The organism is Erwinia aphidicola (assembly GCF_014773485.1).
Classification (GTDB): Bacteria; Pseudomonadota; Gammaproteobacteria; order Enterobacterales; family Enterobacteriaceae; genus Erwinia; species Erwinia aphidicola.
This window is the reverse complement of the sequence record NZ_JACXBP010000003.1, coordinates 517,436-622,305: the sequence shown is the minus strand read 5'-3', so window position 1 is coordinate 622,305 and position 104,870 is coordinate 517,436. Positions and strand designations below refer to the sequence as shown.

Here is a 104,870-nt window from a genome sequence, read left to right as displayed (position 1 = left end):
CTGAGGCCAGCCAGAGCACGCCGGAACGGCAAAAGACGCTCCCTGCGGGCCTCGGCACGCGGCATCCCTGCCGCGTGACGTCCGGCTTACCTCCGGCAGGCCTCATCCCTGTTAACAGCGTGCCCGCTGCGAGTGTTAAGCCGCGGCGATGGCAGGAAGATAGGTGGGCTTCATATTTTGTGGTGGCGACTGTCTTTTCCGGTCGGTCTCTAATCCTTCATATTCCGTTGGGGACGCTCCTCTTTTTCGGTCGGTCTCCGATCCTTCATATACCGTAGGGGTCGATCATCTTTTCCGATCGACCCGCTGAGGCTCAGGCAGAATTCAGTGGCCTCAAATGTCGCAGGGTACATCCTGTGAACCCGCACCAACATGACTTCCATCGCGATACGATCGGCAACCCGGCCTGAGGCCAGCCAGAGCACGCCGGAACGGCAAAAGACGCTCCCTGCGGGCCTCGTCACGCGGCATCCCTGCCGCGTGACGTCCGGCTTACCTCCGGCAGGCCTCATCCCTGTTAACAGCGTGCCCGCTGCGAGTGTTAAGCCGCGACGACGGCAGGAAGATTCGCGAGCTTTCATATACCGTAGGGGGCGACCATTTTTTTCGTTCGACCTCCGATCCTTCATATACCGTAGGGGTCGATCATCTTTTTCGATCGACCCGCAAAGGCTCTGGCAGAAGTCAGGGGCTTTCATATGCCGCAGGGTACATCCTGTGAACCCGCACCAATATGACTTCCATCGCGATACCATCAGCAACCCGGTCTGAGGCCAGCCAGAGCACGCCGGAACGGCAAAAGACGCTCCCTGCGGGCCTCGGCACGCGGCATCCCTGCCGCGTGACGTCCGGCTTACCTCCGGCAGGCCTCATCCCTGTTAACAGCGTGCCCGCTGCGAGTGTTAAGCCGCGGCGATGGCAGGAAGATCGGTGGGCTTTATATACTGTGGTGGCGACCGTCTTTTCCGGTCGGTCCCGGATCCTTCATATACCGTAGGGGTCGACCATCTTTTTCGGTCGACCCGCAGAGGCTCCGGCAGAAGTCCGGGGCTTTCGTGTGCCGCAGGGTACATCCTGTAAACCCGCACCAACATGACTTCCATCGCGATACCATCAGCAAACCGGTCTGCGGCCAGCCAGAGCACGCCGGAACGGCAAAAGACGATCCCTGCGGGGCTCGGCACGCGGCATCCCTGCCGCGTGACGTCCGGCTTACCTCCGGCAGGCCTCATCCCTGTTAACAGCGTGCCCGCTGCGATTGTTAAGCCGCGACGATGGCAGGAAGATAGGTGGGCTTCATATACTGTGGTGGCGACCGTCTTTTCCCAACGACCCGGTGTATGAAGGCGGGTTAACCTGGATATATACACGTTCTTTACCGCCTTTAATTCCCCGCACCTCGTCACGCAGCGCTTATAAATGCGGTTAGCGAGTCGCGATTTGTTTGTTTAGGCACGCGTAATTGTCACGTTTTATGCGCCGCCTTCCAGAATCGGCTGCAACCCATCGTGTGTGCTTGAATAAGTGCTTCAGCGAGGATTAAGGTGGTCATGCGTCGGCAAAATCCGGCGACGGGATTGGCGTCCTGACCTTTGTATCGCGGCATTATTCCACTTTAACTACGAATGATGTCACAACCTCTGCACATCTGTATGTTCCGTATAGTTTTTTCGGGCATAATCCGTGATGGACTGAGTGGGGGCTTCTGATGAAGCGCCGGGTGATACAGTCGGTACGCCAACCCTGCTCAGTCCACCTCCCGTAAATTGGCGTTTCGGTGGTGGATATCTTAAAAACTGTATCGAGATAACCATGATGAATGACGGAATTTATGACTACACCCCGCTAGAAACCACCGAGTTATGCGACCAGTGCCGCGCTCTGGCCTTTGCCATCACCGAACTCACTCACCCTATAGCCCGCGATATCTTGCTGTGGGTGCTGGTGGAACGCATTGAGATGCTGAGTTTACGGCTGGAGAGCGAAGATCACCTGTTAACTGAGATCTGACGACTGGCAGTGGAAACAGGCATTGCTTTAGCGATGCCTGTTGATGTTTTGCAAGGCTCATAATTTACTCTACAGCTTACGTGGGTAGCGTTTAGTTGTGATGTTATATATTTATATAATGAAACAGGAGGGGTTATGTACATTACCAATCTGCGAAAAGTGGGGGGATCAATCATGCTGGCCGTACCCCCTGTGCTGCTGGATGTTTTGCAGCTAAATGCTGGAGCGAAAGTAGGTATGTCTGTTAATGCTGGCCGACTGATTGTGGAAGTACAATCTCGCCCGCGCTATACGCTTGAGCAGTTGCTTGCTCAATGTGACAGTCGCGCTGAAATTTCACCTGATGACCGTGAATGGCTGAACAACAAACCTGCTGGTGGAGAGTTTATTAGATGGAAAGAGGGGGGGATTTAGACTGTCTCACTTGACCCTACCTTCAGACACGAGCAGCAGGGGACGCGGCCAGTTATGATAGTTTCGTCTGATGCTTTTAACCGATTGACGGGAACACCAGTTGTGTTGCCTGTCACTAACGGCGGCAACTTTGCCCGTACAGCGGGATTTGCAGTGCCACTCGATGGCGCGGGTATGCGCACGGTCGGCGTGGTCCGCTGCGATCAACCGCGCGCTTTGGATATGGCTTCACGACACGGCAGGAAGCTGGAGGATGCTCCAGCAGAAATAGTTGATGATGTGATGGCTCGACTGGCGACGATTTTCGAATAAGTAACTATGGCACGACGGTTTATGAGCCATAACGCCCTGTTGCGGTTGAATTCAAATCGATCAGCGGCATAATCGGCATATTGCCATCGTAGAAAGACGCAGAGTTTGAGAAGCTGTGGATCTTCCCGGTTATCCTGATCAGGATGCGGTAACCGACGGTGGTAATCACGGCATTACAACTAATTTAGAGAAAGAAAGGTAATGATGATTATTAAACTCCGACAGAATTATATTAAATCACGATATACAATTTTACATGCAGAGTGTCAGAATTGAACATCCGAAAGTCGAAAAAAAATTCGTGAAGTCGATTTCCACCTTACTAAAGTCGAGGGGGGGGTAAGTTTTACTGCTGAATGATAAATTTTAGTCAATAAGCTGATGGTTTACCATTTTTGTGTTTCTTTTAAGTTTTCCATTCTGAATTGTTCAACTTTTTCTACAAGCTGTTCAAGTGAATCAGTAAGCTCCGAGTGTCCATTATCTGATGAATAGGATAAAAATTTAACTCTCATTGATCTTGAAGCGATGCCAAGTAAATCACGATGAATTTCTCCATTAGGTAATGTCATGAAATGATAAGGTATGCGACCATGTGCAAACTGAATATCTTCAAATAGCATCCTAATATCAGGATCATCTGTGCCACATCCTAAAAATAGGAATGTATGGGTTAAAGCTAAAGCTTTTATGATCTCATAAAATAAAACATATTTTGTCCTAGCTTCAGCATAATCTCGGCGAGTGAATATTATTTGTTGTGGCGCATTCGCCGACCCATGGGTTTTTAGCAAAAGTCTTGTGTCACCACCATTCAGATAGTTTGCAGTATCATCACTAGTATGATCTTTTACTATTAAAGTACCAGCTGATATACCACCTGCGTAGGAATCATAAATAGTATCAAAATTTGGACTGGCAACTATAGATGCATCAAGATTGTAGATATGTTCGTGAATTTTCGCATGTCTATAACCAGCGCGCTGGTACTCAGTTTGCACTTTGTCAATAAATATATCTAAAGTAAGTTTTTCTTTAATAATTTCACATGCACTTAGATAATCTTTTTGAGATAATAACTGGTCGATGCACTCTTTATCATCTATTTCATCCAGACATGCTCTAAGGAATTCCTCCCAAGTTGCAGGCCTTTTACCTAAATCATTAGCAGAATTTTTAGATATTCCTGCACCAATCATAATCACACAACGACGTCTAGCAAGAGCTGCAATTAAAGTATCTGGCCAAGAAATCATTTTTCTAAACGCTCAATTAGATTAGATGCTATTTTGTGGAAGAAATCAGCTGCTTCTGATACTCGTGTATATTGTGAACCAACGATGCCATCTTTTGCAGATAATTCAAATATTGGTGCGTGGGCTTGCTGAGATAATGGAACAACACTACTAAGTGTTGGGATTTCACCTAAGTTTAAATCATCTATATTTGAATTGAAGAAATTACAAAGCTCAACTAATTCTGTTTTTTGTTTGGAAATGATTCTTTCAAATGCGGCTACAGGCTCTCGAACTCCTGATTTGCTCTTTGCTTTATATTGTTGCATCACATAGCCTGCGAAACTTAAATCCCATTCAACTTTTTTATTTGCTATCATAAATGGTGTGTTTTCAGCTTCTATATATTTTTCAATTGCATCAGAAAGAGCTGATTTCCATGTATTAAAAGATTTAATGATGTTTTCAACGGCCATCATACTGAAGATATCAACTGAAAGCGGCATTAGGAAAGTATCGACCCCAAGAATCACAGATCGATTTAAAGCACCAAGCGATGGCCCCATGTCAATCATTATTATATCGTAATGATGTAGTCTTGAAATTAATTCTTTGAAAACATAAGTGGTTTGAAATCCCCTGTGTTCTCCATTTCTTGTAGCAGCCCAGTCAGTAGCTAACAGGTCTTCTCTAATTGAAAGTTTAGGGCTGCCAACAATTAGATCAACATTAAACCTTTCACTACTAACAATTTCAGGCATTTCTTGAGGATAGCCTTGACCTCTTCGCACAGGATCAAAGAACGAATCAATGCTGTAGAAGTTGTTATTCAAGAAAATTCTTTCAAGATCCTCTTCTTTAAGGATGTATGCCGATGCATTGCATTGAGGGTCTGCATCTATAACTAGAACTTTCTTATTATGCTGAATGGCAAGTGATGCAGCTACATTGCATAATAGAGTGGTTTTGCCTACTCCACCTTTATTATTGAAAAATCCGACACTTTTCACAGATTTCCACCTTGGTAGGGATATTTTCTGGATATTAGCAGGGATGTAATTATATGTCTAATATTAATTATCTAAATATCTAACTATATAATTATATTAAGGTTATCTACAACGAGATCAAGCTAAAATTAATTATTAACCAAGTAACAGCTTTCGTATGCATTGTCTTCTCATGTAACTGTCCCTGCATGTTTTGGAAGACGTTTTACCGCTTATCCTACTCCAAAAATTACAGGATTTTTGGAGTTCTGAGTTTTTTTACAAACACAAAAAAGCCCACTCGGCGTTAACCTTGTGGGCTTTCAGGACTTCTGCGGTCGGCTCTGGAACCGCCGCGAAAAGATTTGGTGGAGCTGGCGGGAGTTGAACCCGCGTCCAGAATTACTACACCGTCGGCACTACATGCTTAGTCAGTCTTTACATTCGCCGGCCAGCTGCGGACAGACACGCCACTGACAAACTAGCCTGATTAGTTTTAGTGCTTCAACCCCAGGCCGGGTATCCACACGAGTTCTTTTGGGTTTGACTTCTCTTGATCCCCGTCTTAAGAACGGAAGCTAGGGAGAGAAGGCTCTAAGCAGGGTATTAAGCTGCTAGTGCGTAGTTTTCGTCGTTTGCGACTATTTTTTTGCGGCTTTTAACGAGGCAAACCGCCCCTCGGCATGCTCCTAGGGCTACGCAAATCCTGTCGAATCCAGAATCAGCCCCAAGTACTGTTTCGCAGTATATCAGAAAAACCTGTCGCTGTACCAGTAGGTTAGCGATTAGCGTGTTTCATAATACGTGCTTTGTCTAATTTCCACTCACGATCTTTGATGTCATCGCGCTTGTCGTGCTCGCGCTTACCTTTTGCCAGGCCGATTTTCAGCTTAGCCCAGGCGTTTTTCCAGTACATCGACAGCGCGATAATGGTGTAACCATCACGGTTAACTTTACCAATCAGCGTGTCGAGCTCGCGTTTTTTCAGCAGCAGCTTGCGGCTGCGCGTCGGGTCGCAGACATAATGCGTAGAGGCGACGCTCAAAGGCTGGAAAGTTGACCCAAACAGGTAGGCTTCGCCATCGCGCAGCATAATGTAGCTGTCGCTGATGTTGGCCTTACCGGCGCGGAGAGTTTTGACTTCCCATCCCTGGAGCGAAAGCCCGGCTTCGAACTCTTCTTCGATGAAGTATTCGTGGCGGGCGCGCTTGTTCATGGCAATGGTAGCGGAACCGGGTTTATGTGCTTTTTTCTTTGTCATAGTGCTACTTAGTGTACATGAAGCAGTGATTAATGGCATCCCCTGTAAAGCCGCTGACGGGGGAAACGGGTATTCTAGCAGATGCCCGGCCGGAGAGAATTTTTGTTTGATTGCTGGCAATGGTATTATTTATAAGTTCTAGAAATTGACAGGAATCGTTATGTCCCAGATTAGTCGTTCCGCGCTGGTGCCGTACAGTGCTGAGCAGATGTACCGCTTAGTTAACGATGTCGACAGCTATCCGCAGTTTTTACCGGGCTGCACCGGTAGCCGGGTGCTGGACGCCAGCGATGACCAGATGACCGCTTCAGTTGATGTCTCTAAAGCCGGCATCAGTAAAACCTTCGTGACCCGTAATACGCTGACCGATAATCAAAGCATCCATATGCAGCTGGTTGATGGTCCGTTCCGCAAGCTAAACGGCGGCTGGCGTTTTACTGCGCTGAGCGAAGAAGCCTGCAAGGTTGAGCTGAATCTGGACTTTGAGTTCACCAACATGCTGGTTGAGCTGGCGTTTGGCCGCATCTTTAAAGAGCTGGCCAGCAGCATGGTGCAGGCGTTTACCCAGCGGGCGAAAGAGGTCTACAGTGCCTGATATCGTGGTGGAAGTGGCGTATGCACTGCCGGACAAGCAGTATCTTTACAGCGTCAAAGTGCCGGAAGGCAGCAGCGTAGAGCAGGCGATCATCGCCTCCGGCCTGCTGGAGATACGCAGCGACATCAGTTTGCAGCAGAACAAGGTGGGGATTTTCAGCCGCCCGGTGAAGCTGCAGGATGAAGTGCAGAGCGGTGACCGCATCGAAATCTATCGGCCGCTGATTGCCGACCCGAAAGATCTGCGCCGCCAGCGGGCGGAACGGGCAGCAAAAAAATAAGGCGCATTGAGCGCCTTATTTTTTTACAGGCCAACCGGAAAAAAAGGGCGGCCTCTGGCTGAACAGAGGATTAACCTTCGTTTTTGCTCAGTGCAGGTTTGTTATCAATGTTGGTCAGCGTACCGTTCTGGTCAAACGTCAGGGTCAGCGTCTGCTGTTTCACCGGCTCGTGGCCTGGCTCCTGACGGAATACGTAATACCACACGTTTTTACCAAACGGGTCGTGCATCATCGGCGTGCCCAGCGTGTAAGCAACCTGCTGTTGGGTCATGCCAGTATGGATTTTGGCGACGTCATTGGCGACCAGGTAGTTGCCCTGGTTGATATCCGGGCGGTAAACCACTCGCTCCAGAGTGGAACATCCAGCGGTCATCATCAGAAGAACCACCGCGGCAGCAGTCAGCGTTTTACAGCGCATAATCAATGTTTATTCCTTTGTGGCTATATTCGTATCCCCGGACTCCCTGAAACAAACCGCTCCAGGACATGGGTCTATCAGTGTGCAACTACGATACCAGTGTAAGCTGCCGATGATAATAAACCTTTCCGCAGTTTAAAACCTCTGCGAAGCAACGATATGACCACAATCCGGTAAAAAAGTGCAATGCTCAGGCGGCTAAAAGCTCTTTGGCGTTCGCCAGCGTGTTGCGCGTGACCTCGCTGCCGCCCAGTAAACGTGCCAGTTCCTGCAGGCGGGCGCGCTTGTCCAGCGGCTGCATATGCGTTTCGGTCATCGCACCGTCGGTCTCTTTACTGACGTAGAAATGCTGATGGCCACAGCCTGCCACCTGCGGCAGGTGCGTCACGCACATCACCTGAGTAGATTCACCCAGCTGGCGCAGCATTTTACCGACCACTGCGGCGGTTGGCCCGCTGATACCCACGTCCACCTCATCGAAAATCAGCGCCGGCGTATCCATTTTACGTGCGGTAATCACCTGAATTGCCAGCGCAATACGCGACAGCTCACCGCCCGATGCCACTTTGCCCAGCGGCTGAACCGGCTGGCCAGGGTTGGTAGTGACGCGGAAATCGATACGGTCCGCGCCTTCAGCCGTCAGATGGTCCGGGTTAAACTGAATTTCAATGCTGAAGCGGCCATGCGGCATCGACAGCGTATGCATGCTGTCGGTGATCAGCCCGCTCAGCTCGTTGGCGAAATGAGTGCGGCGCTCGTGCAGCTGCTGTGCGCAGCTCAGGGCAGCAGCATAGTGCAGGCTGACGGCTGCGCTCAGCTCGTCCTGGTCGCTCTCCTGCTGGTCAAGCAGCTGCTGTTCTGCCAGCAGCTGCTGATGAAATACGGGCAGCTCTTCCGGGGCGAGGTGATGCTTGCGTGCCAGGCTAATCTGGCGCGACAGGCGCTGCTCCAGCTCGTGCAGGCGGTTAGGATCAAGGTCGAGGCGGTCACAGTAGTGGCGCAGCTCATCGCTGGCCTCACTGATCTGGATAGCGGCCTCTTCCAACATGCCAAACACACCGCTCAGCTTGTCGTCCATCTCAATCAGCTCGGTCATCAGCTGGCGTGCGGTATACAGCTGGCTTTGCAGGTTGTTCTCTTCGCCATCGGCCAGCATCAGCAGGGCTTGCTGGCTGGTCGAGAGCAGCTGCCCGCTGTTCGCCAGGCGCTTATACTCTTCATCAATCTGCTCATATTCGCCGCTGACCGGCGCAAACTCGTTCAGCTCTTTCAGCTGATACTGCAGCAGTTCACGACGCGCTTCACGCTCCTGCGCCAGCTGCTGATGCTGCGCCAGCGCGCGGCAGCTCTGGTGCCACTGACGATAGTGCTGCGCCATGTTTTGCATTAGCAGAGGTTCACCGGCGTAAGCATCCAGCAGTGTTTTCTGGTGTTCAGGTTTGAGCAGCAGCTGATGGGCGTGCTGGCCGTGGATCTGGATAAGCGCCTGGCCGAGGTCACGCAGCTGGGAGAGCGGCACCGCAGTGCCGTTGATAAAGCCGCGTGAGCGACCATCGCTGCTGATCACACGGCGCAGCAGGCATTCATTACCGTCATCCAGCTGGTTGTCCGTCAGCCAGCGCTGCGCGGAAGGGGTATCTTTGAGGGAGAAGCGCGCGCAGATATCGGCCCGTGCTGCCCCCTGGCGCACCATATCAGCCTCGGCACGACCACCCAGACACAAACCCAGCGCGTCAATGGCGATGGATTTACCCGCACCGGTTTCCCCGGTGATAGCCGTCATTCCGCGCTGAAAGTCGATCTCAAGCTCGCGAACAATCGCGAAGTTACTGATGGTCAGTTGTGCCAGCATAATTGTCTTTCCTGTATGAAAACACAGATATGGTTTTTCATACAGTATATACTGGTTTTATAAACAGTAAACTCAGGCAGCACGCTTTTTAGAATAATTTTTTTGACCAGCCGAGCTTTGAGCTTAGCGTGTTGAAATAATTATAATTTTTCGGGTGGATCAGGTTCAGGTGATAATCGCTGCGGCGGATTAGTACATCTTCTCCCTGCTGGATAGGCAGCGCTATCTGGCTGTCGCAGCTGATCTCCAGGTCGCCGCGCATATGGGAAAAACGCAGGCGGATGGTGCTGCTGCTGTTGATCACTAATGGCCGGGCCGACAGGGTATGCGGGAACATCGGCACCAGCACAATGGCATCCAGCGACGGGGTGAGGATTGGCCCGCCGGCCGAGAGGGAATAGGCGGTGGAACCGGTCGGCGTGGAGATGATCAGGCCATCCGATCGCTGCGAAAACGCGAAGTTCTCGTCAATATAGACCTCGAACTCGATCATATGCGCCACTTTGCCCGGGTGCAGCACCACTTCGTTTATCGCCGTGCCAATGCGCGGCGTGCCGGACTGGCGGCAAACCTGCGCTTCCAGCAGGAAGCGGCTCTCAACGAAGTATTCGCCTTCCAGCACGTCGGCCAGCTGCTGCTGCGCATTGTCCGGGTCAAGATCGGTGAGAAAACCCAGGTTACCGCGGTTAATTCCGATCACTTTGATGTCATAGCGCGCCAGCACTCTCGCCGCACCCAGCATATTGCCATCACCGCCGACCACGACGGCCAGATCGGCCTTGCGGCCAATTTCCGCCAGCGTTCCGGTCAGGACACCATCCAGTTTCAACTCGCGCGCGATCTGCTGCTCAATAATGACCTGATAGCCTTTCCCGGTCAGCCAGCGATACAGCATTTCATGGGTGCTGAGTGCAGTAGGGTGGCGTGGATGGCCGACGATCCCGATGCAGTTGAAGTGGGTATTCATGTTACTGGCATTCCTTACGAGGTAAACTGCCCCGACAATGTGACTGGTTCCCTTGAAACCGCGATTCTGATCCCCATAATAAGCGAACCAGCGAGATGAATATGCACAAACGCGGAGAAATTCATGAGTAGTAAAGAACAGAACACACCAAACGAGCAAGTTTCAGACGAAATCGAGATGGAGCAGGCACAAAACCAGGACGCGGAAACAGCAGAAGTGGTGGATCCGCGTGATGAGCGTATTGCTGAACTGGAAGCACAGCTGGCCGATTCTCTGGGTGGCGTGCGCGATGCGCAGCTGCGTGCTCAGGCAGAGATCGAAAACATCCGTCGCCGTGCCGAACTGGATGTGGAAAAAGCGCACAAATTTGCGCTGGAAAAATTCGCCAACGAGCTGCTGCCAGTGATCGACAGCCTGGAGCGCGCGCTGGAAGTGGCCGATAAAGAGAACCCGGAACTGGCTTCGATGATTGAAGGCATCGACCTGACCATGAAGTCACTGCTGGGTGCGGTACGTAAGTTTGGCGTGGAAGTGGTTGGCGACACCAATGTGCCGTTCAACCCGGAAGTGCATCAGGCGATGTCGATGATGGAGTCTGAAGAGGTCGCACCAAACCACGTGCTGATGGTGATGCAGCGCGGTTATACCCTGAACGGTCGCCTGCTGCGCCCGGCGATGGTTGCCGTCGCCAAAGCCAAAGCTTAATGCCTGCACGGGGCGACCTTTTCCCCGGTCGCTCCTGCAGTATCCAAATAGCCGCCTTGTGCGGCTATTTTTATGCGCGCTTACTGGAAAGCAGGTTCGTTAACCTTAAATGCGCGGATCGCGACCGACAGCTGATCTGCCTGCTCCTGCATCGACTGCGCTGCCGCGGCTGACTCGTTGACCAGCGCGGCGTTCTGCTGGGTCACCTGGTCCATCTGGGTGATCGCCATGTTGATCTCATCGATACCGCTGCTCTGTTCGGCGCTGGCAATCGAGATTTCGCCAATAATCTGCGTCACGCTTTTCACGCTGGAGAGCACTTCATCCATGGTGGAACCTGCTTTCGCCACCTGTTTGCCACCCTCATCAACTTTACTCACCGAGTCCTGAATCAGCTGCGCAATCTCTTTCGCGGCGGAAGCCGAGCGCTGCGCCAGGCTGCGTACTTCTGAGGCAACCACGGCAAAACCGCGCCCCTGCTCGCCCGCGCGTGCGGCTTCAACGGCGGCGTTCAGCGCCAGGATATTGGTCTGGAAGGCAATGCCGTCAATCACGCTGATGATATCGACGATTTTTTTCGACGATCCGTTAATCATCTCCATAGTGCTGACCACCTGTTTCACCGCATCGCCGCTCTGCAAGGCAACCTGTGAAGCCTGGGCGGCCAGCTGGTTGGCCTGGCGTGCGTTGTCGGCGTTCTGCTTCACCGTTGAGGTGATCTGTTCCATTGCCGAAGCTGTCTCTTCCAGCGAGCTGGCCTGCTGCTCGGTACGGGCGGAGAGGTCCATATTGCCCGCCGAAATTTCGCTGGAGGCATTGGCAATCAGGTCGGTGCCGGACCGCACTTCATAGACAATTTTCAGCAGATTTTCATTCATGTTCTTCAGTGCCTGCATCAGCTGGCCGGTTTCATCCGTTGAGGTGACATGAATGGCGCTGCGCAGATCGCCCGCCGCGACATTTTCGGCAATTTTCACCGCTTCACGCAGCGGACGTACGATAGAGCGGGTGAGGAAATAACCCAGCAGCACCGCCGCAATCATCGCCAGCGCGGAGAAGATCAGCGTGATCTTAATCGCCGTTGAGCCATCCTTCACCGCCTTAACGCCTTCGGCCTGAAGCTGGCCAGACTGCGAGTCGGCAAAGGCCACCACGATATCGAGGAAGGCATTCTGCGTGGTAGTGATTTTACGCAGCACCACTTCGGTGGCATTGGTGATATCCCGCGCGCGCACCAGATCCAGCAGATCCCGCTTATCCTGCTCGAACAGGGCTGCTGCCGCTTTCACATCCTTGATCTTCTGAATGCCGACTGGCGTGGTTTGCAGCTTGGCAATCTTGTCAATCGCCGCATCGGTTTTGGCGGTTGCTGCTTCCAGCTGAGTAAAACGCTTATCATTGGCTCCCGGGTTGGCGGCATCCAGCACCATTCCGCGCAAGAACTTGATCTGGTCATTAACGCCGTCGCGCACATCAAACGACAGGCGGACTTTGGTGTAGCGATCGCTGATGATGCTGTCGATGGAATGATTAATGTTGCTGGTCTTGATAATTGCGGTAGCGCTGACGATGATCAAAAGCAGGATCACCAGGCCAAATGCGGCACCAAGCCGCACGCCCACTCTCATATTCTTTAGCGATGACATTGAATTTACCCCTAAGTTAGTTCGAGCCAGAAAGGGAGCATTTTTATGCTCCTCGAGTTCGAACCCATCGGCAGCAGAGGGGAAAACTTGATAAGAAATTGTGACGGACTTCGCAGTTAAGCGTGTGGAAATGTAAGTAATTCAGCAGGGCAATTATTTTTCAGGGGGCGGCTACCCCCTGATTTTACAGGCTATTCAGCCGGTAGCTGCGGCGTCCAGTCAATCGGCGTTTCGCCGTGCTCGCTCAGCCACTGATTAGTTTTGGAAAAGTGCGCGCTGCCAAAAAAGCCGCGATGCGCGGAGAGCGGGGAAGGGTGCGGCGCCTGCAGGACATGATGGCGCTGGCGGTCAATAATGCTGCCTTTCCTCTGCGCGTGCGAGCCCCACAGCAGAAAGACCACGCCTTCGCGATGCTGGTTAATGGCGGCAATAACGTTATCGGTAAAGGTTTCCCAGCCGAATTTGGCGTGCGAATGCGCCTGGCTGGCCTCCACCGTCAGCACGGTGTTCAGCAGCATCACCCCCTGCCGTGCCCAACTTTCAAGGAAGCCGTGATTCGGGCGCTGGAAGCCGGGAATATCCGTCACCAGCTCTTTATACATATTGACCAGCGAAGGGGGCACTGCGACCCCCGGCAGTACGGAAAAGGCCAGTCCATGCGCCTGGTTGGGGCCGTGATAAGGGTCCTGACCCAGAATAACCACTTTTACCGCGCCCAGTTCGGTGAGGCGAAAAGCGTTAAAAACATCTTTCTGCGGGGGATAGACGGTTTTGCCAGCCGCACGCTCTGCCGCTACCCGGGCCAGCGTCTCCTTAAAGTAAGGTTTCTCTTTTTCCTCAGCCAGCACATCGTGCCAGGTCATGGTATTGACCATTACCGTCTCCTTAACGTCATCAAAGGGCGTAGCTTAGCGCGCTTTCCCACGGGGTGACACTTAAAAAATAATTGAATTTTTACACGAATTAAAGAAATTATTATCCGGCTAAAATTGATATAAAACAGAAAGTTGCTCAATCACCCAGCGAGTGTGCCAGCGATGGCTTGATTTGCATCAAAGAGGCCATATCCACAGGCTGGTATACAGATCCCAGTCAATTACGGGTTTATCCATCAACCTGGCGCTGAGCTTCTCTTCAGCGCCCATTGCCTGGGAGGCAACAACATGATTACCGGAATTCAAATTACTCAAGCAACCAATAATGCCCTGCTGAACTCTTTCTGGCTGCTGGACAGCGACAAAGCGGAAGCACGCTGCGTTTGTGCTAAAGCCGGCTACAGCGAAGATCAGGTGGTACCGGTCAGCGATCTCGGTGAAATCGAATATCGTGAAATCCCGCTGGAGGTGAAACCGCAGGTGCGCGTGGAGGGCGGTCAGCATCTGAACGTCAACGTCCTGAGCCGTGAAACGCTGGAAGAGGCGGTGAAGCACCCGGAGAAATATCCGCAGCTGACCATTCGCGTTTCCGGTTATGCCGTGCGTTTTAACTCTTTGACGCCAGAACAGCAGCGTGACGTGATTACGCGTACCTTTACTGAAAGCCTTTAAGCATTAACAGGCGTCGGTAAATAGGCGGATGGCGAATATCGCGCCATGCGCTTTTGTTGTCTACTTAACTGATAATCGGCGGTTTTTAGGCCAGGTTTTTGCTGAGAGACTGCTGAGGTTGAGACTTTTTGCTGGCTGGACGATATCCTAAACGCTAGGGTCCATTTTGGCTCATCATCAGCCAATAAAAAACCGCCCCTCGAGGCGGTTTTTTGTTATGCAGTGTGATTATTACGCACTGTCAGTTTTCGCCGCGCTTGGCTTGCGGCGCTTACCGATATTTTTGGTATCGCGATGGCGCTCTTTCACGCGCGGTTTCTCTTCGGCCTTCTCTTTTTCTTTCTGCTGCTTACGCTTTTCCAGCACTTTCTTCGACGGTTTGCCTTTCAGCTTCTCATTTGGCGCGCGGGTGGTCGGGCGCAGCTCATCAATGGTACGCGCTTTCAACGGCTCTTTGATGTAGCGGCTGATGCGTCCCAGCAGCATGTTGTCGTGGGCTTCAACCAGGGAGATGGCGATGCCTTTTTTACCTGCACGGCCGGTACGGCCAATACGGTGCAGGTAGGTATCTGCGGTGACCGGCATATCGAAGTTGAACACGTGGCTGACATCGTCGATGTCGATGCCACGCGCGGCGATATCGGTGGCCACCAGTACGTTAACGCGGCCTTCAACCACGCGTTTGATCGCTTCGTTACGCTTGGCCTGCACCAGTTCACCCTCTAGGTAGCTGGTGTTGATGCCCGCTTCGCGCAGCCAGCCGCACAGCTCGTGCACACGCTCGCGCTTGCGCACGAACACCACGGCACGGGTCACTTCCGGCTGCTTCATCAGGTGGATCAGCAGTGCGGTTTTATGTTTGATATGGTCCGCGCGGTAGTACCACTGCTGGATTTTTTTACGCTCGCGGCGTGCCGGATCGGCTTCAATCTCGATCGGCTCGTTCAGAATGCGTTCTGCGAAGTCTTTAATAGCTTCGCCTTCCAGCGTGGCGGAGAACAGCAACGTCTGTTTGCGCCAGCGGGTCTCGGCGGCGATGGTTTCGATATCCTGAGCGAAGCCCATGTCCAGCATGCGGTCGGCTTCATCCAGCACCAGCGTTTCCACCGCGCGGCAGTCGAAGTTTTCTTCTTTGATGTACTGCAGCAGGCGGCCGGTGGTGGCGACCACGATATCCTGGTTTTCACTGAAAACTTCGGCGTGGTTCATAAACGCCACGCCGCCGGTGATGGTGGCGATATCAAGGTGGGTATGTTTCGCCATCTCACGCGCCTGGTCTGCAACCTGCATCGCCAGTTCACGGGTCGGGGTCAGGATCAAAATGCGCGGCGGGCCGGACTTCTTACGTGGGAAGTCGAGCAAATGTTGTAGCGCGGGCAGCAGGTAGGCCGCAGTCTTGCCTGTACCGGTTGGTGCCGAACCCAGAACGTCGCGACCCTCCAGTGCTGCCGGAATAGCTTCTGCCTGAATGGCAGTAGGGCGCGTGTAGCCTTTCTCCTGCAGGGCTTGCAGTAGGCTCTCGTCAAGTTCGAGTTCGGAAAAAGTGGTTACAGTCATGGTCTACCTCAGTTTGGGGCGCTGATTATAGACAGATTGAGCGCGATCTTCATCTGTTTGTGTCGAGTTAATGACTTTTCCTTCATCGCGGATTGTCCTATGCTAGCGCCGTTTCCCTTTCAGGTCAGTCAAATGTCACAACAGAAAGCCATTCTTCGCGCCAACGGATTTACCTTCAAGCAGTTTTTTGTTGCTCACGATCGCTGTGCGATGAAGGTCGGCACCGATGGCGTGCTGCTGGGCGCCTGGGCGCCGGTGGCGAACGTTACGCGTGCGCTGGATATCGGCAGCGGCAGTGGTTTAATTGCCCTGATGCTGGCGCAGAGAACCGCTGAGAACGTCGAAATTGATGCGGTGGAACTCGATGAAGCGGCAGCCGGGCAGGCCAAAGAAAATGTCGCAGCATCGCCGTGGCCCGGCAGAGTGCATGTGCATCAGGCGGATATTGTTAGCTGGAGCGAACGCTGTTTGCAGCGCTATTCGCTGATTGTCAGCAATCCTCCCTATTTTGCGCCGGGATCGGAGTGCGCCAGCCCGCAGCGGGCATCCGCGCGCTACACCGCCAGCCTGACGCACGATGTATTGCTGAAGTGTGCTGAGGATCTGATCGCTGAAGAGGGCTTTTTCTGCGTGGTCCTGCCGGAAGCGGCCGGAAGTAAGCTGGTGGAGCTGGCGCTGCAGCGCGGCTGGCATCTGCGTTTTCGCACCGACGTGTCTGATAACGAGACGCGGCCACCTAACCGCGTGCTGCTGGCGCTCTCCCCGAAAGCCGGTGAACAACTGCTGGACCGGATGACGATTCGCGGGCCTGACCAGCAGTACTCTGAAGCGCACTGTAGCCTGACCCGCGATTTCTATCTGTTCCGCTAATTAATCGTTCAGCTGCGGCTGCAGAATGGTCGGCAGCGCTTCTTCCAGCGCTTCCGGGTAATCCAGCGTGTAGTGCAGTCCGCGGCTCTCCTTGCGCGCCATCGCGCAGCGCACCATCAGTTCGGAGACCTGAACCAGGTTACGCAGCTCCAGCAGATTATTGGAGATGCGGAAATTGGCGTAATATTCGTCAATCTCCTGCTGCAGCGTGTTGATGCGGCGCAGGGCGCGCTCAAGGCGTTTAGTGGTGCGCACAATACCGACGTAGTCCCACATAAACAGCCGCAGCTCGTGCCAGTTATGCTGGATCACCACGCGCTCGTCCGAATCATCGACCCGGCTTTCATCCCATGCAGGTAGTCCCGCCACCATCGGCAGGTCCGGCAGGCGACGATGGATATCCTCGGCGGCTGACCAGCCATACACCAGGCACTCCAGCAGCGAGTTTGAGGCCAGGCGGTTAGCACCGTGCAGGCCGGTGTAGCTGACCTCGCCAATAGCATACAGGCCGCTGAGATCGGTGCGCCCCTGCTGATCGACCATCACGCCGCCGCAGGTGTAGTGCGCCGCAGGCACAATCGGGATCGGCTGCTTCGTCAGGTCAAAGCCGAGCGTCAGCAGCTTTTCATAAATGGTTGGGAAATGGGCGCGGATAAATTCCGGCGGCTGGTGGCTGATGTCCAGATACATGCAGTCAGCGCCGAGCCGCTTCATCTCATGGTCAATCGCCCGCGCCACGATATCACGCGGGGCCAGCTCGCCGCGCGGATCGAAGTCAGGCATAAAGCGCGTGCCGTCAGGGCGCTTCAGTTCGGCCCCTTCACCGCGCAGCGCTTCGGTCAGCAGAAAGTTGCGTGCATCCGGGTGGAACAGGCAGGTTGGGTGGAACTGATTAAACTCAAGGTTGGCGACGCGACAGCCTGCACGCCAGGCCATCGCGATACCATCACCGGAGGCGACGTCCGGGTTGGTGGTGTATTGATAGACTTTCGCCGCGCCGCCGGTTGCCAGCACCACGGCGCGGGCGCGGCAGGTTTCCACCGCTTCACGCTTGCGGTTCCAGATATAGGCGCCCACCACGCGGCGCTCGCCCGGTAGCTCGATTTTATCGGAAACAATCAGGTCAACGGCGTTACTGCGTTCAATCAGCTTAATATTCGGATGGCTCAGCGCCTGGCTGACCAGCGTCGTTTCCACGGCTTTGCCGGTGGCGTCGGCGCTGTGCAGGATACGGCGATGGCTGTGGCCGCCTTCACGCGTCAGGTGGTAGGGCTGTTCATGGTTGGCCGGGGTGTCTTTATCAAACAGCACGCCGTTGTCGATCAGCCACTGCACGCAGTGACGGGCGTTGCTGGCGATAAAGGAGACGGCCTCACGTTCGCACAGGCCGCCGCCGGCAATCAGGGTGTCTTCCACGTGTGATTCGATGCTGTCAGTTTCATCAAACACCGCGGCAATACCGCCCTGAGCATAAAACGTGGAGCCTTCACTGACCGGGCCTTTGCTCAGCACGGTGACCTGATATTTTTCGGCCAGCCGTAACGCCAGCGAAAGGCCCGCTGCGCCGCTGCCAATAATCAACACGTCACAGCTATAATCGGAAGAGAGAGTCATGGTGTTTAATTTACTAAACAGGTTGTTTGCTGAGCATAGCACTCAAATTAACCAGGCAAAAAGGCTTTTTATCGACCACGCTCGAGAGTGGGAGCCAAATCAAATAGTGCTCGTCACAAATACGACATCTTTTTGAAAAATTCGCGTAAGAGGGCGTTTAATATTACGAACGTTCACTTATTGTCGTGATTATAGGGTGAAAACTGAGGCTCCTTGCGGTACTCTGCGACGGCTGTTGGGCTCCTGAGCGTCACTGTTTCAGGAACAAAGAGAGGCAGTGGCCGACAAATCCGTAAGAATGCATAAAAAAGCGTGCTGATTTGTCCTGTCCCCCGGCGGCAACACAAAAATAATGGCGTAATGGAACTTTCCTGATGATGACGACTCAAACCGCATGCTTGCTCAAAAAGATTGAGTTATTGCTGGAAGTGCGATTACGCGTGAAGACAGATTTGGGGAGAATTTACCTCGGATGAGCGAGCAGTTAACGGATCAGGTTCTCGTAGAGCGTGTACAGAAAGGAGACCAGAAGTCATTCAACTTACTGGTAGTTCGCTATCAGCATAAAGTGGCGAGCCTGGTTTCCCGCTATGTGCCCTCCGGAGACGTGCCTGACGTAGTGCAGGAGTCGTTTATTAAGGCCTATCGTGCGCTGGAATCTTTCCGGGGCGACAGTGCTTTCTATACCTGGCTCTATCGTATTGCCGTCAATACGGCCAAAAATTACCTGGTTGCTCAGGGGCGCCGCCCGCCGTCTACCGATGTGGACGCGATCGATGCAGAAAATTTCGAAAGTGCGGGAGCTCTGAAAGAAATATCGAACCCTGAGAACTTAATGTTGTCAGAAGAGTTGCGACAAATCGTTTTTCGTACCATCGAGACGTTACCCGAAGACTTGCGCATGGCTATCACCCTGCGTGAACTCGATGGCCTGAGCTATGAAGAGATAGCCGTGATCATGGATTGCCCGGTAGGGACTGTTCGCTCCCGTATTTTCCGCGCCCGTGAAGCTATCGATAATAAAATTCAACCGCTTATCCAACGCTAGCGATAGCGGACACAGGAAGGGTATTGAGGTATGCAGAAAGAACAACTTTCCGCTCTGATGGACGGTGAAACGCTGGATAATGAAGCCATTTCCGCGTTGTCTAAAGACGTTGTGCTGCAGAAAAACTGGGAAAGCTATCACCTGATTCGCGACACATTGCGCGGTGATGTTCCTCAGCTGCTCGATTTTGATATCTCCGCGCGCGTCATGGCGGCGATTGAGAACGAGCCAGCGCAGAAAGTCACTCCTCTGATTGTTGAAGCACAGCCTAAACCTGAACAGGCTGCCGTGATGCCGTTCTGGGCAAAAGTGCGCCCGTGGGCAGCTCAGATTACTCAGGTCGGCGTCGCCGCTTGCGTTTCTCTGGCCGTGATTGTCGGCGTGCAGCAGTACAATAAACCGGTGGTCGGTCAGTCTTCCGACGCCCCGGTGTTTAACACGCTGCCGATGATGGGGCAGGCTTCCCCGGTTAGCCTGGGTGTGCCCGCGGACAACGCGAACACTAACACTAGCAACGCTAACCAGCAGGTTCAGGACCAGCGCCGCCGCGTGAACGCGCTGCTGCAGGACTATGAACTGCAACGCCGTCTGCATGCTGAACAGCTGCAGTTTGAGCAAAGCCCCGATCAGCAGGCTGCTGCTCAGGTTCCAGGTAACCAGTCGTTAGGAATGCAATCGCAGTAATGAAGCAGCTTTGGTGTGCAGTCAGCCTTATGGCTGGCAGCCTGATGTACTCCTCTGTCGCCCCGGCCGCGCAAACGCCTTCCGGGGCACTATTGCAACAGATGGAGCAGGCCAGCCAGTCTCTCAGTTACGAACTTGCCTATATCAATGTCTCCCGCATGGGCATTGAATCGCTTCGCTACCGTCATACCGTTATCGACAACAAAGTCTTTGCCCAGCTGTTGCAGATGGATGGGCCGCGCCGTGAGATTATCCAGCGCGGCAATGAGGTCAGCTATTTTGAAGCGGGGCTGGAACCGTTCACCATGACCGGGGATCACATTGTTGATTCGCTGCCGGCGCTGGTGTATGCCGATTTTCAGCAGCTTGCCGCGACCTATGATTTTGTCTCCGTTGGCCGCACGCGCATTGCCGACCAGCTGTGCGAAGTGATCCGCATCGTGCCGCGTGATGGTACGCGCTACGGTTACATTGTCTGGCTGGATAGCGACACTAAGCTGCCGCTGCGGGTTGACCTGATGGACCGCGACGGCGAGACGCTGGAACAGTACCGCGTGGTCAGCTTCGCGGTGGATGACGGCGTACGTAAGATTATGCAGGGCCTGGAAACCGCTAAGCTGCCGCCGGTGCTTTCAGTACCTACCAGCGGTGCGGTGACCTTCAACTGGAAAGCTGGCTGGCTGCCCGCCGGAATGAAAGAGATCGCCCAGAGCCGCCGCCAGCTACCTTCGCTTGATCGCCCGGTGGAATCCCGGCTCTACTCCGATGGTCTGTTCAGTTTTTCCATCAACGTGACGATGGCGGATAAAAGCAGTTCGCCACAGCAGTTGCGCACTGGGCGTCGTACGGTGCAGACTGAAGTGCGTAATAATGCGGAAATTACGGTAGTGGGCGAACTGCCTCCTGCCACCGCTAAACGTATTGCTGACAGCGTGACGATGGGTAAAACACCATGATGAGAGAATGGGCGACGGTGGTCTCGTGGCAGAATGGTATTGCCACACTGCACTCCGAAATGAAAACTTCCTGCAGCAGCTGCTCTGCCCGCAAGGGGTGTGGCAGCCATATGCTGAACAAGCTGGGGCCAAAAAATGCGCACGTGATGAAAATCACCAGCGTCGAGCCGCTGCAGCCGGGCCAGCGTATTGAATTAGGCATTGCCGAAACCAGCCTGCTGAGTTCGGCATTCCTTGTTTATATGACGCCGCTTATCGGTTTATTCGTTCTGGCCGGCGTTTTCCAGATGCTGTTCCACAGCGATCTGGCTGCGGCCAGCGGCGCGCTGCTTGGCGGCGTGGGCGGTTTTATTATTGCAAAAGGTATCTCCAGCATTCTGGGCCGTTCAGCCTCTTTCCAGCCGGTGATCCTCAGCGTTGCACTGCCTCCTGACGCGCTGCACGTGACTACCGATGCCTGACTGGCCTCGAATCTGGCGGCGGGTTTGTCCTGCCGTCAGCCCCGTTCCACGCTGGTTCAAATCTTATTTCCTCGTCGATATGCCTTTGCGTGCACTATTGCCTGCCTGCGAAGATTCCACCCCTTTGATATGTAGTGTAGAATGCTGCCTTTCGGGCCAGTGTCCGCCTGTGATATCACGCTCTCCTGCTTCGCATCGCGAGAGTTCCAGAATTTGTAAGGCAGAAAAATCTCAATAATGAAGCACATAAGAAACTTTTCTATCATCGCCCACATCGACCACGGTAAATCCACGCTCTCTGACCGTCTGATCCAGATTTGCGGCGGGTTAACCGAACGCGAAATGGCTGCGCAGGTTCTGGATTCCATGGATTTAGAGCGTGAGCGCGGCATCACCATTAAAGCGCAGAGCGTGACGCTCGATTACCATTCACCCGATGGTAAAACTTACCAGCTCAATTTTATCGACACTCCGGGACACGTTGACTTCTCCTATGAAGTTTCGCGCTCGCTGGCGGCCTGTGAAGGTGCATTGCTGGTGGTGGATGCCGGGCAGGGCGTAGAAGCTCAGACCCTGGCAAACTGCTACACCGCGATGGAAATGGATCTGGAAGTCGTACCTGTACTGAACAAAATTGACCTGCCGGCGGCCGATCCGGATCGCGTGGCGCAGGAGATTGAAGATATTGTCGGCATTGATGCCACTGATGCGGTGCGCTGTTCAGCGAAAACCGGTATCGGCGTGCCTGACGTGCTCGAGCGCCTGGTGCGCGACATTCCACCGCCGGAAGGTGACCCGGAAGCCCCGCTGCAGGCGCTGATCATCGACTCCTGGTTCGACAACTACCTTGGCGTCGTCTCGCTGGTGCGTATCAAAAACGGCACCATGCGTAAAGGCGACAAAATTAAGGTGATGAGCACCGGTCAGGTTTATAACGCTGACCGCCTGGGTATCTTCACGCCGAAGCGCGTTGATACCGACGTGCTGAACTGTGGTGAAGTAGGCTGGCTGGTATGTGCTATCAAGGACATTCTTGGCGCTCCGGTCGGGGATACTCTGACCCAGTCACGTAACCCCGCTGACAAAGCATTGCCAGGCTTTAAAAAAGTGAAGCCGCAGGTTTACGCCGGTCTGTTCCCCATCAGCTCTGACGATTATGAAGCCTTCCGTGATGCGCTTGGCAAGCTGAGCCTGAACGATGCTTCCCTGTTCTATGAGCCGGAAAGCTCTACCGCGCTGGGCTTTGGCTTCCGCTGTGGCTTCCTGGGTCTGCTGCACATGGAGATCATCCAGGAACGTCTGGAGCGTGAGTACGATCTCGAGCTGATCACCACGGCACCTACCGTGGTTTACGAAGTGGTGACCACCGACAACCAGATCATCTATGTGGACAGCCCGGGTAAACTGCCGCCGCTGAACAACATTGAAGAGCTGCGCGAGCCCATCGCCGAGTGTCACATGCTGCTGCCGCAGGAGTTCCTCGGCAACGTCATCACGCTCTGTATCGAGAAGCGCGGCGTGCAGACCAACATGGTTTACCACGGAAACCAGGTTGCGCTGACCTATGAAATCCCGATGGCGGAAGTGGTACTCGACTTCTTCGACCGTCTGAAGTCAACGTCCCGTGGCTACGCGTCGCTGGACTACAACTTCAAACGCTTCCAGGCGTCCAACATGGTGCGCGTCGATGTTCTGATTAACTCCGAGCGCGTCGATGCGCTGGCGCTGATCACCCACAACGACAACGCGCCGTACCGCGGCCGCGAGCTGGTCGAGAAAATGAAAGACCTGATCCCGCGTCAGCAGTTCGACATCGCGATTCAGGCGGCCATTGGCAACCATATTATTGCCCGTTCAACGGTGAAACAGCTGCGTAAAAACGTGCTGGCTAAGTGCTATGGCGGTGACGTCAGCCGTAAGAAAAAGCTGCTGCAGAAACAGAAAGACGGTAAGAAACGTATGAAGCAGGTGGGTAACGTTGAGTTGCCGCAGGAAGCGTTCCTGGCCATTCTGCACGTAGGTAAAGACAGCAAATAAGCCCGAATTCGGGCTTTGAGGGAACTGGAATGGCTAATATGTTCGCCCTGATTTTGGCGATAGCAACGCTCGTCACCGGTATTGTCTGGTGCATCGATAAGTTCAAATGGGCGCCGGCCCGTCGCGCCAAACGCGCGGCGGCGCAGGCCGAAGGCATTGCGGAAACCAAGGCTGACAAGCAGCCGGGTTGGGTGGAAACCACGGCATCGGTATTCCCGGTGCTGTTCGTGGTGTTTGTGGTGCGCTCATTTATCTATGAGCCGTTCCAGATCCCTTCCGGTTCAATGATGCCAACGCTGCTGATTGGTGACTTTATCCTGGTAGAGAAATACGCCTACGGGATTAAAGATCCGATTACTCAGACCACGCTGATCGAAACTGGCCATCCGAAGCGCGGGGATATCGCGGTATTTAAATACCCGAAAGATCCGAGCCTGGATTACATTAAGCGCGTTGTTGGCCTGCCGGGTGACCGCGTGGTGTACGATCCGTTGAGCAAAACGGTCTCAATTCAGCCCGCCTGTGATGGCGGCACGCCGTGCGATAAAGCGCTGGCAGTGACCTATTCAGACGTGCAGCCAAGCGACTTTATTCAGACCTTTAGCGGCTTCAGCGGTAACGAAGTTGGCAACGGTTTCTATCAGGTACCACAGGGCGAATCGATGCAGGGCGGCCTGCGTTTAGCCACCCGCAACGAGACGCTGGGCGATGTCACCCACCGTATTCTGCTGGTAACCCAGGCGCAGAGTCAGCCGGGTTCATATTACCAGCAGCCGGGCCAGCCGCAGTCGAGCTGGGTCGTGCCGCAAGGCATGTACTTTATGATGGGTGATAACCGCGACAACAGCGCAGATAGCCGTTACTGGGGCTTTGTCCCGGAGCGTAATCTGGTAGGCAAAGCCACCGCCATCTGGATGAGCTTTGACAAGCAGGAAGGGGAATGGCCAACGGGCGTTCGTCTCAGCAGGATTGGCGGTATTCACTAATGTTTGCCTGCGGGCAACATTAACTACGGGTGGCCTGGTCGTATACCAGGCCACTGCACACGAAACAGATCGTGTTGGTGTACAGGCTCAGCCCTGTTCCGTGTGCAGCATAATTGACGCATTCAGAAATTGGTAACGCATGAACCCCATCGTAATTAACAAGCTTCAACGAAAGCTGGGCTACACTTTTACCCATCAGGAATTGTTACAGCAGGCGCTCACTCACCGCAGCGCCAGCAGTAAACACAACGAACGACTGGAATTCCTGGGCGACTCAATTCTGAGTTACGTCATTGCTAACGCCCTTTATCAGCGCTTCCCGCGCGTGGATGAAGGCGACATGAGCCGCATGCGCGCCACGCTGGTGCGTGGCAACACGCTGGCTGAAATGGCACGGGAATTTGACCTGGGCGAATGTTTACGCCTGGGGCCGGGTGAACTGAAAAGCGGCGGCTACCGTCGTGAATCGATTCTTGCGGATACCGTGGAAGCGCTGATTGGCGGGGTTTTCCTCGACAGCGATATCCAGACGGTAGAGCAGCTGATCCTCAACTGGTACGCCAGTCGTCTCGATCAGATCAGCCCGGGCGATAAACAAAAGGATCCAAAAACGCGTCTGCAGGAGTTCTTGCAGGGTCGTCATCTGCCGTTACCATCTTATCTGGTGGTACAGGTGCGTGGCGAAGCGCACGATCAGGAATTTACTATTCACTGCCAGGTAAGCGGCATGGCAGAACCGGTTGTGGGAACCGGCTCCAGCCGACGCAAAGCTGAGCAGGCAGCGGCCGAACAGGCGCTGATTAAGCTGGGAATTGAATGAGCGAACAAACTACCCATTGCGGCTTTATTGCTATTGTAGGCCGCCCGAACGTTGGTAAATCTACACTACTGAACCAGTTACTGGGGCAGAAGATTTCCATCACCTCGCGTAAGCCACAAACCACGCGCCACCGTATTATGGGCATCCATACTGAAGGGGATTATCAGGCGATCTACGTCGATACCCCCGGCCTGCATATGGAAGAGAAAAGAGCGATCAACCGCCTGATGAACCGCGCTGCCAGCAGCTCAATCGGCGATGTTGAAATGGTGATCTTCGTGGTTGAAGGCACCAAATGGACCGCCGATGACGAGATGGTGCTGAACAAGCTGAAAGATGGCCGCGTGCCGGTGCTGCTGGCGATCAACAAGATTGACAACCTCACGGACAAAAGCATTCTGCTGCCGCACCTGCAGTTCCTGGGGCAGCAGATGAGCTTTATGGACGTGGTGCCCATTTCTGCCGAAAAGGGCGACAACGTGGATACCATCGCCAGCATCGTGCGTAAGCGTCTGCCGGAGGCTGAGCACCACTTCCCGGAAGATTATATTACCGACCGTTCGCAGCGTTTTATGGCCTCCGAAATCATTCGCGAAAAGCTGATGCGTTTCCTCGGCGCGGAACTGCCCTACTCGGTGACCGTGGAAATCGAACAGTTTGTGACTAACGAGCGCGGCGGGCTGACCATTAATGGTTTGATCCTCGTGGAGCGCGAAGGTCAGAAGAAAATGGTCATCGGTAATAAAGGCGCCAAGATCAAAGTGATCGGCACTGAAGCGCGCCGTGATATGGAAGATATGTTCGAGTCGAAAGTTCACCTCGAGCTGTGGGTGAAAGTGAAGTCCGGCTGGGCGGATGACGAACGCGCCTTACGCAGCCTGGGCTATACCGACGATCTCTGAAACTGATGGAAGGCTGGCAACGCGCGTTTGTCCTGCATGGACGCCCCTGGAGCGAAACCAGCCTGCTGCTTGACCTGTTCTCCGAACAGCACGGCAGGGTACGGGTACTGGCCAAAGGTGCCCGTTCCAAACGCTCCAGCCTGAAGGGCGCATTACAGCCTTTCACCCCGCTGCTGGTGCGTTGGGGCGGTCGCGGCGAAGTGAAAACGCTGCGCGGGGCTGAACCTGTCTCTCTGGCGCTGCCTCTCTCCGGTATTACTCTCTACTGTGGTCTCTACGTCAACGAACTGCTTTCCCGCGTGCTGGAACACGAAACGGCTTTCAGCGAGCTGTTTTTTGATTATCTGCACTGCATTCAGGGGCTGGCAGGCGTGACCGGATCGCCGGAACCCACGCTGAGGCGCTTTGAGCTGGCGATGCTCGGCCATCTTGGCTACGGCGTTGATTTCCTGCACTGTGCCGGCAGCGGCGAAGAGGTCGCCGATGATATGACCTACAGCTATCGTGAAGAGAAGGGTTTTATCGCCAGCCTGGTGGTGAATAACCGCAGCTTTACCGGACGCCATCTGCGCGCGCTGTACCAGCGTGAATTTCCCGATGCCGATACCCTGCGCGCCGCCAAACGCTTCACGCGCATTGCGCTGAAGCCTTACCTTGGCGGTAAACCTCTCAAGAGCACCGAGCTTTTTCGTCAGTTTTTGCCGAGAAAACCAGCGGACGCAGCGCCAGCCGCGGACGAATAGCCACAGGTCATACCCTTCAGGCTGCTGAACGTTGTACACTCGACAAAACCCTTCGCGATAATCTGAGGACTGTCATGGCTGAGTTGTTGTTAGGCGTTAATATCGATCACGTGGCCACCGTGCGTAATGCGCGCGGCACGCAATATCCCGACCCGGTACAGGCGGCGTTTGTCTCCGAACAGGCCGGTGCCGATGGCATTACCGTACACCTGCGCGAAGATCGCCGTCATATCACCGACCGCGATGTGCGCATTCTGCGTCAGACCATTCAGACGCGCATGAACCTGGAAATGGCCGTCACCGATGAGATGGTCGATATCGCCTGCGAGGTCGTGCCGCATTTCTGCTGTCTGGTGCCGGAAAAGCGTGAAGAAGTGACCACCGAAGGGGGGCTGGATGTTGCCGGCCAGCAGGATAAAGTGACGGCGGCAGTACAGCGCCTTAATGCGGCTGGTATTCTGGTCTCCCTGTTTATTGATGCCGACCATCGCCAGATTGACGCCGCCGTGGCGGCGGGCGCTCCCTACATCGAAATCCACACCGGTGCCTACGCTGAAGCCGCAGAAGGCCCGGAGCGTGACGCCGAGCTGGCACGTATTGCCGAGGCGGCCACCTACGCCGCAGGCCAAGGCCTGAAGGTCAATGCGGGCCACGGCCTCACCTACCATAACGTCCAGCCGATTGCGGTTCTGCCGGAGATGCACGAGCTGAACATCGGCCATGCGATTATTGGCCGGGCGCTCTTCAGCGGGCTGGCTGACGCAGTGAAAGAGATGAAGCAGCTGATGCGGGAAGCGCGTCGCTAATGGCTATTCTCGGCCTCGGCACCGACATCGTGGAGATCGCCCGTATTGAAGGGGTGATCTCCCGCTCCGGCGATCGGCTGGCGAAGCGGGTGTTGAGTGATAATGAATGGCGGCAGTATCAGGCCCATCAGCAGCCGGTGCGCTTTCTGGCTAAACGTTTTGCGGTAAAAGAAGCGGCGGCGAAAGCCTTCGGCACCGGGATCCGCGGCGGGCTGGCGTTTAATCAGTTTGAAGTTTACAACGATGAGCTGGGCAAACCCGGCCTGCGCTTTTTCCAGCACGCGCAGGAAGTGGCGAATAAGCTCGGCGTGGTACACGTCCACGTCACGCTGGCCGATGAGCGCCATTATGCCTGTGCTACGGTGATTATCGAAAATTAACCTGTCGTATGCAGTTCTACAAACTTGTCCCACAGCTGCTCATTGCTCTCAATGCGCTGTGGGTCAACAATAATGGTGTTATCAATCGGGCAGACCTGCTGACAGGTAGGGGCGTCGTAGTGTCCGATGCATTCGGTACAGCGCTCGCCGTCAATTTCGTAGAACTCATCCCCCATCGCAATCGCCTGGTTCGGGCACTCCGGCTCACACATATCGCAATTGATACATTTTTTGGTGATCAGCAGCGCCATGCTTCTCTCAGTCATTAACAGGATAAAGTATGCGGATATTATACGTGCACTGACTGTTCACACCAGTTTTTTCACCAGCGCTTCACTGTGGCGGATATGGCTGGAGGCGCGTTCAGGGTCGCGCTGAATCAGCGCCATAAACAGCAGGTCGGTCAGCGCCAGCTGGGCAGTGGTTGAGGAGATTGCCGCGCTGCGCGTGGTCTGCTCTTCTGCTACGGTGTACAGACAGTGGCTGGCGGACTGCTGCAGGGTGTTAGGCGTAAAGCCGGTGAAGGCCAGCACGGTCGCACCGATGCGCTGCGCTTCCTGCGCCGCCAGATTGATCTCGCGGCGCTCGCCGGTGTAGGAGATCGCCAGGAGCACATCGCCGGGGCTGAGCGCCTGCACGCTGGCCAGCAGCGCATGCATATCCTGCTCGGCGACGGCGCTGATGCCAATCTTCATTAGCTTCCAGGAAAAATCTTTCGCCACCAGGCCGGAAGCCCCAATACCGACCAGTACGATGCGCTTGGCATTTTTCAGCAGGCGCAGCGTTTCCAGCAGCATCTCCTCGCTGTTGATATCCAGCGTGGCGCGGATTGCCGACTGCTTTTCGGTAAGCAGCTTCTCACCGACCACCTTTAACGCATCGTCGCTCAGAATGTGGTTGTGCACGGTGATGGCATCTTTGCCAGCCAGCGACTCGCTCAGTGCCAGCTTCAGCGCCGGAAAGCCTTTGTAACCCAGCTTCTGGGCAAATTTCACCACGCTTGACTGGCTCACCCCTGACTCGTCAGCCAGCTTTTGTGAACTCAGGTGGCGCGCACGGTCCGGCTGCGACAGCAGGAAATCCGCCAGACGGCGCTCATTCAGTGCCAGGCTGGGATACAGCTGACGGATACGCAGCAGTGAGCTCATCTCTTTTCCTCTTACGAATTCAGATCCATCATATTGAATTATCTGCAATGATAACAGGCAGAGCGTTAAGTCTAGCGTTTCATTTTATTGCCGCGATGATTAAAAACAGGAAAATGCGTCGTCGCAAAGAATTAAATATTCCATTATAGTTTTTATCTTTAGAATTAAAAATTCAGTAGGGGGAATAATGAACCTTGGCTCACTGGTCTCAGAAACGCGCAACCCGGACACGCTCGACCTCGATAATCTGTCGACGCTGGCGATGGTCACCAAGTTTAATCAGCAGGATGCCACCGTTGCTACGGCGGTCAGCCTGACGCTGCCGCAGGTGGCCGCTGCCGTCGATGCCGCAGCCGCTTCTCTGGCAGCAGGTGGACGTCTGATCTACATGGGCGCTGGCACCAGCGGCCGGCTTGGCGTGCTGGATGCTTCCGAATGCCCGCCAACCTTTGGCGTGCCGCACGGCGTAGTGGTGGGGCTGATCGCCGGGGGGCCAGGCGCATTGCTGAAAGCGGTGGAAGGGGCGGAAGATGATGAACAGCTCGGCGTCAGCGACTTACGGGCGCTGGATCTGACCGCTAACGATATGGTGGTCGGGCTGGCAGCATCGGGGCGCACGCCTTACGTGATCGGCGCGCTGCGCTATGCCCGCCAGCAGGGCTGCCGTACAGCAGCAATCTCCTGTAATCCCGACTCGCCAATTGCCCATGAGGCGGAAATCGCTATCTCCCCGGTGGTTGGCCCGGAAGCGCTGACCGGATCCACACGGCTGAAATCCGGCACCGCTCAGAAGCTGGTACTGAATATGATCTCGACCGGTGCGATGGTCAAAATCGGCAAGGTGTATCAAAACCTGATGGTCGATATGCAGGCCACTAATATCAAGCTGGTCGATCGCGCACGCCGCATGGTGTGTGAGGCCACCGGCTGCCAGCCCGAGCAGGCCGATGCGGCGTTACAACAGGTTCATCACGAGGTGAAAACGGCAATTCTGATGATCCTGGCGGACATCCCAGCCCCTGAGGCTAAACAGCGCCTGCTACAGCATCATGGCTTCCTGCGTGCGGCACTGAAAGGATAAGGCATGGAAAAGTCTACCCGGCTGGCGCAGGTGCTGCTGCAGGGCATTGGCGGCGCGGCCAATATCATTAAACTGGAAAACTGCATGACGCGGGTGCGCGTTGAGGTCAGCGATGAAGGGCAGCTGCAGCTCAACGATTTGCGCCAGCTGGAGGGCGTAAAAGGCTACGTCAAGCAGGGGAGCCAGCACCAGTTTATCGTCGGTCCCGGCGCGGCAGCCAAAGTGGTGGAGGCGATGCGCAGCCTGATGAGCCCTGCGGCGATCGACAGCGTGCGTGAAAACAGAGCGCGGGCTAAGGCGAAATATCATGCTCCGCTCAGTGACGCACTGCGCCAGCTGGCGAACGTATTTATCCCGCTGATCCCGGCATTTATCGCCTCCGGGCTGATCACCGGGGTGATTAACATCGTTAAGCGCCCGGATATCGTCGGCGATATCGCAACGCAGTATCCCAATCTTCTCGGACTGGCGGCGATCTTCGGCAGCGCGATTTTCACCATTATGAATATTCTGGTCGGCGTGAACACCGCCCGCGTATTTGGCGGCTCGACCGCGCTGGGCGGCGTGATGGCCGGGATACTCTCCAGCCCGGCGCTGGCAAATATCACGCTGTTTGGGGAACCGCTGGTGCCCGGGCGCGGCGGGGTGATCGCGGTGCTGCTGGTGGTCGCGCTGATGTGCTGGATTGAAAAACGGCTGCGCGCGCGCCTGCCGGAGTCGCTGGAGCTGATCCTCAATCCGCTGCTGACGACACTGATTACTGCCACGCTGGCGATTGTGCTACTGCAACCGTTGGGCGGCACGATCTCCGATGCCATCGCGCACGGTGCCACGCTGGCTATCGATCGCGGTGGCGTGCTGGTCGGGGCGCTGCTGGCAGGAACGTTTCTGCCGCTGGTGCTCACCGGGCTGCACCAGGGGATGGTGCCAATCCACGTGGAGCTGGTGCAGGCACACGGTTCTAACGCGCTGCTGCCCATTTTGGCAATGGCTGGCGTCGGGCAAATTGGCGCATCCGTGGCGGTGCTGCTGAAAACCCGTAACGCACGGCTGAAAAAGCTGGTGAAAGGGGCGCTGCCGGTTGGCATTCTGGGCGTGGGGGAGCCGCTGATCTTCGGCGTCACCCTGCCGCTTGGCCGCCCGTTTATCGCCGCCTGTCTTGGCGGGGCGGTGGGCGGTGCAGTAATCAGCTATGCTAAGGTCGCTACCCTGATCACCTTTGGTCTCTCCGGCTTGCCGCTGGCGCTGACCATTGTGGCTGGAAAAGTGATGATGTATCTGGCAGGCTGGCTGACAGCTGCTGTATGCGGTTTCCTGTTTGCCTGGTTTATGGGCTTTAACGATCCTGAGGAGTAAGGTTTGACATCCAGTCGCCAACGACGCGTGGTATTTTTCGACCTTGATGGCACCCTGCACCAGCAGGATATGTTCGGCACCTTTATGCGCTGGCTGCTCTGGCGCCAGCCGCTTAATCTGCTGCTGGTGGTGCCGCTGCTGCCGGTGATAGGTGCCGGGTTGCTGATTAAGGGCCGGGCAGCGCGCTGGCCGATGAGCCTGCTGCTGTGGTCGATCACCTTCGGCCACAGTGAAGCGCGCCTGCAAGCGCGCGAGCAGCAGTTTGCCCGCTGGTTTCGCCAGCGCGTCACCGCGTTTCCGGTGGTGCAGCAGCGGCTGACGGATTACCTGCGCAGCGAAGATGCCGATGTCTGGCTGATCACCGGCTCCCCGCAGCCGCTGGTGGAGCAGGTCTACTTTGATTCGGCATTTCTGCCGCACGTCAAACTGATCGCCAGCCAGATGGCGCGCGCCCACGGCGGACGCGTACTGGCGATGCGCTGTCTTGGCCATGAAAAGGTGGCGCAGCTGGAAGAGCAGATCGGCACCCCACTGCAGTTATGGAGCGGCTACAGCGACAGCAAGCAGGACAATCCGCTGCTGTTTTTCTGCCAGCATCGTTTTCGCGTGACGCCTGCGGGTGAGCTACAGCAACTGGACTGAACTGGTATATAATGTCGCGCTTTTTTTCTGCCGGAGACTCAGGTGAGCGACAATAACGACGAATTCTGGATGCGCCATGCGCTGACGCTGGCCCAACGCGCCTGGGATGAAGGGGAAGTGCCGGTTGGCGCGGTGCTGGTTCACCACGGGCAGGTGATTGGCGAGGGCTGGAATCGGCCGATTGGCCACCACGATCCGACCGCACACGCGGAGATCATGGCGATCCGCCAGGGCGGCAAAGTGATCGAGAACTACCGCCTGATTGATACCACGCTGTACGTGACGCTGGAGCCGTGCGTGATGTGTGCCGGCGCGATGGTGCATGGCCGCGTCGGGCGGCTGGTGTTTGGCGCCCGCGATGCCAAAACGGGCGCGGCCGGTTCACTGATGGATGTACTGGGCCACCCGGGCATGAATCATCAGGTGAAGATTGAACAGGGGATTTTGGCCGAAGAGTGTGCGGCGCTGCTCAGTGATTTCTTCCGTCAGCGCCGGGCGCAGAAAAAAATCGAGCGGCAGCGACGTTCAGAATCGTAGGGTCCGGGCATGCCCGAACCGTTATTTAATTCATCGCAATCTTCGGCTCGACCGCCGGATAACCCTGGCCCAGTTCGGCTTCCATCGCCGCCTGCTGTGCCAGCTTACGCTCCTGATCCTGCAAATATCCTACCAGGCTTATCTGATACTTACGGATATTCTCTACATAAGCATAGGCTTCGTGGCCACGCGCATAGCCGTAGTTAGTCTGGCTGTAATAGCGCTTCTGGCTGAGCATCGGCAAGCGCATCTTCACATCTGCCCAGCTGTCAGGATTGCCTTTCTGCTTCTCCGTCAGCTTGCGCGCATCAAGCATATGCGCATAACCCATGTTATAGGCGGCCAGTGCGAACCAGATGCGCTCATCCTCCGGGATGGTCGGCGGCACCTTTTCCATCATGCGTACCAGATACTCACTGCCGCCGCGAATACTCTGTTCCGGATCGGTACGATCGGTGACGTTCAGGCTGTCGGCGGTGTTACGCGTCAGCATCATCATGCCGCGCACCCCGGTAGGTGAGGTGGCCTGCGGGTTCCAGTGCGACTCCTGGTAGGAGATCGCGGCCAGCAGCTTCCAGTCTATCTCCTGCGCGTACTTCTCAAACAGCGGCTGGATATCCGGCAGTGTCTCATCAATGGCGCGCAGGAAGGTGCGGGTATCGACGTAATCAAAGGTGCCAACGTGACCTAAATACTTCTCGTCGAGGCGCGCCATCGCGCCTTCCTCGCCCATTTGATTGAAGAAGTCGAGCAGGGCGGCGTTCAGGCTGTCATCCGCTTCGCGCTGCATATACCAGGTGACCGGCTCCTCATCGGTGATATCAAACGCCACGGCCAGCTGAGGATGGATACGCTGCATCAGGGCAATCGTGACCGAGTCGCCCACCGTATAGTCGAGTTTGCCGTCGGCCACCGCTTCCAGCTGCGCCTGGGGTGTCTGGTCGGTGGCGATCGCCCAGTCAAGATCGGGATACTGATGCTCCTTCACCGCGCGCAGCGTTGAGAGGTAAGCCGACCCTGACGCTACCGTCAGGCGTCCTTTCAGATCGCCAAGGTTTTTCGGGCGCGGCGCACCGATGCGATACACCAGCTGCTGGGAAACTGAATAGTAGGAAGGACCGGTGCGAAAACGCGCCAGCCGCTCATTGTTATAGATTAGACCGGCCGCCAGCACGTCTGCTTTGTCATCTTCGAGATCGTCAAACAGATCGCTCAGGTTCGGGCGGACGGTGACCTGCAGCTTCACCCCTAAATAATCGGCAAAGCGTTTCGCCAGCTCGTAGTCCATACCGGCCGGTGATTTATTTACTGTGTAGTAAGTCAGCGGGGAATTTATGGTGCTGACGCGCAGCACTCCCCGCGATTTTATCTGCGCAATACGGTCGGTAGAACCGCCGTACCAGGGGATCGAGGGCCACAGTGCAAGCGCAAGCAGCACTGTGATCAGCCCGATCAGCAGATAGTTTAATTTAAGGCGTTTCAAATAGTTATCTCTCGGTGGCTCTCAGGTATCTGTCTTTTATGGCAGTATTTATTGTCTATAATTGGTCCTGAGCGTGGGGCATTTTGCGCAACTCCGCGCTGCTCCGCAACTGAATTCAACCTGATTTGCGTGTTTTTCAGCCAATTCTGCACGGCGATTAATTCTGCGCAAACGGTTTCGTAACGGGTGGGGATTCTCTATAATAGCGCCCGTTTTCCCTGTTGCGCCCAATGAAGCGTCGCCCGGCGCTTCGAGACGAGAGATCTTTAATGATGGAAATTCTGCGTGGTTCGCCCGCTCTGTCGGCATTTCGTATTAACAAACTGCTGACCCGCTTTCAGGACGCTCACCTGCCAGTGAGTGATATTTACGCCGAGTACGTCCATTTCGCCGATGTCAGCGCGCCGCTGAGCGAGGATGAAAAGTCCCGCCTGCAGCGTCTGCTGAAATACGGTCCCTCTCTCGCTGAGCATACCCCGGAAGGCCGTCTGCTGCTGGTGACCCCGCGTCCCGGCACGATTTCGCCGTGGTCTTCAAAAGCGACTGACATTGCCCACAACTGCGATCTGCCGCAGGTGCTGCGCCTTGAGCGCGGCCTGGCCTTCTATGTGCAGGCACCTCAGCTGACGGAAGCACAGTGGGGCCAGCTGGCATCGCTGCTGCACGACCGCATGATGGAGTGCGTGTTTAGCGACACCGCCCAGGCCGAAGCCCTGTTCGCCCATCATCAGCCTGCGCCGCTGCAAAGCGTCGATGTGCTGGGTGAAGGCCGTAACGCGCTGGTGCAGGCCAACATCAAGCTGGGCCTGGCGCTGGCCGATGACGAGATCGACTATCTGCTGGCGGCGTTTGAAAAGCTGGGGCGCAACCCGAACGATATCGAGCTGTATATGTTTGCTCAGGCTAACTCTGAGCACTGCCGCCATAAAATCTTCAACGCCGACTGGGTGATTGATGGTGCGGCGCAGCCGAAGTCGCTGTTCAAGATGATCAAAAACACCTTTGAGAAAACCCCGGACCACGTGCTGTCAGCTTATAAAGATAATGCCGCGGTAATGGAAGGTTCTCAGGTTGGGCGTTTTTACGCCGACCAGCAGGGCAACTACGACTTCCATCAGGAAGAGGCGCATATCCTGATGAAGGTGGAAACCCACAACCACCCGACGGCGATCTCCCCGTGGCCGGGTGCCGCGACCGGTTCCGGTGGCGAAATTCGTGACGAAGGCGCAACGGGGCGCGGCGCCAAGCCGAAAGCCGGTCTGGTGGGCTTCTCGGTCTCTAACCTGCGCATTCCGGGCTTTGAGCAGCCGTGGGAAGAGGACTTCGGCAAGCCGGACCGTATTGTTACCGCGCTGGATATCATGACCGAAGGCCCACTGGGCGGCGCGGCATTCAATAACGAATTCGGTCGCCCGGCGTTGAACGGCTACTTCCGTACCTATGAAGAGCGCGTCAACAGCCACAACGGCGAAGAGCTGCGCGGCTACCACAAGCCGATCATGCTGGCGGGCGGCATTGGTAACATCCGTGCTGACCACGTGCAGAAAGGCGAAATCACCGTGGGCGCCAAGCTGATTGTGCTGGGTGGCCCGGCGATGAATATCGGTCTGGGCGGCGGTGCCGCTTCATCTATGGCCTCCGGCCAGTCGGATGCCGACCTCGATTTCGCCTCCGTTCAGCGCGACAACCCGGAAATGGAGCGTCGTTGCCAGGAAGTGATTGACCGCTGCTGGCAGCTGGGCGAAGAGAACCCAATCCTGTTTATCCACGACGTCGGCGCGGGCGGCCTCTCCAACGCCATGCCTGAGCTGGTCAGCGATGGCGAGCGCGGCGGGCGTTTCAACCTGCGTGACATCCTCAATGATGAGCCGGGCATGAGCCCGCTGGAAGTGTGGTGTAACGAGTCGCAGGAGCGCTACGTTCTTGCCGTGGCGCCGCAGAGCCTGGCGCTGTTTGATGCGCTGTGCAAACGCGAGCGCGCGCCCTACGCGGTGATCGGTGAAGCCACCGAAGAGATGCACCTCTCGCTGGCGGATAGCCATTTCGACAACACGCCGATTGATATGCCGCTCGACGTGCTGCTGGGTAAAACCCCGAAAATGACCCGCGATGTCACCACGCTGAAAGCCAAAGGCGAGGCGCTGGTGCGTGATGATATCAGCATTGCCGACGCGGTAAATCGCGTGCTGCACCTGCCAACCGTGGCGGAAAAAACCTTCCTGATCACCATCGGCGACCGCTCGGTTACCGGCATGGTGGCGCGTGACCAGATGGTGGGTCCGTGGCAGATCCCGGTCGCCAACTGCGCGGTGACCACCGCCAGCCTCGACAGCTATTACGGTGAAGCGATGGCGCTGGGCGAACGCGCTCCGGTTGCGCTGCTCGACTTCGCCGCCTCCGGTCGTCTGGCCGTTGGCGAAGCGCTGACCAACATCGCCGCGACGCAGATTGGTCCGCTGACGCGCATCAAGCTGTCGGCAAACTGGATGGCCGCAGCCGGCCACCCGGGTGAAGATGCCGGTTTGTATGAGGCGGTGAAAGCGGTCGGTGAAGAGCTGTGTCCGGCGCTGGGGATTACTATCCCGGTCGGTAAAGACTCGATGTCGATGAAAACTCGCTGGCAGCAGGGCACCGAGCAGCGTGAGATGACCTCGCCGCTGTCGCTGGTGATCACCGCCTTTGCCCGCGTGGAAGACGTGCGTAAAACCGTCACGCCGCAGCTGCAAACCGTGGATAACGCCCTGCTGCTGATTGACCTCGGCAAAGGCGTGAACGCGCTGGGTGCTACCGCGCTGTCACAGGTTTACCGTCAGCTGGGCGATAAGCCTGCCGACGTGCGTGACGCGCAGCAGCTGGCTGGCTTCTATAATGCCATCCAGGCGCTGGTGGCCGACGGCAAACTGCTTGCCTACCACGACCGTTCCGATGGTGGTCTGCTGGTGACGCTGGCAGAGATGGCCTTTACCGGTCACTGCGGCGTGGCAGCCGATATTGCCGCGCTGGGCAGCGACAGCCTGGCCGCGCTGTTTAACGAAGAGCTGGGTGCCGTGATTCAGGTAGCCGCCGCCGATCGCGCCGCGGTTGAGCAGGTATTTGCGGCGCACGGCCTGGCGGAGTGCGTCCACGTGCTGGGCAAGGCGGTAGAAGGCGACCGCTTCACCATTACTTCCGGTGACTCTGTGGTCTACAGCGAAAGCCGTACCACGCTGCGTACCTGGTGGGCAGAAACCACCTGGCAGATGCAGCGCCTGCGTGATAACCCGAGCTGTGCCGATCAGGAACACGAGGCGAAGAAAGACGACCGCGATCCCGGCCTGAACGTGGCGCTGACCTTCAAGCCACAGGAAGATATCGCTGCACCGTACATTGCTACCTGTGCGCGCCCGAAAGTTGCGGTGCTGCGCGAGCAGGGCGTTAACTCCCACGTTGAGATGGCTGCCGCCTTCCACCGCGCGGGCTTTGATGCGGTTGACGTGCATATGAGCGACCTGCTGGCCGGTCGTCGTGGCCTGGATGACGTGCAGGCGCTGGTTGCCTGTGGCGGCTTCTCCTACGGCGACGTGCTGGGCGCGGGTGAAGGCTGGGCGAAGTCGATTCTGTTTAACGCCCGCGTGCGTGACGAGTTCGAAACCTTCTTCCATCGTCCGCAGACCCTGGCGCTGGGCGTGTGTAACGGTTGCCAGATGATGTCCAACCTGCGCGAACTGATCCCGGGTAGCGAAGAGTGGCCGCGCTTTGTGCGTAACCAGTCCGAGCGCTTTGAAGCGCGCTTCAGCCTGGTCGAAGTGGCTGCCAGCCCGTCACTGCTGCTCGACGGTATGGTTGGCTCGCGTATGCCAATCGCGGTCTCGCACGGCGAAGGCTTCGTGGAAGTGCGCGATGAAGCGCACCTCGGCCAGCTGGAGCATAAAGGCCTGGTGGCGCTGCGCTTCGTGGATAACTTCGGCAAGGTGACCCAGCAGTATCCGGCGAACCCGAACGGCTCACCTAACGGCATTACGGCGGTGACCAACGAAAGCGGCCGTGTGACCATCATGATGCCGCACCCGGAGCGCGTCTTCCGCACCGTCAGCAACTCCTGGCACCCGGCAGAGTGGGGCGAGGACAGCCCGTGGATGCGTATCTTCCGCAATGCGCGTAAGCAGCTGGGCTAAGCCTGTGCGGGAGCGTTAAACAACAACCGGTCTCTGGCAGACCGGTTTTTTTTCGCCCCTGTCTGGCCCATCGTCGGCCCTGTTGCAATTTCACGACAAACCCACTGTTGAAGTGTCGTGAATAGGTGACACGTAACCCATTGATTTAACTATGCACCTGCGTTTTGTCTGATTGGTGTCGTTAAATGCAGACAGTTTTTCAGACCGGTTGGTCAGGAAGTGCGCTTATCAGGCTGGCGATAACCTTAAAAAGTGCCGTTTTAGAGGGGGTTAACGTGCTTATTGCAATGTTGGCACGGCAATTGCTATACTCTGTGCAGTGGCTCATTCACCTGGTTATGAAAGCCCTGCGCAAGCGGCGAGCTCATAACATCCAGAATGACGCACAATACGGTGCCTGCCGTCCACCCCACCGATAATCGTTCACCTTGTGACGTTATCAAGCATCGGACGTAACGTTGAGTTAGGCACCACCTCTTCAGATGGCCGGTTCTTTGAACCGGCCATCGTCATTTGTGGCGTAGCACTTTCATCCCATCGCACTCTCCGTTAGCATCACGCTACCTTATGCAAAGAGAATCTTCCGTGAAGAGATGGCGTCTGTTTCCCCGCTCTCTGCGCCAGCTGGTGCTGATGGCTTTCCTGCTGGTGCTGCTGCCGCTGCTGGTGCTGGCCTGGCAGGCCTGGGAAAGCCTGTCGGCGCTCAGCGAGCGTGCGGCGGACACTAACCGCACGACGCTAACCGACGTTCGTCGCAGCGAGGCGATGGCGCGCACCGCGCTGGAGCTGGAGCGTAGCTATCGTCAGTACTGCGTGCTTGATGACCCGATGCTGGCCCGCCTGTATCAGACGCAGCGCAGCCGCTATTCCCAGATGCTGGACGCCCATGCGCCGGTACTGCCGGATATGCGCACTTACCAGAACCTGCGGCAGAATCTTACCCAGCTCAGCCAGATCAAATGCCATAATAGCAGCCCGGTAAAAGCCGCAGGCGATGTGCTGGAGTCATTCTCCGCCGCTAACAGCCAGCTGGTGAAAACCACGCGGGAGGTGGTGTTCTCCCGTGGTCTGCAGCTGCAGCGCGAAATTGCCGATCGCGGCCAGTATTTCGGCTGGCAGGCATTAATCCTGTTCCTGCTCAGCCTCGGCCTGGTCCTGCTGTTTACCCGCATGATTATCGGCCCGGTGAAAGCGGTCGAGCGCATGATTAATCGCCTGGGTGAGGGGCGCTCGCTCGGGCAGAGCCTGGCGTTTAAAGGCCCGCGTGAAATTCGCTCTCTGGCTCAGCGCATTCTCTGGCTGAGCGAGCGGCTGGCGTGGCTGGAGTCACAGCGCCATGAGTTCCTGCGCCATATCTCCCACGAGCTGAAAACCCCGCTGGCCAGCATGCGTGAAGGCACGGAACTGCTGGCCGATGAGGTGGCCGGCCCGTTGACCGCTGACCAGAAAGAGGTGGTTAGCATTCTTAACGACAGCAGCCGCCACCTGCAAACCCTGATTGAACAGCTGCTGGACTACAACCGCAAGCTGGCAGACGGCCCGGTTGAGATGAGCGACGTCATGCTGCGCCCGCTCATCGATCAACTGGTTTCCACCCACAGTCTGACGGCGCGAGCTAAGCTGATTGATACGGCGATTGATCTGCAGGCGGCGAGCTGCCGCGCAGAGCCGACATTGTTACTGCGGGCCATCGATAATCTCTACTCCAATGCGTTACACTACGGCGCAGAATCAGGGAAAATCTGGATCCGCAGCCGCCAGCAGGGCAACCGCGTCACCATTGAGGTGGCGAACACCGGCAGCGCGATCCCGCAGGCAGAACGGGCGATGATTTTTGAGCCGTTCTTCCAGGGCAACCTGCAGCGCAAAGGCGCAGTAAAAGGCAGCGGGCTGGGGCTGAGTATCGCTAAGGACTGCGTGCGTCAGCTGGAGGGCGATCTACAGCTGGTCGACAGCGAAGAGGCTGATGTCTGCTTCCGCATTGAATTGAATACCACCGCCGGGAAGAAACACTGATGCGCTTAACACTTTTTTCTGCCAGCGTTCAACAAAGCCTGGGCAGAATGTTGCTGGCAGCACTGCTTGGGCTGAGCCTGACTGGCTGTAGCCAGACCGCGCCGCCCACCGTGGTGAAGGGCCTGCCCAGCCATCTCAGCGAACCTGAGAGCAAAATTGTCGATTTCCAACGCGTGGACTGTGAGCACATCTGGTCCTGGGTCGATGTCACGGCGGTCAATAATCCGCTGTACTGGCTGCGCGCGGTGGACTGCGCGGTGCGGCTGTCTCCGGCAGATGCCCGCGCGCAGGCTAAACGCTGGCCGGACGACAGCTGGCACGGCGCCTTCAAACAGGCCGTTCTGCTGAGCAATGGCAATATTACGCCGCTCGAGCGCCGCGCCTATCTGCAGCGGCTGGACAGCTATAGCTACGATTATCCCTCTGCGGTCCGTCCGCTGCTGATGCTGTGGCGCGAAGGGCAGGGTTCATTACTGCAGCTGTCGCAGGAGCGCTCGCGCTATGCCAGTCTGCAGGAGAGCAGCGATGCCCAGCTGGACGCGCTGCGCCAGCAGCAGATGGCCGTCAATAAAGAGCTGGCAGTGACGCGACGCAAGCTGGACACGCTGACCGACATCGAGCGCAAGCTCTCAGCCCGCCGTTCGCCGGATGCGGCCGACAGCAGCAGCCACGGCGCGGATAAAAGCGCACCGGACGACAACACGCCGGCGGATATCAAATCAGAGGATGATGCCAACCCATGATAAAAAAATCGGCCCGCCTGCTGCTGGTGGATGACGACCCCAGCCTGCTGAAGCTGTTGGGGATGCGCCTCAGCAGCGAAGGCTTTAGCGTGACCACCGCGGAAAGCGGGCCAGAAGCGCTGCGGGTGCTCAACCGCGAAAACATCGATCTGGTGATAAGCGACCTGCGTATGGATGAGATGGACGGCATGGCGCTGTTTGTTGAGATCCAGAAGCTGCAGCCGGGCATGCCGGTGATCATCCTCACCGCGCACGGTTCGATCCCGGATGCGGTCGCCGCGACCCAGCAGGGCGTTTTCAGCTTCCTGACCAAGCCCGTTGATCGCGATGCGCTGTATAAAGCCATTGATGAGGCGCTGGCACATCGCGCCCCGGGCAGTGATGAAGCCTGGCGCGAAACCATCGTTACCCGTAGCCCACTGATGCTGCGCCTGCTGGAGCAGGCACGCATGGTGGCGCAGTCTGACGTCAGCGTGTTGATTAACGGGCAGAGTGGCACGGGCAAGGAAGTGCTGGCGCAGGCCATCCACGCCGCCAGTCCGCGCGCGGGCAAGGAATTTATTGCCATCAACTGCGGCGCACTGCCGGAGCAGCTGCTGGAGTCAGAGCTGTTTGGTCATGCCAAAGGGGCCTTTACCGGTGCGGTAAGCAGCCGCGAGGGGCTGTTCCAGGCCGCCGAGGGCGGCACGCTGTTCCTCGATGAGATCGGCGATATGCCGCAGGCGCTGCAGGTTAAGCTGCTGCGCGTACTGCAGGAGCGCAAGGTGCGCCCGCTCGGCAGCAACCGCGATCTCGATATCAACGTGCGCATCATCTCCGCTACCCACCGTGACCTGCCAAAAGCGATGGAGAAGAAGGAGTTTCGCGAAGATCTGTTCTATCGTCTTAACGTGGTGAATTTAAAAATCCCGGCGCTGCATGAGCGCGCGGAGGATATTCCGCTGCTGGCAAACCATCTGCTGAAGCAGTCGGCGGAGCGGCATAAACCGTTCGTGCGCAGCTTCTCTACCGACGCAATGCGCCGGTTGATTGCCGCCAGCTGGCCGGGCAACGTCAGGCAGCTGGTGAATGTGATTGAGCAGTGCGTGGCGCTGACCTCCGCCCCGGTGATTAGCGAAGCGCTGGTCGAGCAGGCGCTGGCCGGAGAAAACACCGCGCTGCCGACATTTGTGGAAGCGCGCAACCAGTTTGAACTGAATTATTTGCGTAAGCTGTTACAGATGACCAAAGGGAATGTCACCAACGCAGCACGCCTGGCCGGGCGCAACCGCACCGAGTTTTACAAGCTGTTGTCGCGTCACGAGCTGGATGCTGCCGATTTTAAAGAGTAATTTCAGTGCCGCTCCGCTGCCCAGTTATGGTAGTTTAGCTGCCTGAAAAGAGAGACGGACCGCGCAGCGTGACCTGTCCGGCAATGTTAACTGTTCCCCTTCCCTGATGGAGGGGGAGAAAAGGGTCTGCCATGAAAAAGATTGATGCAATTATCAAGCCGTTCAAACTGGACGACGTGCGTGAAGCGCTGGCGGAAGTCGGCATCACCGGAATGACCGTGACCGAAGTGAAAGGCTTTGGTCGTCAGAAGGGCCACACCGAACTGTATCGTGGCGCTGAATATATGGTCGATTTTTTACCGAAGGTCAAAATTGAGATCGTGATTGCCGACGATATCGTCGATACCTGCGTGGATACCATCATGCGTACCGCGCAGACCGGTAAGATTGGCGACGGCAAGATTTTCGTTTATGACGTGTCGCGCGTGGTGCGTATCCGCACCGGCGAAGAAGACGAAGAGGCGATCTAAGCGCTGCCTTTTTCTACGCTGAAGTCGTTGAGGGTCTGAGCATTCAGGCCCTTAAAATTATTAATTCCTTATTTCTGCTGCTGTTCCCCCTCCCCGGTTTGACAATGATCTTCTGATGCTGACAATAGCCCGCTTGAGCCATAAGGGCTGAGCAGACTATCAAGAAGGACTTTTTTATGGCTATTACCCGCCGCGATTTTCTTAACGGCGTCGCGATTACGGTCGCCGCCGGGCTGACCCCCCTGCAGATATTGCGCGCTTCGCCGCTGCAGGCCAACAAAACGCTCTATTACCCACCGGCGCTGAGCGGGCTGCGCGGCAACCATCCGGGCTCCTTTGAAAATGCCCACCGGCTCGGCCGTGATGGCGTCAGTTTCGACTTTGCTTCTCTGCCGGTCAGCGAGGAGTTTGATCTGGTGGTGGTCGGCGCCGGAATTAGCGGCCTGGCTGCCGCCTGTTTCTGGCAGCAGCTGCAGGATAAACCGCAGCGGATTTTGCTGATCGACAACCACGACGACTTCGGCGGCCACGCCAAGCGTAATGAACTCAGCAGCAGCAACGGCACAATCCTTGGCTATGGCGGCAGCGAATCTTTCCAGTCCCCGCACTCCAACTTCAGCCCGGTGATGATGGGCCTGATAAAAACGCTGGGGATCAGCCTGGATGCCATGGAGCGCGGCTTCGATAAAACCTTCTATCCTGACCTTGGCCTCAGTCGCGGCGTCTACTTTGATAAGAAAAACTTCGGCGTGGATAAAGTCGTCAGCGGCGACCCGGGCAAAGTGGTGGCGGATGATATCCCACGCGATCGCCTGAACGGACGTTCATGGCAGGCGTTTATCAATGACTTCCCGCTGCCGCAGAGCGATCGCGCCGCGCTGATTGAGCTGCATACGGTGGCGAAAGATTATCTGCCAGGACTCAGCCAGCAGGAAAAAGTTGCCTGGCTGGATACTCACAGTTACGCCACCTTCCTGCGCGATAAAGTGGGCCTGAGCGAGCTGGCAATGCGCTACTTCCAGCAAACCACGAACGACTTTCAGGCGGTGGGTATTGATGCTACCGCCTGTAGCGATGCGCGTATCTGCGACCTGCCGGGCCTTGACGGCATGGGGCTGCCGCCGCTGGACGCTGAATCGCAGGCTGACCTCGACGATCCTTATGTTTTCCACTTCCCGGATGGCAACGCGACACTGGCCCGGCTGCTGGTGCGCAAGCTGATCCCGGCCGTCGACCCCGCCGGACACGATATGAATGATATCGTGCGGGCGAAATTTGACTACAGCCAGCTGGACAGGGCGGACTCTGACGTCAAGCTACGCCTTAACAGTACCGGCATGCAGGTGGTGAACGTCGACGGTGGCGTGGAAGTCAGCTATATGACGGGTGAAAAGTTGACGAAAGTCCGCGCCGGGAAGGTGGTCATGGCCGGATACAATATGATGATCCCGTATCTGGTGCCGCAGATGTCGCAGGCGCAGCAGGAAGCGCTGAAGCAGAATGTTAAAGCTCCGCTGGTCTACAGCAAGGTCACCATCGCTAACTGGCGCGCCTTTATCAAACTGGGCGTGCATGAGGTTTATGCCCCTGGCGCACCTTATTCACGGGTCAAGCTTGACTATCCGGTCAGCCTCGGCGGCTACCAGCACCCCCACGATCCCAATCAGCCGATCGGGCTGCATATGGTGTATGTGCCGACTCTGCCCGGCAGCGGCCTCAGCGCCCGCGAGCAGTCGCGTAAAGGGCGCGCGATGCTGCTGGGCACCTCGTTCGATGCTCATGAACAGATGATCCGCGAACAGCTCCAGGCTATGCTTGGGCCGGCAGGCTTCGACCATCAGCGCGATATTCAGGCGATTACCGTTAACCGCTGGTCGCACGGTTACTCTTACGCCATCAATGGCTTATTTGATGATGAGGATGAGGCGCAGAAGATTATTGAGCGCGCCCGTGCCCCCGTCGGTAATATCGTGATTGCTAACTCCGACTCGGACTGGAGCCCTTATGCCCATTCGGCGGTCGATCAGGCATGGCGGGCAGTGAACGAGCTGGTGCACGGAAAAAACGCACCGGGGGAGGGAGTATGAAAACGTTGCTTTCAGGGATGGTTCTGCTGCTGGTAAGCAGTGCGGCTAATGCCATGTCGCCGGGCGAATATGTTGCCAAAGCGGCGGACTGTACTGCCTGTCACACCGCACCCGGCGGCGCAGCGCTGGCGGGCGGGCTGCGTTTCCCTACGCCGCCCGGTGATATCTACAGCACCAATATTACCCCGGATAAACAGCAGGGCATTGGCCGCTATACGTTTGCCGAATTTGACCGCGCCATGCGCCAGGGTATCGCTCGCGATGGCCATCACCTCTATCCGGCAATGCCTTATACCGCCTATGCCAAAATGAGCGATAAGGATATGCGCGCGCTTTATGACTATCTGCTGCATGAAGTCCCGGCCAGCAGTCAGCCAAATCGCGACAGCGATATCTCCTGGCCGCTGTCAATGCGCTGGCCTTTGGGGATCTGGAATGCCCTGTTCCACAATGACGATCGTTATCAGCCTGATGCGCAGCAGAGTGCGCAATGGAATCGCGGGGCTTACCTGGTGCAGGGCGCAGGGCACTGCGGCAGTTGCCACACCCCGCGCGGCTGGGCACTGCAGGAGCAGGCACTGGATCAGAGCCGCAGCGTTTATCTCAGCGGTGCCGAACTTGACGGCTGGTTTGCACCGTCGCTGCGCGGCATGGCGCAGGATGAACTGGTGGCGCTGCTGAAAACGGGGCGCAGCAAGCAGGGGGCGGTAGTCGGCCCCATGGCGGAGGTGGTGATGCACAGCACTCAGTATCTCAGCGATGCGGACCTCAACAGTATCGGCGTCTACCTGCGCAGCCTGCCGCCGGCTCCAGCATCCCCGCTGCCCGCTGCCGCTCCTTCCGCCGCGGGCGCGAAAACCTATGCCATGTACTGCTCAACCTGTCACGGCAGCGAGGGTAAAGGCGATGCGCATGTCATCCCGGCGCTGGACGGTAACGCAACGCTGACGGCAGCAAACCCGCTGAGCGCACTGCGCGTGGTGCTGGAAGGTGCGCAGACGCCAGTGACCCGGCACGGCATGGCGCAGGCGATGCCCGGTTACGGCTGGACGCTGGATGATGTGCAGATGAGCGAGTTGATGAACTACCTGCGCAGCAGCTGGAGCAATCAGGCCCCTGCCGTCAGCGCAGAGCAGGTTGCTGAGGCGCGCAGGCTTAAATAGCCAGCGGGACGATCGGGCAGCGGCGGGAGAGATCCCCCGCTGCCCGACAGCATCACAGCGCTTTATGCGGGCCAAATACTTCGTAGTGAATACGCTCTTTCCCCACGCCTGACTGCAGAAGGCTCTTTTCCACCATCGCCATATACGCCAGCGGGCCGCACAGGTAGTAGTGCATCGCCGGATCGCTGAGTTTCGCTTCCAGCGGCAGCAGGTTCATGAGTCCTCGGTGCTGATACTTGCCTTCATCTTCCGCGCGCGGATGGTTATACCAGATCTCCTGCGAGAACTTCGGCAGCTGCTGACCCAGTTCGCCGACTTCCTCTGCGAAAGCATGCATTGCGCCGTCTTCCGTCGCGTGGAACCACTGTACCGTCGCCTGATGTTGTTCCTGTGCCAGTTTGTGCAGCATGGCCAGCATCGGGGTCAGACCGACGCCGCCAGAGATCAGCGTTACCGGGGTTTGCGCCGCAATATCGATAAAGAAGTCGCCGGCCGGTGGCGCCAGGTGCAGACGCACGCCGGGCTGCTGCTGATGCAGCCAGCTGGAGAGCGTGCCGCCCTCTTCATGGCGCACGGCAATGCGGTAGTCACGACCATTCGGCATCCGCGTCAGTGAATACTGGCGGATCTCCTGATTAGCAAATGACGGGTCACGCACCCACAGCGTAATGTACTGACCGGGCTGGTAATCCACGACGGGCTGACCGTCAACCGGGGTCAGGATAAAGCTCTTAATTGTTGCGCTGCGCGGGATAATTTCGCTAATAACAAACTCACGTTGACCACCGCGCCAGCCGCCGACTTTCTGCTCAACCTCTTCATAGATTTGCTCTTCACGCTGCACAAATATTCCGGCCAGTACGCCATAGGCTTTACCCCAGGCGGCGAGGATCTCCTCACCCGGATGCAGCAGCTCATCAATACTCGCCAGTAGGTGTTCACCGACAATGGCGTACTGCTCCGGCCGAATGGCAAAGCTGGTGTGCTTCTGCGCAATTTTCTCCACTGCCGGGCCGAGCGCGGCCAGCTTATCGAGGTTACTGGCGTAGGCACAGACCGCGTTAAACAGCGCTTCAGGCTGATTGCCACTGCTCTGGTTGCTCATGTTGAAGATATCTTTCAGCTCGGGATTGTGGCTGAACATGCGCTGATAGAAGTGTGCGGTCAAACGCGGACCCAGCGCGGCGACGGCGGGGATAGTGGATTTCACGGTGGCAATAGTGTGGCTATCAAGCATGGTGGGCTCCTGAATTATCCATAACATGTATTTTAAATGCATCTTATAGTTTGAAAGGTGTATTGTAAATACACCTTTGTTGCTGAGGGGTATTTATCCACAGGGCGCTGGTGGTGGTGGTGAAAAATCCGCAACAGGCAGATGAGGAAAACTCCGCTGTCAGGGAATGAAAAAAGGCGTAAAAAACCCTTGCCAGACGCGGAGCCAATCGTTTGCGTAAAAAGGCGGCCGTGAAGCTATTCAACAGGGTGCTAAACAGTTTAAACTGTTGCCCATCATTTATTGTTGATAGTCAGTCGAGTCAGGAGATGCAGATGTTAAAGCGTGAAATGAACATTGCCGATTACGATGCCGAGTTGTGGCAGGCGATGGAGCAGGAGAAAGTGCGTCAGGAAGAGCACATTGAGCTGATTGCTTCAGAAAACTACACCAGCCCACGCGTGATGCAGGCTCAGGGATCGCAGCTGACCAACAAATACGCTGAAGGCTATCCGGGCAAGCGCTACTACGGTGGCTGCGAGTACGTCGATATCGTTGAGCAGCTGGCTATTGATCGTGCCAAAGCGCTGTTCGGTGCTGACTATGCCAACGTGCAGCCGCACTCCGGTTCCCAGGCTAACTTCGCGGTCTACACCGCGCTGCTGCAGCCGGGCGACACCATTCTGGGGATGAACCTGGCACACGGTGGTCACCTGACTCACGGTTCCCCGGTTAACCTGTCGGGCAAACTGTACAACGTGATCCCTTACGGCATCGACGAAACTGGCAAAATTGACTACAACGAGCTGGCCGAACTGGCGCAGAAGCATAAGCCGAAAATGATCGTGGGCGGTTTCTCTGCTTACTCTGGCGTGTGCGACTGGGCAAAAATGCGTGAAATCGCTGACACCGTTGGCGCTTACCTGTTTGTTGATATGGCGCACGTTGCCGGTCTGATTGCTGCGGACGTTTACCCTAACCCGGTTCCTCATGCGCATATCGTGACTTCCACCACCCACAAAACCCTGGCGGGTCCACGCGGTGGCCTGATCCTGGCGCAGGGCGGTGACGAAGAACTGTATAAGAAACTGAACTCTGCTGTCTTCCCTGGCGGCCAGGGCGGCCCGCTGATGCATGTGATTGCCGGTAAGGCCGTCGCGTTCAAAGAAGCGATGGAACCTGAGTTTAAAACCTATCAGCAGCAGGTCGCGAAAAACGCCAAAGCGATGGTAGAAGTGTTCCTGGCACGCGGTTACAACGTGGTTTCCGGCGGTACGCACAACCACCTGTTCCTGCTGGACCTGGTTGACAAGAACCTGACCGGTAAAGAAGCGGATGCCGCGCTGGGCCGTGCCAACATCACCGTTAACAAAAACAGCGTGCCGAACGACCCGAAAAGCCCGTTCGTCACCTCCGGTATCCGCATCGGCTCCCCGGCTGTGACGCGCCGCGGCTTCAAAGAAGCGGAAGTGCGCGAGCTGGCCGGCTGGATCAGCGATATTCTCGATAATATCAATGATGAAGGCGTGAGCGAGCGCGTGAAGAAGCAGGTGCTGGAAATCTGCGCACGCTTCCCGGTTTACGCCTGATAACTTCTCGATTTTGAGAGCGTTATGACAATAACGGGACACGCAAGTGTCCCGTTATTTTTTTGTCCGCAGCAACGGTGTACATTAGCCTCCACTTTGTCGGAGGGAAAATGACGATACGCTCCACCTACTGGCTTGGATTAAGCTACTTCACCTACTTTTTCGCCTATGGCGTCTACCTGCCTTTCTGGGGCGTATGGCTGAAAGAGAGTGGCCTGGCACCCGAAAAAATCGGTCTGCTGCTCGGCTGCGGGATGATTGCGCGCTTTGCTGGTAGCCTGCTGATTGCTTCCCGCGTCACCAATCCTTCCCGCCTGGTCAGTGCGCTACGCCTGCTGGCGTCACTGACGCTGCTGTTTGCGCTGGGCTTCTGGCTGGGCGCCGAGTGGCTGTGGCTGCTGCTGGTGATGGTCGGCTTTAACCTGTTCTTCTCGCCGCTGGTGCCGCTGAGCGATGCGCTGGCCGCCACCTGGCAGCGGCAGATCGCGCTGCCTTATGGCCCGGTCAGGCTGTGGGGATCGCTGGCGTTTGTCATCAGCTCCGCGTTAACCGGCGTGCTGGTCAATATCTTCTCTTATCACGCCATTCTGCTGCTGCTGTGCGCGGGCTGTATCGCGATGCTCGGCGGCATGATGCTGCGCCCGGCGGTCATGCCACTGGGTGCGCAGAAGCCGCTAAGCCATGCGGGCTGGGCGCAGTGGAAGCAGATGCTGAGTGAAAATGCCGTCTGGCGCTTCCTGCTGTGCGTGACGCTGATGCAGGGGGCGCATGCCGCCTATTATGGCTTCAGCGCGATCTACTGGCAGGAAGCGGGCTACTCGTCGAGCGTGATTGGCTATCTGTGGTCGCTGGGGGTGGTGGCTGAAGTGGTGGTGTTCGCCTCCAGCAACCGTCTGTTCCGCCGCTGGCGCGCGCGCGACCTGCTGCTGCTCTCGGGCATTTGCGCCATTGTGCGCTGGAGTTTGCTGGCTTCCTCCACCGAACTGGGCTGGCTTATCCTCGCACAGATCCTGCACTGCGGCAGCTTCACCGTCTGCCACCTGGCGGCCATGCGCTTTATCGCGGCGCGGGAAGGGGGCGAGGTGATCCGCCTGCAGTCGGTGTACTCGGCGCTGGCGATGGGCGGCGGAATTGCACTGATGACGATGGTGTGCGGCGTGCTGTTCCAGCATCTGCAGGGCGGGGTGTTCTGGGTGATGGCGCTGCTGGTGGTGCCGGCGCTGTTCCTGCGGCCGAAAGTGGCCTGATTATGACTCCAGCAGCGCGCGGATACTGTGCTGCTGGTGTTCGCCCAACGGCAGCTCGGCGTGGATCAGCGGCGGTGAGTAGAGCGGCAGCGGCGTGGCATAAGGGGTGATCACCAGCGCAATGCCTTTTGGCGCGCTGTGGCGCTGGAAGTCGGCGACATCCTGATATTTGATATTAAGCGGCAGCAGCGTCAGCTCGCGCAGCTGCTGTTCTACTTGGCGCTCCAAATCCCGGTCATGGCCGGTGAGCAGCAGCACCTGTTTCTCCTGCAGCGCGCTCTCCTGCATCAGCCATGCGCCAAAGATAATCGCAATCAGCCCCATCTCCTCATCGGAAAACTGCAGCCCGTAGTGCTGCTCAAAGTCGGCTATCGCTTCACGCGTGGTGCGCAACAGGCGTGGATACTGCTGCGCCACATCCTCCACCAGCGCGTGATCGATGCCGATAGCAAAATGCGTGCGTTCCACCGCCTGGGCCAGATGGGTGTAGAGCTGCGCGCTGAGCCCGGCCTCGTTGCTGAAGTGCATGCCGCAAAGCGCCTGGAAGCGCTGAATAAGCTGTTCAACCGCCTGCAGCAGCTGCCACTCGTTTTCCCGCTGGCAGTGCTCAGGTAGCGGAATATGCAGCTGGCTGAACATCAAGGCCAGCAGCGCCGGGTCGCCGGGCATGGGCTGATAACCGCGCTTCTGCCAGCAGTGGACAATATTTTCGGCCAGCGGGTACTCTCCCTTTTCGCGCAGCCACCGCTGCTGCTGGGGGGTAAAGTCTGTCGCGCAGCGGTGTGCGAGTGAATACTGAAAAACCAGCTGTAAAAAATAGCCGTCGCGCCCGCTGAAATCGCGCGCGAGGTAGAGCGCACAGTGCTGAACCAGCGCGCTGAGATTATGTTCGTCGTACAGGGCTTTATCGACCGTTATGGCCTGCAGCTGGCGGCGCAGCGCGCTGGCAAAATAGCTGCGGGCGAAGTCGGGTGACAGCCGCAGCGTGCGGCGCAGGCTATGCAGCAGGCACAGCCGCTGGTCGAGCTGCGTCCCCTGGATGCGCAACCTTTGGCCGTCCTGCTCAATGGCAAGACGGTGATAACGCTGGATTTCCAGCGCGACCTCCGCTATATCTTGCCGGGCAATGGCAGGATCAACTGCGTTCAGCTGACAAACCGACTCCAGCGTGACAATGGGTTCAGGAAGGCAGAGCATCAAAAGCAGGTGACAGCGGCGCTGCGGACTGGAGAGGACAGAAATTTCTGGTGAGTATGCACTCATCATCTGCGATCCCAGTGACAATTGATTGCGCTAAGAATAGCCCGCGCCGCGCGGTTTGTGACAAATCCGCGCGCTTTTATTCAGAGCTTTTAAGACAGGTCACAAAATTAATCGACAATAGGTGACGTGGAGTTTGATTTGTTACATTATAACAATTTGAAGGCTAGCCTGCTGTGGCTGGCTGCAGGATTTTCGCCCGCTGTTTTGGCGCATCCGCACAGCTTTATCGCTATGCAGACCACGCTGGTCCATCAGGGTGACCAGCTCACCGGGCTGAAAATGCGCTGGGTGATGGATGAAATTACCTCGGCTGACCTGCTGTATGACGCGGGCGCGGCAAAGCCCGACTCGGTGGTGTGGAAAAAGCTGGCGGCGGAAGTGATGGCGAACGTGCTTGGCCAGCACTATTTCAGCGAGTTCTGGCACCAGAAACAGCCGGTAAAGTTTGATAATCTGCCGCCGGAATACCATCTGTCACGCCAGGGGCATAAAGCGGTGCTGGAATTTATCCTGCCGCTGGCGCACCCGCAGCCGCTGAAAGGCCAGCGCTATCTCTTTTCGACTTTTGACCCAACGTACTTTGTAGATATGTATTACGACTCCGAAAAATCACTGACCGTCCCGCCTGAGCTGGCTGCCCAGTGCAGGTTCCAGTTGCAAACCCCGCAGCCGGATGCCTCCATGCAGGCTTACGCACTGTCGCTGGATAAAGCCGATGCCCCGCCGGAAGAGATGGATCTTGGCCGCCAGTTTGCCCAGACGGTGACTTTGATATGCCAGTAAACATGCTCAGGGCGCAAGCACACGGCGGCTGGCGGGCCTGGCCGCTGTATCTGCTGACGCTAATCGTCATCGCGGCGGGCGTGCTGGTGTGGCACTTCTGGCCGCAGATCCTGTTGCAGAGCATTCTGTGGCAGAAAAGCCTGCATCAACAGATGACCGCGCTGCTGCAGCAGGTTGCCAGCCATCCTCATCAGGCAGGGCTGGCGCTGATGGGCTTCAGCCTGCTGTACGGCGTGCTGCACGCGCTCGGCCCCGGGCACGGCAAAGTGGTGATTGCCACCTTTCTTGCTACCCATCCCACTAAACTGAAAACCAGCCTGCAGCTGACGCTGGCTGCCGCGGTGGTACAGGGAGCGGTGGCGATCCTGCTGGTCACGGTGATGCTGGTGGTGCTGCAACTCTCCTCGCGCCAGCTGCATCTCAGCAGCTACTGGCTGGAGAAGGGCAGCTATCTGCTGGTGAGCGGGCTGGGCTTATGGCTGTGCTGGCGCGCAGGTAAAAAGTTATGGGCCGCACTGAAACCAGCAAGGCGAGGGCTGAGCATCAGGCGTATTGTCACGGCCGATCATCAGCACAGTGAGCAGTGTGGCTGCGGCCATCAGCACGTGCCGGATAGCGCGATGCTGGCGCAGGCGGTGGGCTGGAAAACCAAAGCGGCGGTGGTGCTGTCGATGGGGCTGCGCCCGTGTTCCGGGGCGATCATGATGCTGCTGTTTGCCAAAGTGATTGGGGTTTATGCCTGGGGGGTGTTATCCGCCATTGTGATGGCGCTGGGAACGGCGCTGACGGTGTCGGCGATGGCGCTGGTGGTGCAGATGTCACGCGCGCTGGCGCTGCGTCTGAGCAAAGGCGCTTCCGCGCAGGGATGGCAGACGGTGGCGGTCAATTCGCTGGCGCTGCTGGGGGGCGTGTTGCTGGTCATGGCGGGGGTCATGCTGTGGCTGAGTGCGCAGCCTGCGATATCCGGCGGGATTCGCCCGATGTTTTTACGCTGATCCGACATTAAAAAAGGGTTGACCAGAAAAGCGGTCAACCCCTGTAGGGGCCGATCATTTTTTTCGATCGGCCCCTACAGGAATGCCAGGGCAACGATAGCAATTAACGCTTCAGCGCTTCGCTCAATTCGTCACGCATATTCGCCAGCATCGCTTTCACCACGCGCGGATTGCCCGCCACGATGTTGCCAGACAGCATATAGCCGTGCCCGCCGGTAAAGTCAGTCACCAGGCTACCCGCTTCACGCACCAGCAGTTCACCGGCAGCGAAATCCCACGGCTTCAGGCCAATCTCGAAGTAACCATCTACGCGACCCGCGGCAACGTAGGCGAGATCCAGCGCGGCAGAACCGGTGCGACGGAAGTCTGCACACTGGGTGAACAGTTTGCCAACGATGTTGATGTAAGGAGTGGCGTGCTGCTTCAGCTTGAACGGGAAACCGGTCGCCAGGATGGTGCCATCCAGATCGCGAGCGCTGCCGCCGCGCAGACGGTAGCCGTTGAGCTGAGCGCCCTGACCGCGTACGGCGCTGAACAGTTCATTACGCATTGGGTCGTAAACCACGGCGACTTCGGTGCGGCCTTTGATGCGCACGGCGATAGAAACACAGAAGTGTGGCAGGCGTTTGATGTAGTTGGTGGTGCCATCCAGTGGATCGATAACCCATTGTACATCCTGGTCTTCGCCCGGCAGTTCACCGCTCTCTTCTGAGATGATGGTGTGCTGTGGGTAAGATTTGCGGATCACTTCAATAATCTGGCGTTCCGCTTCACGGTCAACATTGGTCACGAAGTCGTTGCTGCCCTTCTGGGTGGCTTCGACGGAGTCCGGGGTTTCATAGTGCTTAGCAATTACGTTTCCGGCCTTGCGCGCAGCGCGCACGGCAATGTTGAGCATTGGATGCATATAAGTTTCGTCTCACTGGATGTTAAAGAACGGTATATCATTTAATCTGATATAAAACGGCGCGTAGTATAGCAGGGCATAACGGCAAATGTCCTGAAAATATGTTAGCATCTTCAAATTATCTCTCAGACCGCGAGCAGACCCCAATCCTTATGCTGCAAAATATCCGAATTGTGCTGGTTGAAACCTCTCACACTGGCAACATGGGCTCCGTGGCCCGTGCCATGAAAACCATGGGCTTAACCAACCTTTATCTGGTCAACCCGCTGGTAAAACCGGACTCGCAGGCCATTGCGCTAGCCGCCGGTGCCAGCGATGTGATTGGCGATGCCAAAATTGTTGATACCTTTGATGAAGCTATTGCCGGCTGTAGCCTGGTCGTCGGCACCAGCGCCCGTTCGCGTTCGCTGCCGTGGCCGATGCTGGACCCGCGTGAATGCGGGCTGAAAAGCGTCGCAGAGGGCCAGCAGGCGCCGGTAGCGCTGGTGTTTGGCCGCGAGCGCGTTGGGCTGACCAATGAAGAGCTGCAGAAGTGTCACTACCACGTCGCGATTGCCGCGAACCCGGACTACAGCTCGCTCAATCTGGCGATGGCCGTGCAGGTTATCACCTATGAGGTGCGCATGGCGTACCTGCAGTCGCTGGAAACGGAGCAGACCGAAGCCGTCGAGTCGCCCTATCCGCTGGTCGATGACCTTGAGCGCTTCTATAAGCATATGGAAAAGATGATGATCGGCAGCGGCTTTATCCGTGAAGCCAGCCCGGGCCAGGTGATGAGCAAAATGCGCCGCCTGTTTACCCGCGCCCGCCCGGAGCGTGACGAGCTGAATATCCTGCGCGGAATGCTCTCATCCATCGAGAAGAAGCAGGGCGAGTAAGGGGATAGTGGCGATGAAAATAACAGCATAATACTTGAGTGAATTACTTGGTTAAATAGTTGAGTGTTTTAGTAGGTTAAATACTTGACCAATTTAGTCAGGAATGTCAGACTTGCGTCCATATTTTGTTAACGCCCATCCAGGGTTACAACCGAGGTCGTTTACGCCATGAGACTGACATCCAAAGGCCGTTATGCTGTTACCGCTATGCTCGACGTTGCACTGCACTCTCACGAAGGCCCGGTGCCTTTAGCGGATATTTCAGAGCGTCAGGGCATCTCCCTCTCTTATCTTGAGCAGCTGTTCTCCCGTCTGCGCAAGAACGGTCTGGTGGCAAGCGTACGTGGTCCGGGCGGTGGTTATCTGCTGGGTAAAGCCTCCGATGCTATCGCTGTGGGTGCGGTGATCACCGCCGTTGACGAATCGGTTGATGCCACCAAGTGCCAGGGCAAAGAAGGCTGCCAGGGCGGCGAACGCTGCCTGACTCACGTCCTGTGGCGTGACCTGAGCGAGCGCATCAGCGACTTCCTCAACAACATCACGCTGGCTGAACTGGTTAACAACCAGGAGATCCTGGACGTGGCTGACCGCCAGAACAGCAATGAAATCCGCCGTGCGCCCAATGGCCGCATGCAGGAAACAATTAACGTCAATCTGCGCGCCTGATCGCAGCCAGGGTGAGGCTCTGCCTCGCCACCGGAGATAAATAAAAGGCCTGCCGGGCCTTTTATTCATTTCTGCAGCCGTCAGAATTTCAGGGCGCAGCAGGACGGAGACTACAACCTCCCGGAGCCTAATCAGCAATGAAATTACCGATTTATCTGGATTATTCTGCCACCACGCCAGCCGATCCCCGCGTGGCGGCCAAGATGATGCAGTTCCTGACAATGGACGGCACCTTTGGCAATCCGGCTTCCCGTTCACACCGTTTTGGCTGGCAGTCTGAAGAGGCGGTGGATATCGCCCGTAACCAGATTGCTGAGCTGGTTGGCGCTGACCCGCGTGAAATCGTCTTTACCTCCGGCGCGACCGAAGCCAACAATCTGGCCATTAAAGGCGCTGCTACCTTCCATCAGGAAAAAGGCCGCCACATCGTCACCTGCACCACCGAACACAAAGCCGTGCTCGACACCTGCGCACAGCTGGAGCGTGAAGGGTTCAGCGTGACCTATCTCGACCCGCAGGGCGATGGCACTCTGGATCTCAAACAGCTGCAGGCTGCCCTGCGCGATGACACCGTGCTGGTGTCGATCATGCACGTGAATAACGAGATCGGCGTGGTGCAGGATATCGCCACCATTGGCGATCTGTGCCGCGAGCGCGGGATTATCTTCCACGTTGATGCCACCCAGAGCGTCGGTAAGCTGCCGATCGATCTCAACCAGCTGAACGTCGATCTGATGTCGTTCTCCGCCCATAAAATCTATGGCCCAAAAGGTATCGGCGCGCTGTACGTTAGCCGTAAGCCGCGCGTGCGTCTCGAAGCACAGATCCACGGTGGCGGGCACGAGCGCGGCATGCGTTCCGGCACGCTGCCGGTGCATCAGATTGTTGGCATGGGCGAAGCCTATCGCATTGCCAGAGAAGAGATGAGCGTTGAGATGGCGCGCCTCGGCGCACTGCGCAGCCGCCTCTGGGCCGGGCTGAACAGCATTGAACAGGTGCAGCTTAACGGCTCGCTGGAGCACGGCGCAGCCAATATTCTTAACGTCGGCTTCCGCTATGTTGACGGCGAATCGCTGATTATGGCGCTGAAAGATCTGGCGGTTTCGACCGGTTCGGCCTGCACCTCTGCCAGCATGGAACCCTCCTACGTACTGCGCGCAATTGGCCTGGATGATGAGCTCGCGCACAGCTCTATCCGCTTCTCGCTTGGCCGCTTTACCACCGAAGAGGAAGTGGATTACGCTATTGCGCTGGTGCAGAAGTCTATCGCCCGCCTGCGTGAGCTGTCGCCGGAGTGGAAAGCCTTTAAAACCAACGGTGTCGCTCAGAGCAGCTAAACTGACTTATTGTGACGCAGAGAACGGGCCGGAAATTTCTGGCCCGTTTTGCATTGGTGCCGCCGCTCAGAGCACCTGACGAAAACATCCCTGACATATTTCTGTTAGTCTGACTCAACAAATTCGAATAGCATCCGTCTGCGCAATAGATCGCAGAGGCCGGGCAGACCCGGTCCACAAGACAAAAATGGTAAGGAGCCATGCGATGACCACCCCGATGAACATTACCCTGTCCACGGCAGCAGCCGACCCACGCTGGGGCGAAAAAGCCACCCTCAGCAGCAATGACGCGGGTATGACAATCCACCTGACCGGCAGCGACCCGCTGGTCACCATCCAGCGCGCGGCGCGTAAGCTTGACGGCCAGGGCATTCGCCACGTTAGCCTGAGCGGCGACGGCTGGGATCTGGAAAGCAGCTGGGCATTCTGGCAGGGCTATAAAAGCCCGAAAGGCGAGCGCGAAGTGCAGTGGCCTGCGCTGAGCGAGGCTGACCAGAAAGAGTTGAACAGCCGCCTGCAGACCATCGACTGGGTGCGCGACACCATTAACCTGCCGGCTGAAGAGCTCGGCCCGGAGCAGCTGGCCACGCGTGCCATCGATCTGCTGTGCGCCGTTGCCTGCGATGACGTCAGCTACCGCATTACTAAAGGCGACGATCTCAAAGCGCAAAAATACATGGGCTTGCATACGGTTGGCCGGGGTTCCACGCGTAGCCCGGTACTGCTGACGCTGGATTACAACCCGGGCGGCAGCGATGACACCCCGGTTTATGCCTGCCTGGTGGGTAAAGGCATCACCTTTGATACCGGCGGCTACAGCCTGAAGCAGAGCGCCTTTATGGACTCAATGAAGTCCGACATGGGTGGGGCCGCTACCCTGACCGGCGCTCTGGCGCTGGCGATCGCTCGCGGCCTGAAAAAGCGCGTGAAGCTGATCCTGTGCTGCGCGGACAATATGGTGAGCGGCAATGCTTTTAAGCTGGGCGATATCATTCACTACCGCAATGGCAAAACCGTTGAAGTGATGAACACCGATGCCGAAGGTCGTCTGGTGCTGGCCGATGGTTTGATCGACGCCAGCGCCTTAACGCCTGAGCTGATCATTGATGCGGCTACGCTGACCGGCGCGGCGAAAACGGCGCTGGGTAACGACTATCATGCGCTGTTCAGCTTCGACGATGCGCTGTCTGACTCGCTGATGAGCAGTGCAAAAGGTGAGAACGAACCGTTCTGGCGCCTGCCGCTGGCTGAGTTCCACCGCAGCCATCTGCCGTCGAACTTCGCCGATCTGAATAACATCGCCAGCCCCGCGCACTCGGCCGGTGCCAGCACTGCGGCGGCTTTCCTGTCGCACTTTGTCACTGACTATAAGCAGGGCTGGCTGCACATCGACTGCTCCGCGACCTACCGTAAAGGCGCAGTGGACCAGTGGTCCGCCGGTGCTACCGGGCTGGGCGTGCGCACCGTCGCTAACCTGCTGTTAAGCCGCGGATAAGTACCCGGGGCGACCGGAAAAAATGGTCGCCCCCTACACGTATCGTATGATGTCGTAGGGGCGGACCCTCTTTTTCGGTGCGCCCGCTTCTTATTCTGGAATATCTCAATGAACGATCTTAATTCGCGCCTGGAAGAAGTGCTGAAACTGGCCGCTACGGAGCCGGCACACCGCCCGGAGTTTTTCTCGCTGCTGCTGGATGCCAGCGTGGTGGTGCCGGGGGAAAGTGCGCAATCCGGGCAGGCGATTGATGCCAGCACGCCGGTGGATTTACAGCACTGGGAAAAAGAGGACGGCACCAGCATTATCCCGTTCTTTACGTCAGCAGAAGCGCTGGAGCAGGCCGTCAGTGGCGAACAGGCTTACCTGGTGATGCCGGTGCGTACCCTGTTTGAAATGACCCTCGGAGAGGCGCTGTTCCTCAATCCGAAATTGCCGAACGGCAAAGAGTTTTCACCGCGTGAAATTGCCCATCTGCTGGGTGATGACAGTAATGCCCTGAGCCAGCAGACGGTGCTGGAGGGCGGTACGGCGCTGCTGCTGTCGGAGGTCGCTGAGCCGCCTGCACAGATGGTGGACTCTCTGACCCAGCTGTTTGCCAAATATAAGTCAGTGCGCCGCGCCTACCTCGCGCATATCAAAGAGCGTGCCGACCAGCCGGCCAACCTACTGATTGGTATTGAAGCCGATGGCGACGTCGAGGCGATTATTCAGGCGGCGGGCAGCGTGGCAACGGATACGCTGCTGGAAGATGAACCGATTGATATCTGCCACGTTGTAGAAGGGGAGAAGGGCATCAGCCACTTCTTTATTGCCCATATCACCCCGTTTTACGAGCGGCGCTGGGGCAGTTTCCTGCGTGATTTTAAAGTGAAGAATATCGATTGAAATACGGGGATGTTGCGGGCGAACCAAAAAAAGGGTCCGCCCCTACTCGTAGGGGGCGATCCTCTCTTTCGATCGATCCGCGGCGGTCAGCCCTAAAGTGAATCATTCACCCGCGGCAGATCCTGGCGCGTGCCCCATTCGCCCCAGGAACCGTCATACAGCGCTACGTTTTTCACGCCCAGGCTGGTCAGTGCCAGAATCACCACGACCGCCGTCACCCCGGAACCACAGCTGGCTATCACCGGCTGCGACAGATCCACCCCCTGCTGGCTGAAAATCTCACCCAGCTCTTGCGCCGGTTTTAAGCGACCTTCGCTCACCAGTGAGTTCCACGGTACGTTCAGGCTGCCCGGAATTCTGCCACGTAGCAGGCCAGGGCGCGGCTCGTCCACTTCACCGTGGAAACGATTGGCGGCGCGGGCGTCAACGATCTGCGCGCCACCTTCATGGCTGACCAGCAGAACATCGGTGATGCGCTTAATCTCGCCTTCACCCGGTGCCACTTCAAACTCGCCTTCCGGCAGTTCAACCGCACCGCTGGCCAGCGGCAGCTCTGCCTGCTTCCAGCCTGCCAGGCCTCCGGCGAGAATCGACACCTGAGAGACGCCGAAATAGCGCAGCATCCACCAGGCGCGCGGGGCGGAAAACAGATTGCCCTCATCGTAGACCACCAGATGTTTATCGCTGTTCACGCCCAGCTCACGCATCGCCACGGCGAAGGTTTCACCGCGCGGCATCATATGTGGGTAGGGGCTGGTGTGGTCGGACAGCGCTTCAATATCAAAAAGCGGCGCATCCGGCAGGTGTGCTGCCCGGTACTCAGCGCTGAGGTCGCGGGTTTTCTCCTGGCCTGGCGGCAACATGCGCGCATCCAGAATCTGCACATTGTCATCATCGAGATGCTCCGCCAGCCAGTCAGCGGAAACAAACAGAGAAAGAGTCGTCATAGCGGCCTCGCAGTCAGTCAAAATATGAAGCTGAGTTTCAGCCATTTCATGCGCTATCACAAGGGTAAATCACTGCATTCAGAGCAGGCGCTCAAATCCGGCAAAATGTTGCTGTCGCAGATAGATATTGCACGGATAAACAATTACTCTTTGACCAGTTTTGTTACACGGAAGGTTCTCACCGATGGATGTGCTCAAGTTTCTGCTCCGCCTGCCTTTTATCCTGGTCAATGCGCTGTGCTGGCTGATCTGCCTGCTGCTGCGTTTACTGGGGCGAATTTTGCGCCCGCTGCTGGGCGAGGTTAACTGGCGCGCTCCCGTCTGGGTTGCCCCGCTGAAAAACGGCTTCCAGCGGCTGGAGCAGGGCGTGAACCGCCATCCTAAAGCCATTACCGCCAGCCTGCTGCTGCTGCTGGCGATGGCTGCTGCGGCCTTCTATGGCTGGCACGAGTGGCAGAACCGGCCAAAACCCATTGAGGTTGCGCCGCTGGCCGTCCAGCATAGCCAGGTCAGCGCCGTCAACCCCTCTGCCGTGGATTACAGCCAGGCAAAACCCGCAGTGCAAACCCTCACGCTGCGCTTTAATCAGTCGGTGGCCCCGGTCACGCGGGTGGGCAAAACCGTCACTGACGGCATAACCCTGAAACCGGCCCTGAAGGGCGGCTGGCAGTGGCAGAATGCCTGGACGCTGACCTTTACCCCAGAGCAGCCGCTGCCACTGGGCGCGGGCTACGATGTCACCCTCAAACCGGAAACCCTGCTGGCGCCCCAGATCCGCATCGATAAAACGGACTACCACTTCAGCACCCCGGCCTTCGACTATCAGGTGGCTTCTACCGAGTATTATCAGGATCCGCAGGACAGCAGCCAGCACAGCGCCATCTTCAATATTAAATTTAACGCGCCTGCCGATGTGCAGAGCGTGGAGAAACAGCTGTCGCTCGGGCTGACCAGTGCCAAAGGTCAATCTGAGCAGCCGCTAAAATTCAGCGTCACCTGGGATGAAAAGAAACTGAACGCCTGGGTGCGCTCTGCGCCGCTGCAGCCGATGGATCATGGCGGCTTCGTTCATCTCAAGGTGAATGGCAGCGTGAAGTCCTCGCACCCCGGCAATGAAGCCGGGCGCAAAGCCGAAGCCTGGGTGACGGTGCCGAATCTCTACAGCCTGAGCGTCAGCGATATCAGTGCGATGGTGGTCGATAAAGCGGGCAGCCAGGGCGAGCGCGCGCTGATCCTCTCCTTTAGCGATGCGGTGCGCGATAGCGATATTAATAAAGCGGTTCGGGTCTGGCTGCTGCCGCAGCACGATCCGCGCCATCCTGATGAGCAAGAGACTCACTGGGATCGGCAGGAGGTCGATCAAGCGGTCATCAACCAATCAGCACCGCTGCCGCTCAGCCTGAACGATGCGGAAGAGAGCTATCAGCCGCAGTTCAGCTTTAAATTTGATGCCCCGGCCAGCCGTTGGCTGCTGGTGGAGGTCAATGCCGCCATGACCTCCAGCGGCGGCTACAAAATGCCGGAAAAAGTCTGGCGCGTGGTGCAGGTGCCGGACTATCCGCAGCTGCTGCGCTTCGCCGCCGAGGGATCCCTGCTGTCCGTGAAGGGGGATAAGCGCATCAGCGTGGCCGCGCGCAACGTTCCGGGCCTGCGGGTTGACATTAAACGCGTGATCCCCAGCCAGCTACAGCACATCGTTTCGTTCAAAAGTCGTGAATTCGCTTCGGCCGATTTCAATCGTCTGAACGATGAATACTTTACCGAGCACTTCCGCTACCAGACGGCGGTCAATAATAGTCACCCGGGGGAGGTGAGCTATCAGGGCGTTGATCTGTCGCGCTACCTCTCGACTGACGCCAAATCGCATCGCGGCATTTTCCTGCTGACCTTATCGCAGTGGACACCGGGTCAGAAGGATCAGGAACCTGCAGAAGATGAGTACCAGGAGGAGGACGCTGCCGCAGAGAGTGTGGGTGATTCACGCTTTGTGGTGGTGACCGATCTGGGCATTATTGCCAAGCGCTCGCAGGATAAGACTCGCGATCTGTTCGTGCAGTCGATAGGCAGCGGCGAGCCGGTTGCGGGCGCGCAGGTATCGGTGGTGGCGAAAAACGGTGAGAAGATAATGAGCCGCGTCACCGGCAGTGATGGTCACGTCAGCTTCCCGTCGCTGGAGGTTTACACCAACGAGCGCCAGCCGGTGATGTTCCTGGTGGAAAAAGAGGGGGATGTCTCCTTCCTGCCGACCGGGCGCGACAACGATCGCGGCCTCGATTTCTCCCGCTTTGACGTCTACGGTGATGCCACGCCTGACGACAAGCGCACGCTCAGCAGCTATCTGTTTTCAGACCGCGGCGTTTACCGCCCTGGCGATACCTTTAATATCGGCCTGATTACCCGTTCCGCCGACTGGGCCGTCCCGGTGACGGGGGTGCCCGTGCGGGCAGAAATTCATGACCCACGCGACAAGCTGATGCGCACCGTGCCGCTGACGCTGACGGCGAGCGGCTTCAACGAGCTGAGCTTTACCACGGCAGAAAACGCGCCGACCGGCGAATGGAATATCTACCTCTATCTGCCGGGCAAGGATGAAGACTCTACGCGCCTGCTTGGCAGCACCTCGGTCAACGTCAAAGAGTTCGAGCCGGACCCGCTGAAGGTTAAGCTGACGCTGACGCCAGACCAGCAGCAGGGCTGGGTGAAGCCGGACCAACTGAAGGCCAGTATCGACGTGCAGAATCTGTTTGGTACCCCGGCGCAGAAGCTGCGCGTGGCGTCAAAACTGACTCTGCGCCCGGTCTATCCGGCCTTCGATCGCTATGCCGATTACGCCTTCTATGAAGCGCGATCCGCCAGCGACGGCTATGAGACCGAGCTGGAAGAGAGCACCACCGATGACAAAGGCCAGGCGGCCATCAAGCTCGATCTCAGCGCATGGGGCGAGTCAACTTATCAGCTGAAGCTGCTGTCCGAAGCCTTTGTCGCGGGCAGCGGTCGCTCGGTGGCTGCGACCGCCCGCACGCTGGTCTCGCCATATGATTATTTGATCGGCGCGAAGGCCGATGGCGACCTGGGTTATATCCGTCAGAATGCGCTACGCAACGTTAATCTGATCGCCATTAATCCGGCGCTGGATACCATTGCGCTCAGCGGCCTGAAGCTGCAGCTGCTGCAGCAGAAATATCTGTCGGTGCTGACGCGACAGGAATCCGGCGTGTATAAATACCAGTCGAAGCTGAAAGAGATCCCGGTTTCTGAGATCGCGCTCGATCTGCCTGCCAGCGGCCATAGCCTGGCGCTGGCGACCGACAAGCCCGGCGATTACGTGCTGGTGGTGCAGGATGCGAAAGGGGCAGTGCTCAACCGCATCGCCTACAGCGTGGCCGGGGAAGCGAACCTGACGCGCTCGCTCGACCGCAATGCCGAGCTGAAAATGAAGCTGGATCGGGCCCAGTATCTGCCAGGTGATGAAATTGAAGTGGCGATCAACGCACCCTACACCGGCAGCGGGTTAATCACCATAGAGAAAGACCGCGTCTACAGCTGGCAGTGGTTCCATACCACCACCACTAACTCAGTGCAGAAGATCCGCATTCCGTCAGAGCTGGAAGGTAACGCCTATATCAACGTGCAGTTTGTGCGTGATATCAACTCCGACGAGATATTTATGAGCCCGCTGAGCTATGGCGTAATGCCGTTCAAAATCAGCAATGCGGCGCGCAAAAACAGCCTTAGCCTGACCAGCCCTGAGTTGCTGAAGCCAGGGCAGAACCTGACCATTGATGTCAAAACCGATGGCCCACAGCAGGTGGCGGTGTTTGCGGTAGATGAAGGGATCCTGCAGGTGGCGCGCTATCGCCTGACCGATCCGCTCGACTACTTCTTCCGCAAGCGCGAACTGAGCGTGGAAAGCTCACAGATCCTCGACCTGATCCTGCCGGAGTTCAGCAAACTGATGTCGCTGACCTCGGCACCGGGCGGTGACGGGGCAGAAGGGATGGATCTCCACCTCAATCCGTTTAAGCGCAAGCGTGACAAACCGGTGGCTTACTGGTCCGGCATCACCGAAGTCAACGGCATCAGGCAGTTTACTTATCCGCTGCCGGACTACTTCAATGGCAAAATCCGCGTGATGGCGATTTCGGTCACGGCGGATAAAATCGGTAAAGCGCAGACCGCCACTACCGTGCGTGATGATTTTATCCTGACGCCGAACGTGCCGTCGATGGTGGCGCCGGGCGATGAGTTTGACGTCAGCGTTGGGGTGAGCAACAACCTCAGCGGCCAGAGTGCAGAGCCGCTGCCGATTGCGGTGCAGCTTACGCCACCGCCGCAGCTGGAAGTGGTCGGCAGCGCGCAGCAGTCGCTGAGCCTGGCCGCCAGACATGAAGGCATGGTGAGTTTCCGCCTGCGGGCCAAAGCCGAACTGGGCGATGCACCGCTGCAGTTCAGCGCCAGCTTCGGCGACAAAACCAGCCGGCGCACCATCAGCACCTCGGTACGCCCGGCGATGCCGTTCCGCGTCCAGACGGTGATGGGGCGCATGAACGGTAGCAGCCAGCAGGTCGACAACCTGCGCCAGATGTTTGGCGCTTACGCTCAGCGTCAGGCCGCAGTGTCGAACTCGCCGCTGGTGCTGACCCGTGGATTAGCCAGCTATCTGGCTGACTACCCGTACTACTGCTCCGAACAGATTGTCAGCCAGTCGATCCCGCTGCTGTTGCAGAGTGAGCACCCGGAACTGCGCGGCGCGCTGGATGCAGATAAAGTGCGTCAGCAGCTGAAGGGCATTCTCGACGTGCTGCGCTCGCGCCAGAACGCTGACGGCGGAATTGGCCTGTGGGTGGCTTCACCGCAGGTTGACCCGTTTGTTACTCCTTACGTGGTGCAGTATCTGCTGGAAGCACGCGCCGCAGGCTACCCGCTGCCCAGCGGGATGTTGGAGGAGGCTAACGTGGCGCTGCGCACCCTGGCGGCCAGCGGTTATGAAGATCTCTATCACCTGCGTCTGCGTGCCTGGGCGGTCTATCTGCTGACGCGCCAGGGTGAAATCACGACCAGCGCGCTGGCTTCAGTACAGGAGACGCTGCAAAAGCGCTTCCCGCAGAGCTGGAGTTCCGATCTCAGCGCGCTCTACCTGGCCTCGTCGTGGAAGTTACTGAAAGCCGATGATGAAGCCAACCGCCTGCTGCAACCGACCTGGCAGGCGCTGAGCAAATCCTGGGATAACAGTTGGTGGACCAATAACTATTACGATCCGCTGGTGACGGACGCTACGCGGCTGTATCTGATTACCCGCCACTTCCCGGAGAGAGTCTCCGCCGTGCCGCCGCAGGTACTGGAAAATATGGTGCAGGCGCTGCGTGAACAGCGCTACACCACCTTCTCCGCCGGGATGAGCATTCTGGCGCTGGAGAGCTACTCCGCACAGGTGGCGCAGCAGAACGATCCGGCCGCGCTGAGCATCAGCCAGCAGGAACGCGGCAGCAAAGTGCCGCAGCTCATCTCCACGCTGCAGGGCCGCTTCGCGCAGGGGCAGTTCACTGCGGCTGCCAGCGCCGTGCAGTTCAGTAATCAGGGCGATGCACCTGCCTGGTATGTGGTCACTCAGGCAGGGTACGATCTGGCTGCACCGCAGCAGGCGGTGGCGAAAGGGCTGGAGATTAGCCGGGATTACACCGATGCCGCAGGCAAAGAGGTCAGCAAGGTGACGCTGGGGCAGACGATTAACGTGCGCCTCAAGATCCGCGCCAATGCAAACCAGGCGCTGAGCAACCTGGCGATAGTCGACCTGCTGCCGGGCGGTTTTGAGGTGGTGCAGCAAACGCCACCCGCGCCGGAAAACGACGCTGAAGAGCCGTCGGGCGAAACCTCTTCCGCCTGGCAGTCTCCGCTGGCGGCCAATGGCTCCTCCTGGTCGCCGGACTACAGCGATATTCGCGAAGATCGGGTCATTATTTACGGTAGCGCGACGAAAGATCTGCAGGAGTTTGTCTACCAGATCAAAGCCACCAACACCGGCAGCTTCACCATCCCGCCTGCCTATGGTGAAGCGATGTACGATCGCGATATTCAGGCGATGTCGGCGGCGCAGGGGAAAATCGAGGTGGTGGCGGCTGAAGCACCGTCTGCAGCGTCACGATGAAACGCCTGCTGCAAAATCTGGCAGTAGCGCTGGGGCTGCTGGCGCTGCTGCTAATCGGTTTTCGTCTGTGGCCTCACCCGCCGCTCTCGCAGGGCATCCCACTCTCTACCGCCTGGTATGACCGCCACGGTACGCTGCTGCGCCTCTCGCTTGCCAGCGACGACCGCTATCGACAGTGGACGCCGCTGGAGCAGGTTTCTCCGCTGGCGGTGCGTGGGCTGCTGCTGCATGAGGACCGCTGGTTCTGGTACAACCCCGGTTTTAATCCCCTCAGTCTGGTGCGCGGTTTCTGGCGCAGCTATGTGGCGGGCGGGCGGCTTCAGGGCGGCTCCACCATCACCATGCAGCTGGCGCGCATGCACTGGCAGCTGAATACCCGTTCGCCCGGCGGCAAGCTGATGCAGGTGCTGCGCGCCGTGCAGCTCGAGCTGAGCTACTCCAAACACGATATTCTCGAAGCGTATCTCAACGCCGCGCCCTATGGCCGCAACATCGAGAGCATCGGCGCCGCCAGCCTGATCTATTTTGCTAAACCGCCGTCTCAGCTGACGCTGGCCGAAGCCCTGACTCTTGCGGTACTGCCGCAGTCGCCGAGCCTGCGCATGAATCCGCGCAGTGACGAAGCCAGCCCGCCGTTGATGCAGGCTCGAAACCGCCTGTTTCAGCGCTGGCAGCAGCATTATGCAACGGATGCCAGCCAGCGAGCGCTGTTCAGCCTGCCGCTGGCGCTGCGCCAGCCGCAGGATTTGCCGTTTATCGCGCCGCATTTTATTGAGCAGCTGCAAAATGGAGAACGTCAGCCGCGCGTTGACACCACGCTTGATGCCGGGCTGCAGCGGCTGGTGGAGCAGCAGGTGCGGGCGTTTATCCGGCGCAATCAGAGTCGCGGCATTCATAACAGCGCCGTACTGCTGGTGGATACGCGCGACATGGGCGTACGCGCGCTGGTCGGCTCGGCGGATTATGACAACCGGCAGATTCAGGGGCAGGTTAACGGCACCACCGCCAAACGTTCACCGGGCTCAGCACTCAAGCCGTTTATCTACGCGCTGGGCATGGAGCAGGGCGTACTGCACCCGATGACGGTGCTGAAGGACGTGCCTTCATCATTTGGCAGCTATGCGCCGGAAAATTTTGACCGCCGCTTTCTCGGCCCGGTTACCGCCACCGATGCACTGAACTTCAGCCGCAATATTCCGGCGGTGGCTATTGCCTCGCAGCTGCGCCAGCCCAGCTTCTATCAGTTCCTGCAGCTGGCCGGCGTCAGCAATATGGCGAGTGAAAAACATTATGGTCTTTCGCTGGTGCTCGGCGGCGGGGAAGTGACGGCGCAGGAGCTGGCTAAGCTGTACGCCATGCTGGCAAACCGTGGCGAACTGCGCGACCTGCGCATGCGCGAGCAGGCACCTGTGCCGCCGGCCTTTCGCCTGCTGAGTGAGGAGGCCAGCTTTATGACGCTGGACATTCTGCGCCAGCATCGTCGCCCGGGTGACACTCTGGCGCAGCGGCCCGCGTCACTGCCGGTGTACTGGAAGACCGGCACCTCCTGGGGATTCCGCGATGCGTGGAGCGTCGGGATTTTCGGTCCGTACGTGCTGGTGGTGTGGCAGGGTAACTTTGCCGGGCAGGGCAATGAGGCCTTTGTCGGGGTGGAAGCGGCCGCACCGCTGTTTTTCAATATCATCGACAGCGTGGTGGCGAGCTACCCCCAGCTGAAAGAGCCGCAGCACCGTTTCCCGCCGCAGCTGAAAAGGGTGGAGATCTGTCTGCCGAGCGGCAACCTGCCAACGCAGTGGTGTCAGCAACGCGGGCGCAGCTGGTTTATTCCCGGCAAATCGCCGATCAAAGTCGACACGGTTTACCGCCCGCTGCGCATCGATAACCACAGCGGTGAGGTGGCCTGTGCGCCGTGGGACCCGCAGCAGACGCACGTTGAGGTGTTTGAGTTCTGGCCCTCTGACCTGGCGAACGTTTTCGCGCTGGCAGGGTTACCGAAACGCCCGCCGCCCGCTACGCAGTGCCAGCAGGGCGCCGTGGGGGGAGACGCGCCGCGCATCACCTCGCCGCAGAAAAACATCACCTATACGCTGCGCCAGTCGCAGCAGGGGCGTGACAAACTCAGCTTTAGCGCGGTGACGGATGCCGACAGCAGCAGCGTCTACTGGTTTATCGACGATATCTTCCTCGGCAGCAGTGCCAGTAAAGTGCCGCTCGACTGGCGGCCAACAAGGCCGGGTAAATACAGAGTCCGTGCGGTGGACGATCGCGGGCGTGCCGACAGCCGTCTGATTCATGTCGAATTAATTCGTTAATTTCAGACAGAACCCTGGCCGCAGTGATGGTCATCATTCGCCGCGCTGCGTAAAATAGCGCCAGCTGGGGCAAATTTCCCGCGATGGTGGTCGAGTTTTTCAATAAATTATTGAATCTTCGATAGGCATCCATCGCGATGCCCCCTATAATCTGCGGCCATTTTCCCGGCCGGGAACACCGTTTTCGCGGCTACATTCGAAAGATAAGACAGGGGTCAACATGACTATTGAGCGTACATTCTCCATCGTAAAGCCTAACGCTGTGGCAAAAAACGTGATCGGCGCAATCTTCAACCGTTTTGAAAGCGCTGGCTTCAAAATCGTTGGCAGCAAAATGCTGCACCTGAGCAAAGAGCAGGCTGAAGGTTTCTACGCTGAGCACCAGGGTAAGCCATTCTTCGATGGTCTGGTTGAATTCATGACCTCAGGTCCGGTAGTGGTTTCAGTGCTGGAAGGCGAAAATGCCGTACAGCGTCACCGTGACCTGATGGGCGCAACTAACCCAGCTAACGCACTGGCTGGCACCCTGCGTGCAGACTACGCGGACAGCTTCACCGAGAACGCGACCCACGGTTCAGATTCTGCTGAATCTGCTGCTCGTGAAATCGCTTACTTCTTCGGCGAAAACGAAGTGTGCCCGCGCACCCGTTAATTCGGTTGCCTGGCCTGCAGCAGGGTTTACAAATTAATTCGCTATAGTGCTTTAACCCTGTGAAGGTCATGAGTACAATAATGCGCCCCGGGAGTTCGCTCTCCGGGGCGCTTCTATTTTATTCACTTCAAACCCAGCGCCATAACGTGTAACAACGAGGCCAGAGAATATTATGTCCGAACTTATTGTGACTCCGTCGTCCGCTTCACCTGCCGTCGTAACGCCAAAAAAAGAGAAAATTAACCTGCTCGATCTCAATCGTCAGCAGATGCGTGAGTTTTTTGCCAGCATGGGTGAAAAGCCGTTTCGTGCCGATCAGGTGATGAAGTGGATCTACCACTACTGCTGTGATGACTTCGACGAGATGACCGACATCAACAAGGTCTTCCGTAACAGGCTGAAGGAAGTTGCGGAAATCCGCGCGCCGGAAGTGGCTGAAGAGCAGCGTTCCTCCGATGGCACCATCAAGTGGGCTATCCAGGTCGGCGGCCAGCAGGTCGAAACTGTCTATATTCCAGAAAAAGATCGCGCCACCCTGTGTGTCTCTTCCCAGGTGGGCTGTGCGCTGGAGTGCAAATTCTGTTCCACCGCGCAGCAGGGCTTTAACCGCAACCTGCGCGTGTCGGAAATCATCGGTCAGGTGTGGCGCGCGGCGAAAATTATCGGCGCGGCCAAAGTCACCGGCCAGCGCCCGATCACCAACGTGGTGATGATGGGGATGGGCGAGCCGCTGCTGAACCTGAATAACGTGGTTCCGGCGATGGAAATCATGCTGGACGACTTCGGCTTTGGCCTGTCGAAACGCCGCGTAACCCTGTCCACCTCCGGTGTGGTTCCGGCGCTGGATAAACTTGGCGATATGATTGACGTGGCGCTGGCGATTTCACTGCACGCGCCAAATGACACAATTCGTGACGAAATTGTGCCAATCAACAAAAAGTACAATATTGAGACCTTCCTGGCCGCGGTCAGCCGCTACATCGGCAAGTCAAATGCCAACCAGGGGCGTGTGACCATTGAGTACGTGATGCTCGACCACATCAATGACAGCACGGATAACGCCCATGAACTGGCCGCGCTGCTGAAAAATACACCCTGTAAGATCAACCTGATCCCATGGAACCCCTTCCCAAGCGCACCCTATGGTCGTAGTTCGAACAGTCGCATCGATCGCTTCTCTAAAGTGTTGATGGATTACGGTTTTACTACTATTGTGCGTAAGACCCGCGGTGATGATATCGATGCCGCCTGCGGCCAGCTGGCCGGGGAAGTGATCGACCGCACCAAGCGCACGCTGAAAAAGAAAATGGCCGGTGAAGCCATCTCTGTGAAGGCGATCTGAAACCCGGTGTTTTCCTGCCCTGCAGCGTGTTGACTCTGTAAACATTGGCGTAGCATAAGCCGCGAATGGATACAGGGAGAAACAGGGATGCGGGCAGGTTTAATCGTGGGTTTAGCGCTGTCGCTGCTGGTGGGGTGCCAAACTTCACCGCAGCGTAAAGCACTGGTAGAGACGCGCATACAGCTAGGCCTGGCCTATCTGCTGCGGGGGGATAATGAAGCGGCTCGCCGCAATTTGCAGCGGGCGCTGGCATTGGCGCCAAAAGATTACCGAACCCAGCTGGCAATGGCGCGTTATCAGCAGCAGATGGGGGAGCAGAGCCAGGCGCAGCAGCATTATCGCCGCGCGCTGAAACTTGCACCGCAAAACGGCTATGTGCTTAATAATTACGGTGCGTTTCTCTGCGGTTTAGGGCAGTATGATGCGGCACAACGGCAGTTCAGCAGGGCCATTGCAGATTCAGCAGACGGACTTCGTGCCGATACGCTGGAAAACTCGGGCTACTGTTTTTTGAATGCCGGGCAGCAAGAGAAAGCGCGTTATGCGCTGGCGGATGCGGTGCAGACCGATCCTGCTAAGGGAATGCCTATGCTGGCAGAAGCCGAAAGGCGATTTGGAAAGGGGAGATGCTCAGACTCGCGCCTCCTGTTAGATGTTTATCAACACAACTTTCCTGTTTCTGCGGAAAGTCTGTGGTTAGAGATTCGCTTCGCCGCGCAGGCCAACCAGCCCGATGATGTACAGCGTTATGGGGCGCAACTTGCGCGAATTTTTCCACAATCGATACAGCACCAGCATTTTTTAGCTAATGAATACTGAAGCCACTGAAGACAAATCCAACGTAAATTCAACAGGCGAGCGCCTGCGCAGCGCCCGTGAACAGATGGGCCTGACTCAGCAGAACGTTGCTGAGCGCCTCTGCCTGAAACTTTCCACCGTCCGCGATATTGAAGAGGACAAGTCGCCTGCCAATCTGGCATCGACCTTCCTGCGTGGTTATATCCGTTCTTACGCACGCCTGGTTCGCGTGCCGGAAGAAGAACTGCTGCCGATGATGGCTAAACAAGCCCCGGTCAGAGCCGCAAAAGTTGAACCGATGCAAAGTTTCTCCCTCGGCAAGCGCCGCAAAAAACGTGATGGCTGGTTGATGATCTTCACCTGGCTGGTGCTGTTTGTGGTGGTGGGCCTGACGGGCGCCTGGTGGTGGCAGAATCATAAAGCCGCTCAGGACGATCTGGTCTCGATGGCCGATCAGAATGCGCCTGCGGAAGGGGAGAGCGGCAACGGGCAGTCTATTCCGTTGACTGACGGTAATGCCAGCAGCAGTGCGGATACCAGCGGCCAGTCGGTGCCGATGGATATGGCACCAAGCCAGGCTCCGGCGGATACCAGCAGCGCGCCTGCTGCTACCCCGGCCGATAACGCTCCGGCTGCCAGTGCTCAGGCACCGGCAGCAAACACCCAGGCTGCCAACTCGCAGCCTGCGGTGGTATCTCCAGCGCAGGCACCGGTTGATAGCGCTGCCAACGGTCAGCTACCTACCAGCAGCGCCGGCGTCAGCCAGCCTGCTGCCGATCCGAATGCGGTTATCATGAACTTCTCCAGCGATTGCTGGCTGGAAGTGACTGATGCTGCCGGTAAAAAACTGTTCAGCGGCATTCAGCGTAGCGGTGGTAAACTGAGCCTCGCCGGTACGGCTCCTTATCGCCTGAAGATTGGTGCCCCGGCTGCAGTACAGATCGAGTATCAGGGTAAGCCTGTTGATCTGAGTCGTTTTATCCGTACTAACCAGGTTGCTCGCCTGACTTTAGGTGCGCAATAACGCATCTTTTTCTGGTCGCGAGTAATTGTGGAGAAAGAATATGCATAACGAAGCACCCATTACCCGTCGCAAATCTAAACGTATTTACGTCGGCAAGGTGCCTGTGGGCGACGGTGCCCCAATCGCCGTTCAGTCCATGACCAATACCCGAACGACTGACGTCGCTGCTACGGTCGCCCAGATCAAGGCACTTGAGCGCGTTGGCGTTGATATCGTGCGCGTTTCCGTGCCAACCATGGATGCCGCCGAAGCCTTCCGCCTGATCAAACAGCAGGTTAACGTCCCGCTGGTTGCTGATATCCACTTCGACTACCGCATTGCCCTGAAAGTCGCCGAATATGGCGTCGACTGCCTGCGTATTAACCCGGGCAATATCGGCAATGAAGAGCGCATCCGCTCGGTGGTCGACTGCGCCCGCCACTACAACATTCCGATCCGCATCGGGGTGAACGGCGGATCGTTGGAAAAGGATCTGCAGGAAAAATACGGTGAGCCGAATCCGCAAGCGCTGCTGGAATCGGCGATGCGTCATGTGGATATCCTCGACCGCCTGAACTTTGACATGTTCAAAGTCAGCGTGAAAGCTTCCGATGTGTTCCTTGCCGTCGAGTCGTATCGCCTGCTGGCTAAGCAGATCGATCAGCCGCTGCACCTCGGGATCACCGAAGCCGGTGGCGCCCGAGCCGGTGCGGTGAAGTCCGCCATTGGCCTTGGCCTGCTGCTGTCTGAGGGCATTGGTGACACGCTGCGTATCTCGCTGGCGGCGGACCCGGTAGAAGAAGTGAAAGTCGGTTTCGATATCCTGAAATCACTGCGCATCCGTTCCCGCGGCATTAACTTCATCGCCTGCCCAACCTGTTCCCGTCAGGAGTTTGACGTGATCGGCACGGTGAATGCGCTGGAAGAGCGGCTGGAAGATATCATTACGCCGATGGATATTTCGATTATCGGCTGCGTGGTTAACGGCCCGGGTGAAGCCACGGTATCGACCATGGGCGTCACCGGCGGCAACAAGAAAAGTGGTTTCTACGAAGATGGCGTGCGTCTGCGCGAGCGTCTCGACAACGACAATATGATTGACCAGCTGGAAGCGCGCATTCGTGCTAAAGCCACCATGCTGGATGAATCGCGCCGGATCACCATCCAGCAGGTCGAAAAATAATCTGTAGGGGGCGACCTGCTGTGCCGGTCGTCCCTTACTGCATGAAATTGATGAGAGAAATCAGTGGCGAAGAATATCCAGGCCATTCGTGGCATGAACGACTATTTACCGGCTGACACCGTGGTGTGGCAGCGTATTGAACAGATCCTTAAGCAGGTTCTGGGCAGCTACGGCTTTAGCGAAATCCGCTTGCCGATTGTAGAGCAGACCCCGTTATTCAAGCGCGCTATCGGTGAAGTGACCGACGTGGTTGAAAAAGAGATGTATACCTTTGACGACCGCAACGGCGAAAGCCTGACGCTGCGCCCGGAAGGGACCGCAGGCTGCGTGCGCGCCGGCATTGAACACGGTCTGCTGTACAATCAGGAACAGCGTCTGTGGTACATCGGCCCGATGTTCCGCTACGAGCGCCCGCAGAAAGGCCGCTACCGCCAGTTCCACCAGATTGGTGCCGAAGTGTTTGGCCTGCAAGGCCCGGACATTGACGCTGAGCTGATCATGATGACTGCCCGCTGGTGGAAAGCGCTGGGCATCTCTGAGCATGTGCGCCTGGAGCTGAACTCTATCGGCTCGCTGGAAGCCCGCGCCAACTATCGCGATGCGCTGGTGGCCTTCCTGGAGCAGCACGTGGACGTGCTGGACGAAGACTGCAAGCGCCGCATGTACAGCAATCCGCTGCGCGTGCTGGACAGCAAAAACCCGGACGTGCAGGCGCTGCTGAACGATGCGCCAACGCTGAGCGATTATCTGGATGACGAGTCGCGCGAGCATTTCACCGGGCTGTGCAGCCTGCTGGATGCAGCGGGCATTGCTTACAGCGTGAACCAGCGCCTGGTGCGCGGCCTCGATTACTACAACCGCACCGTGTTTGAGTGGGTGACCAGCAGCCTGGGCGCGCAGGGCACGGTTTGTGCCGGTGGCCGCTACGATGGTCTGGTAGAACAGCTGGGTGGTCGTGCCACGCCGGCCGTGGGCTTTGCCATGGGGCTGGAGCGCCTGGTTCTGCTGGTACAGGCAGTTAACCCGGAATTTGAACCGACGCGCATTGTTGATGTCTATGTTATCGCTTCAGGCCAGGGCGTACAGAGTGCGGCGATGCTGCTGGCTGAACAGCTGCGTGACGCGCTGCCAGAGCTGAAGCTGATGACGAACTTTGGCGGTGGTAACTTCAAGAAGCAGTTTGCCCGTGCAGATAAGTGGGGAGCCCGCATCGCACTGGTACTCGGCGAGGACGAAGTGGCTAACGGCCAGCTGGTCATTAAAGATTTACGTAACGGCGAGCAGCAGACGCTGGCGCAGTGTGATGCTGCATCTACGCTGGCCTCGATGTTACAGCGCTAAGCCCTGACGGCACGATTTAAAGGAGTAGGATTGCGTGGAAGTATATAGCAACGAAAACGAGCAGGTAGATGCGCTGAAGAACTTCTTCGCACAGAACGGCAAAGCGCTGGTAGTTGGCGTGGTGCTGGGCGTGGGCGCATTGGTCGGCTGGCGTTACTGGAGCAGCCATCAGGACAGCGGTTCACGTGAAACCTCTGCGGCCTATCAGCAGGTGACCTCGTCACTGGATGCCAGCAAAACCGCCACGCTGGATGCCGCAGCGAAATTCGCCAGCGATAACAGCAACACTTACGGCGCGCTGGCTTCTCTCGACCTGGCGAAACGCTATGTTGATGCTAACCAGCTGGACAAAGCCGCAGCCCAGCTGCAGAGCGGTCTGAAAGATACCAAAGACGCCAATCTGCAGGCGATACTGAATCTGCGCCTGGCGCGCATTCAGCTGCAGCAAAAGCAGCCGGATGAGGTGCTGAAAACGCTGGAAAGCGTGAAAGGCGACGGCTGGACAGCGATCGTGGCTGACGTGCGCGGTGAAGCGCTGCTCAGCAAAGGCGACGCGAAGGGTGCACGCGATGCGTGGACTAAAGGCATTGATTCTGACGCCTCTTCGACGCTGAAAGAGATGCTGCAAATGAAAGTGAATAATCTGCCGGGCTAAAAAGCTCTAATATTTGGCCTTCAAGGCACAAGAGGGATTTCATGGAATTGCGTAAGTTACTTCTGCCGGGACTGATGTCAGTCACCTTACTTAGCGGATGTTCATGGTTTAGCGGTGAAGAAGACGTGGTTAAAATGTCGCCACTGCCAACCGTACAGAATCAGTTCGAGCCAGAGAAAGTCTGGAGCACCTCGGTGGGCAACGGAGTTGGAGATTTCTACTCTAACCTGCACCCGGCCTGGGCGGAAAATACCGTGTATGCGGCTGACCGTCATGGCATCGTCAAGGCGCTGAACTCCGGCGACGGCAAAGAACAGTGGAAAGTGGACCTGGCAGAAAAAACCGGTTTCTTCTCCAGCAATATCCCGGCGCTGCTCTCTGGCGGCCTGACCGTTGATGCCGGCCACGTCTACGTGGGCAGCGAGCGCGGGCAGGTTTATGCCCTGAACACCAGCGATGGCTCCGTTGCGTGGCAGACCAAAGCGGCCGGTGAAGTGTTATCCCGCCCGGTGGTCAGCGACGGCCTGGTGCTGGTTCACACCAGCAACGGCATGTTGCAGGGGCTTGATCAAACCAGCGGCAGCGTAAAATGGACCGTTAACCTCGACGTGCCGGCCCTGAGCCTGCGCGGTGAGTCAGCGCCATCGACCGCATTCGGCGCCGCCGTAGTGGGCGGTGATAACGGCCGCGTGAGCGCCGTGATCCTCAACCAGGGCCAGATTATCTGGCAGCAGCGTATTTCCCAGCCAAGCGGCGCGACGGAAATCGACCGCCTGGCCGATGTCGACACGACCCCGGTAATCGTCAATGGCGTGGTGTATGCACTGGCCTACAACGGTAACCTGACGGCGCTGGACCTGCGCTCCGGCCAGATCATGTGGAAGCGTGAAATCGGCTCGGTACACGATATGATCGTTGACGGTGGCCGCATCTATCTGGTGGATCAGGATGACCGCGTGATTGCCCTGAACACCGACGGTGGCGTAACCCTCTGGCGCCAGAGCGATCTGCTGCACCGTAACCTGACCTCCCCGGTGCTGTACAACGGCTACCTGGTGGTGGGTGATGCGGAAGGTTACCTGCACTGGCTTAACACCGACGATGGCCGCTTTGTGGCGCAGCAGAAACTGGACAGCTCCGGCTTCCAGACTGAGCCGGTGGTGGCCAGCGACAAGCTGCTGATCCAGTCCAAAGATGGTGAGGTTTACGCGATTACGCGTTAATCAGCTGCGATCGGCTACCCGTAGTCAGGGTAAAACGGCTCCTTGATCACAAGGGGCCGTTTTGTTTTATCCAAGGCGTGTTATTCTAGGCGCCATCGGCCTGAGTAGAGCGGCAGTTTATCTGCCTGCAGCGCGAATAAAATCGCAGCCAGGCGCTTATTTTTTAGTTATGAGGCTTCACTATGGTACCTGTGGTCGCGCTTGTCGGGCGTCCCAATGTGGGAAAATCCACCCTGTTTAACCGTTTAACGCGCACGCGAGATGCGCTGGTGGCGGATTTTCCTGGGCTTACTCGAGACCGCAAATATGGTCGCGCAGAAATTGAAGGGCGTGAGTTTATTTGTATCGATACCGGCGGTATCGACGGTAACGAAGAGGGCGTGGAAACACGCATGGCGGAACAGTCGCTGCTGGCGATTGAAGAAGCCGACGTGGTTCTGTTTATGGTCGATGCGCGTGCCGGGCTGATGCCTGCTGATACCGCCATCGCCAAGCACCTGCGCTCACGCGACAAGCCAACCTTTATCGTGGCGAACAAAACCGATGGTCTGGACGCGGACTCCGCCGTCACCGACTTTTGGTCGCTCGGCCTGGGGGAAATCCACGCGATTGCCGCGTCTCACGGGCGCGGCGTCACCAGCCTGCTGGAGCTGGTGCTGCTGCCGTGGATGGACGAAGTTGCCCCCGAAGCGGAGCTGACCGAAGAACAAGAGAACGAAGCCTACTGGGCGGAGTTTGCGGCGAAAGAAGCCAAAGCTAACGGCGAAGCGCCGGAAACTGAAGAGGATGATTTTAACCCGCTGGATCTGCCGATCAAGCTGGCTATCGTCGGGCGTCCAAACGTCGGTAAGTCAACGCTAACTAACCGTATTCTCGGTGAAGAACGCGTGGTGGTTTACGACATGCCGGGCACCACCCGCGACAGTATCTATATTCCAATGGAGCGTGACGGGCGTGAATATGTCCTGATCGATACTGCCGGGGTGCGTAAGCGCGGGAAAATTACCGAAACCGTGGAAAAATTCTCGGTCATCAAAACCCTGAAAGCGATTGAAGATGCCAACGTCGTGCTGCTGGTGATTGATGCTCATGAGGGGATTTCCGATCAGGATCTCTCGCTGCTCGGCTTTATCCTGAATAGTGGGCGCTCACTGGTTATCGTGGTTAACAAGTGGGATGGCCTGTCACAGGAGATCCGTGACGAAGTGAAAGAGCAGCTGGACTACCGTCTGGGCTTTATCGACTTCGCACGCATTCACTTTATCTCCGCCCTGCACGGCAGCGGCGTCGGTAACCTGTTTGAATCGGTGACCGAAGCCTACGACTGTTCAACCCGTCGCGTGAACACCTCCATGCTGACGCGCATCATGAACATGGCGGCCGACGACCATCAGCCACCTATGGTGCGCAGCCGCCGCGTGAAGCTGAAGTATGCCCACGCCGGGGGTTATAACCCGCCGATTGTGGTGATCCACGGTAACCAGGTGAAAGACCTGCCGGATTCCTACAAGCGCTATCTGATGAACTATTTCCGCCGCTCGCTGGAAATCATGGGTACGCCAATCCGTATTCAGTTCAAAGAGGGTGATAACCCGTACGAAGGCAAGCGCAACCTGCTGACGCCAAACCAGCAGCGTAAACGTCAACGCTTAATGAGCCATCTCAAAAAGAACAAACGTTGATCCGCAAGGGGGCCTGATGGCCTCGCCAGCGTGTAAAGTAGGGGTTGACCGCTTTTGGGGTCAACCCTTTGTTTTTGGTGCCGCGCTGAAGTAAAGGAGATGCCGATGTCACTTTCTTGCCCCGTTTGTCAGCACCCACTCACCGTCATGGCCGGGCAGTTTCACTGCGACTGCTGCCAGCGCGCTATCCCTGCTATTGCCTGCTGCCCCGACTGCCAGAAACCGTTACAGGTCCTTAAAGCCTGCGGCGCGGTCGACTATTTCTGCCAGCACGGTCACGGGCTGATCTCAAAGCAACGGCTGCTGCTGCTGCCCGCTGACACTCCGTAAACCCCGACAACTATCACCTTTATCATTCTGTGCGAATTTCGGTCTATAGTTATCAAAGATAGACGGCTTGTTAATTTTCTGTTTATTACATTATGAACCTGGTGGTACAATCCTGCCGTTTGTTACGGGTGCTCAGCCACGCCTGCCGTGAGTTACGAGCGTCAGCAACAAACGCAGGACGGGCCATCCCGTGAAACATGTTAATAAAAATAAGACGTTGAACATTGCTACGCCTTATTCTCCAGGAGTATTTCTGCTATGCCTCAATCAACTGCCGGGTCATCTAAATGGCTGGGCTTGTGGTGCTTCTTGCTGGGCTTAATTTTGCTGGCAACGGGCCTCTACTTTGTCATTGGTGGTGGGAAATTAGCCTCACTCGGTGGTAGCTGGTATTTCGTTATTGCCGGCATCCTCATCGTGATTTCCGCCGTTCAGTTCTTCCGCCGCAAATCTTCTGCGGTACTGATTTTTGCGCTGGTATTTATCGGTACCCTGATCTGGGCAGTGCAGGATGCTGGTCTCGACTTCTGGCAGCTGGTTTCGCGCCTGATGTTCCCGGCAGGCATGTTCCTGCTGGCGCTGATCACCTTCCCGGCACTGCGCAAGCGTGAGGGTAAAGCACCCGCTGCGAAAGTGGCCTATGGCCTGAGCGCGGTGATGGTGGTTGGCCTGCTGGCAACTGTGTATGGCATGTTCCAGCCGCATCCGACCGTGGCAGCAAACGGTCAGGAGCTGCCGCTGGTTCCGGTGGATAAATCCGCCGAGCAGAAAAACTGGGATAACTACGGCAACACCCCGGGCGGCAGCCGCTTTGTGGCGCTGGACCAGATCACCCGCGATAACGTGAAAGATCTGAAAGTGGCCTGGACTTTCCACACTGGCGATACGCCACTCAGCCCGGACGGTAACGGCGCAGAAGACCAGCAGACACCTCTGCAGGTCGGCAACACCGTATTCCTCTGTACTCCGCATAACAACGTGATTGCAGTGGAAGCCGACAGCGGCAAGCAGATCTGGAAAGCGGACATCAATGCGAAATCCTCGGTCTGGATGCGCTGCCGTGGCCTGGCTTACTTTGATGCTACCCAACCACTGACGCAGCCTAAAGTACCGGGATCTGTTCCTCCGGCGGCAATCGACCTGCCTGCCGGTGCGGCCTGTCAGCGCCGTATTCTGATGAACACCATCGACAGCCGTCTGATTGCCTTAGACGCTGATACCGGTAAGTTCTGTGCAGACTTCGGTAACAACGGCAGCGTTAACCTGCTGGAAGGTATGGGCGAAGCCAAAGATCCGAGCTACGTACTGACGTCGGCACCGACGCTGGCCGGCACCACCGTTGTGGTTGGTGGCCGCGTGGCGGACAACGTTAGCACCGATATGCCTGGCGGCGTGATGCGTGGCTTTGACGTCATCACCGGTAAAATGCGCTGGGCGTTCGACCCAGGCAAAGACGACCCGAATGCGATCCTGATGCCGGGCGAGCACTTCACGCGCAGCACGCCTAACTCCTGGGCACCCATGTCTTACGATCCCGATATGAACACCGTGTTCATTCCGATGGGCAGCTCGTCTGTTGACCTGTGGGGCGTCAATCGCACCAAGCTGGATCACAAATACGGTGCCTCCGTACTGGCCGTGGACGCCACCACCGGTAAAGAGAAGTGGGTTTATCAGACCGTGCATAACGATCTGTGGGACTTCGACCTGCCGATGCAGCCAAGCCTGATCAACTTCCCGCATAAAGATGGCAGCACCACGCCAGCGGTGGTCATTGGCACCAAGTCTGGTCAGATCTACGTGCTGGATCGTCAAACCGGCAAGCCGCTGACTGACGTGGTTGAACAGCCGGTTCCGCAGGCTAACATCCCGAACGAGCAGTATGCTAAAACCCAGCCGCGCTCAGTAGGCATGCCGCAAATCGGCAACGAAACGCTGACCGAGTCGGATATGTGGGGCGCCACGCCGTTTGATCAGCTGGCCTGCCGTATCAGCTTCAAATCCATGCGTTATTCCGGACTCTACACGGCGCCGGGTACCGATAAGTCACTCAGCTTCCCTGGCTCTCTGGGCGGGATGAACTGGGGTAGCCTGTCGACCGACCCGAACAATAACCTGATCTTCGTCAACGATATGCGCCTGGGCCTCTGGCAGCAGATGGTGCCAGCAGCGCCAGCGAAAGATGGTGCGGTCAGTAACGGTGGTGAAGCCGTGAATACCGGCATGGGCCTGGTGCCGATGAAAGGCACGCCGTACGCGGTGAATAAAAACCGCTTTATGTCGCCGCTGGGCATTCCTTGCCAGAAGCCGCCGTTCGGTACGCTGTCGGCGATCGACATGAAGACGCAGAAAATCGTCTGGCAGGTGCCAGTCGGTACCGTGCAGGATACCGGTCCATTTGGTATCAAAATGCGTGCGCCAATGCCGGTTGGTATGCCAACTCTGGGCGGCACGCTGGCAACCCAGGGTGGCCTGGTGTTCATCGCAGGCACTCAGGATTACTACCTGCGCGCCTTCGATACCTCTACCGGTAAAGAAGTGTGGAAAGCCCGTCTGCCTGTGGGCAGCCAGGGTGGCCCAATCAGCTACAAATCACCGAAAACCGGTAAGCAGTACATCCTGATCTCCGCAGGCGGCGCTCGTCAGTCGCCGGACCGTGGTGATTACGTGATCGCTTACGCACTGGACAACTAACGGCAGCGGCCTGGCCGCTAACCCGATGTCACGCATACCCCTTCAGCGATGAAGGGGTATTTTTTTGCCTGTTAGCCATCGCGCCACAGCGATTCCAGCTCCGGCGGCGCCAGCTGTTCGGGGATCAGTATCACGATAGCGCCTGCGGACTGCTGCGTGCTGTAGCTAATCTGAATACGAAAATAGCGCTGGTCGCCGCGCCCCAGCGCGGCCTGGTGGTCTTCCGGTTCGCCCAGCGGAAGCGCCTGGCGCATCACCTCGCACACCCGCTCTTTCTGCGCTGCCGCCAGCTGCGACAGCGCAAAACGGCGTGGCTCAGCCAGCTTAGGTATCAGGGCAAAGCCCCCTTCACGCGCCACATCGATAATCGCGTCATCGCTTAATTCTGGCTGTTTCATGTCAGCACACCCACCTGTTTCCAGGCCTCCTCAATCGCCGCCGCCGTGGCCTGGTTAAAGCGTTTCTCGCCGTGGCGAATAGTGAACTGCGCGAAGGTTTTGAAATCGGCATTCTGCGGCAGCGTTTTATCGCAGACCGTATCGTACCAGGCATAGCCCGCCAGCTCCCACGCGAAGCCACCCAGCGCCACGGCGGCCAGGTAGAAGGCGCGGTTAGGGATGCCGGAATTAAGGTGCACGCCGCCGTTATCGTCGCGTGTCTGAATGTAATCGCGCATATGGCCGGGCTGGGGATCTTTACCCAGCAGCGGATCGTCGTAGGCGGTGCCCGGCTCGGACATCGAGCGCAGGCCGCGCCCCTTAATCCCCTCCGCCAGCAGCCCCTCGCCAATCAGCCAGTTGGCCTGGTCGGCACTCTGCTGCAGGTGATACTGCTTGACCAGCACGCCGAACACATCGGACAGCGACTCGTTGAGCGCCCCGGCCTGTTCGAAATAGATCAGCCCGGCCTCGGTTTCCGTCACGCCGTGCGCCAGCTCGTGGCCCACCACATCGAGTGCGATGGTAAAGCGATTAAAGATTTCGCCATCGCCGTCACCAAACACCATCTGCTGCCCGTTCCAGAAGGCATTCTGGTAATCCTTACCGTAATGGACCGTGCCAAGCAGCGTCAGACCCTTGTTATCCAGGGAGTTGCGCTGGTAGGCGTTCCAGAAAAAATCATAGGTAATACCGAGGTAGTCCCAGGCTTCGTTCACCGCCACATCGCCGGCGGCGGGCTGGCTGGCACTGCGCACCAGCGTGCCCGGCAGGCTCTGCGTCTGCCCGGCATCGTAGATTTCACGCTCTACGCTGCCCGGCGTGGCGGTGGTGGCTGAGTGCGGCGTCTGCCAGCTCTCATTCATCAGGGTCTGTACGTGGGTCAACGTCTGACGCGCACAGCTCTGCTGGCGGGAAGAACCGTGGTCAATAATCTTGCGCAGGATATACGGGGGGATCACGCCATAAGGCATAACAGGCTCCTTGCTTAACGAGGAATGTCAGACAAGTATAGTTTCGCGTGGGCCGAATGGGGGAAATGGGGGGAAGAGGAGGGCAGAACCCTCCTGGCTTCAGGCGCTGCGCCTGCGCGTTTTTTTCTCCGGGGTAATCGCGGTCACTTCACTCTCCACCCAGCCGTCGTCAAGACGGGTTTTCAGCGTGTCGCCGGGGTGCAGCTGTTTGGTTTTTTTGATCACCTTGCCGTCGGCCGCGGTGGTGACGCTGAAACCGCGTGCCAGCGTCGCTAACGGGCTGACGCCCTCCAGCTGGGCGGCAAGATTGCCGAAGCGCTGTTTGTTGCCGTTAAGCTGCTGCTGCATCGCCTGCTGCAGGCGGTAGTGCCACTGCTGCAATTGCTGGCTGGCGCGCTCAATGCGCATCTCCGGGCGGATGGCGTTCAGGCGCTGGCCGATCCGCTCCTGCTGGCGCGTTGCCTGGCGCAGCTGCTGCTGCACGGCGTCGTCCAGACGGCGCTGCAGCTTCATCAGCGCCGTCTGCTGGCGTGCCAGGCGCAGCTGCGGGTGCTGCTGCTGCAGGCGGTGCTGCAGGCGCGTGAAGGTGCGCTGCTGCTGCGCAAGGTAGTAATCCATCGCCATTTCCATGCGCTGCTGCTGGGATTGCAACTGGCGCAGCAGCTCAATCTGATTGCGGCTGACCAGCTCCGCCGCGGCGGAAGGGGTCGGCGCGCGCAGGTCGGCGACGAAATCGGCAATGGTGACGTCGGTTTCATGGCCGACGGCGCTGACGATTGGAATGCGGCTGGCAAAAATCGCCCGCGCCACGCGTTCGTCGTTAAAGCTCCACAGATCTTCCAGCGAGCCGCCGCCGCGCCCGACAATTAATACATCACACTCATTGCGCGCGTTCGCCAGCTCAATCGCCCTGACGATGCCTGAGGGGGCATCGCTGCCCTGTACCTGAGTTGGGTAGATGACCACCGGCAGTGACGGGTCGCGTCGCTGCAGCACGCGCAGGACGTCGTGTAGCGCGGCACCGCTGGCGGAGGTGATGACCCCAACCTGACGCGCCGGGTCCGGCAGTGGCTGCTTATGGCCCTGCTCAAACAGACCTTCGGCCATCAGGCGCTGCTTCAGCTGCTCGAACTGCTGCTGTAACAGACCATCGCCGGCCGGCTGCATGCTCTCGGCAATCAGCTGGTAATCGCCGCGCGGTTCATACAGCGTGATGGTGGCACGCACCAGAATCTGCTGGCCGTTTTGTGGGCGGAAGGTGACGCGGCGGTTGCTGTTGCGAAACATCGCGCAGCGCACCTGGGCACCATCATCCTTCAGGGTGAAGTACCAGTGACCGGAAGAGGGCTGGGAGAAATTCGAGATCTCCGCGCTCAGCCAGACCTGGCCCATTTCCATCTCCAGCAGCTTGCGCACTGTGCTGTTCAGACGGCTGACGGTAAAAATATTGGCGGTTGGCGGTAGCGACATGTGATGAAGATCAAACTTTAAATCAGAGGGTTAATTAACCGATACTACATGGCTCACTGAGGGGATCAAGACTTTTTGGTAAATAATGCTGGAGGCAATCGATTACGGCCTGTATAATGCCGCGGCAATATTTTACAAGTTCTCATTCACCCTGAGGTTGAGATATTGCCATGCTAAGAATCGCTAAAGAAGCCCTGACATTTGACGACGTTCTGCTCGTTCCTGCCCACTCGACTGTACTGCCAAACACGGCCGACCTCAGCACCCAGCTCACCAAAACTATCCGTTTAAACATTCCTATGTTGTCCGCTGCAATGGATACCGTGACCGAAGCGGGTCTGGCTATTGCACTGGCGCAGGAAGGTGGTCTGGGCTTTATCCACAAAAACATGTCCATCGAGCGCCAGGCTGAAGAAGTGCGCAAGGTGAAGAAACACGAAAGCGGCGTGGTCACCGACCCGCAGACCGTGTTGCCTACCACTGCCCTGAGCGAAGTGAAAGCGCTGACCGAACGTAACGGCTTTGCCGGCTACCCGGTAGTAAACGGCAATAACGAACTGGTGGGGATTATCACCGGCCGTGACGTGCGCTTTGTGACCGACCTGAGCCTGCCCGTTTCTGCCGTGATGACGCCGAAAGAGCGCCTGGTCACGGTGAAAGAGGGCGAAGCGCGCGAAGTGGTGCTGCACAAAATGCACGAAAAACGCGTCGAGAAAGCGCTGGTGGTGGATGACAGCTTCCATCTGCTGGGCATGATCACCGTTAAAGACTTCCAGAAAGCCGAACGTAAACCGAACGCCTGTAAAGACGAACACGGACGCCTGCGCGTCGGTGCCGCCGTCGGTGCCGGTGCCGGTAACGAAGAGCGCGTGGATGCGCTGGTCGCAGCCGGTGTTGACGTGCTGCTGATCGACTCCTCTCACGGCCACTCCGAAGGCGTGCTGCAGCGTATTCGTGCTACCCGTGAAAAATATCCTGACCTGCAGATCGTCGGCGGTAACGTGGCAACCGGCGCTGGCGCACTGGCGCTGGTGGAAGCGGGCGTGAGCGCGGTGAAAGTCGGTATCGGCCCTGGCTCAATCTGTACCACCCGCATCGTGACCGGCGTGGGTGTGCCGCAGATCACCGCCGTATCTGACGCGGTCGCTGCGCTGGAAGGCACCGGTATTCCGGTTATCGCCGATGGCGGTATCCGCTTCTCGGGCGACATTGCCAAAGCTATCGCCGCCGGCGCTTCTGCGGTGATGGTTGGCTCAATGCTGGCCGGTACTGACGAATCTCCGGGCGAAATCGAGCTGTACCAGGGCCGTTCATTCAAGTCCTATCGCGGCATGGGGTCACTGGGCGCTATGTCTAAAGGCTCTTCAGACCGCTACTTCCAGACCGATAACGCCGCTGACAAACTGGTGCCGGAAGGGATCGAAGGCCGCGTGGCTTACAAAGGCTTCCTGAAGGCTATCGTGCATCAGCAAATGGGCGGCCTGCGTTCCTGTATGGGTCTGACCGGCTGTGCTACTATCGACGACCTGCGCACCAAAGCGGAATTCGTTCGCATCAGCGGTGCCGGGATTCAGGAGAGCCACGTTCACGACGTGACCATCACCAAAGAGTCCCCGAACTACCGTATGGGTTCATAACAACCCCGTATTGCCCGCCCGGCTCAGAGCCGGGCGTTATAAACCTAATCCCGAATTTGTACTACATCGCCCTGGAATAGCCCAATGACGACGGAAAATATTCATAAGCATCGCATACTGATCCTCGATTTCGGTTCACAGTATACTCAGCTGGTTGCGCGCCGCGTGCGTGAACTGGGCGTGTACTGTGAACTGTGGGCGTGGGACGTCACCGAAGAGCAGATCCGCGGGTTCAACCCGAACGGCATCATCCTCTCCGGCGGCCCGGAAAGTACCACCGAGCATGGCAGCCCGCGTGCGCCAGACTACGTGTTTAACGCCGGTGTGCCGGTGCTGGGCGTGTGCTACGGCATGCAGACCATGGCGCAGCAGCTGGGCGGTAAAGTGGAAGGTTCCAGCGAGCGCGAATTTGGTTACGCGCAGGTGGAAGTAAGAACCCAGAGCGCGCTGACCCGCGACATTGAAGACGCCATCAGCGCTGGCGGTAAGCCGCTGCTGGACGTGTGGATGAGCCACGGCGACAAAGTGACGGCGATCCCGTCTGACTTCGTCACCGTTGCCAGCACCGACAGCTGCCCGTTTGCCATTATGGCCAACGAAGAGAAGCGTTTCTACGGCGTGCAGTTCCACCCGGAAGTGACCCACACCCGTCAGGGCCTGCGCCTGCTGGAGCGCTTCGTGCGCGATATCTGCCAGTGTGAAGCGCTGTGGACCCCAGCGAAAATCATCGAAGATGCCGTTGAACGCCTGCGCGAGCAGGTGGGTAACGACAAAGTGATCCTCGGCCTGTCCGGCGGCGTTGACTCCTCCGTGACCGCGATGCTGCTGCACCGCGCGATTGGCGACCGTCTGACCTGCGTATTTGTCGATAACGGCCTGCTGCGCCTGAACGAAGCCGAGCAGGTTATGGAGATGTTTGGCGACCACTTCGGTCTGAACATTATCCATGTGGAAGGTGAAAAACGCTTCCTCGACGCGCTGGCGGGCGAAGCCGAGCCGGAAGCCAAACGTAAGATCATCGGTCGCGTGTTTGTTGAAGTGTTCGACGAGCAGGCGCTGCAGCTGGAAGACGTGAAGTGGCTGGCACAGGGCACCATCTACCCGGACGTGATTGAATCCGCCGCGTCTGCCACCGGCAAAGCGCACGTGATCAAATCACACCACAACGTCGGTGGCCTGCCGAAAGAGATGAAGATGGGCCTGGTTGAGCCGCTGCGTGAGCTGTTCAAAGACGAAGTGCGTAAAATCGGTCTGGAACTCGGCCTGCCGCACGCGATGCTGTTCCGTCACCCGTTCCCGGGCCCGGGCCTTGGCGTGCGTGTACTGGGCGAAGTGAAGAAAGAGTACTGCGACCTGCTGCGTCGCGCCGATGCTATCTTCATCGAAGAGCTGCATAAAGCTGACCTGTATAACAAGGTGAGCCAGGCGTTCACCGTGTTCCTGCCGGTGCGCTCTGTCGGCGTGATGGGCGATGGCCGTAAGTACGACTGGGTGGTTTCCCTGCGTGCGGTCGAGACTATCGACTTTATGACCGCGCACTGGGCACACCTGCCGTACGACTTCCTCGGCCGCGTTTCCAACCGCATCATCAATGAAGTCGATGGTATTTCGCGCGTGGTTTACGATATCTCCGGTAAGCCACCGGCGACGATTGAGTGGGAATAATTTAACCTCCCGGCATGATTAAGCCATAAATCACCGCTAAGCCCGCGTACCTGCGGGCTTTTTTATGCCCAATATTAATCGCCTTTCAGCTATCCGCTGCATCACCCGGCACCAAGCAAGGATAAAGGTTGCCGTTGCGCCATAACTGACTATGATTTCTGCTCTACGCCTTGCTGACCCTGAATGGATTGTCTGCCGCTATGCCCGTTAATTTTGATCTTAACGATCTCTATGCCTTTCGCGCGCTGATTGAATATGGAAATTTTCGGCTTGCCGCGGAGTCCATCTGCCTCTCCCAATCCGCATTGAGCCGCCGGATAGAGAAGCTCGAATCCGCTTTGGGCATTAAACTGTTCGACAGAACCACCCGCCGCGTCACCCTGACCCTTTACGGGCAGACCTTTGCGGAGCGTTCAGAGCAGCTGCTGATCAACGTGGAGTCAGTATTAGCGGATATCAATAAAGTCAGCGAGGAACGCAGGGGGGTCGTGACCGTGGCCACGGTGCCTTCCGCGGCCTATTACTTTATGCCGGACGTCATCCGCCGTTTCCAGGCCCGCTTTCCCCGCGTGCGCGTCAAGCTTATCGATAGCAGCGCAGGCAATGTCATCGAAGCCGTGACCCGCGGTCAGGCTGATTTTGGTATCAGCTTTGCCACCAGCCTGCAACCCGACCTCGAATTTTTGCCGCTGGTTGCAGATGTCTATGTGGCTGCCTGCCGGCGCGATCACCCGCTTGCAGGCAGCAAAAGTCTGACCTGGCGCCAGTTTTATCAGCAGGATTATGTCGGTCTGGATAAGACCTCCGGCAACCGCAATCTGCTGGATCAGAAGCTGGAGCACATCACGCCTGAGCGCCCCAGCATCTGTGAAACCCGCCATGTCACCACCATGCTGGGCATGGTGGAGGCGGGGATCGGCATTGCCGCCGTACCCGCCATGTCGATGCCGCGCTCCGGGCATTCAGTGCTGACTCAGCTGGCGCTCACCGATCCGGTGGTGAAGCGCACCGTTGGCCTGATCAGGCGAAACGGGCGCATGCAGTCCTGGTTAGCCACCGAGCTGGAAAACCTGATTACTGAACAGTATCACTCGCCCTCAAGCGTTGCTCACTCTTGACGGATCGCATCCCGCTGGCGTGAATGACCTTTTGCGCCGCGGCGGAGGAGAGAAATTCCAGCAGCGCTTTACCTTCCTGAGGATGTTGCGCATTGGCGGTGACCGCCCCGGCAAAGCGCGTGATGTACTGGACATTGTCAGGCAGTTCGCCAACAAAGGTGATACCCGCGACCGGCAGGAGTTCACTCACCTGCTGGAAACCGAGCGCATAATGGCCTTTTGCCACCTCTGAGGCCACCGGAATGCGTTCAACCTGATGGGCTTTCTCCTTCATCTCCTGCTCAATGCCCAGCTTTTTAAACAGCTGGCTGCTGACATAGCGTCCGCTGGCACTGTCAGAGTAAGCAACAGAACGGGCGTTAAGCAGGGTGTGACGCAGTTGCGCATCAGTTTTAATCTCGGGTGGCGCATCGCCCTGTTTCACCACCATACCAATCGGCGAGTCGGCCAGCTCCACGCGTGAATGCGGGCGGATCCTGCGATCTTTTTCCAGATTTTCCAGCGCGTCGCCGACCATAATCACCGCATCGGCCTTCTCTCCGCGTGCCAGCCGCGAGGGGATCGCCTGCGGCGTCTTACCCATTGAGGGGCCGGATACCAGCGTGATTTTATCACCGCTGCTGGCTTCAAATTGCGGGGCGAGTTTTTCCAGAGCGGCCTTAAAGCCGCCGGAAATCATCACGGTCACTTCTTTGGCCAGCGCGGCGGAGCTGGCGCAGCAAAGCAGCAGTATGGCGAACAGTGAACGAACTATTTTGTGCATAACGAACTCCCTGATTCAGGCGGTGGGTTGCAGTGATAAGGTGCTGCGACGATACAGATACAGCGTCGCCAGCAAGGCGCACAGTGCAGCAAAGCCCATCCAGTAGCCTGGTGATGCCTTGTCGCCGGTGTATTCAATCAGTGCGGTAGAGATAACCGGGGTAAATCCACCAAATATGGCCGTCGCCAGGCTGTAGGCCAGCGAGAAACCGGCGACCCGAACCTCCGCTGGCATAATCTCCGTTAAGGCCGGGATCATCGCGCCGTTGTAAAGGCCATAAATAAATGAGAGCCACAGCAGCACCGTAAGCATCATGGAGAAACTGGGCTCTTCAGCCAGCAGGCTGAGTGCAGGGTAGGCTGTTACCAGCGCCAGCAGCGCCATGGCGATCAGCACCGGCTTACGGCCAAAGCGGTCGGAGAGGGCGCCACCGATCGGCAGCCAGAGAAAGTTAGATACCGCGACCAGCAGGGTAACCAGCAGGCTGTCAGAGGCGCTGAGCATCAGCACTTTTTTGCCGAAGGTCGGGGCATATACGGTGATCAAATAAAACGTCGTGGTGGTCATGGCGACCATCAGCATGCCGGCTATCACCACCTGCCAGTTTGTCAGCAGGGTTGTAAACACCTCGCGCATCGCCAGGTGACGACGACGGGCGCTGAACTCTTCGGTCTCTTCCAGTTTGCGACGCAGGAAAAAGATGAACGGCACAATCAGGCAGCCGAACAGGAAGGGCAGGCGCCAGCCCCAGTCGCGAATAGCGCTCTCCTCCATCAGGGCATTCAGCGCGAAGCCCATCGCGGCTGCCACCATAATGGCGACCTGCTGGCTGCCGGATTGCCAGCTGGTGTAAAAGCCTTTACGCCCCGGTGAGGCAATCTCGGCGAGGTACACGGAGACGCCACCTAGCTCGGCGCCGGCCGAGAACCCCTGCAATAAACGACCGCACAGCACCAGCAACGGCGCCCAAATTCCGATGGTCTGATAAGACGGAATAAGCACGATCAGGAAGGTGCCGGCCGCCATGATCGACAGGGTGACGATCAGCCCTTTACGTCTGCCGACTTTATCAATATAGGCGCCCAGCACCACTGCCCCGATGGGGCGCATCAGGAAGCCAGCGCCAAACACCGCGAAGGTCATCATCAGCGAGGCAAATTCACTGCTGGCCGGGAAAAAGGTATGGGCGATGTAGGTGGCATAAAATCCGAACAGGAAGAAATCAAATTGCTCAAGAAAGTTGCCAGAGGTAACGCGCAGGATCGCGCTAAATCTCGCCCGATTTGTCATGGGTGCGTGAGAGGAAAGCATCTTTATCTCCAGTTTGTTATTGACGCTTGTAGCGCGCCTGTTTCTGCAGACTGAATCAGCGAAATAAAGTAAATAAGCGCAATAAACTCATAGACTGATGCGTTTGACGCATCAATTTCTGTTAACAACTGGCTGCATTAAGCGTTAACGGGCCATTAACAAAGCGCCTCTGGGTTAGCGTGTCGGTTTCGGGCAAAAAACCTGATGCGCGTTTTGTGACAGGGTTCATACCGCTTGAGAGGCTAAAAACCTTACGCCAGGGATAACGTGGCTGCCGGGTTTGCCACGTAATCTGTCAGAAAGCCGGGGATGATCGGCGACTGCCTGGTACAGCCTGGGCAATTGCGGGTATAATCCTCCGCTATTATTTAATGGATTCGAGAGCGGAAATGACAAAACTCACTCTACAAGAGCAGATGCTGAAAGCGGGTTTGGTGTCCAGTAAGAAACTGGCCAAGGTAGAGAGAACGGCGAAAAAGTCCCGCGTTCAGGCGCGTGAAGCCAGAGAGGCAGTAGAAGAGAATAAAAAAGCGCAGATTGAGCGGGACAAGCAGCTCAGCGAACAGCAAAAGCAGGCGGCGCTATCGAAAGAGTACAAAGCGCAGGTGAAGCAGTTGATTGAAATGAATAAAGTCACCGTCTCAAGAGGCGATATTGATTTTAACTTCACCGATAACAATCTGATTAAAAAAATCGCGGTAGACAAGGACACTCAGGCACAGCTGATTAACGGCCGTCTGGCGATTGCTCGTCTGGTCAACGACACCAGCGGTGAGAGCCAGTATGCCATCATCCCCGCCAGCGTGGCCGATAAAATCGCCCAGCGCGATGCCAACAGTATCGTATTGAACAGTGCGCTGAGCCAGGAAGAGCAGGACGAAGAAGATCCGTATGCGGACTTCAAAGTGCCCGACGATCTGATGTGGTAATGACGGAGCTTGGCTAAAACGGGCTTTCATTGCGCGCTGCGATCCGTTCTCCACTCACGGGATGAACAAAGTGCAGCTCGCTGGCGTGCAGCATCAGCCGTGGCGCGCTTTGAATGCCGGGCTGTGACAGGCCGCCATACAGGTCGCAGCCCAAAATAGGGTGCCCCAGCTGCTGGCAGTGAATACGCAGCTGGTGGGTGCGCCCGGTTTCCGGCATCAGCTGCACCCGCGTTACCGGCACTCTTGCCCCCTCTGCCAGTAAGTGCACCGTGCGCTCAACCACCCGATAGCGCGAGCGGGCAGGCTTGCCGCTGATGGCGCAAATCGACATCAGTGGGAACAGCGCCGGATCTTTAGCGATCGGCGCGTCAATGATCCCTTCATCGTTTTCCAGATGTCCGCACAGCAGCGCGCTGTATATTTTGGTCACGCTGCGCTGGCTGAACTGCTGGCAGAGTGCGGCATTGATCGCTTTATTGCGGGCAATCACCATTAGCCCGGAAGTGCCGAAATCCAGACGGTGGATCAAAGTACAGCCCGGAAAGGTCTGCACCAGCCGATAATGGACCGAATCGAGATTCTGCGGATTCTTCCCCGACAGGCTGAGCAGCCCGCTGGGCTTATTGATCAGCAGCAGATGATCGTCCTGCCAGAGGATCGCGATCTCTTCATGACAGGGCGGGGCAATAAAAGTATCGATAATCGTAGACATTAAATTGCCTGCAGGAGAAGTGGCAGCGGATGATAAAGAATTTTCAGCCGGGTTGCGAATCCCAACGCGTCAGCAGGACAAGCCTGGCTGGTTAAGGTAAAATCGCGGCCAGACGACCCGGCCATTGTCGGGCGTAAATTTACCCCAGGAGTCTGTTATGCATAATGATGTCCCGCTGAAATATTATGATATCGCCGATGAGTATGCGACCGAATGCGCTAAGCCGGTGAGTGAAGCAGAGCGTGATTCTCTGGCGCTTTACTTCCAGCTGCTGCTGACCCGCCTGATGAATAATGAAGAGATCAGCGAGGAAGGGCAGAAAGAGATGGCTGTTGAAGCCAACATCGACCCGCAGCGCATTGATGATATCGCCAACTTCCTCAATCAATGGGGTAACGAGTAGCCTCGCGCACGGGGAGTTTTTCGCCCAGACTGACAGCAAAGGCGTGGTCTGCGCGGGCGTTGTGCTTTACACTGCGCGCTGAAAAATTGAGTACACTTGTTAGTAGGCCCCACGCGGGGACGTGAGTTATTTAGAGTATGAATAAACGATTAGGTAGACGGTAATGGCGATGAATGGAACGATCACAACCTGGTTTAAAGATAAAGGCTTTGGCTTTATCAAAGATGAAAACGGCGATAACCGTTATTTTCATGTGATCAAGGTCGTCAATCCCGATCTGATCAAGAAAGATGCGGCCGTCACCTTCGAGCCGACCACTAATACCAAGGGCTTATCGGCGTTTGCGGTGAAAGTGGCCGCGGAAAGTAACCACATCTTTATCGCGGGGGAGCGCCTTAAGCTTACCTCAATCAAGTCCTGGCTGGTCTACAGCGAAGAAGTGCCGGCCGATACCCGTATTGATAAAGAAAACGCGGTGCTCTCCGTCGGCCTGTTGATGAACAGCATCAGGCCAAAAGCCGCCGCAGAACCGGGCGAGATGCGCTCGCTGAAAAAACTGGCGATCACCACTTTCCAGGGAACGACGCTCATCTTCTCGGAAGATGAGATAGACGTGGATGCCACGGTGAAAATGCTCAATGCCCAAGGCCTGAAATAATCAGGATGCACTCCGTGCCGAAATACTGCGCTTGATCCTCAGCAGATTTCGGCAGGGTTCAGTTAACACTATTCATCTTTAATCTGGCTCATGGGTAACGCCCCAGTGTAGTCCGCGCGGAATTTGCTTTTCCTTACAAAATTCATAGGTTATTTAATTGTTATAATTAATCCTCGCCGTAGACGCTTTCTTCTTTCCTCTGAGCCACTTACCCTCTCCCGCACCCTCGATTTGCTGCATTATTAATCACTTTCTTAGGTGTGGTAGACAGCACGATCGGTTAGGCTTAAAGCAAGCTATTGATTAGCATGATAAAAACCCTACAAATCTAAACAAAATAAATCATTGAGATGTGGGGCAAAAAGCTATATTGTGGCCGCGCTTTTTACATAGTCTTTTTCTTATTACATTTATTCAACCGCGGTACCAATGAGACCCTGGTTGTAGGAGAGATATGATGACGGATAAAGTCCGTATTGATAATTCAGGTGCGACTACATTAAACGCAAACAATGAAACCTATTTGGCTCGTCAGGCTGAATTTGAATCGAATGTTAGGAGTTATCCACGCAAATTGCCGTTTGCAATTGCGAAAGCCCAGGGCGTTTGGATCACGGATGTTGAGAATAATCAATATCTTGATTGCCTGGCCGGTGCGGGAACGCTGGCACTTGGACATAACCACCCTGATGTGTTGCAAAGTATCCAGAATGTCATTACCAGCGGCTTGCCGTTACATACGCTTGACCTGACAACCCCGTTGAAAGATCAGTTCTCAGAGTACCTGCTGTCACTGCTGCCAGGCCAGGGTAAAGAGTACTGCCTGCAGTTTACCGGCCCGTCTGGTGCCGATGCCGTTGAAGCTGCGCTGAAACTGGCGAAAAAAGTGACCGGCCGTGCTGGCGTGATCAGCTTCTCCGGCGGCTACCATGGTATGACCCACGGTGCGCTCTCCGTAACCGGCAACCTGTCTCCGAAAGAAGCGGTTGATGGCATGATGCCAGAAGTGCAGTTTATGCCTTACCCGCATCTTTACCGCTGCCCGCTGGGTATTGGCGGTGATGCTGGCGTTAAAGCGCTGACTTACTACTTCGAAAACCTGATCAACGACGTTGAGAGCGGCGTGCGCAAGCCTGCGGCGGTGATCCTCGAAGCCGTTCAGGGTGAGGGCGGCGTCAACCCGGCTCCGGCTGAGTGGCTGCAGCGCATCCGCAAAGTGACCAAAGAGCACGGCATCCTGCTGATTCTGGATGAAGTGCAGGCTGGCTTTGCCCGTACCGGTAAATTCTTCGCCTTCGAGCACGCAGGCATTGAGCCAGACATCATCGTGATGTCCAAAGCTGTGGGTGGCGGTCTGCCGCTGGCCGTGCTGGGTATCAAGAAAGAGTTCGACGCCTGGTCGCCTGGCCATCACACCGGCACCTTCCGCGGTAACCAGCTGGCGATGGCAACCGGCCTGACCACGCTGAAGATCCTGAAGGAAAACAACGTTGCGGCCAAAGTGGCAGAGCAGGGCGAGTGGCTGAAAGGCCAGCTGGCTGAGCTGCAGAAACGCTACCCGGTCATCGGCAACGTGCGCGGTCTAGGTTTGATGATCGGTATTGAGCTGGTTAAACCTGAGGAAGCACCGGATCAGATGGGCTGCCACCCGGCTGACGGCGAGCTGGCTGCACTGGTCCAGAAGCATTGCTTCGGTCACGGTCTGATCCTGGAGCGCGGCGGCCGTAACGGTTGCGTGCTGCGCCTGCTGCCTTCGCTGCTGATCAGCAAAGAAGAGCTGAGCGTCTTCCTGGATAAATTTGAAAACGCCCTGCTGTCCTCTGGCGTAAAACAGTGTTGATTGGAGTAAGTTGATGTCCCGGTTAAATCCAATTCTGGCCGCTTCTGCGCAAAGTACCGAAGCGTACCAGCAGGTGATTGAACAGACCAGCAAGGCTGTGGTGCAGTGGCTGCAGCAGCCTGAGATGTATCAGGGGAAATCTGTTGCTGAGCTGCGCGAACGCATTCAGCTGGACTTTACTCCTCAGGGCCTGGGCAACCAGGCCGCGATTGAGCGTGCAGTTGAGTACTTCCTAAAGGACAGCCTGTCGGTGCATCACCCACAGTGCGTGGCGCACCTGCACTGCCCGAGCCTGGTGATCAGCCAGGCTGCTGAAGTGTTGATCAATGCCACTAACCAGAGCATGGACTCCTGGGATCAAAGCCCGTCAGCCACCATTATTGAGGTGAAGCTGATTGAGTGGCTACGTTCCCAGGTGGGCTATCAGCCTGGCGATGCGGGCGTGTTCACCAGCGGTGGAACCCAGAGCAATCTGATGGGCCTGATGCTGGCACGCGATGCCTTCTTTGCGCGTATCGGTCACTCGGTACAGCAGGATGGTCTGCCGGGCGATCTGAGCAAAATTAAAGTGTTCTGCTCTGAAAACGCCCACTTCTCGGTGCAGAAGAATATGGCACTGATGGGGCTGGGCTACCGCTCGGTCACGCTGGTGAAAACCGACCGCTTTGCGCGGATGGACATCGACGATTTACGCGCCAAAGTGGCGCAGGCGCAGGCTAACGGCGAGCAGATTCTGGCTATCGTGGCAACGGCGGGCACCACCGATGCGGGCGCTATCGACCCGCTGCGTGAGATTGCCGCGCTGGCGGCAGAACACCAGATCTGGGTGCATGTTGATGCGGCCTGGGGCGGTGCGCTGCTGATGTCTGAGAAGTACCGCGACTATCTGGACGGCATTGAGCTGGTGGATTCCATCACTCTCGACTTCCACAAGCAGTTCTTCCAGACCATCAGCTGCGGTGCCTTCCTGCTGAAGGACGCGCGCCACTATGAGCTGATGCGCTATCAGGCGGCTTACCTGAACTCTGAGTTTGACGAAGCGCAGGGCGTGCCTAACCTGGTGTCCAAATCACTGCAAACCACGCGTCGTTTCGATGCGCTGAAGCTGTGGATGGGCCTGGAGGCATTAGGGCAAAAGCAGTATGCCGAGATTATCGATCACGGCGTTACGCTGGCGCAGGAAGTGGCGAAGTACGTTAGCGAGCAGCCTGCGCTGGAATTGGTGATGCAGCCGCAGCTGGCCAGCGTTCTGTTCCGCTATCGTCCCGCGTCACTGGCACAAAGCAGCGATGCCGATATCGCGCTGCTGAACCAGAGAATTGGTGATGCACTGCTGGATTCCGGCCGTGCCAACGTCGGGGTGACCGAGTCGGATGGCGTGACCTGCCTGAAAATGACGTTGCTGAACCCAACCGTGACGCTGCAGGACATCAAGGTGCTGCTGGCACTGGTTGAGAAAACGGCAGAGCCGCTGCTGAGCGCATAACGCTCGACTGCAGCACGTTCGCAGATGAAAGCCGGTAACATTGCCATGTTACCGGCTTTTTTTATTACCGTTAGCGGATAAATATTTCTCCACAGCCCCGCCATATCCCGACATAATGGCAATCAAACCCGCCCGCGAAGTACAGGAACCCCCATGATGATCTCACTGAAAGCCCTGAGCCTGGTCTTTGCCTGCATTCTGCTGCTGTCGCTCGGCGTCAGCCTCGCGCAGGCTAACCGCCAGGAGAGCGCAGGCAATGAGAGCTGGGCAACGGCGCGGCGCGACTCTTCCGGCCAGGCCCCGGACCCGCTGCGTAATGCCGCCAGCGCCATTATTCAGGTTTACGTGGCCCCAACCTATGGCTGGAGAGGCGTGGTGGCGGTGCATCCGTGGATTATCTACAAGCGCGAAGGGGAAACGCATTATCAGCGCGTTGAGGTGATTGGCTGGGGGAGCGGCGACAAAGTGCGGTTTAACCGCAATATCCCCGACGGCTACTGGTTCGGCGCTCGCCCGCGCGTGCTGCTGGAGCGCCGCGGTCCGCTGGCCGCAGCGATGATCCCTAAAATCGAAGCGGCGATAGCCTCCTACCCGTGGCCGCAGACTTACCATGCCTGGCCCGGCCCAAACAGCAACACTTTCCTCGCGCACATTGGCCGCGAAGTCCCCGAGCTGAAGCTGAATATGCCCGCGAACGCCATCGGTAAAGACTACCGCTCGCTGCGCAACCCGATCGGTTTGCCGCCGTCCGGGCGCGGCGTGCAGCTCTCCCTGCTCGGCGTCGCCGGGCTTACCGTCGGCGCTGAAGAGGGCGTTGAAATCAACGTGCTCGGCCTCAACCTCGGTGTGGGCATCTCGCCGTTCCAGCTGCGCCTGCCGTTTATCGGCGGCCTCGGCGATAACAATCTGCAGAAAGAAGATCCGCAGACCTGAGGTGAAATTTGCCGGGGCTTCCGCCAACATGAAGGCGCCGCACTGACCTTTAACCTCAGTAAAGAGCTTAAGCGCCACCGCTCTCTTCCTGATACTCCCTGACCATCTCATCGAATGAGGCATTGGCCTGAAAGCCGAGGCGACGGGCATAGTCGGCATGGAAATCACCGGGCCAGGAGTTCACGATATTGATAATCGCCTGGTCTGGCTGGTAGCTGATACGCGCCAGCACCTCATCACCGCTGATACGGCGCAGCGAGCCGAGCATCTCTTCAACCGTTACCGACAGGCCGCACAGGTTAATGACCCGGCCCTGGTCGAGCTGCGCGCGCTCCAGTTCGTGCCCGAGGATCAATGCGGCGACGGCCCTTGCCGGGGACATCAGCCACAGCCGGGTATCCAGGCTGACCGGGCAGTTGGCGGCCTCGCCATTGAGCGGCTCACGAATAATCCCGCTGGCAAAGCTGGAGGCTGCCGCATTGGGTTTTCCCGGGCGCACCACAATGGTCGGCATGCGCAGGCTGCGGCCATCAAGAAATCCTTTGCGGCTATAGTCCGACAGCAGCAGGTCGTTCATCGCTTTCTGCGTGCCGTAGGAGCTTTGCGGCATCCAGACCTGGTTATCCGCCACTTTATCCGGCAGCTGGCCGCCAAATACCGCCACTGAACTGGTGGTGACCAGCCTGACGCACTGCGGCAGGGCGCGCAGGCGCTCCATGATCTGACGAGCGGCATCGACATTGATCTTCATCCCGAGGTCGAAATCCTGCTCCGCCTGGCCAGAAACCACCGCTGCCAGATGAAACACGCTGTCGGTCCGCTCATCAATCAGCGTCTTCAGCTCGGCGGCGTTACTGATATCCCCACTCAGCACTTTCAGGCGCGGATCGCCGATGCCGTTGAGCGGCACGATATCAATAGCGGTAATACGTTCTATGGCCTGCAACTTGCCCTGCGCATCACGCAGCGAGCCTTTAGCCAGCAGGGCTTCAACCAGTTTTTTTCCCAGGAATCCGGCAGCGCCGGTAATGACGATATTCATAACTCAACCTCGTTAAATTAGCGGTTAACAATGCGGCCGGGGATCAGGAAGATCGCAGCGGCACCGACAAACAGCGTGCAGGAAATAATCATCATGCCGGTCAGCGTGGAGTGCGTCAGGTCGGTCAGGATGCCCATCATATAAGGCGCGACAAAACCGGCCAGGTTGCCAAACGAGTTGATCAGCGCGATTCCGACGGCGGCCATGGTGCCCCCGAGAAACGCGGTTGGCAGGCTCCAGAACAGCGGCAGCGTGCTGAGGCCGCCAGCGGCACCGAGCGTCAGGCCAAACATCGCCACCCACAGGTTGTCGCTGTAGAGCGCGGAGATCACCATGCCCACGCCGCTCATCACCGCTATCAGCGCCAGATGCCAGCGGCGCTCGCGGTGCTTATCCGCGCTGCGCGAGGCGACAATCATCGTGACAATTGCCGCTGCGTAAGGGATAGCGGTTAACAGACCCACGGTAAACACATCCTCAACGCCGGCATTGCGCACCAGCGTCGGCAGCCAGAAGCTGACGGTATAAAACCCGGCAATCAGGCAGAAGTAGATAAAGGTCAGTAGCCACAGCTTGCCGTTACGCAGCACGGCTCCGAGGCTGGCCTGCGCCCCGGCAGGCTCCTGTACCGCATCCTCACGCAGACGTTCAGCGATGAGCGCTTTCTCCTCGCTATTGAGCCAGTGGGCAGTGTCGATGCGGTCCGGCAGCAGCCAGAACACCAGCAGGCCAATCAGCAGGGAAGGGGTTCCCTGAATAATGAACAGCCATTTCCAGCCGGCGATGCCCTGCACATTATGGAAATACTCCATGATCCAGCCCGAAATCGGTCCGCCAAGCAGTCCCGATAGCGGCACGGCGGCGGCAAACAGCGCAAACATCTTGCCGCGGCGGTAGGAGGGGAACCACAGCGAAAGGTAAAGGATAACGCCGGGATAAAAGCCCGATTCGGTCAGCCCCAGCAGGAAGCGCACGGCGTAAAACTGGAACGGTGTCGCCACCAGCGCGGTCAGCGGGGCGATCACCGCCCATGAGATCAGCAGCGCGGCCAGCAGGCGGCGCGCGCCGAAGCGATGCAGCGCCATATTGCTGGGGATCTGAAAAAAGAAGAAACCGATAAAGAAGATCCCGGCGCCCAGGCCATAGACCGTTTCAGAAAATGCCAGATCGCTGGACATCTGAAGTTTGGCAATGCCCACATTGATGCGGTCGAGATAGGCAAAAATGTAGCTGACGGTGAGGATAGGCAGAATGCGCCAGACGGCGCGGCGCCAGATAGTTTCTTCCCTGTCGTCTGCGGCCGTTATCTGCGGTTGAACCGTGGCTGATGAGTTCATAGAGCATCCTTTAGCTGGGGTAGGGTGATGTCCTTTTTCAGGCAATAGCAAACCGCCTTCCGAACGCTGAGGGGATCCTCAACCTTCGGAAGTTAATTAACGTGCAGGTTTGTTATTTTTTGTTAGGTTAGGCGCTGCGGGGAATTTGTTCTGCGCGATAAGTCACAGATTAAACCATTAATTATCATTTTATAACAAAGTGCGTCACATCCTGCGATCAGGGCAGCAGGAAGATCGTGGCCAGCCCGAGGAAGATAAAGAAGCCACCGGTGTCGGTTAGCGCGGTAATCAGCACGCTGGAACCCACCGCCGGGTCGCGCTTGAATTTGGTCATCAGCAGGGGGATCAGCACCCCCATCAAGGCCGCCAGCAGCAGATTCAGCACCATTGCCAGCATCATCACGCCGCCCAGCGCCGGGTTGCCGTACATTGCCCAGGTAATGCCCCCCATGATGCCGCCCCAGAACAGGCCATTAATCAGCGCCACGCCAAGCTCGCGCCCTATCAGGAACGAGAAGTTTCCGGGTTCCACCTGATGCAGGGCGAGGGCGCGCACAATCATGGTGATAGTCTGGTTGCCGGTGTTGCCGCCAATCCCGGCGACGATAGGCATTAATGCGGCCAGCGCCACCAGTTGGGAAATCGTCGCCTCGAACAGGCCAATTACGCGTGAGGCAACAAACGCAGTGCAGAGGTTGACCGCCAGCCAGGCCCAGCGGGTACGCACGGCTTTTCGCACCGGGGCAAACACATCCTCTTCAGGATTAACCCCACCCATTTTACGCATGCTGCTGTCGTTGGTTTCGTTGACCAGGTCGACGACATCTTCGATAGTGACGCGCCCCATCAGCTTGCCCTTGGCATCGATAACGGCGGCGGAGATCAGGTTATAACGTTCGAAGGCACCGGCCGCGTCTTCCGCTTTATCGTCAATCAGAAAGGTGGTGGGTTTGGCGTTCATCACCTCCGACACCCGCTTTTCCGGAGTATTCAGCAGGATTTCCGTCAGCGGCAGTTCGCCCAGCAGCTTGTTATTTTTTCCGGTGACAAACAGCTTGTCCGTGCCGTCGGGGATGGTTTTCTTACTGCGCAGAAAACGCTGAACGGTCGCCAGCGTCACGTCGGCGCGCACCGTGACCAGCTTGAAATCCATGATGCGGCCAACGCGGTCGCGGTCGAAATCCACCACGTCGAGCACGCGCGAACGCAGTTCCGGATCCAGCGAGGTCAGCAGGCGCCCGGTCAGGTCGCGCGACAGATACTTAGCCAGATAAACCTGCTCGTCGATATCCAGCGGTTTGATGGCGCGCAGCAGATCGCGGTCGCTCATCTCCTCAATCAGGCTTTCCCAGACGTTTTCTGAGGCTTCAACCAGCACCCGGCCGCGGCGATCGTTGCCAATCAGCCGCCATAGCGCCAGGCGTTCATCCTCGGGCAGGGCCTCCAGCAGGTCAGCAATATCGGCCGCGTGCAGTACCGGAAGCGTGGCTTTAATCTCTTCAACCTGCTCGCGATGCGCCTCAGCTTCAGCCTCGGACTCGCGCAGCGGGCGTTCCAGCAGGGTATCGACGAGGTCTTTATCATTCAGCAGCAGGTTCAGAATACGGCTGCGAACTTCAGCTAACTGCTGAACATGAGAAGGCGCTACGGACATACAACATCCTTTTGTCAGACTGAACTTTAACCACTCCAGACGGCAGAAGCGTGAGCTGCAGCCTGAGGGTTTTCAGGTATAAAGAGGGAAGCGGAGCGCATATAGCTTAGCTGATTTTGGGCATCAGCGGGTCAGCAAAAGCTCCGAAAAGCGTTTGCTGCATGGCCACCCGGCAGTGGCTATTTGTCGTTAACGACGCTGACTGGGTTCGCAGGTAGCAGTTTTTTCTGCTGATGATGCTCGATAGCACCGGGTACTACGAAGATCAGGCGTCCTAACAAGATGATAAAACTCACCAGCAAGATAACTCGCGTCATGCTTCCGGTTTTCTGACGTTTTTTAAATGACATAGCGCTATTCACGCAATTTTTCCTGTAATGTGCCCGTGCGGGCGATGAACAATTTACGCACAGCATCGCGTGCAGGTCAACGATCCTGCGCCACGATCAACAACTGGCCCGCTGAAGAATAACATCTGTTGTGGCCGATGGTGGTTTGATCAAATGGTGGGAATAGCATTTATTATAAAATAAACTGATTTAGATCAAATTAGAGTGAGATTTTAGCTCTACTATACTCAGGATTTAATAATACTTTTCACCAATTCTCAACATGATTGTTGGTTAGAATAAATAAAACCTGCTAATAATACTAAATTCTACGATACCCTCATGACTAAATTGGTAATGCTGCAAACACTCTCTCGCCGCTGGTGGGGGCTACCGCTCCTGTTCGCCCTACTGCTGATGCCTGTGGCCTCCTCAATGTCGGTCCGGTTATGGTTCCCTGAAGGTTACGTCTATCTCATCTATTTGCCGCTGGCGTTGATGATCGCCTTGCTGATGGTTTTTGACTGGGGAGCACTACCGGGTATCGTCCTCGCGCTATGCTGGCACTATTTTCATCGTTACACCGGCACTCAGGCGACGGTGATTGTTTTATTAATTATGACTACGCTGGTGCTGGGCTGGAGTGGCTATCGCGCACAGACCAAAAAGCGCTGGGGGATTAGCTTCGGTGAGGTGAGCCAGGTCTCTGCACGCCTGTTCTGGCTGGCCTTTGCCATGCCGACGATGTTTATTGCAATGATGCAGCTGGCGATGCCGATAGGCATATTACCCGTGACGAATTCAGTATTCGCTCATGATTTCTACTCTCTGCATACGCTGCTGAACTATCAATCGGTGCTGCTGGCCTCCCTGGCTACCGTGCAGCTGTTCTACTTTATGCTGCGCATTTTTCGCAACCCCTATTATCTACGTATTCTGAGCGGCCGCTGCCAGCAGCAATTTGCTGCCGGGGTTACGCTGCGCGAGTGGTTTAGCTGGCTGGCGCTGATGCTCGCTGCGCTGATTATGCTGACGCAGTTTCGCACTACGACCAATAATCTGCTGACGACCGAGTATGGCATCCCCCTGCTTTTACCGCTGATGCTGTGGGCAGCGCTGCGCTTTGGCTATCTGTTCACCTCTTTGTGCTGGGGGACGTTGCTGGTGGTGCTCTATCAGCTGCGTGACCGCTTTATGGACCCGTTGGTTGAACCCTACAACCTCGCCGTGATCTCAGCCAATTTGCTGGTGTTTACGCTGACGATCTTATTGATGTCGGCCCTCAGCACCCGCCAGCGTCGTTTACTGGCAAAAGCTCGCGAAATGGCGCTTACCGATCCGGTCATTGGCATGCCGAATCTGCGCGCCTTAAATCAGGACCTGGCAAAAAATGCCGGTTCGGCACTCTGCTTTTTACGTATTCCCGATCTTGACCGCCTGAGCCGAACCTATGGCCTGAAGCTGCGGATTCAGTATAAACGCAGTCTGGCCAGTCATCTGCAACCCTTCCTCCTTAAAGGTGAAGGGATCTATCAGCTGCCGGGGTTTGACCTGGTGGTGCGCCTGGGGAGTATCGGCTACCAGGCTCGCATTGAAGGGTTAGAAGCGCGCTTAAAAGATTATCGTCTGAGCTGGGATGGCCTGCCGATCCATCCGCAGGTCGGCATCAGCCACTGCAGCGTTTATCCGCCCGTATCACATCTGTATGAACTGCTGGGGGAAATGAGCGCGATGGCGGAGATCTCCTTGCGCAGCGGCCATGCGGAAAATCTGCAACAGACGGAGAAGGTCCCGGTCCAGCGTCACGTCAGTGAAAAGTTGGAAATGCTGCGCGATGTTCAACTGGCGCTGCAGAGCGACGGTTTTTGCCTGGTGGCGCAGAAAATCCACGGTGTGCGCGGCGATGACTTTTATGAAATTCTGCTGCGCATGGTGAATGCGCAGGGCGAGTACATCAAGCCAGCGAGTTTTATGCCCGTCGTGCAGGAATTTGGCCTGACATGGGAAGTGGATCGCATGGTGCTGGACCAGGCGTTAACCTTTATTGACCGTCACCGCGCTGTGCTGCCGGGGATCCGTCTGGCCGTTAACCTGTTTGCCGCCACGCTTTGTCGCCCTCAGCTGGCCACCGAACTGGCTGCCCGGCTGAAAGCCAGCGATATTGAACCGTGGCAGCTGATCATTGAAGTCGCCGAATCGCCGATGCTCAGCGATCATAGCTGGGTTAATCGAACCATTGCCCAACTGCGCCAGTTAGGCTGCCGCGTGGCGATTGATGATTTCGGTACTGGCTAT

The 104,870-nt window shown here is 57.1% G+C and carries 88 protein-coding genes, 1 other RNA gene and 1 pseudogene (1 of these 90 cut by a window edge); 62 read left to right on the top strand and 28 right to left on the bottom strand.

Translation table 11 applies throughout. The annotated features are described in order from the left end of the window. Positions 1-1,812 precede the first annotated feature (1,812 nt). The 3 genes and pseudogenes from ID864_RS10085 to ID864_RS10075 form a co-directional block, all read left to right on the top strand. Positions 1,813-2,010 (top strand): hypothetical protein, encoded by a 198-nt coding sequence (locus ID864_RS10085; protein ID WP_224750458.1) that lies wholly within the window; start codon positions 1,813-1,815, stop codon positions 2,008-2,010. A gap of 135 nt (positions 2,011-2,145) precedes the next feature. Beyond that, positions 2,146-2,424 carry an AbrB/MazE/SpoVT family DNA-binding domain-containing protein gene (locus tag ID864_RS10080; RefSeq protein ID WP_224750457.1) on the top strand — a complete coding sequence of 93 codons (279 nt, stop codon included), beginning with the start codon at positions 2,146-2,148 and terminating at the stop codon, positions 2,422-2,424. A gap of 3 nt (positions 2,425-2,427) precedes the next feature. Next, a pseudogene (locus ID864_RS10075) lies at positions 2,428-2,736 on the top strand (type II toxin-antitoxin system PemK/MazF family toxin); the annotation flags it as partial. A gap of 386 nt (positions 2,737-3,122) precedes the next feature. Here the strand turns inward: ID864_RS10075 and ID864_RS10070 are convergent. The 4 genes from ID864_RS10070 to smpB form a co-directional block, all read right to left on the bottom strand. Continuing rightward, positions 3,123-3,992 (bottom strand): SIR2 family protein, encoded by an 870-nt coding sequence (locus ID864_RS10070; RefSeq protein WP_191149788.1) that lies wholly within the window; start codon positions 3,990-3,992, stop codon positions 3,123-3,125. Further along, a complete protein-coding gene (locus ID864_RS10065; RefSeq protein ID WP_191149787.1) occupies positions 3,989-4,981 on the bottom strand; it encodes a ParA family protein in 993 nt (330 codons plus the stop codon). The genes ID864_RS10070 and ID864_RS10065 overlap by 4 nt, the downstream gene beginning before the upstream one ends. Before the next feature lie 345 nt (positions 4,982-5,326). Then, positions 5,327-5,689: a transfer-messenger RNA gene (gene ssrA / locus ID864_RS10060) on the bottom strand. A 49-nt stretch (positions 5,690-5,738) separates the two neighbouring features. Continuing rightward, the gene (gene smpB / locus ID864_RS10055) at positions 5,739-6,221 is read right to left on the bottom strand and encodes an SsrA-binding protein SmpB (RefSeq protein WP_048915053.1); all 483 of its coding nucleotides are present in this window, start codon (positions 6,219-6,221) and stop codon (positions 5,739-5,741) included. 160 nt (positions 6,222-6,381) lie between these two features. On the opposite strand from smpB, the gene ID864_RS10050 reads away from it, so the two are divergent. After that, entirely contained in the window at positions 6,382-6,816 is a 435-nt protein-coding gene (locus ID864_RS10050) for a type II toxin-antitoxin system RatA family toxin (protein WP_048915054.1), read from the top strand. Continuing rightward, a complete protein-coding gene (locus ID864_RS10045; protein WP_099753938.1) occupies positions 6,809-7,096 on the top strand; it encodes an RnfH family protein in 288 nt (95 codons plus the stop codon). Before ID864_RS10050 ends, ID864_RS10045 begins: the two co-directional genes overlap by 8 nt. Positions 7,097-7,166: 70 nt before the next feature. Here the strand turns inward: ID864_RS10045 and bamE are convergent, their stop codons facing one another. The 3 genes from bamE to nadK all read right to left on the bottom strand — a co-directional run bounded on the left by bamE (position 7,167) and on the right by nadK (position 10,333). Beyond that, on the bottom strand, positions 7,167-7,514 hold the full coding sequence (gene bamE, locus ID864_RS10040; protein ID WP_048915057.1) for an outer membrane protein assembly factor BamE: 348 nt from the start codon (positions 7,512-7,514) through the stop codon (positions 7,167-7,169). A gap of 190 nt (positions 7,515-7,704) precedes the next feature. Beyond that, positions 7,705-9,366, bottom strand: coding sequence for a DNA repair protein RecN (gene recN, locus ID864_RS10035; protein ID WP_191149786.1), 1,662 nt, complete (start codon positions 9,364-9,366; stop codon positions 7,705-7,707). A gap of 88 nt (positions 9,367-9,454) precedes the next feature. Further along, on the bottom strand, positions 9,455-10,333 hold the full coding sequence (nadK, locus tag ID864_RS10030) for an NAD(+) kinase (protein ID WP_048915058.1): 879 nt from the start codon (positions 10,331-10,333) through the stop codon (positions 9,455-9,457). 123 nt (positions 10,334-10,456) lie between these two features. Between nadK and grpE the strand changes: the two genes are divergently transcribed. Beyond that, entirely contained in the window at positions 10,457-11,038 is a 582-nt protein-coding gene (gene grpE / locus ID864_RS10025) for a nucleotide exchange factor GrpE (RefSeq protein ID WP_048915059.1), read from the top strand. 80 nt (positions 11,039-11,118) lie between these two features. Here the strand turns inward: grpE and ID864_RS10020 are convergent, their stop codons facing one another. Beyond that, positions 11,119-12,684, bottom strand: a complete 1,566-nt coding sequence (locus tag ID864_RS10020; protein ID WP_048915060.1) for a methyl-accepting chemotaxis protein — start codon at positions 12,682-12,684, stop codon at positions 11,119-11,121. 191 nt (positions 12,685-12,875) lie between these two features. After that, a complete protein-coding gene (ung, locus tag ID864_RS10015) occupies positions 12,876-13,559 on the bottom strand; it encodes a uracil-DNA glycosylase (RefSeq protein ID WP_191149785.1) in 684 nt (227 codons plus the stop codon). A gap of 288 nt (positions 13,560-13,847) precedes the next feature. Between ung and grcA the strand changes: the two genes are divergently transcribed. Continuing rightward, on the top strand, positions 13,848-14,231 hold the full coding sequence (gene grcA, locus ID864_RS10010; RefSeq protein WP_048915062.1) for an autonomous glycyl radical cofactor GrcA: 384 nt from the start codon (positions 13,848-13,850) through the stop codon (positions 14,229-14,231). Positions 14,232-14,462: 231 nt separating this feature from the next. Here grcA and srmB read toward each other — a convergent pair whose 3' ends face one another. Continuing rightward, positions 14,463-15,788, bottom strand: coding sequence for an ATP-dependent RNA helicase SrmB (srmB, locus tag ID864_RS10005; protein ID WP_191149784.1), 1,326 nt, complete (start codon positions 15,786-15,788; stop codon positions 14,463-14,465). A 132-nt stretch (positions 15,789-15,920) separates the two neighbouring features. On the opposite strand from srmB, the gene trmN reads away from it, so the two are divergent. After that, positions 15,921-16,658, top strand: a complete 738-nt coding sequence (gene trmN, locus ID864_RS10000) for a tRNA(1)(Val) (adenine(37)-N(6))-methyltransferase TrmN (protein WP_048915064.1) — start codon at positions 15,921-15,923, stop codon at positions 16,656-16,658. Here the strand turns inward: trmN and nadB are convergent, their stop codons facing one another. Continuing rightward, entirely contained in the window at positions 16,659-18,272 is a 1,614-nt protein-coding gene (nadB, locus tag ID864_RS09995; RefSeq protein WP_048915065.1) for an L-aspartate oxidase, read from the bottom strand. It lies immediately after the preceding gene. Between the two features lie 472 nt (positions 18,273-18,744). Between nadB and rpoE the strand changes: the two genes are divergently transcribed. From rpoE to acpS, 11 genes are all read left to right on the top strand, one after another. Further along, positions 18,745-19,320, top strand: coding sequence for an RNA polymerase sigma factor RpoE (gene rpoE / locus ID864_RS09990; protein WP_048915066.1), 576 nt, complete (start codon positions 18,745-18,747; stop codon positions 19,318-19,320). Positions 19,321-19,350: 30 nt separating this feature from the next. Further along, positions 19,351-20,004 carry an anti-sigma-E factor RseA gene (gene rseA, locus ID864_RS09985; protein ID WP_048915067.1) on the top strand — a complete coding sequence of 218 codons (654 nt, stop codon included), beginning with the start codon at positions 19,351-19,353 and terminating at the stop codon, positions 20,002-20,004. Next, positions 20,004-20,960: a sigma-E factor regulatory protein RseB gene (rseB, locus tag ID864_RS09980; protein ID WP_048915068.1), complete on the top strand. Its 957-nt coding sequence runs from the start codon at positions 20,004-20,006 to the stop codon at positions 20,958-20,960. Before rseA ends, rseB begins: the two co-directional genes overlap by 1 nt. Beyond that, positions 20,957-21,421 (top strand): SoxR-reducing system protein RseC, encoded by a 465-nt coding sequence (rseC, locus tag ID864_RS09975; protein ID WP_048915069.1) that lies wholly within the window; start codon positions 20,957-20,959, stop codon positions 21,419-21,421. The genes rseB and rseC overlap by 4 nt, the downstream gene beginning before the upstream one ends. Before the next feature lie 237 nt (positions 21,422-21,658). Then, complete coding sequence (gene lepA / locus ID864_RS09970) at positions 21,659-23,458, top strand: translation elongation factor 4 (RefSeq protein ID WP_048915133.1); 1,800 nt, start codon at positions 21,659-21,661, stop codon at positions 23,456-23,458. 29 nt (positions 23,459-23,487) lie between these two features. Next, positions 23,488-24,444: a signal peptidase I gene (gene lepB, locus ID864_RS09965; protein WP_048915134.1), complete on the top strand. Its 957-nt coding sequence runs from the start codon at positions 23,488-23,490 to the stop codon at positions 24,442-24,444. 139 nt (positions 24,445-24,583) lie between these two features. Continuing rightward, positions 24,584-25,264 carry a ribonuclease III gene (rnc, locus tag ID864_RS09960; protein ID WP_048915135.1) on the top strand — a complete coding sequence of 227 codons (681 nt, stop codon included), beginning with the start codon at positions 24,584-24,586 and terminating at the stop codon, positions 25,262-25,264. Further along, complete coding sequence (gene era, locus ID864_RS09955) at positions 25,261-26,166, top strand: GTPase Era (protein ID WP_048915136.1); 906 nt, start codon at positions 25,261-25,263, stop codon at positions 26,164-26,166. Before rnc ends, era begins: the two co-directional genes overlap by 4 nt. 5 nt (positions 26,167-26,171) lie before the next feature. Further along, positions 26,172-26,909 carry a DNA repair protein RecO gene (gene recO / locus ID864_RS09950; protein WP_099753518.1) on the top strand — a complete coding sequence of 246 codons (738 nt, stop codon included), beginning with the start codon at positions 26,172-26,174 and terminating at the stop codon, positions 26,907-26,909. A gap of 74 nt (positions 26,910-26,983) precedes the next feature. Further along, a complete protein-coding gene (pdxJ, locus tag ID864_RS09945) occupies positions 26,984-27,715 on the top strand; it encodes a pyridoxine 5'-phosphate synthase (protein WP_048915138.1) in 732 nt (243 codons plus the stop codon). Beyond that, positions 27,715-28,095: a holo-ACP synthase gene (gene acpS / locus ID864_RS09940; protein WP_099753519.1), complete on the top strand. Its 381-nt coding sequence runs from the start codon at positions 27,715-27,717 to the stop codon at positions 28,093-28,095. The genes pdxJ and acpS overlap by 1 nt, the downstream gene beginning before the upstream one ends. On the opposite strand, the gene ID864_RS09935 is transcribed toward acpS, so the two are convergent. Continuing rightward, positions 28,092-28,346, bottom strand: coding sequence for a YfhL family 4Fe-4S dicluster ferredoxin (locus tag ID864_RS09935; protein WP_048915140.1), 255 nt, complete (start codon positions 28,344-28,346; stop codon positions 28,092-28,094). The genes acpS and ID864_RS09935 overlap by 4 nt on opposite strands. Before the next feature lie 57 nt (positions 28,347-28,403). Further along, positions 28,404-29,243, bottom strand: coding sequence for a MurR/RpiR family transcriptional regulator (locus ID864_RS09930; protein ID WP_191149783.1), 840 nt, complete (start codon positions 29,241-29,243; stop codon positions 28,404-28,406). A gap of 187 nt (positions 29,244-29,430) precedes the next feature. On the opposite strand from ID864_RS09930, the gene murQ reads away from it, so the two are divergent. From murQ to tadA, 4 genes are read left to right on the top strand one after another with little or no spacing between them, the layout of a single operon-like run. Continuing rightward, entirely contained in the window at positions 29,431-30,324 is an 894-nt protein-coding gene (gene murQ / locus ID864_RS09925; protein WP_099753520.1) for an N-acetylmuramic acid 6-phosphate etherase, read from the top strand. Between the two features lie 3 nt (positions 30,325-30,327). Then, positions 30,328-31,680: a PTS transporter subunit EIIC gene (locus tag ID864_RS09920; RefSeq protein WP_191149782.1), complete on the top strand. Its 1,353-nt coding sequence runs from the start codon at positions 30,328-30,330 to the stop codon at positions 31,678-31,680. A gap of 3 nt (positions 31,681-31,683) precedes the next feature. Beyond that, positions 31,684-32,322, top strand: coding sequence for a phosphatidylglycerophosphatase C (gene yfhb / locus ID864_RS09915; protein ID WP_048915150.1), 639 nt, complete (start codon positions 31,684-31,686; stop codon positions 32,320-32,322). A 42-nt stretch (positions 32,323-32,364) separates the two neighbouring features. Beyond that, positions 32,365-32,859: a tRNA adenosine(34) deaminase TadA gene (tadA, locus tag ID864_RS09910; RefSeq protein ID WP_048915151.1), complete on the top strand. Its 495-nt coding sequence runs from the start codon at positions 32,365-32,367 to the stop codon at positions 32,857-32,859. 25 nt (positions 32,860-32,884) lie between these two features. Here tadA and mltF read toward each other — a convergent pair whose 3' ends face one another. Beyond that, positions 32,885-34,342 (bottom strand): membrane-bound lytic murein transglycosylase MltF, encoded by a 1,458-nt coding sequence (gene mltF, locus ID864_RS09905; protein ID WP_048915152.1) that lies wholly within the window; start codon positions 34,340-34,342, stop codon positions 32,885-32,887. Positions 34,343-34,611: 269 nt separating this feature from the next. On the opposite strand from mltF, the gene purL reads away from it, so the two are divergent. The 7 genes from purL (at position 34,612) to ID864_RS09870 (ending at position 46,306) form a co-directional block, all read left to right on the top strand. After that, on the top strand, positions 34,612-38,496 hold the full coding sequence (gene purL, locus ID864_RS09900; protein ID WP_191149781.1) for a phosphoribosylformylglycinamidine synthase: 3,885 nt from the start codon (positions 34,612-34,614) through the stop codon (positions 38,494-38,496). A 585-nt stretch (positions 38,497-39,081) separates the two neighbouring features. Next, positions 39,082-40,512, top strand: a complete 1,431-nt coding sequence (locus ID864_RS09895) for a sensor histidine kinase (protein ID WP_191149780.1) — start codon at positions 39,082-39,084, stop codon at positions 40,510-40,512. Then, positions 40,512-41,255 carry a two-component system QseEF-associated lipoprotein QseG gene (qseG, locus tag ID864_RS09890; protein WP_133623047.1) on the top strand — a complete coding sequence of 248 codons (744 nt, stop codon included), beginning with the start codon at positions 40,512-40,514 and terminating at the stop codon, positions 41,253-41,255. The genes ID864_RS09895 and qseG overlap by 1 nt, the downstream gene beginning before the upstream one ends. Next, positions 41,252-42,586 carry a two-component system response regulator GlrR gene (glrR, locus tag ID864_RS09885; RefSeq protein WP_048915156.1) on the top strand — a complete coding sequence of 445 codons (1,335 nt, stop codon included), beginning with the start codon at positions 41,252-41,254 and terminating at the stop codon, positions 42,584-42,586. Before qseG ends, glrR begins: the two co-directional genes overlap by 4 nt. Before the next feature lie 131 nt (positions 42,587-42,717). Next, a complete protein-coding gene (gene glnB / locus ID864_RS09880) occupies positions 42,718-43,056 on the top strand; it encodes a nitrogen regulatory protein P-II (RefSeq protein WP_048915157.1) in 339 nt (112 codons plus the stop codon). A gap of 176 nt (positions 43,057-43,232) precedes the next feature. After that, the gene (locus ID864_RS09875) at positions 43,233-45,143 is read left to right on the top strand and encodes an NAD(P)-binding protein (RefSeq protein WP_048915158.1); all 1,911 of its coding nucleotides are present in this window, start codon (positions 43,233-43,235) and stop codon (positions 45,141-45,143) included. Next, a complete protein-coding gene (locus ID864_RS09870; protein WP_048915159.1) occupies positions 45,140-46,306 on the top strand; it encodes a c-type cytochrome in 1,167 nt (388 codons plus the stop codon). Before ID864_RS09875 ends, ID864_RS09870 begins: the two co-directional genes overlap by 4 nt. Positions 46,307-46,358: 52 nt before the next feature. Here the strand turns inward: ID864_RS09870 and hmpA are convergent, their stop codons facing one another. After that, positions 46,359-47,543 carry an NO-inducible flavohemoprotein gene (gene hmpA / locus ID864_RS09865; RefSeq protein WP_191149779.1) on the bottom strand — a complete coding sequence of 395 codons (1,185 nt, stop codon included), beginning with the start codon at positions 47,541-47,543 and terminating at the stop codon, positions 46,359-46,361. A 314-nt stretch (positions 47,544-47,857) separates the two neighbouring features. Here hmpA and glyA point away from each other — a divergent pair, with 314 nt between their 5' ends. Then, positions 47,858-49,111, top strand: coding sequence for a serine hydroxymethyltransferase (gene glyA / locus ID864_RS09860; protein WP_048915161.1), 1,254 nt, complete (start codon positions 47,858-47,860; stop codon positions 49,109-49,111). Between the two features lie 110 nt (positions 49,112-49,221). Beyond that, positions 49,222-50,358: a 3-phenylpropionate MFS transporter gene (locus ID864_RS09855; RefSeq protein ID WP_048915162.1), complete on the top strand. Its 1,137-nt coding sequence runs from the start codon at positions 49,222-49,224 to the stop codon at positions 50,356-50,358. Here the strand turns inward: ID864_RS09855 and csiE are convergent, their stop codons facing one another. Further along, positions 50,359-51,624 carry a stationary phase inducible protein CsiE gene (csiE, locus tag ID864_RS09850; RefSeq protein WP_187497712.1) on the bottom strand — a complete coding sequence of 422 codons (1,266 nt, stop codon included), beginning with the start codon at positions 51,622-51,624 and terminating at the stop codon, positions 50,359-50,361. It lies immediately after the preceding gene. 135 nt (positions 51,625-51,759) lie between these two features. Between csiE and ID864_RS09845 the strand changes: the two genes are divergently transcribed. After that, complete coding sequence (locus tag ID864_RS09845) at positions 51,760-52,404, top strand: DUF1007 family protein (protein WP_099753526.1); 645 nt, start codon at positions 51,760-51,762, stop codon at positions 52,402-52,404. After that, positions 52,395-53,399, top strand: a complete 1,005-nt coding sequence (locus ID864_RS09840) for a nickel/cobalt transporter (RefSeq protein WP_191149778.1) — start codon at positions 52,395-52,397, stop codon at positions 53,397-53,399. The genes ID864_RS09845 and ID864_RS09840 overlap by 10 nt, the downstream gene beginning before the upstream one ends. Positions 53,400-53,502: 103 nt before the next feature. On the opposite strand, the gene suhB is transcribed toward ID864_RS09840, so the two are convergent. Continuing rightward, positions 53,503-54,306 (bottom strand): inositol-1-monophosphatase, encoded by an 804-nt coding sequence (gene suhB, locus ID864_RS09835; RefSeq protein ID WP_048915164.1) that lies wholly within the window; start codon positions 54,304-54,306, stop codon positions 53,503-53,505. A 152-nt stretch (positions 54,307-54,458) separates the two neighbouring features. Here suhB and trmJ point away from each other — a divergent pair, with 152 nt between their 5' ends. From trmJ to sseB, 5 genes are all read left to right on the top strand, one after another. Continuing rightward, complete coding sequence (trmJ, locus tag ID864_RS09830) at positions 54,459-55,184, top strand: tRNA (cytosine(32)/uridine(32)-2'-O)-methyltransferase TrmJ (protein ID WP_191149777.1); 726 nt, start codon at positions 54,459-54,461, stop codon at positions 55,182-55,184. A 168-nt stretch (positions 55,185-55,352) separates the two neighbouring features. Continuing rightward, positions 55,353-55,850 carry a Fe-S cluster assembly transcriptional regulator IscR gene (gene iscR, locus ID864_RS09825; protein ID WP_048915166.1) on the top strand — a complete coding sequence of 166 codons (498 nt, stop codon included), beginning with the start codon at positions 55,353-55,355 and terminating at the stop codon, positions 55,848-55,850. A gap of 137 nt (positions 55,851-55,987) precedes the next feature. Further along, positions 55,988-57,187 carry an IscS subfamily cysteine desulfurase gene (locus tag ID864_RS09820; RefSeq protein ID WP_191149776.1) on the top strand — a complete coding sequence of 400 codons (1,200 nt, stop codon included), beginning with the start codon at positions 55,988-55,990 and terminating at the stop codon, positions 57,185-57,187. A gap of 205 nt (positions 57,188-57,392) precedes the next feature. Beyond that, positions 57,393-58,682, top strand: coding sequence for an aminopeptidase PepB (pepB, locus tag ID864_RS09815; protein ID WP_048915168.1), 1,290 nt, complete (start codon positions 57,393-57,395; stop codon positions 58,680-58,682). Positions 58,683-58,790: 108 nt separating this feature from the next. Next, positions 58,791-59,570 (top strand): enhanced serine sensitivity protein SseB, encoded by a 780-nt coding sequence (gene sseB / locus ID864_RS09810; RefSeq protein WP_048915169.1) that lies wholly within the window; start codon positions 58,791-58,793, stop codon positions 59,568-59,570. A 92-nt stretch (positions 59,571-59,662) separates the two neighbouring features. Here the strand turns inward: sseB and sseA are convergent, their stop codons facing one another. Continuing rightward, positions 59,663-60,517: a 3-mercaptopyruvate sulfurtransferase gene (sseA, locus tag ID864_RS09805; RefSeq protein WP_099753538.1), complete on the bottom strand. Its 855-nt coding sequence runs from the start codon at positions 60,515-60,517 to the stop codon at positions 59,663-59,665. Positions 60,518-60,701: 184 nt separating this feature from the next. Here sseA and ID864_RS09800 point away from each other — a divergent pair, with 184 nt between their 5' ends. The 13 genes from ID864_RS09800 to ID864_RS09740 all read left to right on the top strand — a co-directional run bounded on the left by ID864_RS09800 (position 60,702) and on the right by ID864_RS09740 (position 81,877). Next, on the top strand, positions 60,702-66,662 hold the full coding sequence (locus tag ID864_RS09800) for an alpha-2-macroglobulin family protein (RefSeq protein WP_191149775.1): 5,961 nt from the start codon (positions 60,702-60,704) through the stop codon (positions 66,660-66,662). Beyond that, positions 66,659-68,974, top strand: coding sequence for a penicillin-binding protein 1C (gene pbpC / locus ID864_RS09795; RefSeq protein ID WP_048915171.1), 2,316 nt, complete (start codon positions 66,659-66,661; stop codon positions 68,972-68,974). Before ID864_RS09800 ends, pbpC begins: the two co-directional genes overlap by 4 nt. A gap of 220 nt (positions 68,975-69,194) precedes the next feature. Continuing rightward, positions 69,195-69,626 (top strand): nucleoside-diphosphate kinase, encoded by a 432-nt coding sequence (gene ndk / locus ID864_RS09790; RefSeq protein WP_048915172.1) that lies wholly within the window; start codon positions 69,195-69,197, stop codon positions 69,624-69,626. A gap of 172 nt (positions 69,627-69,798) precedes the next feature. Further along, a complete protein-coding gene (locus tag ID864_RS09785) occupies positions 69,799-70,968 on the top strand; it encodes a bifunctional tRNA (adenosine(37)-C2)-methyltransferase TrmG/ribosomal RNA large subunit methyltransferase RlmN (RefSeq protein ID WP_048915173.1) in 1,170 nt (389 codons plus the stop codon). Positions 70,969-71,055: 87 nt separating this feature from the next. After that, positions 71,056-71,787: a type IV pilus biogenesis/stability protein PilW gene (gene pilW, locus ID864_RS09780; RefSeq protein ID WP_191149774.1), complete on the top strand. Its 732-nt coding sequence runs from the start codon at positions 71,056-71,058 to the stop codon at positions 71,785-71,787. Next, positions 71,777-72,790, top strand: a complete 1,014-nt coding sequence (rodZ, locus tag ID864_RS09775) for a cytoskeleton protein RodZ (RefSeq protein ID WP_099753530.1) — start codon at positions 71,777-71,779, stop codon at positions 72,788-72,790. The genes pilW and rodZ overlap by 11 nt, the downstream gene beginning before the upstream one ends. A 40-nt stretch (positions 72,791-72,830) precedes the next feature. After that, positions 72,831-73,952, top strand: coding sequence for a flavodoxin-dependent (E)-4-hydroxy-3-methylbut-2-enyl-diphosphate synthase (gene ispG, locus ID864_RS09770; protein WP_048915176.1), 1,122 nt, complete (start codon positions 72,831-72,833; stop codon positions 73,950-73,952). A 63-nt stretch (positions 73,953-74,015) separates the two neighbouring features. Continuing rightward, positions 74,016-75,293, top strand: coding sequence for a histidine--tRNA ligase (gene hisS / locus ID864_RS09765; RefSeq protein ID WP_191149773.1), 1,278 nt, complete (start codon positions 74,016-74,018; stop codon positions 75,291-75,293). Positions 75,294-75,327: 34 nt separating this feature from the next. Continuing rightward, positions 75,328-75,948 (top strand): YfgM family protein, encoded by a 621-nt coding sequence (locus ID864_RS09760; RefSeq protein WP_191149772.1) that lies wholly within the window; start codon positions 75,328-75,330, stop codon positions 75,946-75,948. A 41-nt stretch (positions 75,949-75,989) separates the two neighbouring features. Next, positions 75,990-77,171 carry an outer membrane protein assembly factor BamB gene (bamB, locus tag ID864_RS09755; RefSeq protein ID WP_048915179.1) on the top strand — a complete coding sequence of 394 codons (1,182 nt, stop codon included), beginning with the start codon at positions 75,990-75,992 and terminating at the stop codon, positions 77,169-77,171. A gap of 182 nt (positions 77,172-77,353) precedes the next feature. Then, positions 77,354-78,853, top strand: a complete 1,500-nt coding sequence (gene der / locus ID864_RS09750; RefSeq protein ID WP_048915180.1) for a ribosome biogenesis GTPase Der — start codon at positions 77,354-77,356, stop codon at positions 78,851-78,853. A gap of 105 nt (positions 78,854-78,958) precedes the next feature. Then, positions 78,959-79,183 carry a zinc ribbon domain-containing protein gene (locus tag ID864_RS09745; RefSeq protein WP_048915181.1) on the top strand — a complete coding sequence of 75 codons (225 nt, stop codon included), beginning with the start codon at positions 78,959-78,961 and terminating at the stop codon, positions 79,181-79,183. A 258-nt stretch (positions 79,184-79,441) separates the two neighbouring features. After that, complete coding sequence (locus ID864_RS09740) at positions 79,442-81,877, top strand: glucose/quinate/shikimate family membrane-bound PQQ-dependent dehydrogenase (protein WP_048915182.1); 2,436 nt, start codon at positions 79,442-79,444, stop codon at positions 81,875-81,877. A 71-nt stretch (positions 81,878-81,948) separates the two neighbouring features. On the opposite strand, the gene ID864_RS09735 is transcribed toward ID864_RS09740, so the two are convergent. The 3 genes from ID864_RS09735 to xseA all read right to left on the bottom strand — a co-directional run bounded on the left by ID864_RS09735 (position 81,949) and on the right by xseA (position 84,758). Next, positions 81,949-82,275, bottom strand: coding sequence for a protealysin inhibitor emfourin (locus ID864_RS09735; RefSeq protein WP_048915183.1), 327 nt, complete (start codon positions 82,273-82,275; stop codon positions 81,949-81,951). Beyond that, a complete protein-coding gene (locus tag ID864_RS09730) occupies positions 82,272-83,288 on the bottom strand; it encodes a M4 family metallopeptidase (protein ID WP_191149771.1) in 1,017 nt (338 codons plus the stop codon). Before ID864_RS09730 ends, ID864_RS09735 begins: the two co-directional genes overlap by 4 nt. 99 nt (positions 83,289-83,387) lie before the next feature. Then, the gene (gene xseA, locus ID864_RS09725; protein WP_191149770.1) at positions 83,388-84,758 is read right to left on the bottom strand and encodes an exodeoxyribonuclease VII large subunit; all 1,371 of its coding nucleotides are present in this window, start codon (positions 84,756-84,758) and stop codon (positions 83,388-83,390) included. 170 nt (positions 84,759-84,928) lie between these two features. On the opposite strand from xseA, the gene guaB reads away from it, so the two are divergent. The 3 genes from guaB to ID864_RS09710 all read left to right on the top strand — a co-directional run bounded on the left by guaB (position 84,929) and on the right by ID864_RS09710 (position 89,178). After that, on the top strand, positions 84,929-86,395 hold the full coding sequence (guaB, locus tag ID864_RS09720) for an IMP dehydrogenase (RefSeq protein ID WP_048915186.1): 1,467 nt from the start codon (positions 84,929-84,931) through the stop codon (positions 86,393-86,395). Between the two features lie 84 nt (positions 86,396-86,479). Beyond that, positions 86,480-88,060: a glutamine-hydrolyzing GMP synthase gene (gene guaA / locus ID864_RS09715; RefSeq protein WP_048915187.1), complete on the top strand. Its 1,581-nt coding sequence runs from the start codon at positions 86,480-86,482 to the stop codon at positions 88,058-88,060. A gap of 200 nt (positions 88,061-88,260) precedes the next feature. Next, positions 88,261-89,178 carry a LysR family transcriptional regulator gene (locus ID864_RS09710; protein ID WP_191149769.1) on the top strand — a complete coding sequence of 306 codons (918 nt, stop codon included), beginning with the start codon at positions 88,261-88,263 and terminating at the stop codon, positions 89,176-89,178. Here the strand turns inward: ID864_RS09710 and ID864_RS09705 are convergent. Both ID864_RS09705 and tcuC read right to left on the bottom strand, forming a co-directional pair. Further along, positions 89,135-89,941: a substrate-binding domain-containing protein gene (locus ID864_RS09705; protein WP_048915189.1), complete on the bottom strand. Its 807-nt coding sequence runs from the start codon at positions 89,939-89,941 to the stop codon at positions 89,135-89,137. The two genes, ID864_RS09710 and ID864_RS09705, sit on opposite strands and share 44 nt — an antisense overlap. Before the next feature lie 15 nt (positions 89,942-89,956). Then, the gene (tcuC, locus tag ID864_RS09700) at positions 89,957-91,252 is read right to left on the bottom strand and encodes an MFS transporter (RefSeq protein ID WP_048915190.1); all 1,296 of its coding nucleotides are present in this window, start codon (positions 91,250-91,252) and stop codon (positions 89,957-89,959) included. A 389-nt stretch (positions 91,253-91,641) separates the two neighbouring features. On the opposite strand from tcuC, the gene ID864_RS09695 reads away from it, so the two are divergent. Further along, complete coding sequence (locus ID864_RS09695) at positions 91,642-92,181, top strand: DUF2058 domain-containing protein (protein ID WP_099754919.1); 540 nt, start codon at positions 91,642-91,644, stop codon at positions 92,179-92,181. A gap of 13 nt (positions 92,182-92,194) precedes the next feature. On the opposite strand, the gene ID864_RS09690 is transcribed toward ID864_RS09695, so the two are convergent. Then, entirely contained in the window at positions 92,195-92,893 is a 699-nt protein-coding gene (locus tag ID864_RS09690) for an RluA family pseudouridine synthase (RefSeq protein WP_191149768.1), read from the bottom strand. A 157-nt stretch (positions 92,894-93,050) separates the two neighbouring features. On the opposite strand from ID864_RS09690, the gene ID864_RS09685 reads away from it, so the two are divergent. From ID864_RS09685 to ID864_RS09665, 5 genes are all read left to right on the top strand, one after another. Beyond that, on the top strand, positions 93,051-93,296 hold the full coding sequence (locus tag ID864_RS09685) for a YmjA family protein (protein WP_048915193.1): 246 nt from the start codon (positions 93,051-93,053) through the stop codon (positions 93,294-93,296). A 163-nt stretch (positions 93,297-93,459) separates the two neighbouring features. Then, the gene (locus ID864_RS09680; RefSeq protein ID WP_099754922.1) at positions 93,460-93,954 is read left to right on the top strand and encodes a cold-shock protein; all 495 of its coding nucleotides are present in this window, start codon (positions 93,460-93,462) and stop codon (positions 93,952-93,954) included. A gap of 457 nt (positions 93,955-94,411) precedes the next feature. Next, positions 94,412-95,794: a diaminobutyrate--2-oxoglutarate transaminase gene (locus tag ID864_RS09675; protein ID WP_099754925.1), complete on the top strand. Its 1,383-nt coding sequence runs from the start codon at positions 94,412-94,414 to the stop codon at positions 95,792-95,794. Positions 95,795-95,807: 13 nt separating this feature from the next. After that, positions 95,808-97,280: a pyridoxal phosphate-dependent decarboxylase family protein gene (locus tag ID864_RS09670; protein WP_191149767.1), complete on the top strand. Its 1,473-nt coding sequence runs from the start codon at positions 95,808-95,810 to the stop codon at positions 97,278-97,280. A gap of 156 nt (positions 97,281-97,436) precedes the next feature. Next, complete coding sequence (locus ID864_RS09665) at positions 97,437-98,213, top strand: DUF3750 domain-containing protein (RefSeq protein WP_133625029.1); 777 nt, start codon at positions 97,437-97,439, stop codon at positions 98,211-98,213. A gap of 67 nt (positions 98,214-98,280) precedes the next feature. On the opposite strand, the gene denD is transcribed toward ID864_RS09665, so the two are convergent. The 4 genes from denD to ID864_RS23705 form a co-directional block, all read right to left on the bottom strand. Next, entirely contained in the window at positions 98,281-99,255 is a 975-nt protein-coding gene (gene denD / locus ID864_RS09660) for a D-erythronate dehydrogenase (RefSeq protein ID WP_191149766.1), read from the bottom strand. A gap of 17 nt (positions 99,256-99,272) precedes the next feature. After that, entirely contained in the window at positions 99,273-100,592 is a 1,320-nt protein-coding gene (locus ID864_RS09655) for an MFS transporter (RefSeq protein WP_099754924.1), read from the bottom strand. A gap of 217 nt (positions 100,593-100,809) precedes the next feature. Beyond that, positions 100,810-102,246, bottom strand: a complete 1,437-nt coding sequence (gene mgtE / locus ID864_RS09650) for a magnesium transporter (protein ID WP_048915201.1) — start codon at positions 102,244-102,246, stop codon at positions 100,810-100,812. Positions 102,247-102,425: 179 nt separating this feature from the next. Beyond that, the gene (locus tag ID864_RS23705; RefSeq protein ID WP_048915202.1) at positions 102,426-102,608 is read right to left on the bottom strand and encodes a YfgG family protein; all 183 of its coding nucleotides are present in this window, start codon (positions 102,606-102,608) and stop codon (positions 102,426-102,428) included. Between the two features lie 309 nt (positions 102,609-102,917). On the opposite strand from ID864_RS23705, the gene ID864_RS09645 reads away from it, so the two are divergent. Continuing rightward, a protein-coding gene (locus ID864_RS09645; protein ID WP_191149765.1) for an EAL domain-containing protein crosses the window boundary here: on the top strand, positions 102,918-104,870 show its 5' portion. The gene runs 276 nt beyond the window's last position; only the first 1,953 of its 2,229 coding nucleotides appear in the window; it begins with the start codon at positions 102,918-102,920; the stop codon falls past the right edge of the window.

Excerpts from the sequence above, each read along its gene's own strand:
- ID864_RS09655 (WP_099754924.1), bottom strand. The coding sequence starts at position 100,592 with ATGAACTCATCAGCCACGGTTCAACCGCAGATAACGGCCGCAGACGAC.
- ung (WP_191149785.1), bottom strand. The coding sequence starts at position 13,559 with ATGGTCAATACCATGACCTGGCACGATGTGCTGGCTGAGGAAAAAGAG.
- grcA (WP_048915062.1), top strand. The coding sequence starts at position 13,848 with ATGATTACCGGAATTCAAATTACTCAAGCAACCAATAATGCCCTGCTG.
- ID864_RS09740 (WP_048915182.1), top strand. The coding sequence starts at position 79,442 with ATGCCTCAATCAACTGCCGGGTCATCTAAATGGCTGGGCTTGTGGTGC.
- mgtE (WP_048915201.1), bottom strand. The coding sequence starts at position 102,246 with ATGTCCGTAGCGCCTTCTCATGTTCAGCAGTTAGCTGAAGTTCGCAGC.
- ID864_RS10050 (WP_048915054.1), top strand. The coding sequence starts at position 6,382 with ATGTCCCAGATTAGTCGTTCCGCGCTGGTGCCGTACAGTGCTGAGCAG.
- guaB (WP_048915186.1), top strand. The coding sequence starts at position 84,929 with ATGCTAAGAATCGCTAAAGAAGCCCTGACATTTGACGACGTTCTGCTC.
- ID864_RS09670 (WP_191149767.1), top strand. The coding sequence starts at position 95,808 with ATGTCCCGGTTAAATCCAATTCTGGCCGCTTCTGCGCAAAGTACCGAA.
- rseC (WP_048915069.1), top strand. The coding sequence starts at position 20,957 with ATGATGAGAGAATGGGCGACGGTGGTCTCGTGGCAGAATGGTATTGCC.
- csiE (WP_187497712.1), bottom strand. The coding sequence starts at position 51,624 with ATGATGAGTGCATACTCACCAGAAATTTCTGTCCTCTCCAGTCCGCAG.
- guaA (WP_048915187.1), top strand. The coding sequence starts at position 86,480 with ATGACGACGGAAAATATTCATAAGCATCGCATACTGATCCTCGATTTC.
- ID864_RS10085 (WP_224750458.1), top strand. The coding sequence starts at position 1,813 with ATGATGAATGACGGAATTTATGACTACACCCCGCTAGAAACCACCGAG.
- bamB (WP_048915179.1), top strand. The coding sequence starts at position 75,990 with ATGGAATTGCGTAAGTTACTTCTGCCGGGACTGATGTCAGTCACCTTA.
- der (WP_048915180.1), top strand. The coding sequence starts at position 77,354 with ATGGTACCTGTGGTCGCGCTTGTCGGGCGTCCCAATGTGGGAAAATCC.
- rpoE (WP_048915066.1), top strand. The coding sequence starts at position 18,745 with ATGAGCGAGCAGTTAACGGATCAGGTTCTCGTAGAGCGTGTACAGAAA.
- ID864_RS09680 (WP_099754922.1), top strand. The coding sequence starts at position 93,460 with ATGGCGATGAATGGAACGATCACAACCTGGTTTAAAGATAAAGGCTTT.
- trmJ (WP_191149777.1), top strand. The coding sequence starts at position 54,459 with ATGCTGCAAAATATCCGAATTGTGCTGGTTGAAACCTCTCACACTGGC.
- ID864_RS09855 (WP_048915162.1), top strand. The coding sequence starts at position 49,222 with ATGACGATACGCTCCACCTACTGGCTTGGATTAAGCTACTTCACCTAC.
- ID864_RS09705 (WP_048915189.1), bottom strand. The coding sequence starts at position 89,941 with ATGCACAAAATAGTTCGTTCACTGTTCGCCATACTGCTGCTTTGCTGC.
- rseA (WP_048915067.1), top strand. The coding sequence starts at position 19,351 with ATGCAGAAAGAACAACTTTCCGCTCTGATGGACGGTGAAACGCTGGAT.
- glrR (WP_048915156.1), top strand. The coding sequence starts at position 41,252 with ATGATAAAAAAATCGGCCCGCCTGCTGCTGGTGGATGACGACCCCAGC.
- ID864_RS09710 (WP_191149769.1), top strand. The coding sequence starts at position 88,261 with ATGCCCGTTAATTTTGATCTTAACGATCTCTATGCCTTTCGCGCGCTG.
- bamE (WP_048915057.1), bottom strand. The coding sequence starts at position 7,514 with ATGCGCTGTAAAACGCTGACTGCTGCCGCGGTGGTTCTTCTGATGATG.
- era (WP_048915136.1), top strand. The coding sequence starts at position 25,261 with ATGAGCGAACAAACTACCCATTGCGGCTTTATTGCTATTGTAGGCCGC.
- ID864_RS09820 (WP_191149776.1), top strand. The coding sequence starts at position 55,988 with ATGAAATTACCGATTTATCTGGATTATTCTGCCACCACGCCAGCCGAT.
- recN (WP_191149786.1), bottom strand. The coding sequence starts at position 9,366 with ATGCTGGCACAACTGACCATCAGTAACTTCGCGATTGTTCGCGAGCTT.
- grpE (WP_048915059.1), top strand. The coding sequence starts at position 10,457 with ATGAGTAGTAAAGAACAGAACACACCAAACGAGCAAGTTTCAGACGAA.
- ID864_RS09920 (WP_191149782.1), top strand. The coding sequence starts at position 30,328 with ATGGAAAAGTCTACCCGGCTGGCGCAGGTGCTGCTGCAGGGCATTGGC.
- nadB (WP_048915065.1), bottom strand. The coding sequence starts at position 18,272 with ATGACTCTCTCTTCCGATTATAGCTGTGACGTGTTGATTATTGGCAGC.
- ID864_RS09730 (WP_191149771.1), bottom strand. The coding sequence starts at position 83,288 with ATGCCTTATGGCGTGATCCCCCCGTATATCCTGCGCAAGATTATTGAC.
- ID864_RS09870 (WP_048915159.1), top strand. The coding sequence starts at position 45,140 with ATGAAAACGTTGCTTTCAGGGATGGTTCTGCTGCTGGTAAGCAGTGCG.
- ndk (WP_048915172.1), top strand. The coding sequence starts at position 69,195 with ATGACTATTGAGCGTACATTCTCCATCGTAAAGCCTAACGCTGTGGCA.
- acpS (WP_099753519.1), top strand. The coding sequence starts at position 27,715 with ATGGCTATTCTCGGCCTCGGCACCGACATCGTGGAGATCGCCCGTATT.
- smpB (WP_048915053.1), bottom strand. The coding sequence starts at position 6,221 with ATGACAAAGAAAAAAGCACATAAACCCGGTTCCGCTACCATTGCCATG.
- ID864_RS09800 (WP_191149775.1), top strand. The coding sequence starts at position 60,702 with ATGGATGTGCTCAAGTTTCTGCTCCGCCTGCCTTTTATCCTGGTCAAT.
- ID864_RS09685 (WP_048915193.1), top strand. The coding sequence starts at position 93,051 with ATGCATAATGATGTCCCGCTGAAATATTATGATATCGCCGATGAGTAT.
- ispG (WP_048915176.1), top strand. The coding sequence starts at position 72,831 with ATGCATAACGAAGCACCCATTACCCGTCGCAAATCTAAACGTATTTAC.
- purL (WP_191149781.1), top strand. The coding sequence starts at position 34,612 with ATGATGGAAATTCTGCGTGGTTCGCCCGCTCTGTCGGCATTTCGTATT.
- recO (WP_099753518.1), top strand. The coding sequence starts at position 26,172 with ATGGAAGGCTGGCAACGCGCGTTTGTCCTGCATGGACGCCCCTGGAGC.
- ID864_RS10020 (WP_048915060.1), bottom strand. The coding sequence starts at position 12,684 with ATGTCATCGCTAAAGAATATGAGAGTGGGCGTGCGGCTTGGTGCCGCA.
- pdxJ (WP_048915138.1), top strand. The coding sequence starts at position 26,984 with ATGGCTGAGTTGTTGTTAGGCGTTAATATCGATCACGTGGCCACCGTG.
- trmN (WP_048915064.1), top strand. The coding sequence starts at position 15,921 with ATGTCACAACAGAAAGCCATTCTTCGCGCCAACGGATTTACCTTCAAG.
- ID864_RS09840 (WP_191149778.1), top strand. The coding sequence starts at position 52,395 with ATGCCAGTAAACATGCTCAGGGCGCAAGCACACGGCGGCTGGCGGGCC.
- suhB (WP_048915164.1), bottom strand. The coding sequence starts at position 54,306 with ATGCATCCAATGCTCAACATTGCCGTGCGCGCTGCGCGCAAGGCCGGA.
- pepB (WP_048915168.1), top strand. The coding sequence starts at position 57,393 with ATGACCACCCCGATGAACATTACCCTGTCCACGGCAGCAGCCGACCCA.
- rnc (WP_048915135.1), top strand. The coding sequence starts at position 24,584 with ATGAACCCCATCGTAATTAACAAGCTTCAACGAAAGCTGGGCTACACT.
- srmB (WP_191149784.1), bottom strand. The coding sequence starts at position 15,788 with ATGACTGTAACCACTTTTTCCGAACTCGAACTTGACGAGAGCCTACTG.
- qseG (WP_133623047.1), top strand. The coding sequence starts at position 40,512 with ATGCGCTTAACACTTTTTTCTGCCAGCGTTCAACAAAGCCTGGGCAGA.
- lepB (WP_048915134.1), top strand. The coding sequence starts at position 23,488 with ATGGCTAATATGTTCGCCCTGATTTTGGCGATAGCAACGCTCGTCACC.
- rodZ (WP_099753530.1), top strand. The coding sequence starts at position 71,777 with ATGAATACTGAAGCCACTGAAGACAAATCCAACGTAAATTCAACAGGC.
- tcuC (WP_048915190.1), bottom strand. The coding sequence starts at position 91,252 with ATGCTTTCCTCTCACGCACCCATGACAAATCGGGCGAGATTTAGCGCG.
- ID864_RS09745 (WP_048915181.1), top strand. The coding sequence starts at position 78,959 with ATGTCACTTTCTTGCCCCGTTTGTCAGCACCCACTCACCGTCATGGCC.
- ID864_RS09785 (WP_048915173.1), top strand. The coding sequence starts at position 69,799 with ATGTCCGAACTTATTGTGACTCCGTCGTCCGCTTCACCTGCCGTCGTA.
- sseA (WP_099753538.1), bottom strand. The coding sequence starts at position 60,517 with ATGACGACTCTTTCTCTGTTTGTTTCCGCTGACTGGCTGGCGGAGCAT.
- ID864_RS09930 (WP_191149783.1), bottom strand. The coding sequence starts at position 29,243 with ATGAGCTCACTGCTGCGTATCCGTCAGCTGTATCCCAGCCTGGCACTG.
- iscR (WP_048915166.1), top strand. The coding sequence starts at position 55,353 with ATGAGACTGACATCCAAAGGCCGTTATGCTGTTACCGCTATGCTCGAC.
- hmpA (WP_191149779.1), bottom strand. The coding sequence starts at position 47,543 with ATGCTTGATAGCCACACTATTGCCACCGTGAAATCCACTATCCCCGCC.
- ID864_RS10080 (WP_224750457.1), top strand. The coding sequence starts at position 2,146 with ATGTACATTACCAATCTGCGAAAAGTGGGGGGATCAATCATGCTGGCC.
- pbpC (WP_048915171.1), top strand. The coding sequence starts at position 66,659 with ATGAAACGCCTGCTGCAAAATCTGGCAGTAGCGCTGGGGCTGCTGGCG.
- pilW (WP_191149774.1), top strand. The coding sequence starts at position 71,056 with ATGCGGGCAGGTTTAATCGTGGGTTTAGCGCTGTCGCTGCTGGTGGGG.
- rseB (WP_048915068.1), top strand. The coding sequence starts at position 20,004 with ATGAAGCAGCTTTGGTGTGCAGTCAGCCTTATGGCTGGCAGCCTGATG.
- nadK (WP_048915058.1), bottom strand. The coding sequence starts at position 10,333 with ATGAATACCCACTTCAACTGCATCGGGATCGTCGGCCATCCACGCCAC.
- ID864_RS09735 (WP_048915183.1), bottom strand. The coding sequence starts at position 82,275 with ATGAAACAGCCAGAATTAAGCGATGACGCGATTATCGATGTGGCGCGT.
- ID864_RS09675 (WP_099754925.1), top strand. The coding sequence starts at position 94,412 with ATGACGGATAAAGTCCGTATTGATAATTCAGGTGCGACTACATTAAAC.
- murQ (WP_099753520.1), top strand. The coding sequence starts at position 29,431 with ATGAACCTTGGCTCACTGGTCTCAGAAACGCGCAACCCGGACACGCTC.
- glnB (WP_048915157.1), top strand. The coding sequence starts at position 42,718 with ATGAAAAAGATTGATGCAATTATCAAGCCGTTCAAACTGGACGACGTG.
- ID864_RS09665 (WP_133625029.1), top strand. The coding sequence starts at position 97,437 with ATGATCTCACTGAAAGCCCTGAGCCTGGTCTTTGCCTGCATTCTGCTG.
- xseA (WP_191149770.1), bottom strand. The coding sequence starts at position 84,758 with ATGTCGCTACCGCCAACCGCCAATATTTTTACCGTCAGCCGTCTGAAC.
- denD (WP_191149766.1), bottom strand. The coding sequence starts at position 99,255 with ATGAATATCGTCATTACCGGCGCTGCCGGATTCCTGGGAAAAAAACTG.
- glyA (WP_048915161.1), top strand. The coding sequence starts at position 47,858 with ATGTTAAAGCGTGAAATGAACATTGCCGATTACGATGCCGAGTTGTGG.
- ID864_RS09935 (WP_048915140.1), bottom strand. The coding sequence starts at position 28,346 with ATGGCGCTGCTGATCACCAAAAAATGTATCAATTGCGATATGTGTGAG.
- lepA (WP_048915133.1), top strand. The coding sequence starts at position 21,659 with ATGAAGCACATAAGAAACTTTTCTATCATCGCCCACATCGACCACGGT.
- ID864_RS09875 (WP_048915158.1), top strand. The coding sequence starts at position 43,233 with ATGGCTATTACCCGCCGCGATTTTCTTAACGGCGTCGCGATTACGGTC.
- ID864_RS10070 (WP_191149788.1), bottom strand. The coding sequence starts at position 3,992 with ATGATTTCTTGGCCAGATACTTTAATTGCAGCTCTTGCTAGACGTCGT.
- ID864_RS09695 (WP_099754919.1), top strand. The coding sequence starts at position 91,642 with ATGACAAAACTCACTCTACAAGAGCAGATGCTGAAAGCGGGTTTGGTG.
- sseB (WP_048915169.1), top strand. The coding sequence starts at position 58,791 with ATGAACGATCTTAATTCGCGCCTGGAAGAAGTGCTGAAACTGGCCGCT.
- ID864_RS09690 (WP_191149768.1), bottom strand. The coding sequence starts at position 92,893 with ATGTCTACGATTATCGATACTTTTATTGCCCCGCCCTGTCATGAAGAG.